Source organism: Nocardioides scoriae (assembly GCF_900104965.1).
In the GTDB taxonomy this organism is placed as follows: Bacteria; Actinomycetota; Actinomycetes; order Propionibacteriales; family Nocardioidaceae; genus Marmoricola; species Marmoricola scoriae.
The window spans coordinates 1-115,343 of sequence record NZ_LT629757.1 but is presented as its reverse complement, the minus strand read 5'-3'; the positions used below and the strand labels follow the sequence as shown (position 1 = coordinate 115,343).

96 protein-coding genes (1 of these 96 running past the window's edge) are annotated in these 115,343 nt (G+C 74.2%); 24 read left to right on the top strand and 72 right to left on the bottom strand.

From position 1 onward, the window contains the following. Positions 1-1,922 carry the 3' portion of an isoleucine--tRNA ligase gene (gene ileS, locus BLU55_RS00470; protein ID WP_091725048.1) on the top strand. Its footprint begins 1,273 nt before the window's first position, so only the last 1,922 of its 3,195 coding nucleotides appear in the window; its start codon lies beyond the left edge, outside the window; its stop codon occupies positions 1,920-1,922. 90 nt (positions 1,923-2,012) lie between these two features. Here ileS and BLU55_RS00465 read toward each other — a convergent pair whose 3' ends face one another. The 19 genes from BLU55_RS00465 to mraZ form a co-directional block, all read right to left on the bottom strand. Continuing rightward, positions 2,013-2,807 carry a DivIVA domain-containing protein gene (locus tag BLU55_RS00465; RefSeq protein ID WP_091725046.1) on the bottom strand — a complete coding sequence of 265 codons (795 nt, stop codon included), beginning with the start codon at positions 2,805-2,807 and terminating at the stop codon, positions 2,013-2,015. 117 nt (positions 2,808-2,924) lie between these two features. Continuing rightward, positions 2,925-3,215, bottom strand: a complete 291-nt coding sequence (locus tag BLU55_RS00460; protein ID WP_091725045.1) for a YggT family protein — start codon at positions 3,213-3,215, stop codon at positions 2,925-2,927. A 42-nt stretch (positions 3,216-3,257) separates the two neighbouring features. Then, on the bottom strand, positions 3,258-3,794 hold the full coding sequence (locus tag BLU55_RS00455; protein WP_407938435.1) for a cell division protein SepF: 537 nt from the start codon (positions 3,792-3,794) through the stop codon (positions 3,258-3,260). Positions 3,795-3,873: 79 nt separating this feature from the next. Further along, positions 3,874-4,581 carry a YggS family pyridoxal phosphate-dependent enzyme gene (locus BLU55_RS00450; protein WP_091725041.1) on the bottom strand — a complete coding sequence of 236 codons (708 nt, stop codon included), beginning with the start codon at positions 4,579-4,581 and terminating at the stop codon, positions 3,874-3,876. Beyond that, a complete protein-coding gene (gene pgeF / locus BLU55_RS00445; protein ID WP_091725040.1) occupies positions 4,578-5,297 on the bottom strand; it encodes a peptidoglycan editing factor PgeF in 720 nt (239 codons plus the stop codon). The genes BLU55_RS00450 and pgeF overlap by 4 nt, the downstream gene beginning before the upstream one ends. A 10-nt stretch (positions 5,298-5,307) precedes the next feature. Then, positions 5,308-6,582: a cell division protein FtsZ gene (gene ftsZ, locus BLU55_RS00440; RefSeq protein ID WP_091725038.1), complete on the bottom strand. Its 1,275-nt coding sequence runs from the start codon at positions 6,580-6,582 to the stop codon at positions 5,308-5,310. A 416-nt stretch (positions 6,583-6,998) separates the two neighbouring features. Further along, positions 6,999-7,787 (bottom strand): cell division protein FtsQ/DivIB, encoded by a 789-nt coding sequence (locus BLU55_RS00435; protein ID WP_091725037.1) that lies wholly within the window; start codon positions 7,785-7,787, stop codon positions 6,999-7,001. After that, positions 7,787-9,202 carry a UDP-N-acetylmuramate--L-alanine ligase gene (gene murC / locus BLU55_RS00430; RefSeq protein WP_091725035.1) on the bottom strand — a complete coding sequence of 472 codons (1,416 nt, stop codon included), beginning with the start codon at positions 9,200-9,202 and terminating at the stop codon, positions 7,787-7,789. The genes BLU55_RS00435 and murC overlap by 1 nt, the downstream gene beginning before the upstream one ends. Beyond that, positions 9,199-10,320, bottom strand: coding sequence for an undecaprenyldiphospho-muramoylpentapeptide beta-N-acetylglucosaminyltransferase (gene murG, locus BLU55_RS00425; RefSeq protein WP_197681048.1), 1,122 nt, complete (start codon positions 10,318-10,320; stop codon positions 9,199-9,201). Before murG ends, murC begins: the two co-directional genes overlap by 4 nt. Further along, complete coding sequence (gene ftsW, locus BLU55_RS00420) at positions 10,317-11,690, bottom strand: putative lipid II flippase FtsW (protein ID WP_231916983.1); 1,374 nt, start codon at positions 11,688-11,690, stop codon at positions 10,317-10,319. Before ftsW ends, murG begins: the two co-directional genes overlap by 4 nt. Positions 11,691-11,726: 36 nt before the next feature. Beyond that, complete coding sequence (gene murD, locus BLU55_RS00415; RefSeq protein WP_407938398.1) at positions 11,727-13,223, bottom strand: UDP-N-acetylmuramoyl-L-alanine--D-glutamate ligase; 1,497 nt, start codon at positions 13,221-13,223, stop codon at positions 11,727-11,729. Next, the gene (gene mraY, locus BLU55_RS00410) at positions 13,205-14,272 is read right to left on the bottom strand and encodes a phospho-N-acetylmuramoyl-pentapeptide-transferase (protein ID WP_091725034.1); all 1,068 of its coding nucleotides are present in this window, start codon (positions 14,270-14,272) and stop codon (positions 13,205-13,207) included. Before mraY ends, murD begins: the two co-directional genes overlap by 19 nt. Further along, positions 14,269-15,750 (bottom strand): UDP-N-acetylmuramoyl-tripeptide--D-alanyl-D-alanine ligase, encoded by a 1,482-nt coding sequence (locus BLU55_RS00405; protein ID WP_091725032.1) that lies wholly within the window; start codon positions 15,748-15,750, stop codon positions 14,269-14,271. Before BLU55_RS00405 ends, mraY begins: the two co-directional genes overlap by 4 nt. Further along, positions 15,747-17,309, bottom strand: a complete 1,563-nt coding sequence (locus tag BLU55_RS00400) for a UDP-N-acetylmuramoyl-L-alanyl-D-glutamate--2,6-diaminopimelate ligase (RefSeq protein ID WP_091725031.1) — start codon at positions 17,307-17,309, stop codon at positions 15,747-15,749. Before BLU55_RS00400 ends, BLU55_RS00405 begins: the two co-directional genes overlap by 4 nt. A gap of 9 nt (positions 17,310-17,318) precedes the next feature. Beyond that, entirely contained in the window at positions 17,319-19,202 is a 1,884-nt protein-coding gene (locus BLU55_RS00395; RefSeq protein ID WP_231916981.1) for a peptidoglycan D,D-transpeptidase FtsI family protein, read from the bottom strand. A 48-nt stretch (positions 19,203-19,250) separates the two neighbouring features. Next, positions 19,251-19,841 carry a hypothetical protein gene (locus tag BLU55_RS00390; RefSeq protein ID WP_091725029.1) on the bottom strand — a complete coding sequence of 197 codons (591 nt, stop codon included), beginning with the start codon at positions 19,839-19,841 and terminating at the stop codon, positions 19,251-19,253. After that, positions 19,838-20,806 (bottom strand): 16S rRNA (cytosine(1402)-N(4))-methyltransferase RsmH, encoded by a 969-nt coding sequence (rsmH, locus tag BLU55_RS00385; protein WP_091725027.1) that lies wholly within the window; start codon positions 20,804-20,806, stop codon positions 19,838-19,840. The genes BLU55_RS00390 and rsmH overlap by 4 nt, the downstream gene beginning before the upstream one ends. 12 nt (positions 20,807-20,818) lie before the next feature. After that, positions 20,819-20,980: a hypothetical protein gene (locus BLU55_RS19275; RefSeq protein ID WP_157682645.1), complete on the bottom strand. Its 162-nt coding sequence runs from the start codon at positions 20,978-20,980 to the stop codon at positions 20,819-20,821. A 219-nt stretch (positions 20,981-21,199) separates the two neighbouring features. Further along, positions 21,200-21,628: a division/cell wall cluster transcriptional repressor MraZ gene (gene mraZ / locus BLU55_RS00380; protein ID WP_091725026.1), complete on the bottom strand. Its 429-nt coding sequence runs from the start codon at positions 21,626-21,628 to the stop codon at positions 21,200-21,202. A gap of 318 nt (positions 21,629-21,946) precedes the next feature. Between mraZ and BLU55_RS00375 the strand changes: the two genes are divergently transcribed. Genes BLU55_RS00375 through BLU55_RS00365 form a run of 3 tightly spaced genes read left to right on the top strand, consistent with a single transcriptional unit; the run spans position 21,947 to position 26,575 of the window. Beyond that, positions 21,947-22,966, top strand: coding sequence for an AAA family ATPase (locus BLU55_RS00375; protein ID WP_091725024.1), 1,020 nt, complete (start codon positions 21,947-21,949; stop codon positions 22,964-22,966). Then, positions 22,959-24,203 carry a DUF58 domain-containing protein gene (locus BLU55_RS00370; RefSeq protein ID WP_091725022.1) on the top strand — a complete coding sequence of 415 codons (1,245 nt, stop codon included), beginning with the start codon at positions 22,959-22,961 and terminating at the stop codon, positions 24,201-24,203. Before BLU55_RS00375 ends, BLU55_RS00370 begins: the two co-directional genes overlap by 8 nt. Further along, positions 24,200-26,575, top strand: a complete 2,376-nt coding sequence (locus BLU55_RS00365) for a transglutaminase family protein (RefSeq protein ID WP_091725020.1) — start codon at positions 24,200-24,202, stop codon at positions 26,573-26,575. Before BLU55_RS00370 ends, BLU55_RS00365 begins: the two co-directional genes overlap by 4 nt. A 90-nt stretch (positions 26,576-26,665) precedes the next feature. Here BLU55_RS00365 and BLU55_RS00360 read toward each other — a convergent pair whose 3' ends face one another. From BLU55_RS00360 to BLU55_RS00335, 6 genes are all read right to left on the bottom strand, one after another. Next, positions 26,666-27,169 (bottom strand): DUF3040 domain-containing protein, encoded by a 504-nt coding sequence (locus BLU55_RS00360; protein ID WP_091725018.1) that lies wholly within the window; start codon positions 27,167-27,169, stop codon positions 26,666-26,668. A 145-nt stretch (positions 27,170-27,314) separates the two neighbouring features. Beyond that, positions 27,315-28,526 (bottom strand): DNA polymerase IV, encoded by a 1,212-nt coding sequence (gene dinB, locus BLU55_RS00355; RefSeq protein ID WP_231916980.1) that lies wholly within the window; start codon positions 28,524-28,526, stop codon positions 27,315-27,317. A 33-nt stretch (positions 28,527-28,559) separates the two neighbouring features. Continuing rightward, entirely contained in the window at positions 28,560-29,285 is a 726-nt protein-coding gene (locus BLU55_RS00350) for a methyltransferase domain-containing protein (protein ID WP_091725016.1), read from the bottom strand. 28 nt (positions 29,286-29,313) lie between these two features. Then, positions 29,314-33,060, bottom strand: a complete 3,747-nt coding sequence (locus BLU55_RS00345; RefSeq protein WP_091725014.1) for a DNA polymerase III subunit alpha — start codon at positions 33,058-33,060, stop codon at positions 29,314-29,316. Positions 33,061-33,074: 14 nt separating this feature from the next. After that, positions 33,075-33,497 (bottom strand): SAV_6107 family HEPN domain-containing protein, encoded by a 423-nt coding sequence (locus tag BLU55_RS00340; protein ID WP_091725012.1) that lies wholly within the window; start codon positions 33,495-33,497, stop codon positions 33,075-33,077. A gap of 12 nt (positions 33,498-33,509) precedes the next feature. After that, positions 33,510-33,848, bottom strand: a complete 339-nt coding sequence (locus BLU55_RS00335) for a DUF6504 family protein (RefSeq protein WP_091725010.1) — start codon at positions 33,846-33,848, stop codon at positions 33,510-33,512. Between the two features lie 207 nt (positions 33,849-34,055). On the opposite strand from BLU55_RS00335, the gene BLU55_RS00330 reads away from it, so the two are divergent. Together BLU55_RS00330 and BLU55_RS00325 are read left to right on the top strand one after the other, a co-directional pair. Then, positions 34,056-34,577, top strand: a complete 522-nt coding sequence (locus BLU55_RS00330; protein WP_091725009.1) for a YbaK/EbsC family protein — start codon at positions 34,056-34,058, stop codon at positions 34,575-34,577. Between the two features lie 39 nt (positions 34,578-34,616). Continuing rightward, positions 34,617-35,921 (top strand): phytoene desaturase family protein, encoded by a 1,305-nt coding sequence (locus tag BLU55_RS00325; protein ID WP_091725007.1) that lies wholly within the window; start codon positions 34,617-34,619, stop codon positions 35,919-35,921. Between the two features lie 4 nt (positions 35,922-35,925). Here the strand turns inward: BLU55_RS00325 and metF are convergent, their stop codons facing one another. Further along, the gene (gene metF / locus BLU55_RS00320; RefSeq protein ID WP_091725005.1) at positions 35,926-36,813 is read right to left on the bottom strand and encodes a methylenetetrahydrofolate reductase [NAD(P)H]; all 888 of its coding nucleotides are present in this window, start codon (positions 36,811-36,813) and stop codon (positions 35,926-35,928) included. Positions 36,814-36,843: 30 nt separating this feature from the next. On the opposite strand from metF, the gene BLU55_RS00315 reads away from it, so the two are divergent. Then, entirely contained in the window at positions 36,844-37,926 is a 1,083-nt protein-coding gene (locus tag BLU55_RS00315) for a polyprenyl synthetase family protein (protein WP_091725003.1), read from the top strand. Between the two features lie 4 nt (positions 37,927-37,930). Here BLU55_RS00315 and BLU55_RS00310 read toward each other — a convergent pair whose 3' ends face one another. After that, complete coding sequence (locus BLU55_RS00310; RefSeq protein WP_172833836.1) at positions 37,931-38,353, bottom strand: Rv2175c family DNA-binding protein; 423 nt, start codon at positions 38,351-38,353, stop codon at positions 37,931-37,933. A 144-nt stretch (positions 38,354-38,497) separates the two neighbouring features. On the opposite strand from BLU55_RS00310, the gene BLU55_RS00305 reads away from it, so the two are divergent. Both BLU55_RS00305 and aroF read left to right on the top strand, forming a co-directional pair. Then, positions 38,498-40,621 (top strand): Stk1 family PASTA domain-containing Ser/Thr kinase, encoded by a 2,124-nt coding sequence (locus BLU55_RS00305; protein WP_231916979.1) that lies wholly within the window; start codon positions 38,498-38,500, stop codon positions 40,619-40,621. Positions 40,622-40,721: 100 nt separating this feature from the next. Next, the gene (aroF, locus tag BLU55_RS00300; RefSeq protein WP_091725000.1) at positions 40,722-41,747 is read left to right on the top strand and encodes a 3-deoxy-7-phosphoheptulonate synthase; all 1,026 of its coding nucleotides are present in this window, start codon (positions 40,722-40,724) and stop codon (positions 41,745-41,747) included. Positions 41,748-41,775: 28 nt separating this feature from the next. On the opposite strand, the gene BLU55_RS00295 is transcribed toward aroF, so the two are convergent. The 12 genes from BLU55_RS00295 to BLU55_RS00240 all read right to left on the bottom strand — a co-directional run bounded on the left by BLU55_RS00295 (position 41,776) and on the right by BLU55_RS00240 (position 56,387). Continuing rightward, positions 41,776-42,792 (bottom strand): threonine aldolase family protein, encoded by a 1,017-nt coding sequence (locus BLU55_RS00295; RefSeq protein ID WP_231916978.1) that lies wholly within the window; start codon positions 42,790-42,792, stop codon positions 41,776-41,778. Then, entirely contained in the window at positions 42,789-44,876 is a 2,088-nt protein-coding gene (locus tag BLU55_RS00290) for a S9 family peptidase (RefSeq protein ID WP_172833835.1), read from the bottom strand. The genes BLU55_RS00295 and BLU55_RS00290 overlap by 4 nt, the downstream gene beginning before the upstream one ends. Before the next feature lie 50 nt (positions 44,877-44,926). Next, complete coding sequence (gene lon / locus BLU55_RS00285; RefSeq protein ID WP_091724999.1) at positions 44,927-47,287, bottom strand: endopeptidase La; 2,361 nt, start codon at positions 47,285-47,287, stop codon at positions 44,927-44,929. A 118-nt stretch (positions 47,288-47,405) separates the two neighbouring features. Further along, a complete protein-coding gene (locus BLU55_RS00280; RefSeq protein ID WP_091724997.1) occupies positions 47,406-48,308 on the bottom strand; it encodes an SGNH/GDSL hydrolase family protein in 903 nt (300 codons plus the stop codon). A 61-nt stretch (positions 48,309-48,369) separates the two neighbouring features. Next, positions 48,370-49,179 carry an SDR family NAD(P)-dependent oxidoreductase gene (locus BLU55_RS00275; RefSeq protein WP_091724996.1) on the bottom strand — a complete coding sequence of 270 codons (810 nt, stop codon included), beginning with the start codon at positions 49,177-49,179 and terminating at the stop codon, positions 48,370-48,372. A gap of 2 nt (positions 49,180-49,181) precedes the next feature. Then, complete coding sequence (locus tag BLU55_RS00270; protein WP_091724994.1) at positions 49,182-49,586, bottom strand: PPOX class F420-dependent oxidoreductase; 405 nt, start codon at positions 49,584-49,586, stop codon at positions 49,182-49,184. A 1-nt stretch (position 49,587) separates the two neighbouring features. Continuing rightward, positions 49,588-50,931 carry a class II 3-deoxy-7-phosphoheptulonate synthase gene (locus BLU55_RS00265; protein ID WP_091724992.1) on the bottom strand — a complete coding sequence of 448 codons (1,344 nt, stop codon included), beginning with the start codon at positions 50,929-50,931 and terminating at the stop codon, positions 49,588-49,590. A gap of 64 nt (positions 50,932-50,995) precedes the next feature. Then, the gene (locus tag BLU55_RS00260) at positions 50,996-52,447 is read right to left on the bottom strand and encodes an APC family permease (RefSeq protein WP_091724991.1); all 1,452 of its coding nucleotides are present in this window, start codon (positions 52,445-52,447) and stop codon (positions 50,996-50,998) included. A 145-nt stretch (positions 52,448-52,592) separates the two neighbouring features. Continuing rightward, on the bottom strand, positions 52,593-53,621 hold the full coding sequence (locus tag BLU55_RS00255) for a 6-phosphofructokinase (protein ID WP_091724989.1): 1,029 nt from the start codon (positions 53,619-53,621) through the stop codon (positions 52,593-52,595). A gap of 71 nt (positions 53,622-53,692) precedes the next feature. Further along, positions 53,693-54,337 (bottom strand): DinB family protein, encoded by a 645-nt coding sequence (locus BLU55_RS00250; RefSeq protein ID WP_091724987.1) that lies wholly within the window; start codon positions 54,335-54,337, stop codon positions 53,693-53,695. 36 nt (positions 54,338-54,373) lie between these two features. Beyond that, positions 54,374-55,300, bottom strand: coding sequence for a hypothetical protein (locus BLU55_RS00245; protein ID WP_091724985.1), 927 nt, complete (start codon positions 55,298-55,300; stop codon positions 54,374-54,376). A 10-nt stretch (positions 55,301-55,310) separates the two neighbouring features. Then, on the bottom strand, positions 55,311-56,387 hold the full coding sequence (locus BLU55_RS00240; RefSeq protein WP_091724984.1) for an EamA family transporter: 1,077 nt from the start codon (positions 56,385-56,387) through the stop codon (positions 55,311-55,313). An 81-nt stretch (positions 56,388-56,468) separates the two neighbouring features. Here BLU55_RS00240 and BLU55_RS00235 point away from each other — a divergent pair, with 81 nt between their 5' ends. After that, positions 56,469-57,017 (top strand): CGNR zinc finger domain-containing protein, encoded by a 549-nt coding sequence (locus BLU55_RS00235; protein ID WP_091724982.1) that lies wholly within the window; start codon positions 56,469-56,471, stop codon positions 57,015-57,017. An 85-nt stretch (positions 57,018-57,102) separates the two neighbouring features. Here the strand turns inward: BLU55_RS00235 and pgsA are convergent, their stop codons facing one another. The 7 genes from pgsA to dapA form a co-directional block, all read right to left on the bottom strand. Then, positions 57,103-57,765, bottom strand: a complete 663-nt coding sequence (gene pgsA, locus BLU55_RS00230; protein WP_091724980.1) for a CDP-diacylglycerol--glycerol-3-phosphate 3-phosphatidyltransferase — start codon at positions 57,763-57,765, stop codon at positions 57,103-57,105. After that, a complete protein-coding gene (gene rimO, locus BLU55_RS00225; RefSeq protein ID WP_091724978.1) occupies positions 57,762-59,207 on the bottom strand; it encodes a 30S ribosomal protein S12 methylthiotransferase RimO in 1,446 nt (481 codons plus the stop codon). The genes pgsA and rimO overlap by 4 nt, the downstream gene beginning before the upstream one ends. Positions 59,208-59,310: 103 nt before the next feature. Then, positions 59,311-60,975, bottom strand: coding sequence for a helix-turn-helix domain-containing protein (locus BLU55_RS00220; protein WP_091724976.1), 1,665 nt, complete (start codon positions 60,973-60,975; stop codon positions 59,311-59,313). Then, positions 60,972-63,602, bottom strand: a complete 2,631-nt coding sequence (locus tag BLU55_RS00215; protein WP_091724974.1) for an FtsK/SpoIIIE family DNA translocase — start codon at positions 63,600-63,602, stop codon at positions 60,972-60,974. Before BLU55_RS00215 ends, BLU55_RS00220 begins: the two co-directional genes overlap by 4 nt. Before the next feature lie 80 nt (positions 63,603-63,682). Then, complete coding sequence (locus BLU55_RS00210) at positions 63,683-65,530, bottom strand: sensor histidine kinase (protein ID WP_172833834.1); 1,848 nt, start codon at positions 65,528-65,530, stop codon at positions 63,683-63,685. Positions 65,531-65,709: 179 nt separating this feature from the next. Further along, positions 65,710-67,401, bottom strand: coding sequence for a ribonuclease J (locus tag BLU55_RS00205; protein WP_091724971.1), 1,692 nt, complete (start codon positions 67,399-67,401; stop codon positions 65,710-65,712). A gap of 9 nt (positions 67,402-67,410) precedes the next feature. Beyond that, complete coding sequence (dapA, locus tag BLU55_RS00200) at positions 67,411-68,307, bottom strand: 4-hydroxy-tetrahydrodipicolinate synthase (protein ID WP_091724970.1); 897 nt, start codon at positions 68,305-68,307, stop codon at positions 67,411-67,413. 75 nt (positions 68,308-68,382) lie between these two features. Here dapA and BLU55_RS00195 point away from each other — a divergent pair, with 75 nt between their 5' ends. Next, positions 68,383-68,823, top strand: coding sequence for an NINE protein (locus tag BLU55_RS00195; RefSeq protein WP_091724968.1), 441 nt, complete (start codon positions 68,383-68,385; stop codon positions 68,821-68,823). A 27-nt stretch (positions 68,824-68,850) separates the two neighbouring features. Here BLU55_RS00195 and BLU55_RS00190 read toward each other — a convergent pair whose 3' ends face one another. The 3 genes from BLU55_RS00190 to BLU55_RS00180 are packed head-to-tail and all read right to left on the bottom strand — an operon-like array spanning position 68,851 to position 71,108. After that, positions 68,851-69,774 (bottom strand): LLM class F420-dependent oxidoreductase, encoded by a 924-nt coding sequence (locus BLU55_RS00190; protein WP_091724967.1) that lies wholly within the window; start codon positions 69,772-69,774, stop codon positions 68,851-68,853. A gap of 13 nt (positions 69,775-69,787) precedes the next feature. Continuing rightward, positions 69,788-70,255 (bottom strand): dihydrofolate reductase, encoded by a 468-nt coding sequence (locus BLU55_RS00185; RefSeq protein ID WP_269457930.1) that lies wholly within the window; start codon positions 70,253-70,255, stop codon positions 69,788-69,790. 37 nt (positions 70,256-70,292) lie between these two features. Beyond that, a complete protein-coding gene (locus BLU55_RS00180) occupies positions 70,293-71,108 on the bottom strand; it encodes a thymidylate synthase (RefSeq protein ID WP_091724964.1) in 816 nt (271 codons plus the stop codon). Positions 71,109-71,163: 55 nt separating this feature from the next. Between BLU55_RS00180 and BLU55_RS00175 the strand changes: the two genes are divergently transcribed. Then, positions 71,164-71,709 carry a GNAT family N-acetyltransferase gene (locus tag BLU55_RS00175; RefSeq protein ID WP_091724962.1) on the top strand — a complete coding sequence of 182 codons (546 nt, stop codon included), beginning with the start codon at positions 71,164-71,166 and terminating at the stop codon, positions 71,707-71,709. A 244-nt stretch (positions 71,710-71,953) separates the two neighbouring features. Here the strand turns inward: BLU55_RS00175 and BLU55_RS00170 are convergent, their stop codons facing one another. The 6 genes from BLU55_RS00170 to BLU55_RS00145 all read right to left on the bottom strand — a co-directional run bounded on the left by BLU55_RS00170 (position 71,954) and on the right by BLU55_RS00145 (position 80,429). Then, positions 71,954-73,576: a M4 family metallopeptidase gene (locus BLU55_RS00170; protein WP_091724961.1), complete on the bottom strand. Its 1,623-nt coding sequence runs from the start codon at positions 73,574-73,576 to the stop codon at positions 71,954-71,956. A gap of 135 nt (positions 73,577-73,711) precedes the next feature. Further along, positions 73,712-74,455 carry a 4-hydroxy-tetrahydrodipicolinate reductase gene (gene dapB, locus BLU55_RS00165; protein WP_197681152.1) on the bottom strand — a complete coding sequence of 248 codons (744 nt, stop codon included), beginning with the start codon at positions 74,453-74,455 and terminating at the stop codon, positions 73,712-73,714. A gap of 36 nt (positions 74,456-74,491) precedes the next feature. Further along, complete coding sequence (locus BLU55_RS00160; RefSeq protein ID WP_091724957.1) at positions 74,492-75,769, bottom strand: M16 family metallopeptidase; 1,278 nt, start codon at positions 75,767-75,769, stop codon at positions 74,492-74,494. Further along, positions 75,766-78,003, bottom strand: coding sequence for a polyribonucleotide nucleotidyltransferase (locus BLU55_RS00155; RefSeq protein WP_091724956.1), 2,238 nt, complete (start codon positions 78,001-78,003; stop codon positions 75,766-75,768). The genes BLU55_RS00160 and BLU55_RS00155 overlap by 4 nt, the downstream gene beginning before the upstream one ends. A 248-nt stretch (positions 78,004-78,251) precedes the next feature. Continuing rightward, positions 78,252-78,527: a 30S ribosomal protein S15 gene (gene rpsO / locus BLU55_RS00150; RefSeq protein ID WP_172833833.1), complete on the bottom strand. Its 276-nt coding sequence runs from the start codon at positions 78,525-78,527 to the stop codon at positions 78,252-78,254. Between the two features lie 183 nt (positions 78,528-78,710). Further along, positions 78,711-80,429, bottom strand: coding sequence for an AMP-binding protein (locus BLU55_RS00145; protein ID WP_091724952.1), 1,719 nt, complete (start codon positions 80,427-80,429; stop codon positions 78,711-78,713). Between the two features lie 88 nt (positions 80,430-80,517). Here BLU55_RS00145 and BLU55_RS00140 point away from each other — a divergent pair, with 88 nt between their 5' ends. From BLU55_RS00140 to BLU55_RS00130, 3 genes are read left to right on the top strand one after another with little or no spacing between them, the layout of a single operon-like run. After that, positions 80,518-82,683: a molybdopterin-dependent oxidoreductase gene (locus tag BLU55_RS00140; RefSeq protein ID WP_091724950.1), complete on the top strand. Its 2,166-nt coding sequence runs from the start codon at positions 80,518-80,520 to the stop codon at positions 82,681-82,683. 41 nt (positions 82,684-82,724) lie between these two features. Continuing rightward, a complete protein-coding gene (locus tag BLU55_RS00135; protein ID WP_091724949.1) occupies positions 82,725-84,620 on the top strand; it encodes an alpha-amylase family protein in 1,896 nt (631 codons plus the stop codon). Further along, a complete protein-coding gene (locus tag BLU55_RS00130; protein ID WP_197681047.1) occupies positions 84,617-85,237 on the top strand; it encodes a hypothetical protein in 621 nt (206 codons plus the stop codon). The genes BLU55_RS00135 and BLU55_RS00130 overlap by 4 nt, the downstream gene beginning before the upstream one ends. On the opposite strand, the gene BLU55_RS00125 is transcribed toward BLU55_RS00130, so the two are convergent. From BLU55_RS00125 to BLU55_RS00100, 6 genes are all read right to left on the bottom strand, one after another. Further along, positions 85,213-86,115, bottom strand: a complete 903-nt coding sequence (locus BLU55_RS00125; protein ID WP_091724947.1) for a hypothetical protein — start codon at positions 86,113-86,115, stop codon at positions 85,213-85,215. The two genes, BLU55_RS00130 and BLU55_RS00125, sit on opposite strands and share 25 nt — an antisense overlap. Continuing rightward, complete coding sequence (locus BLU55_RS00120) at positions 86,112-87,065, bottom strand: bifunctional riboflavin kinase/FAD synthetase (RefSeq protein ID WP_091724945.1); 954 nt, start codon at positions 87,063-87,065, stop codon at positions 86,112-86,114. Before BLU55_RS00120 ends, BLU55_RS00125 begins: the two co-directional genes overlap by 4 nt. A 21-nt stretch (positions 87,066-87,086) precedes the next feature. Further along, a complete protein-coding gene (gene truB / locus BLU55_RS00115; RefSeq protein WP_269457929.1) occupies positions 87,087-87,983 on the bottom strand; it encodes a tRNA pseudouridine(55) synthase TruB in 897 nt (298 codons plus the stop codon). Continuing rightward, the gene (gene rbfA, locus BLU55_RS00110; protein ID WP_091724944.1) at positions 87,980-88,468 is read right to left on the bottom strand and encodes a 30S ribosome-binding factor RbfA; all 489 of its coding nucleotides are present in this window, start codon (positions 88,466-88,468) and stop codon (positions 87,980-87,982) included. The genes truB and rbfA overlap by 4 nt, the downstream gene beginning before the upstream one ends. A gap of 161 nt (positions 88,469-88,629) precedes the next feature. Continuing rightward, positions 88,630-91,551 carry a translation initiation factor IF-2 gene (gene infB, locus BLU55_RS00105; RefSeq protein ID WP_091724942.1) on the bottom strand — a complete coding sequence of 974 codons (2,922 nt, stop codon included), beginning with the start codon at positions 91,549-91,551 and terminating at the stop codon, positions 88,630-88,632. Between the two features lie 113 nt (positions 91,552-91,664). After that, positions 91,665-91,994, bottom strand: a complete 330-nt coding sequence (locus BLU55_RS00100; protein ID WP_269457928.1) for a YlxR family protein — start codon at positions 91,992-91,994, stop codon at positions 91,665-91,667. Between the two features lie 81 nt (positions 91,995-92,075). Here BLU55_RS00100 and BLU55_RS00095 point away from each other — a divergent pair, with 81 nt between their 5' ends. Beyond that, on the top strand, positions 92,076-93,053 hold the full coding sequence (locus BLU55_RS00095) for a GNAT family N-acetyltransferase (RefSeq protein ID WP_157682644.1): 978 nt from the start codon (positions 92,076-92,078) through the stop codon (positions 93,051-93,053). 15 nt (positions 93,054-93,068) lie between these two features. Here BLU55_RS00095 and nusA read toward each other — a convergent pair whose 3' ends face one another. Together nusA and rimP are read right to left on the bottom strand one after the other, a co-directional pair. After that, entirely contained in the window at positions 93,069-94,043 is a 975-nt protein-coding gene (gene nusA, locus BLU55_RS00090; protein ID WP_091724940.1) for a transcription termination factor NusA, read from the bottom strand. Then, on the bottom strand, positions 94,043-94,519 hold the full coding sequence (gene rimP, locus BLU55_RS00085; protein ID WP_091724938.1) for a ribosome maturation factor RimP: 477 nt from the start codon (positions 94,517-94,519) through the stop codon (positions 94,043-94,045). Before rimP ends, nusA begins: the two co-directional genes overlap by 1 nt. 98 nt (positions 94,520-94,617) lie before the next feature. Between rimP and BLU55_RS19270 the strand changes: the two genes are divergently transcribed. The 4 genes from BLU55_RS19270 to BLU55_RS00070 all read left to right on the top strand — a co-directional run bounded on the left by BLU55_RS19270 (position 94,618) and on the right by BLU55_RS00070 (position 98,466). After that, on the top strand, positions 94,618-95,118 hold the full coding sequence (locus tag BLU55_RS19270; RefSeq protein WP_157682643.1) for a twin-arginine translocation signal domain-containing protein: 501 nt from the start codon (positions 94,618-94,620) through the stop codon (positions 95,116-95,118). After that, on the top strand, positions 95,103-95,534 hold the full coding sequence (locus tag BLU55_RS19265) for a ferritin-like domain-containing protein (protein ID WP_157682642.1): 432 nt from the start codon (positions 95,103-95,105) through the stop codon (positions 95,532-95,534). The genes BLU55_RS19270 and BLU55_RS19265 overlap by 16 nt, the downstream gene beginning before the upstream one ends. Positions 95,535-95,632: 98 nt before the next feature. Continuing rightward, on the top strand, positions 95,633-97,069 hold the full coding sequence (locus tag BLU55_RS00075) for a TldD/PmbA family protein (RefSeq protein WP_091724934.1): 1,437 nt from the start codon (positions 95,633-95,635) through the stop codon (positions 97,067-97,069). Then, positions 97,066-98,466: a TldD/PmbA family protein gene (locus BLU55_RS00070; protein ID WP_091724932.1), complete on the top strand. Its 1,401-nt coding sequence runs from the start codon at positions 97,066-97,068 to the stop codon at positions 98,464-98,466. Before BLU55_RS00075 ends, BLU55_RS00070 begins: the two co-directional genes overlap by 4 nt. A gap of 103 nt (positions 98,467-98,569) precedes the next feature. Here BLU55_RS00070 and BLU55_RS00065 read toward each other — a convergent pair whose 3' ends face one another. Next, positions 98,570-99,886, bottom strand: a complete 1,317-nt coding sequence (locus BLU55_RS00065; protein WP_231916975.1) for an acetamidase/formamidase family protein — start codon at positions 99,884-99,886, stop codon at positions 98,570-98,572. A gap of 199 nt (positions 99,887-100,085) precedes the next feature. Here BLU55_RS00065 and BLU55_RS00060 point away from each other — a divergent pair, with 199 nt between their 5' ends. Further along, positions 100,086-101,042 (top strand): aldo/keto reductase, encoded by a 957-nt coding sequence (locus BLU55_RS00060; RefSeq protein ID WP_231916974.1) that lies wholly within the window; start codon positions 100,086-100,088, stop codon positions 101,040-101,042. A 247-nt stretch (positions 101,043-101,289) separates the two neighbouring features. Here BLU55_RS00060 and BLU55_RS00055 read toward each other — a convergent pair whose 3' ends face one another. From BLU55_RS00055 to BLU55_RS00040, 4 genes are all read right to left on the bottom strand, one after another. Next, entirely contained in the window at positions 101,290-102,261 is a 972-nt protein-coding gene (locus BLU55_RS00055) for a zinc metalloprotease (RefSeq protein WP_091724930.1), read from the bottom strand. A gap of 245 nt (positions 102,262-102,506) precedes the next feature. Beyond that, positions 102,507-104,273, bottom strand: coding sequence for a proline--tRNA ligase (locus BLU55_RS00050; protein WP_091724928.1), 1,767 nt, complete (start codon positions 104,271-104,273; stop codon positions 102,507-102,509). A 66-nt stretch (positions 104,274-104,339) separates the two neighbouring features. After that, entirely contained in the window at positions 104,340-106,022 is a 1,683-nt protein-coding gene (locus BLU55_RS00045; RefSeq protein ID WP_197681046.1) for an alkaline phosphatase family protein, read from the bottom strand. Positions 106,023-106,129: 107 nt separating this feature from the next. Continuing rightward, on the bottom strand, positions 106,130-106,975 hold the full coding sequence (locus BLU55_RS00040) for a GNAT family N-acetyltransferase (protein WP_091724927.1): 846 nt from the start codon (positions 106,973-106,975) through the stop codon (positions 106,130-106,132). Positions 106,976-107,047: 72 nt separating this feature from the next. Between BLU55_RS00040 and BLU55_RS00035 the strand changes: the two genes are divergently transcribed. Beyond that, positions 107,048-107,770: a hypothetical protein gene (locus BLU55_RS00035; RefSeq protein ID WP_091724925.1), complete on the top strand. Its 723-nt coding sequence runs from the start codon at positions 107,048-107,050 to the stop codon at positions 107,768-107,770. A gap of 60 nt (positions 107,771-107,830) precedes the next feature. Further along, positions 107,831-109,300, top strand: a complete 1,470-nt coding sequence (locus BLU55_RS00030) for a glycosyltransferase 87 family protein (protein ID WP_231916973.1) — start codon at positions 107,831-107,833, stop codon at positions 109,298-109,300. 18 nt (positions 109,301-109,318) lie between these two features. On the opposite strand, the gene ispG is transcribed toward BLU55_RS00030, so the two are convergent. The 4 genes from ispG to BLU55_RS00010 form a co-directional block, all read right to left on the bottom strand. Then, positions 109,319-110,470, bottom strand: a complete 1,152-nt coding sequence (gene ispG / locus BLU55_RS00025; protein ID WP_091724923.1) for a flavodoxin-dependent (E)-4-hydroxy-3-methylbut-2-enyl-diphosphate synthase — start codon at positions 110,468-110,470, stop codon at positions 109,319-109,321. A 19-nt stretch (positions 110,471-110,489) separates the two neighbouring features. Further along, positions 110,490-111,818 (bottom strand): M50 family metallopeptidase, encoded by a 1,329-nt coding sequence (locus tag BLU55_RS00020; RefSeq protein WP_091724921.1) that lies wholly within the window; start codon positions 111,816-111,818, stop codon positions 110,490-110,492. Next, positions 111,815-112,948 (bottom strand): 1-deoxy-D-xylulose-5-phosphate reductoisomerase, encoded by a 1,134-nt coding sequence (locus tag BLU55_RS00015; protein ID WP_091724920.1) that lies wholly within the window; start codon positions 112,946-112,948, stop codon positions 111,815-111,817. The genes BLU55_RS00020 and BLU55_RS00015 overlap by 4 nt, the downstream gene beginning before the upstream one ends. 217 nt (positions 112,949-113,165) lie before the next feature. Further along, entirely contained in the window at positions 113,166-114,095 is a 930-nt protein-coding gene (locus tag BLU55_RS00010) for an SDR family NAD(P)-dependent oxidoreductase (protein ID WP_091724918.1), read from the bottom strand. 32 nt (positions 114,096-114,127) lie between these two features. On the opposite strand from BLU55_RS00010, the gene BLU55_RS00005 reads away from it, so the two are divergent. Then, on the top strand, positions 114,128-114,940 hold the full coding sequence (locus tag BLU55_RS00005) for an SDR family NAD(P)-dependent oxidoreductase (RefSeq protein ID WP_091724917.1): 813 nt from the start codon (positions 114,128-114,130) through the stop codon (positions 114,938-114,940). Positions 114,941-115,343: the final 403 nt, after the last annotated feature.

The window sequence follows — 115,343 nt, the reverse complement described above, 5'->3', positions numbered from 1 at the left end:
GGTACGTCCGCACCACCGAGGTCAAGGACGCGCTGCTCGCCGAGAACGAGCGCACCAACTGGTTCCCCGAGACGATCAAGCACGGCCGCTACGGCGACTGGCTGACCAACAACATCGACTGGGCGCTCTCGCGCAGCCGCTACTGGGGCACGCCGCTGCCGATCTGGCGCTGCGCCGAGGGCCACCAGACCTGCGTCGGCTCGCTGGCCGAGCTCTCCACGCTCAGCGGCAGCGACCAGTCGGGCCTCGACCCGCACCGACCCTTCGTCGACGACGTCACCTTCGCCTGCCCCACCTGCGGCCAGCAGGCCCACCGGGTGCCCGAGGTGATCGACGCCTGGTTCGACTCCGGCTCGATGCCGTTCGCGCAGTGGGGCTACCCCCATGTCGAGGGCTCGGCCGAGCGCCTGGAGCAGGCCTACCCGGCCGACTTCATCTGCGAGGCGATCGACCAGACCCGCGGCTGGTTCTACACCCTGATGGCGGTCGGCACGCTCGTGTTCGAGCAGTCGTCGTACCTCAACGTGCTGTGCCTGGGCCACATCCTGGCCGAGGACGGCCGCAAGATGTCCAAGCACCTGGGCAACATCCTCGAGCCGATCCCGCTCATGGACGAGCACGGCGCCGACGCCGTGCGGTGGTTCATGGCCGCCGGCGGCTCGCCCTGGGCCGCCCGGCGCGTGGGCCACACGACCATCCAGGAGACGGTCCGCAAGGTCCTGCTGACCTACTGGAACACCGTCGCCTTCCAGGCGCTCTACGCCAACCTGTCGTCGTGGACGCCGGGCGGCGAGACCCCCGCCTTCGCCGACCGGCCCGTGCTCGACCGGTGGGCGCTGTCCGAGGCCCACCGCCTGGTGCAGCAGGTCACGACCGCCTACGAGGGCTTCGACTCCCAGCGGGTCGGGATGCTCCTCGCGGGCTTCGTCGACGACCTGTCCAACTGGTACGTGCGCCGCTCCCGCCGGCGCTTCTGGGCCGGTGACCCCTCCGCGCTGGCCACGCTGCACGAGTGCCTCCAGGTCGTGACGCTGCTGATGGCGCCGCTGACGCCGTTCATCACCGAGCGCGTGTGGGGCGACCTGTTCGCCGCCACGTCCGAGGAGCTGCCGGAGTCGGTGCACCTGGCCGCCTGGCCCACCACCGACGGCAGCCTGGTCGACGACGACCTCGGCCAGCAGATGTCGCTGGCCCGCCGCCTCGTCGAGCTCGGCCGCGCCGCCCGGGCCGAGGCCAAGGTCCGCACCCGCCAGCCCCTGGGGCGGATGCTGGTGGCCACCGCGGCCCACGCCCGGCTCAGCGAGGAGCTGCGCCGCGAGGTCGCCGAGGAGCTCAACGTCGGCGAGGTCGAGCCGCTCTCGGCCGCCGGCGCCGACCTGGTCGACCACTCGGCCAAGGGCAACTTCCGCGCCCTGGGCAAGCGGTTCGCGAAGGACACCCCCCGGGTGGCCGCCGCGATCGCCGCCGCCGACGCCTCCGTGCTGGCCGCCGACCTCTCCGCCGCGGGTCGCGCCAGCGTCGTGCTCGACGGCGAGCCCGTCGAGGTGCTGGCCGACGAGGTGATCCTCTCCGAGCGGCCTCGCGAGGGCTGGTCGGTGGTCAACGAGCAGGGCGAGACCGTGGCCCTCGACCTCGAGCTCACCCCGGAGCTGCGACGGGCCGGTCTGGCCCGCGAGGTGGTCCGGATGGTCCAGGAGGCCCGCAAGGCGTCGGGCTTCGAGGTCTCCGACCGGATCGCGCTGCGCTGGGCCCTGACAGCCCAGGGCGGCGAGGCCGGCGAGCTCGGCGCGGCCGTCACGGAGCACGAGCAGCTGATCGCGACCGAGGTGCTGGCCACCTCGGTCCACCGGGCCGACTCCGTCGAGGGCCTGGACCGGCGCGACGACGACCTGGGCCTGGCCTTCTCGGTCACCCGCGTCTGACCCACCTCGCCCCGGGACCCGCTCCCGCACGCACGAGGGGCCCGCACCGGTCGGTGCGGGCCCCTCGTCGCGTCGTGCGCCGTGGCGGTGCTACTCGGCGGGGTCCTGCGGGTGGCCGTGGCCGGCCGGCAGCTCGCCACCCTCGCCGCGACCGTCGAGCGCCTCGAGCTGCTGGGTGAAGTAGCTCTTGAGACGGCTGCGGTACTCCCGCTCGAACGCGCGCAGGTTCTCCACCTCGTGGTCGAGGCGCTCCTTCTCCTGCTCGATGGAGGTGAGGGCCTCGCTGCGCTTGGCCTGGGTCTCGGCGTCGAGGTTCTGCGCCCGCGTGCGCGCGTCGGCGTCGAGCTTGTCGGCGCGGTCCTTGGTCTCGCGGTCGACCTGGTCGGCACGCTCGCGCGACTGGGTCTCCAGCTGCTCGGCCTCGGTGCGGGCCTGGGTCAGGATCCCGTCGGCCTGCTGGCGGGCCTCGGCGACGACCTCGTCGGCGTTGCGGGTGGCGAGCTCGAGCAGCCGGGAGGCGGCCGCGCCGGCCTCGGCGGAGGTGGTGACGGTGATCTGCTCGTGCGGCGACGGCTTGTGGCCCGAGCTGCTGGGGGCCTCGGCAGGGGTCGCGGCCGGCGTCGGGGCCGCAGCGGGCTGCTCGGCCTTCGCGGGCGCCGGGGCGGCCGGCTCCTCGGCAGCGGGGGCGACCTTCTCGCCCGCCGCAGCAGCCGGAGCACCGGACAGGCCCGCCTTGGAGCGCAGGTCGTCGTTCTCCTTGAGCAGCCGGCTCAGCTCGGACTCGATCTCGTCGAGGAACTGGTCGACCTCACCCATGTCGTAGCCCTCGCGGAGCCGCACTGGGGTGAATCGCTTGTTGCTCACGTCCTCGGGCGTCAGCGGCATGACGTCACCTGTGTCCTGTTCGTCGGGGGTGGGGCGCCGAGAACCCTATCGGTTCGCCGGTCCCACCTCGACCCACGCGTCACACGCGACCCAGGAGGGCGCATTCGACCCGCGGGGTCAGAAGAAGATCGCGGCGTTCAGGCCGCGCAGGACGTAGCAGATGATGAGCAGCGCGATGAAGCTCAGGTCGATCGCCGCGCCGCCGAGCCGCAGCGGCGGCAGCACCTTGCGCAATGCCTTCACGGGCGGGTCGGTGACGCTGTAGACGCCCTCGAGCACCACCAGCGCCGGACCACGGGGGATCCACGAGCGGGCGAAGAACTGCACCCAGTCCACGATGAGCCGGATGAACAGCAGCACGATGAACGTGGTCAGCACCAGGTCGATGATCGAGCCGACGAGTTGCACGTGATGAGCCTAGGGGGTGCCGACAACCAGGGTGAGCCGGGCTCAGCTCTGGTTGAAGAACCCGTTCTCCGCGATCCGCTGCTTGTCCTCGGCCGCGACCGAGACGTTGGGCGGGGAGAGCAGGAAGACCTTGTTGGTGACCCGCTCGATGGAGCCGCGGACCGAGAAGACGAGACCGGCGGCGAAGTCGACCAGGCGCTTGGCGTCGGTGTCGTCCATCTCGGAGAGGTTCATGATCACCGGGACGCCGTCGCGGAAGTTCTCGCCGATCACGCGCGCCTCGTTGTAGGTGCGGGGGTGCAGCGTGGTGATCCGCGACATCGGCGCCACCGTCTGGGCGGCCGGGCGCGGGGCCGCGGCGGCGGGGCGGCGACGCTCGTCGAGGCGGGCCACGGGGGCCGACATCTCCACGTCGTCGTGCTGCGCCACCTGCTGGGCCGGCTGGGGGGCTGCCTGCGGGCGGACCGCGGACGCGCCGGCCGGGGTGCGGCGGGCGGGCTCGTCGTAGTCGTTCCCGGGCTCGGCGTACGCCCCGTCGGCGTCCTCGAGCAGTCCGAGGTAGACGCCCATCTTCCGCATCGCGCTCATTGCTTGTTTCCTCTGCTCTCGTGGCGCTCATCTGCCGCGACCGACATGCTGGCGGGCGGCGTTTCGGACACTACTTGACCGTGGGCCTCGGACCGAGGACCGCGGAGCCGATCCGCAGGTGTGTCGCACCGTGGCGGATCGCCTGGTCGAGATCACCGCTCATGCCGGCGGAGATCCAGGTGGCGGACGGGTGCTCGCGGCGCACGTCGGCGGCGATCCGGGCCAGGCCCTCGAAGGCCTGCCCCGCGTCCCCGCCCAGCGGCGCCACGCCCATGACGCCGCGCAGCACCAGACCGTCGGCCTGCGCCACGCGCTCCGCCAGGGCGGCCACGTCGGCCTCGTCCGCACCGGCGCGCCCCTCGGCGCCCGGCGGGTCCAGGCTGACCTGGACCAGCACGTCGAGGTCCCGGCCGCGCTCGGTGGCGCCCCGGCCCAGACCCGTGACCAGCTTGGGCCGGTCGAGGGAGTGGACGGCGTCGGCGTACGTCGCGACGGCGGCGGCCTTGTTGCTCTGCAGGCCGCCGATGAAGTGCCAGGACAGGTCGAGGTCGGCGAGCTCCTCGGCCTTGGCCTGGGCCTCCTGGTGGCGGTTCTCCCCCACGTCGCGCACGCCCAGCCCGGCGAGCAGCCGGACGTCGGAGGCGGGGAAGAACTTGGTGACCACCACGAGCATGACCTCCTCGACGTCGCGGTCCGCGGCGGCGCAGGCCTCCGCGATCCGCCGGCGCACGTCGTCGAGGCGGGTGGCGAGCTCCTCGCGCCGCTCCTCGGAGGTCATGCGCGCCTCCTGACCAGGCCGGCCAGCCGCCCCGCACGGACGCCGTCGCGGCGGTGGGAGAAGAGGTCGGGCGACTCCAGCGTGCAGCGGGAGACGTCGGTGACCTCGACGCCGTCGCGCCGCAGCTGGGCCCGGACGCCGGCGCCGACGTCGAGGGCCGGGGTGCCCCACGACGTGGTCGAGGCGGCCTCGGGCTCCACCGCGGCGACCTGCTCGCGCAGCGCGGCCGGCACCTCGTAGCAGCGGCCACACACGTGCGGCCCCACCCAGGCCTGGATCCGGGTGGCACCGAGGTCGCGCATCCGGCTCACCGCCGCCGGGACGACGCCGTCGGCCATGCCCTGGCGCCCCGCGTGGGCCGCCCCGACCACCCCGGCGACCGGGTCGGCGAGCAGGACCGGCACGCAGTCGGCCACGCGCACCATCAGCACGACGTCGGCCCGGTCGGTGACCAGGGCGTCGCACTGCTCAGGCGCTCCCGGCGCCGTCGTGGCGGCGTCGACGACCCGGGTGCCGTGCACCTGGGCCATGTCGACGAGCCGCGCGCCGGGGGCGAAGTCGGCCAGGAGCTTCTCGACGTTGCGCCGTCGCGCGTCCGGGTCGCCCTCGCCGACCAGGGCCAGGTCGAGGGAGTCGTGGGGCGCGGCACTGACCCCGCCGAGCCTGTCCGTGAAGGCACAGTCGACGGGGCCGGTGCTGCTGCGGTGGGAGTACACCCGGTGCGGCCTACTTCAAGAAGTCGGGCACGTCGAGGTCGTCGTCCCCGAAGTCGCCCTGCTGGCCGCGCTGGCCCCCGGCCGGCGCGGAGCCGGACGTGGACTCCTGCGCGGGCTGGCTGCCCCACCCGGACGTGGACCGGGCCGGCGCGGGCGCCGACTGGGGGGCGGCGGCGGGACGCTGCTGCGCCCCGACCGTGACCGGCTCACGACGCGGGGCCGCGTCGGCCCGACGCTGCTCGGCCAAGGCCCGGGCGGCGGCCCGGGTCTCCTCCTGGCTCTGGGCCGGCGCCTGCGCCCGGGGACGCAGGGACTGGCCCTCGTCGCGACGCTTGGGCCGCCCGCCCTCGAAGCCGGCGGCGATGACGGTCACGCGGACCTCGTCGCCGAGCGCGTCGTCGATGGTCGCGCCGAAGATGATGTTGGCCTCGACGTGCACCGCGTCGGCCACCATGGCGGCCGCCTCGTTGATCTCGAACAGGCCGAGGTCGGAGCCACCGGCGATCGAGAGCAGCACGCCCTGGGCGCCGTCGATCGACTCCTCGAGCAGCGGGCTCGACACGGCCAGCTCGGCGGCCTCGACGGCGCGGTTCTCGCCGCGCGCCGAGCCGATGCCCATGAGGGCGGAGCCCGCGTTGGACATGACCGACTTGACGTCGGCGAAGTCGAGGTTGATCAGGCCCGGGGTGGTGATCAGGTCGGTGATGCCGGAGACACCCTGCAGCAGGACCTGGTCGGCCTGCTTGAAGGCGTCGAGCATGCTCACGTTGCGGTCGCTGATCATCAGCAGCTTGTCGTTGGGGATCACGATGAGGGTGTCGACCTCCTCGCGGAGACCCTCGATGCCCTCCTCCGCGGAGGTCGCGCGGCGGCGACCCTCGAAGGCGAACGGGCGGGTGACCACACCGATCGTCAGCGCCCCGAGGGAGCGCGCGATCTTGGCGACGACGGGGGCGCCACCGGTGCCGGTGCCACCACCCTCGCCGGCGGTGACGAAGACCATGTCGGCCCCCTTGAGGACCTCCTCGATCTCCTCGGCGTGGTCCTCGGCCGCCTGCGCACCCACGCTGGGGTTCGCACCGGCACCGAGGCCACGGGTCAGCTCGCGCCCGATGTCGAGCTTGACATCGGCGTCGCTCATCAACAGGGCCTGTGCATCTGTGTTGATGGCGATGAACTCGACGCCCTTCAGCCCGACCTCGATCATCCGGTTGACGGCGTTGACTCCACCTCCACCAATACCCACGACCTTGATGACGGCGAGGTAGTTCTGGGGTGCTGCCACGGCGGTGCCTCTCACTCTTCTGGTTGCCGTCCGACGGTTGTCGGCGACGCTCGGATGCTTCTGGGGTGTTGCCCGGACGGGTCCGGGTCCTGCTCGGGGAAGACCACCCAGATCGGCCGAAAACTCTAACCTTCAAGTGGAGGGTTATAGTTATGTCAACCTGTGGTGGTGAGACGAAGTTAGGCGACGGGACCGCGACACCCCCGGCAACACGCGGACGCGCCGCATCAATTCAGATTTTCTCGACGTGACGCCGGACACCGTCGCGGCGCGTCGCGACCGACGCGCGGGCGGCGCGCTCCCCGGCCCGATCCTCTGCTTCCCGGGCGAAGCAGACCCGGGGAAGCGGCGGTTTCCCAGGGGCCCCTGGGAAACCGGTCCACCGCACGACGCCGGCCCCCCAGGACCGGCCGACCTCAGCGGGTGGTGAGCCGACCGGGGACGGAGACGTCGATCTCCTCGACGTCCTTGGGCAGCTTCGGGAGCACGACGGCGAGCACGTCGGCCTTGGTGGCGGACTGCTCGGCGCTGCCCCACACGACGCGGCGGCCACTGGTGAGCACGAGGCTGATCTCGTCGACGCTGCCGACCTCGACGGTGGCGGTGCGGGCGGCGACGTCCTCGGGCAGGGAGGCGACGACGCCGGCGGCCTCGACCAGGGCCTCGTCGTCGGCGGAGGCCGCGGCCTCGACCAGCGGCAGGCCGCGGGGGCGCTTGGCATAGCTGCCGAACACGACCCCGTCGGCGTCGAGCGCCCGCAGCGTGTCGCCGCGCTCCAGGACCGCGACCGGGGTGCGGGGGGTGACCTCGATGTGCACGGTGTGGGGCCAGCTGCGCGACACGTCGGCGCTGCGCACGCCGGGGATGGCCTCGACACGGGTGCGGATCGCCCCGACGTCGACGCGGGCCAGCGGGGTGCCGGTCGGCACGTCGGCGGCGCTCTCGACCCGGGACGGGCTGAGGTCGCCGGCGCCGACGACCTCGGCGCCGCGGGCGGTGAGCAGCGAGGAGAACAGCACCGCCCAGGCGCCCAGGCCGACGACGAGCGCGACCACGACGACCAGCGCGACGTGGCGCAGCAGCCGCCGGCGCCCCTGGTGTCGGCGGCGGGCGAAGTCGTAGCGGGCCAGGCGGACGGTGGGCTCGTCGGGGCCGGTGGACGACGGCACCCGCGGCGTACGCCGGAAGCGGTCGCGCCAGCCCATCAGGAGTCCTCCCCCAGCAGGTCGAGCACCTCGGGCCCGAGCAGCGTGACGTCACCCGCGCCGAGGGTGAGCACCACGTCGCCGGGGCGGGCCCGCTCGACGAGGTGGGCGGCCACCGCGGACCAGGACGGCTCGAAGACGACGTGCTCGGCGGCCAGCGGCACGGCGTCCGCGACCAGGGCGCCGCTGACACCGGGCTCGGGCTCCTCGCGGGCGACGTAGACGTCCATCACGACGACCTCGTCGGCGGCACCGAGGGCCACGCCCATGTCGTGCCCGAAGATGCGGGTGCGCGAGACCATGTGGGGCTGGAAGGCCACCACGACGCGGCCGTCGCCGGCGAGCGAGCGGGCGGCCTGGAGGTCGCCGCGGATCTCGTTGGGGTGGTGGGCGTAGGAGTCGTAGACCCGGACCTGCCCGACCTCGCCCTTGAGCTCCATCCGGCGCCGGGTGCCGCTGAAGGAGCCGAGCCCCGCCGCGAGCTCGGCGAAACCGAACCCGAGCCGCAGCCCGCAGGCCAGGGCCGCGACGGCGTCGAGGACGTAGTGGCGCCCGGGGATCTGGAGCCGCACCTCGCCCAGGCGCTCGCCGCCGTCGACGACCGTGAAGGTCGAGGTGGCGCCGACGAAGCGCAGGTCCTCGGCGCGGACATCGGCCCCGGGGCCCTCCCCCACGCGCACCACGGCGCGGCCGCGCGAGGTGGCCACGTCGCCGAGGTGGTCGGCCCCCGGGTCGTCGGAGACGACCACGAGGAAGCCGTCGGGGTCGACCCGGTCGACGAACTCGTCGAAGGCGGCGCGGTAGGCCTCCTCCGTGCCGTAGTTGTCGAGGTGGTCGGCCTCGACGTTGGTGACCAGGGCGGCGTGGGGCGAGTAGACGAGGAAGGCGCCGTCGCTCTCGTCGGCCTCGGCGACGAACAGCTCGCCGGTGCCGTCGTGGGCGTTGGAGCCGGTCTCGTTGAGCTCGCCGCCGATGGCGAACGACGGGTCGGCGCCGCAGTGCTGCAGGGCGACCGTGAGCAGCGAGGTGGTGGTGGTCTTGCCGTGGGTGCCGGCGACGGCGACGACGCGGCGGCCCTGCATCACCGACTCCAGCGCCGCCGAGCGCGGCAGCAGCCGCAGGCCGCGGGCCCGGGCCTCGACCACCTCGGGGTTGCTCTCGCGCACGGCGGTCGAGACGACCACGGTGTCGGCCGCCCCGACGTGGGCGGCGTCGTGGCCCACGTGGCAGGTGGCGCCGAGGGTGCGCAGCGCGTCGAGGGTGCGCGACTCCTTGGCGTCGCTGCCCGAGACGGGGATTCCGCGCGCCAGCATGATGCGCGCGATGCCGGACAGGCCGGCACCGCCGATGCCGACGAAGTGGACGGTGCCGAGCCGGTCGGCCGCCAGCAGCTCGTCGGGGACGGGGACCTTCATCGGGCTGCCGCCTCCTGGGTGGTGCGCCACGCCTCCACCACGAGGGCGGCGAGCTGGTCGTCGGCGTCGAGCGGCACCACGTGGGAGGCCGCGGCGGACATGGTCGCGAGCCGCTCGGGGTCGGTCAGCAGGTCGGGCATCGCGCTGCGCACCCACTCGGGGGTGAGCGCCGCGTCGGAGACCAGCAGCCCCCCGCCGGCGTCGACCACCGGGCGGGCGTTGAGCGCCTGCTCGCCGTTGCCGATGGGGAGCGGGACGTAGACGGCCGGCAGCCCCACCCCCGACACCTCGGTGACGGTGTTGCTGCCCGCGCGGCACAGCACCGCGTCGGCGGCGGCGTACGCCAGGTCCATGCGGCTGACGAACGGCACCACGACGTACGCCGGTCCGCCGGGCGTGGTCTCCGGGGAGGCCTCGCCCTTCGGACCCACCACGTGGAGCACCTGCACGCCGGCGGCGGCGAAGGCCCCCGCCGCCGCGGCGACCGACTGGTTGAGCCGGCGGGCGCCCTGCGAGCCCCCGGTGACGAGCAGCACCGGCCGCTCGGCGTCGAGGCCGAAGTGCTGGCGCGCCTCGGCCCGGAGCGCGGCCCGGTCGAGCGTGCTCACCATCCGGCGCACCGGCAGCCCGAGGTAGCGGGCGTGGCGCAGGTCGGTGTCGGGGAAGGAGGTGGCGACGTACGGCGTCAGCCGGGCGCCGAGCCGGTTGGCGATCCCCGGGAGCGCGTTGCCCTCGTGGACCACCAGCGGGAGGTGGCGACGGCGGGCGGCGAGGTAGGCCGGCACCGAGACGTAGCCGCCGAAGCCGACCACGACGTCGGGGCGCACCCGGTCGAGGACCTCCAGCGTGGCGGCGAGCGCGGCCCGGACCCGGCCGGGCGTGCGCAGCAGGTCGGCGTCGGGGCGGCGCGGCAACGGCACCGCGGGCACCAGCTCGAGCGGGTAGCCCGCCTCCGGCACGACGCGGGTCTCGAGGCCGCGGGCGGTGCCGAGCGCGGTGATCTCGACGGTCGGGTCGAGGCGGCGCAACGCGTCGGCGGTGGCGAGCAGCGGGGAGGTGTGGCCGGCGCTGCCGCCGCCCGCGAGCAGGACCCGGCGCGGACCGGGGGCCGTGCTCACTGGCGCCTCGAGCGCGAGCGCAGGCTGCCGGCGAGGACCGCGGGCACGGCGGTGCCGGGGCGACGGGTCCGGCCGCCCTGGCCGCCCGTCCCGCCCTGGCCGCGGTCGCGACGCCGCGCCTGCAGCGCAGCCCTGGCCTCGGGCTCGTTGCGGGCGAACCCGACGAGCAGGCCCAGCGCGACGAGCGAGGGCACCAGCGCCGAGCCGCCGTAGGAGACCAGTGGCAGCGGGATGCCGATGACCGGCAGCAGCGCCAGCACCATCCCGATGTTGATGAGCATCTGCGACATCAGCCAGATGGTGACGCCGGCGGTCGCGTAGCGCACGAAGGGGTCGGCGGTGGTGATGGCCAGGCGGACCGCGGCGTACGCCACCGCACCGAAGAGCACGAGCACCAGCAGCGTGCCGACCAGGCCGAGCTCCTCGCCGAGCACCGCGAAGATGAAGTCGGTGTGGGCCTCGGGCAGGCTGCCCCACTTCTGCTGGCTCGCCGAGAGGCCCTTGCCGAAGATGCCGCCGCTGGCCATGCCGAGCAGGCCGTGGCCGGCCTGCCAGCCCGAGCCCTGGAAGTCCTTGAAGGGGTCCATGAAGCTGGTCAGGCGCTCGCGGCGCTCGGAGTTGCTGGCGGCCAGGTAGAAGGCCAGGACGCCGACCACCGAGAAAGCGAACCCGAACAGCCGCGCGGGCACGCCGACCACCCACAGCATCCCGAGCAGCAGCGCGAACAGCACCAGCGCCGTGCCGAGGTCGTGCTGGAAGACCACCAGCGCCGAGATCATCACGATCACGGGTGCGACGGGCACCAGCGCCTGGACCGGGTTGCCGAGCAGCTTCTCCTTGGTGGCGTAGACGTCGGCGGTCCACAGCACGATCGCGAGCTTGGCGATCTCCGACGGCTGCAGGGTCAGGCCACCGAGGTCGAGCCAGTTGCGGTTGCCGTTGACCGCGAAGCCGAGGCTGGTCTGGGTCAGCGCCAGCAGCACCACGGCGATGATCACGGCGGGCCAGGCGAGCAGCCGCAGCAGCCGCCGGTTGAACCGGCTCGCGACGAAGGCGGCCGGCAGTCCGATCGCCACCCAGGTCAGCTGCTTGAGGAAGATGTAGTAGCTGCTGTCGTGGGCCTTGAAGGAGTAGACGCTCGAGGCGCTCAGCACCATCATCAGGCCGATCGCGAGCAGCATCGTGGTGCCGCCCAGGAGCAGGTAGTAGGACGTCAGGGGACGCTCCAGCGCGTGACGCACCGTGCGGGCGCGACCGCGCAGCGCGTCACCGAGGGGGGCGAGCGAGCCGGCGAGGCGGCCCTGCGGGCGGGTGCCGACCGACGTCCGTGAGGTCGCCGGTGCCTGCCTGGTCTGGCTGGTGACGCTCACCGGGTCCTCCTCGTCGCCGACGTGGTCGCCGACAGTTCAGCTGTCTCCCCGCCGCCTGCGGTGCACGGCCTCGGCGAAGGCGTCGCCGCGTGCGCCGTAGTTGGCGAACATGTCCATGGACGCGCACCCCGGCGCCAGCAGCACGGTGTCCCCCGGTCGCGCCAGGGACGCTGCGCCCGCCACGACGCGGTCCATCGGTCCTACCCCGTCATCCTCCCCGGCGGCCACGTCGATCACGGGCACATCGGGTGCGTGTCGCCGCAGCGACTCCCGGATCACCGGGGCGTCGCGACCGAGCAGCACCACCCCGCGCAGCCGGTCCCGCACGGCCTGCACCAGGTCGTCGAAGCGGGCGCCCTTGGCGAGGCCTCCGGCGACCCACACGACCGGGTCGTAGGCCTGCAGCGAGGCCCGCGCGGCGTGCGGGTTGGTGGCCTTGGAGTCGTCGACCCAGGTGACGCCGTCGACGGTCGCGACCTCGGCGATGCGGTGGCCGTCGGGGCGGAAGTCGCGCAGCGCCTGCTGCACCGCCGCCGGGGTCACGTCGAAGGAGCGGGCCAGCGCGGCCGCGGCGAGCGCGTTGGCGACGTAGTGGGGCGCCTGGCTGGCCAGGTCGCCCAGGGTGCACAGCTCGGCGGCGCTGCTGCGCCGGTCCTCGACGAAGGCCCGGTCGGCGAGGACGTCGTCGACCAGCCCGACCATGCCGACCGCGGGGGTGCCCAGGGTGAACCCGATGGCGCGCGCCCCCTCGGTGACGTCGGCCTCGCGGACCAGCTCCTCGGTGACGGGGTCGGCGACGTTGTAGACGCAGGCCGACCGGACGCGCTCGTAGATGCGGCCCTTGTCGGCGGCGTAGTCGGTCATCCCCGAGGGGCCGGGGTACCAGTCGAGGTGGTCCTCGGCGACGTTGAGGACCGCCGCGGACCGGGCGGCCACCGTGGAGGTCCAGTGCAGCTGGAAGCTCGAGAGCTCGACGGCCAGCACGTCGTACGGGTCGGGGTCCATGACCGCCTCGACGAGGGGCAGCCCGACGTTGCCGGCCGCGACCGTGCGCAGGCCGCCGGCCCGCAGCATGGCCTCGAGCATCTGCACCGTGGTGGTCTTGCCGTTGGTGCCGGTCACGGCCAGCCACGGCACGGGGCGCTCGGGGTCGCGCAGCCGCCAGGCCAGCTCCACCTCGCCCCACACGGGTACGCCGCGCCCCACGGCCTGCGCGAGCAGCGGCGCGCGGGGCGACCAGCCGGGCGAGGTGACGACCAGGTCGACGTCGTCGGGCAGGGTCGTCGTGCTGCCGGGCCCGAGCCGCACCGTGGCGCCGAGGCTCTCGAGCAGGTCGGCCCGCTCGCGGCGGTCACCGGCCTCGGACTCGTCGAGGGCGGTCACCCGGGCGCCGAGGAAGGTGAGGTTGTCGGCCGCGGCGTACCCCGAGACGCCGAACCCGGCGACCACGACCCGGATCGAGCTCCAGTCGGAGGTGCGGCCCAGGGCGGCCAGCGCGGCGGGGTCCAGGCCCGTCACGCGCCCGCCACCCACTCGGCGTAGAACACCCCGAGGCCGGCGGCCACGAAGATGCCGGCGATCAGCCAGAACCGGATCACCACGGTGATCTCCTCCCAGCCCAGCATCTCGAAGTGGTGGTGCAGGGGCGCCATCCGGAACAGCCGGCGCCCGTGGGTGGCCTTGAAGAAGCCGACCTGCAGGATCACCGAGAGGGTCTGGATGACGAACAGGCCGCCGAGCAGCGCCAGCAGGAACTCGGTGCGGGTCAGCACCGCGAAGCCCGCGAGGGCGCCGCCGAGGGCCAGCGAGCCGGTGTCGCCCATGAAGATCTTGGCCGGCGAGGCGTTCCACCACAGGAAGCCGAAGCAGGCGCCGGTGATCGCGGCGGCCACGATGGCCAGGTCGAGCGGGTCGCGGACCTCGTAGCAGGAGGGGCCGGGCTCACGGCCGCACCACTGGTTGTTCTGCCAGATGTTGACCAGCGTGTAGGCGCCGAAGACCATCACCGAGGCGCCCGCGGCCAGGCCGTCGAGGCCGTCGGTGAGGTTGACCGCGTTGCTCGTGCCGGCGATGAGCAGCCACACGAACAGCACGACCACGATGACCGGGAGCGTGAAGCTGGCGTCGCGGATGAAGGAGATCGACTGCCCGGCCGGCGTGCGGCCGCGGTCGTCCTCGAGCCAGGGCGAGAGCGCCAGGCCGCCGAAGGCGAGCGCCACCAGCGTCTGCCCGATGAACTTGGCCCGGCTCCGCAGCCCCAGGCTGCGCTGCCGCGAGATCTTGATGTAGTCGTCGAGGAAGCCCACGGTGCCCAGGCCCACGAAGAGGAACAGCAGCAGCAGCGCGGAGGCGCTCGGGGTGCGACCGACGACCAGGCAGGCGAGGAAGTACGACACGACCGACGCCAGCACGATGACCAGCCCGCCCATGGTGGGCGTGCCGCGCTTGGTGTGGTGGGTGGTCGGCCCGTCGTCGCGGATCAGCTGTCCGTAGCCGCGCCGGGCGAGCACGATGATGGCGTAGCGGGTGCCGACCAGGGTCAGCACCAGCGACAGCCCGCCGGCCAGCAGGATGGCTCTCACGCGTGGGGCTCCTCTCCCGCCGCGCCGTCGGTCGGCGCGGGGTCGTCGACGAGTGTCCGGGCCACTCGCTCGAGGCCTCCGGACCGCGATGCCTTCACCAGCACCACGTCCGGGCCCCGGACATTCTCGCGCAACCAGGCCGTGGCCTCGTCCACGCCGGAGACGTGGTGTGTCGAGGACGACACTCCCGCGTCCTGCCGGGCCTCGGCGATGCCGGCGGCGCCCGGCCCCACCACCACGACCTCGTCGACGCCGAGCTCGTGGGTCAGCGACCCGACCGCCCGGTGCTCCTCGACGGCCGTGGGCCCGAGCTCGCGCATCTCGCCCAGCACCGCGACGGTGCGCCGGCCCGAGCGGGCGCCGATCCCGGCCAGGGTCTCCACGGCCGAGCGCATCGAGTCGGGGTTGGCGTTGTAGGCGTCGTTGACCACGACCAGGCCGTCCGCCCGCTCGCTCAGCTCCATGCGCCAGCGCGAGAGTGCCTCGATGGCGCGCAGGCTGGCCGCGACGCGGTCGAGCGGGATCCCCACCGCCGTGCCGACCGCGGCCGCCGCAGCGGCGTTGGTGGCCTGGTGGGCGCCGAGCAGCCGCAGGTCGACGTGCTCCGAGGCGCCGGCGTGGAGCAGGTCGAACGACGGCCGGCCCAGGTCGTCGAGGACCGGGCCGGACACGCGCACGTCGGCGTCGGCACCCGCCCCGAAGCGGACCGCCTCGACGCCTTCCTCGGCCGTCACCCGGGCGTCCATGCCGGTGACCAGGGGGTCGTCGGCGTTGAGCACCGCGACGCCGTACCCGGGTCGCAGCGCCTCGACGATCTCGCCCTTGGCCTGGGCGATGTTGGCCTGGGAGCCGAACTCGCCGAGGTGGGCCTTGCCGACGTTGAGCACCAGCGCCACGTCGGGCGGGGCGATCGCGCACAGCTCGGTGAGGTGGCCGATGCCCCGCGCCCCCATCTCGAGGACGAGGAAGCGGGTCTCCCCGGTGAGCCGGAGCACGGTCAGCGGCAGCCCGAGCTCGTTGTTGAACGACCCGGCCGTCGCGACCGTCGGCCCGGCGTCGGCCAGCACCCGGGCGAGCATGTCCTTGGCGCTGGTCTTGCCCTGCGACCCGGTGATCGCGACCACCACCAGCGCCTCGGGGTCCTCGAGCGGGGCGCGGCCGGCCTCGCGGTCGTCGCGGCGACGACGCCGGAGCACCCCCTGCGCCAGGCGCTGCAGCGCCACCTGGGCGTCGTCGACCACGACCGTCGGCACCCCGGTGGGGCGGGTGCCGAGCACCGCCGCGGCACCGCCCTCGACGGCCCCCGCGGCGAAGCGGTGCCCGTCGACGTGCTCGCCGGCGAAGGCGACGAACAGGCCGCCGGGCTCCGGGCTGCGGCTGTCGAGGAAGGCGGGACCGGTGACGAGCAGGTCCGGGTCGGCGTCGTGCAGCCGCCCACCCACGAGGTCGGCGACCTGCGCCAGCGTGCGGGGGATCACCGGCGCACTCCCTCGAGGGCCACGCGCAGCTCGTCGCGGTCGTCGAACGGGTGCACCTCGCCGTCGACCTCCTGGCCGGTCTCGTGTCCCTTGCCGGCCACCACCACGGTGTCGCCCGGACCGGCGAGCGCGACGGCCCGCCGGATCGCCTCGCGGCGGTCGCCGACCTCGACCACCTCGGCCCGCTCGCCGTCGGCCACGACCGACGTCCCGGCGAGCACGGCGGCACGGATGGTCGCGGGGTCCTCGGTGCGGGGGTTGTCGTCGGTCACGACCAGGACGTCGGCCAGGCGCGCCCCGATCTCGCCCATCACCGGTCGCTTGCCGCGGTCGCGGTCGCCGCCGGCGCCGATGACCAGCACGAGCCGACCGGCGGTCAGCGGGCGCAGCGCGTCGAGGGCGGCCTGGACCGCGTCGGGCTTGTGGGCGTAGTCGACGACGGCCAGGAAGTCCTGGCCCCCGTCGATGCGCTCGAGGCGGCCGGGCACCCCGCCCGAGGCGGCGATGCCGTCGGCGACCCGGCGCGGGTCGAGCCCCGCCTCGCCGGCCAGCGCGATCGCGCACAGCGCGTTGGTGACGTTGAAGGAGCCGGTGATCGGCACCCGGGCGGGGAGCCGCTCCCCCGTGGGCGTCACCACGGAGAACGTCGACCCCTCCGGCTCGGCGACGACGTCGACCGCGCGCCAGTCGGCCTCGGCGCCGGTGGCCGAGAAGGTGGACATCGGCACGGTCGCCACGCGCAGCAGCCGGCGGCCGTGCTCGTCGTCGACGTTGGTGAGGCCGCGCTGGGTGCGCTCGGGGGTGAACAGCGAGGCCTTGGCGGCGAAGTAGTCCTCGACGTCGCGGTGGAAGTCGAGGTGGTCGCGGCCGAGGTTGAGGAACGCGGCGGCGTCGAAGACCACCCCGTCGACGCGGCCCATCACCAGGGCGTGGCTGGAGACCTCCATCGCGCAGGCCTCGACCCCGCGCTCGACCATCACGGCGAACAGCGCGTGCAGGTCGGGCGCCTCGGGCGTGGTCAGCGTGGACCGGACGTCCTCGCCGGCGATCCGGGTGCCGACGGTGCCGACCACCCCGGCGGTCACGCCGGCGGCGGTGAGGCCGCCCTCGAGCAGGCGGGTGGTGGTGGTCTTGCCCTGGGTGCCGGTGACGGCCACCAGGGTCAGGGCGCGGGCCGGCTCGGCGTACACGTGGGCGGCGAGGCGACCGAGCACCGAGCGCGGCTCCTCGACCACCAGCAGGGGCACCTCGAGCCCCTCGGCCCGCTCGTCCAGCGCCCGGTCGACGACCTCGGCGCCGGCGGCGTCGGTCAGCACGGCGACCGCGCCGGCGGCCACGGCCTCGGCGACGTACGCCGCCCCGTGGGCCCGTGCTCCGGGCAGCGCGGCGTAGACGTCGCCGGGGCACACGCGTCGCGAGCTGAGGGTGATGCCGGTGGCCTCGACGGCCCCGGCCGAGGGCGGGCGCAGCCGCGCACCGGTGAGGGCGGCGACCTCGGTGAGCGGGACGGGCGACGTCGAGCGGGGGCGGGTGGGAGGGGTCTCGGCGGGCTCGGGCACCGGTCGAGGCTACCGGCCGCTGCCGGTGTCGGACCCGGTGCCGGACCCGGTGTCAGCCGCAGTGTCGTCGGCCTCCGAGGTCGCGCCGGGGCGCACCATCCGCGCGGACGGCTGGCCGACCGAGGACGGGTCGTCGGCCCACGTCGTCGGCAGCGTGGACGGCGCGGTGCCGGTGGGCGCCACGGCGTACTTCTGCAGGACGTAGGACAGGATCTTGCGGAAGACCGGGCCGGCGGTGCCGGCGCCCGAGCCGCCCGCCGCGGGCTTGTTGACCACGACGTAGACGGTGAAGCGGGCGTCGTCGGCCGGGGCGAAGCCACCGAAGGACACCGCGACGCCACCGTCGGCGTAGCAGCTGCAGTCGCCACCGGCCTGCTGCGCGGTGCCGGTCTTGCCGGCGACGCGGTAGCCCTCGATGCCGGCGCCGGGGGCGGTGCCGACGTCGGGCGTGGTCACCAGCTCCATCATCTGGCTGACCTCGGCGGCGGCCTTGGCGCTGACGGCCCGGCGCTTGGTCGCGGTGGCGGTGCCGACCTCGAGGCCGTCGTCGGTGCGCTCCTCGCCCTCGACGAGGCTGGGCTCGACGAGCTCGCCGGCGTTGCCGACGGCGTTGACCGCGGCCGCCATCTGGACCGCGTTGACCGACAGGCCCTGGCCGAAGGAGATCTGGGCGCGGCTCAGGGTCGACCAGTCGGAGGCCCCGGGCAGCAGGCCGCGGCTCTCGCCGGGCAGCCCGATGTCGGTGCGCTCGCCCAGGCCGAAGCGGGTGAGGTAGTCGTGCAGCTGGGTCGCGCTGAACTGCGAGGCGGCCAGCGTCGTGCCGATGTTGCTCGACTGGGCCAGGATGCCGGCCGAGGTGAGCTGGAGCGTGCCGTGGTCGAACCAGTCGCCGATCACCCGGTCGAGCACGGGCAGCTCGCCCGGCACGGTGTAGCGCGTCGAGGGCGTCACCTTGTTGGCGTCGAGCAGGGAGGCGAAGGTGAGCACCTTCTCGACCGAGCCCGGCTCGTAGACGTCGGAGACGGCGCGGCTGCCGAGCAGCTCCTCCGGCGACTCGGTCGCCCGGTTGGGGTTGAAGGTCGGGCAGTCGGCCAGGGCGATCAGCTCCCCGGTGCGGGTGTCCATCACCACGGCCGAGCCGGACTCGGCCTGGACCTGCTGCACGGCCGAGCAGAGCACGCGCTGGCTGAACCACTGCACGTCGCGGTCGATGGTGAGCCTGAGGTCCTGGCCGTCCACGGGCTCGACCGTGCTGTTCTCGCCGAGCGGGATCCGGTTGCCGCCCCCGACCTCGTAGGTCTCCTTGCCGTCCTTGCCCGCGAGCAGCCGGTCGAAGGCGAGCTCGAGGCCGGCGCCGGGCTCCCCCGCGTCGTTGATGAAGCCGAGCAGGTTGGCCGCGACGTCGCCGTCGGGGTAGTGGCGCAGCGGGTCCGAGCGGGTGTCGACACCGGGCAGCTCGCGGGTGCGCAGCTCCTCGATGACGCTCGTGGCCAGGGTGGAGGGCACCCGGCGGGCGAGGTAGACGAAGTTGGTGCCCTGCTTGGTCAGCTTGGTCAGCAGGTCGAAGTAGTCGAGGTCGAGCCGCTCGGCCATGACCTTGGCGATGGCCTCCGCGTGGGGCCGGGTCGTCGCGGGGTCGGCGACGAGCATCAGCCCGGCGACGGACTCGGCCAGGGGCTGGCCGTCGCGGTCGAGGATGCGGCCGCGCTTGGCGGGGAGGTCGATGGTGATCGCGCCGGCCGCCTCGGCCCGCGAGGTGTAGGACCGGGCGTCGATCCCCTGGATCTGGAACAGCCGGGCCCCGAAGAGCGAGAGCAGCATCGTGATGGCGATCAGCCCGATGCGCAGGCGGACGTGGGAGGTCCCCCGCAGGGAGCGTCGGGGCTGGCTCAACTCAAGGACTCCGTCGGTCGTCGCGGGCGGTGGCTCAGGTCTACCGGTTCAGCGGTCGCCGTCGGTGGAGGTCGCCGGGGTGTCGGCGGTCGAACCCTGGGCGGCGTCCTGGCCGCGCTTGCTGCGCACGGCCTGGTCCTCCGGGGTCGCCTCGACGATGACCGTGCGGCGCTCGATCGACGGCGGCTTGACCGAGGGGCCGGGGGTGATCTGGACGCTGTCGGCCGAGGTGGCCGGGGTCGGGTTGCCGAGCACCGCGCCGTCGCTGAGGCGGACGAACGCCGGCTCGGGGGGCGCCACCATGCCGAGCGCCTGGGCGGCGGCACCGAGGTGCTGGGGGTCGCGGAGCCCGTCGAGCTCCAGGGCCAGCGACTGCTTCTGGGCGGTGAGGGTGTCGACCTCGTCCTGCAGCCGCGTGGCGGTGAAGGAGGTCTGCTGCATGTGGGTGTTGAACATCAGGAGCCCGACGACGCCGCCGGCGAGCAGGAGCAGCACCAGCACCGCGAAGGGGGTGCGCGCGGCCTGGCTGCGGCCGAGGGCGCGCGGCGGGACGACGGTCAGGCGGGCCCGCTCGACGGCGGCCTCGGCGAAGCGGGGCAGGCGCGAGCGGCCCGTGGTGGTGGCCTGTGAGTGGCTCATGCTGCGTGGTCTCCCCGGTTGGTGTTGACACGTTCGACGGCGCGCAGCCGGACGGAGGCGGCGCGCGGGTTCTGGGCGATCTCCTCGGCGGTGGCCTTCTCCGAGCTGCGCGTCAGCAGGCGCAGCGGCGGCTCGTGGCCCTCCGGGACGACCGGGAGGTCGGGCGGCAGCTGCGAGGTGCTGCCGGCGGTGAAGACGCGCTTGACGAGGCGGTCCTCGAGCGACTGGTAGCTCATCACCACGACGCGGCCGCCGACCCCGATCGCCTCGACGGCGCTCGGCACCGCCCGGCGCAGCACGCCGAGCTCGTCGTTGACCTCGATGCGCAGCGCCTGGAAGGTGCGCTTGGCGGGGTGGCCGCCGGTGCGGCGGGCCGGCGCCGGGATGGTGTCGTAGAGCAGCTCGACCAGGCGGGCCGAGGTGGTGAACGGCTCGGTCTCGCGGGCCTTGAGCACCGCTCGGGCGATGGCCCGGGCGAACTTCTCTTCGCCGTAGGTGCTGAGCACCCGGGCCAGGTCGCCGAAGGCGTAGGTGTTGAGCACGTCGGCCGCGGTGGGGCCGGTGGTGTCGTCCATCCGCATGTCGAGCGGGGCGTCCTCCGCGTAGGCGAACCCCCGCTCGCGGACGTCGAGCTGCATCGAGGAGACCCCGAGGTCGAACAGGACGGCGTCGACGTGGGTGAGCCCGAGCTCCTCGAGGACGTCGGGGATCTCGTCGTACACCGCGTGCACCGGCGTGAACCGGTCGGCGTGCGGCGCGAGCCGGCGTCCGGCGAGCTCGAGCGCGTGCTGGTCGCGGTCGACCCCGATGGCGCGGGCCTCGGGGCAGCGCTCCAGGACGGCCTCGGTGTGGCCGCCCAGGCCCAGGGTCGCGTCGAGGAAGACCGCGCCGGGGCGCTGCAGCGCGGGCGCCAGCAAGGTGACGACCCGGTCGAGGAGCACCGGGACGTGGGAGGGGGTCGGCATGGTGTCGGGCGCCTAGCCGCCGAGCCGGACGAGCAGCATCAGGAGCGCGGCGACACCGGTCGAGGCGAGGGCCGAGAAGGCCATCAGGGCCACCGAGTCGCGGGCCTCGTGCCGCACCCGGCGGGTGGGACGGGCCGCGAGGTCGCGGGTGCCCGTCGTCGTGGTGGTGCTCATCGGGCTCGACCCCCCGTCCTGGTGTGCGTGCGTGGCTGGTGCGTGTGGTGGGCGATCGCAGGGCCAGGTTCTCCGTCCGCTCCTCCCCGACCTCTGGAGGAGAGGGAGGTCCTCTGGCGCCGGGGAAGGTGCGTCAGATGACCGGGGGCAGAGCGGACGTGAGCCTCGTCCTGCGATCGCCGCTGTGGAGTTGTGGTGGAGCCGGGTGGGGCGGTGGGACTAGAAGCCGGGGAAGACTTCCTCGGAGAGGTTGGCGAACGCCTGCTCCTGGTCGGCGGTGTAGCGGGCCCAGGCGCTGGGCTCCCAGATCTCGACGCGGTCGTAGATGCCGATGACGACCGCCTCGCGCTCGAGACCGGCGTAGGACCGCAGCTCGGGGGTCAGCGAGACCCGCCCCTGCTTGTCCGGCACCTGCTCCGAGGCGAGCGCGAACAGCATCCGGCCGTAGGCCCGCAGGCGGGCATCGGTCTGCGACGCGTTCTTGAACTTCTCGGTGAAGTCGGCGAAGTCCGCAGCGGTGCGGAGGTCGAGGGAGCGGTCCTGACCACGGGTGATCACGAGCCCCTCCTTCATCTCCTCGCGGAACTTCGCCGGGAGGAACAGGCGGCCCTTCTCGTCGACCTTCGGGGTGTAGGTGCCGGAGAACATCGGCTCTCCCCTCCACCCCGGAACCGCCTGGCTCCTCCACTACGCACCACTTTACTCCACTCCGCTCCACCGTCAACCACATTCGACCCCCTTCACCCCCCTTTTGCACCCGTCTGCCCCGGTGGGCGCACCCCGGGGGCAGCGAGGGACCAGCGCGCCGTGGTGACCTGCGCGTCGTCGACCCGGCGCCGGATGTGGGTCCGTGCGCTTGACTGGTGGCCAGCCGACCGCACGTGGGGTGCGAGCAGGCCGGAAGTGGCCGTCGGTGGAGCGACGTGGAGCACGGCGGAGGGGCAGGGAGCAGTGACCCAGGAATCCATGCAGGGATCGACCCAGGCACGGACCCGGACGAGCGACCGGACCGCACCCGCGGCAGGCGTCGAGGAGGTCCGGGCGGTCGCCGACCGGATCCACGCCAACGTCGCCACCGTCATCGAGGGCAAGCCCGAGATCGCGCGCACCGCACTGGTGGTGCTGCTCTCCGGGGGTCACCTGCTCATCGAGGACGTCCCCGGCGTGGGCAAGACGATGCTGTCCAAGGCGCTGGCCCGCTCGATCGACTGCTCGGTGCGCCGGATCCAGTTCACGCCCGACCTGCTGCCCTCCGACGTCACCGGCGTCTCGATCTTCAACCAGGACAGCCGGGCCTTCGAGTTCCGGCCGGGCGGCATCTTCGCCAACATCGTGGTCGGCGACGAGATCAACCGGGCCAGCCCCAAGACGCAGTCGGCGATGCTCGAGTGCATGGAGGAGGGCCAGGTGACGGTCGACGGGACGACGTACGAGCTGGAGTCGCCGTTCATGGTCATCGCCACCCAGAACCCCATCGAGATGGAGGGCACCTACGCCCTGCCCGAGGCGCAGCGCGACCGCTTCATGGTGCGCCTGTCCATGGGCTACCCCGTGGAGTCGGCCGAGATCGCGATGCTCTCGGCCCGCGAGGGCATCAGCCCGCTGGACGACCTCGAGCCCGTCACCGACGCCGCCGAGGTCCGCAAGCTGATCGAGGTCACCGGGCGGGTGCACGTGAGCCACCCCGTCCAGCAGTACGCCGTGGCGCTGGTCACCGCGACCCGCCGCTCCCCCGACCTGCGCCTGGGCGCCTCGCCGCGCTCGACGCTGCAGCTGGTCCGTGCCGCCCGCACCTGGGCGGCCATGCAGGGCCGCGACTTCGTGCTGCCCGACGACGTCCGCGACCTCGCCCCGCAGGTGCTGCCCCACCGGCTGCTGCCCACCATGGAGGCCCAGATGAACGGTCGTCGCCCCGTCGACGTCGTCGAGCAGGTCGTCGCGCAGGTGCCGGTGCCGGCCCCCACCTCGGGCAGCAGGCGTGCGTGACCTGACCGTCCGCGGCCGGTGCTTCCTCGCGGCCGGCCTCGCCGCCGTGATCTGCGGCGTGCAGATCGGCGAGCGCGACTTCGTGCGCATCGGGCTGCTGGCCCTCGCCGTCCCGCTCGTGGCCTGGGTGCTGGTGCGCCGCTCCGAGCGCCGCGTCTGGGTGCGTCGTGACCTCAGCTCGCTGCGGGTGGAGGCCGGTGACACCGCGCAGGTGCAGGTCGAGCTCGGTCCGCAGGGCCGCCGCCGCACCGGCGTGCTGCTGGTGGAGGAGACGCTGCCCGAGGCACTGGGCGCCGGTCACCAGTTCCTGGTCGACCCGCTCGAGGCGGGCGGCCGCACCACGCTCCACTACGCGCTGCACGCGCGCCAGCGGGGCCGCTACCCCGTGGGCCCCCTCCACCTCCACGTGAGCGACCCGCTCGGCATGGCCGACCTCGACGAGGAGCTCGACTCCAGCGCCACCCTGCTGGTCACGCCGCGCACCGAGGCGCTGCCCCGGATCGCGCTCACCGGCCGCTGGGCGGGCGCCGGCGAGAACCGCGCCCGCGAGCTGCTGGGCGGGGGCAGCCCCGACACCACCATCCGGGAGTACCGCCTCGGCGACGACCTGCGCCGCATCCACTGGCCCACCAGCGCCCGCACCAGCGAGCTGATGGTCCGGCGCGAGGAGCAGGAGTGGCAGCTGCGGTGCACCCTGCTGCTCGACCACCGGCGCCGCAGCCACCGCGGTCGCGGCGCCGCCTCCTCGCTGGAGGCCGCCGTGAGCGCTGCCGCGTCGGTGCTGCGCCACCTCACCGCACAGGGCTTCGAGGTCCGCCTGGTCACCGCCGCGGGCCGTGCCGGCTCCCCCGGGTGGCACCAGGGCGATCGCGGGGTGGGCCTGCAGCAGCAGCTGGAGCGGCTGGCCGTGCTCGGTGCCGGCACCGAGGAGCAGCTGGCGACCGACTGGGTCGACGAGACCCAGCACGGCGGCATGCTCGTCGCGGTCCTCGGCCACCTCGACGACGGCGACCGCCGCACGCTGGCCGGGCTCGCGAGTGCCGGGGACGCGGCGTACGCCGTGGTGCTGGACGTCGCCGGCTGGGAGCGCCACGCCCCGACCCACGGCGCCGGCCTGACCCACCACCACGCCTCGGCCGGCCCCGCCACCACCGACCTCCGGCTGGGCGGCTGGAAGGCCGCGACGCTGACCCGCGACGGCTCCCTGCCCGCCGCCTGGCAGGAGCTGGGCCGGTGAGCCCCACGCCCCGCGAGCCCTGGCGGCCCGGCCCGCCCCTGCTCGGCGCCCTCGCCGGCTGGGTGGCGCTGACTGCCTGGTCCGGCATGGTCGACGCCCCGTCGGGGTTCCTGCTGCCCTGCGCGGTCGGCGGGCTGCTGATGGCGCTGGTCGGCAGCGGGCTGCGAGTGCTCCGGGTCGCGTCGTACGCCGTGGCGGCCGCGCAGGTCGTGGTCGGGCTGCTCGTCCTCAACGCGACCTTCGCCGGCGCCCAGTCGATCGGCGGAGTGGTCCCCACCAGCACCTCGGTGGAGCGGGTGCTGCTGCTGGCCGAGAACGGCGCCCGCGCCCTCAACTACTACGGCGCTCCGGTGGTCGCCTTCGGCACCTCGACCGCCACCCTGCTCGCGGCGTGCGGGCTGCTCGTCCTGCTCTCGGTCGACGTGCTGGCCGTCGGGCTGCGGCGACCGCCCCTGGCGGCGCTGCCGCTCCTGGTCACGCTCAGCGTCCCGGTCTCGATCCTCACCGACGCGCTCGCGCTGCCGGTCTTCGTGGTGGTCGCGCTGCTCTTCCTGCGGCTGCTGGCCAGCGACCGGCTCGACCGCTGGTCGGGCGTGCCCCGCGCCGGCGGCGGCGCGGCGCCCGGGTCGGGTCGGCTGTCGCGACCCGGCGGCGCCCTGCTGTGGCAGGTCTCGGTGGCCAGCGTGCTGGTCGCCCTGGTGGCGGCGCCGCTGGTGCCGGTCAGCGACCTGCTCCCCCGCGGCGACGGCCAGGGCGAGGGCCCCGGCACCGGCAGCGACGTGCGGCTGACCACCGTCAACCCCTTCATCCGGCTGCGCCGCGAGCTCGTCGAGCAGACCAACACCCCGCTGGTGTACGCCGAGACCGACGCCGCCGACCCGGGCTACCTGCGGACCACGGTGCTCGACCTGTTCAGCCAGGACTCGTGGCGGCCCTCGCAGCGCGACCTGCCCGGCGACAACTCCGCCGACGCCGTCTTCCCCGGTCCGCCCGGCCTGGCCCCCGGCGCCAGCGGCCTGGAGTCGGACTGGCGCTTCCAGCTGACCCGCGACTACAGCACCACCTGGCTGCCGCTGCCCTACCCCGTGCGGGAGGTCTCGGTGGAGGGCAACTGGCGCTTCGACGAGCGCACCCTCGACGTCGCGCTGGTCTCGGGCGACCCGCCCGCCGGGCTGGAGTACAGCGCGACCTCCTTCGATCCCACCGTCACCGCCGCCGACCTGGCCGACGCGGTGCGGCCGCCCGCCAGCGTGCGCGAGGCCGGCACGGAGGTCCCCGAGGACCTGCCGCCGGTCATCGAGCAGACCGCCCGCGAGGTGACCGCCGGGGCCGACACCGACTTCGAGCGGGCCGTCGCGCTGCAGGACTGGTTCCGCAGCGGCGGTGGCTTCACCTACTCCCTGGAGCAGCGGCCCGGGTCGGGCATGGACCTGCTCGCCGACTTCATCACCGTGGACCGCGTCGGCTACTGCGAGCAGTTCGCCTCCGCGATGGCCGCGATGGGTCGCACCCTGGGCATCCCCTCGCGGGTGGCCGTGGGCTTCCTGCGTCCCGAGCGGCAGCCAGACGGTCGGCTGCTCTACACCTCGGACGCCCGCCACGCCTGGCCGGAGATGTACTTCTCCGGCCGCGGCTGGGTCCGCTTCGAGCCGACCCCCTCGCAGCGCACCGGTGAGACGCCGGCCTACACCCGTCAGTCCGTCGACGAGCCGGCCCCGACCCAGGCCCCCAGCGCCCAGCCGTCCGCCGAGGCCACCCCCGAGGACCAGCAGACCCCCGAGGACCAGGCCGGCAGCGACGGCGGGAGCGGCGTCCCGTGGTGGCCGCTGCTGGCGCTGCTCGGCGCGGTCGGGATCGCCGTGGTCCCCTCGGCCGCACGCCGGGCCCAGCGTCGGCGCCGGCTCTCGCTGGACGCCGAGCACCTGCCCGAGGGAGCGTGGGCCGAGCTCCGTGCCAGTGTCCTCGACGTGGGGCTGGCCTGGCCCGACGACCGGTCGCCGCGCGAGCAGGCCCGCCGGGTGATCGACCAGGTGGGCTCGCGCACCTCCCCCCTGGAGCCCGACGACGTGCGGGCGCTGGAGGACCTGCTGGCCGCGGTCGAGCGCTCCCGCTACGGCCGCGCGACCTCGTCCGGCACGTCCGGCACGGTGGGCGCGACCGGTGCCGTCGGCGTGGACGCCGGCGGGTCCGGCGGGGTGGCCACGCTGCCCGGCACCGCCCGGGCGGGCGACGAGGAGGCCGGGCGGCTGCGCACCACCCGCACCGTCGAGGCCTGGCGGCGGCTGCTGGCCGACCGGGCCCGCCCGGCGTCGCGGCGTACGACGTGGGTGCGGCGGTGGTGGCCGCGCTCCCTCACCCGACCGGCCCGCTGAGCGGGCCTGCCGCCGCACCGGGTCCGGACGCACCGCGACCCGGCGCGGGGGCCGGGTCGTGAGGTGAGGTGCTGCGGTGGGACGACGGGGTCAGTAGCCCTGCTGGCGGCGGCGCTCCCAGCGCTGCTCGAGGCGCTGCATGAAGCTGCCCTGCGACTGGGCGCCACCGGCGGCACGCGACCGCTTGGGGAGCTTGCCCTTCGCGCCGCGGGTGCGACGACGGGACCGGTCGGAGCGGCCCCCGTCCACCACGCCGAAGCGGTGGGGGTGGTCGTCGAAGTCGAAGAGCTGGTCCTCGCTGCGCTGCTGCGTCGGCGCCGGGGCGTGCCGGCCGCGCCAGGCGGCCAGCCCGAGGGTGGCCGAGCCGAGCATCACGACGAAGCCGAGCACGGCGAGCCAGATGGCCTGGGCCACGGCTCCGCCCATCAGCATGAAGATGCCGACGACGAACACGGCCGCGGCACCGATGGTGCGCATCTTGGCGGTGCGCTCCATCGCGCTGCCCCGGAGCGTGGAGGCGAACTTCGGGTCCTCCTGGGCAAGCGCGTGCTCCATCTGCTCGAGCAGACGAAGCTCCTCTTCGGAGAGTGGCACGGCATCCTCCCGCGTGACTGGCCCTGGGTGACTCTCCTGGAAGTCTAGGCAGGCCGTGGGCGCGGCGGTAGCCGAGATCGGAAATCGTGACCAGAAAGGACCTCCGCCCCGGCGCGGCGTGGTGCGCGGAGCCGGTCGCGGGTGCTCACGGCCGGTCGCCCAGCAGCAGCGTGGCGCGACGTACGGCGCCGCCGCCGAACCGGGACGCCGCGGCGTCGACCGCCCGGTCGGCGTCCTCCCAGCCCCGCTCCCGCGCGCCGAGGACGAGCTGGCGCTGGACCGAGCCCCGGGGCACCAGCCCCTCCACGCGCACGCCGACCAGCCGGATCCGGGCCCGCTGCAGCCCCAGCGCGTCGAAGAGGCCCACCGCGGTGGCGTGCACCTCCCCGGTCACGTCGGTGGCGTCGGGCAGGGTCCGGGAGCGGGTGATCGTGGTGAAGTCGGAGAACCGCACCCGGATCGTGACCGTGCGGCCGGCGACCCCCGCGGTGCGCATCCGGTGGGTGACCTTGGCGGTGAGCCGGAGCAGCTCGCGCACCACCACGGCCCGGTCGTCGGTGTCGCGACCGAAGGTCTCGTCGGCCCCCATGCTCCGGTCGGGCTCGTGGGTGGGCCGCCGAGGTGTCAGCGTGCGCCGGTCGGTGCCCCAGGCGAGGTGGTGCAGGTGGGCCCCGGCTGCGGCGCCGATCCCCCGCTGGAGCGTGGCCACCGGCGTGTGGGCGACCTGGCCGACCGTGCGGAGACCGAGGCGGTGCAGCTGCTCGCGGGTCTTCTCCCCCACGCCGTAGAGCTCACCGACGTCGAGGGGGTGCAGGAAGGCGGTCACCTCCCGGGGCGGGACCACCACCACGCCGTCGGGCTTGGCCCGACGGCTGGCCAGCTTGGCCACCGAGACCGAGCCGGCGACCCCCACCGAGCAGGTGACGCGCTGCTCGTCGGACACCCGTGCCCGGACGTGCTCGGCGATCTCGCGCGAGGTGCCGAGGCGACGCCAGGACCCCGAGACGTCGAGGAACGCCTCGTCGAGCGAGACCGCCTCCACGACCGGGGTGACCTGGCGGAAGATCTCCATCACCGAGGAGGAGACCGACTCGACCTCGTCGTAGTCCGGTGGCAGCACCACGGCCTCGGGACACATCCTCCTGGCCCGGGTCATCGGCAGCGCCGAGCGGACGCCGTGGCGGCGGGCCGGGTAGTTGGCCGCCAGCACCACCCCGCGGTGTCCTCCCCCCACGATCACCGGGACGTCGTGGAGCTCGGGGCGGTCGCGGATCGCCACGGAGGCGTAGAAGGCGTCCATGTCGACGTGCAGGATCGGGCAGTCGTGCGAGCGGTCCTGCGCGCGGTCCGGGCTCACCGGAGCCGGCCCGCGGGAGGACCGGCGAGCCGGTCAGCGGGTGGCGAGCACGTGCAGCTGGCTGGCCACGGTGAGGTACTCGGGCCGCTGGGCGGCGGCCCGCTCGAGCTCGAGCAGCGCGGCGCTGGCACCGGGCTCGAGGTCCAGCAGCGAGGAGGGCACCAGGTCGGTGAAGACCCGGACGCCGTGGAAGGCCGTCGGGGTGAAGCCGCCCGCGACGAGCAGGTCGCGCAGCTCGTCGTGGGTGAAGCGCCGCTCGCCGGGGTGGGGGGTGCCGTCGTCGGTCGAGGTGAGCAGCTGCAGGGCCTGGGTGAAGTGGCCGGCCATGGCCCGGGCGAGCACGGCGGCGTGGCGCTGGCCGACCTGCAGGGAGAGGGTCGCGCCGGGGCGCAGCACCGCGGCGATCGCGGCGAGCGCGGCGGCCGGGTCCTCGACGAGGCCGAGCACCCCGTGGCACAGCACCAGGTCGACCCCGCCCTCGGGGACCGCCTCGGCGAGGGTGCCGAGGTCTCCCTGGACACCGGTGACCCGGGCCGAGACGCCCTCGTCGTGGGCGCGACGGGCAGCGGCGGCGAGGGCGTCGGGGCTGGGGTCCACGACGGTGACCTGGTGGCCGAGCCGGGCCACCCGCACGGCGAACCCGCCGGTGCCGCCGCCGATGTCGAGGACCTGGCGCTCGCCTCCCTCGAGGACCGACTGCACGGCGTCCCACACCACGGCGGTGCGGACGGCGTTGCGGCGTTCGAGGGGGCGTTCCATGGCGCCCACCCTAGGGGGTGCGGGTGGCTCATCCGGCGCTCCCGGGGCTGCGGTGCCACAGCTTGCGCGCCACCGTGCCCGTCACCACGGCGGCGCTCTCGCCGGCGGGCCGGACGTCGGCGTACGGCGACATCCGGAAGCCGCTGGTGTGCACCACCACCCGGCTGGGTCCGGTGTCGGCCCGTGCGGGGTCCGCGACGCCGGCCGGCCCGAAGCCGCGCGGCACCCGGAGCATCTCGGCGTGGACCGCGGCCATCCCCTCGGCCGTCCACAGGTCGTGCAGGGCGCCGAGGTCCCAGGCCCCGGTCGCGCGCAGCGAGACCCCACGACGGCCGGTGCGGCGCAGCACGCCGCGCACCACGACCAGCCAGCAGCCGAAGACGGTCGCGGCGTAGGGCCCCTGGGCGTCCTCGAAGAAGGTCGCGTCGACCGGGCCGGTGGAGTCGTCGAGGGTGAGGAAGACGACCCATCGGCCGGAGCGGATCGGTGGGGTCTGGGTGGCGACCTTGACCCCGGCGACCAGCAGCTCGCGACCGCTGCGGGCGCCCAGCAGGTCGGCCGAGCGGGTGGTGCCGAGGGCCGACAGGAAGTCGGCGTGGAAGTCGACCACGTGGCGGCTGGCGTCGAGCCCCAGGACGTCGAGCTCGGCGCGCACCCGGTCCGCCCCGGTCATCTCGGGCAGCCCGCTCACCTGCTGCCGGACGGGCCCGCCCAGGTCGAGGGTCAGCTGCACCGACCCGGGACCGGCCCCGGTGGACTCCTCCGGGCCCTGCCGCGACCGGGGACGCGACAGCCCGCGGGCGCGCCGCTGAGGACCGCGCGACGCCGCCCGCTGCAGCCGGTCGAGGTCCCCGACCTCGAGCAGCAGGTCGCGCCGGGTCACCCGGTCGCGCCGGCCGGTGCCGTCGGCGGCGCCGAGGCCGTAGACGCTGTCGAAGCCCCCCGCCTGCACCAGCCGCTCCACGACCGGGCGCGAGACCCGGGTGCGCTGCCAGAAGTCGGTGAGCGAGGCGTACGGCGCGCCCAGCCGCCCGGCCGTGACCCGCTGCACCTCCGCGTCGTCGATCCCGCGCACCTCGCCCAGGGCGATGCGGATGCCGTAGCCGCTGCTGCCGGTCTCGACCCCCTTCTCCACGGTGTACGCCGCGGCGCTGGCGTTGACGTCGAGCCCCAGCACCGCGATGCCGAGGTGGCGGGCGTCGTCGAGGATCAGGCGCTTGGGGTACATCCCCGGGTCGTGGGTGAGCAGCCCGGCGATGAAGTGGGCCGGGTAGTGGGCCTTGAGCCAGGCCGACTGGAAGGTGGGCAGCGCGAAGGCGGCCGCGTGGGCCTTGCAGAAGCCGAAGGAGGCGAAGGCCTCCACGACCGCCCAGATCCGCTCGACGACCGCGGGCTCGTAGCCCCGGCCCAGCGCCCGTGGCACGAACCACGCCCGGGTGGCGGCCACGCCGTCGCGGTCGCCGAGCGAGCGGCGCCGCTCGTCGCCCTCGGCGTAGCTGCACCCGGCGAAGCAGGCGATGATCTCGATCACCTGCTCGTGGAAGACCACCACCCCCCGGGTGCCGCCGAGGATGGGACGCAGGTCGTCGTGGAGGTAGTGGGGCATCCGCCAGCCCTGCTTGGCCTCCAGGTAGGGCGTGATCATGTCGCTCTTCACCGGCCCGGGCCGGAACAGCGAGATGTCGGTGATGATGTCGGCGAAGTCGTCGATGCCCGTCTTGCCGACCAGCTCGCGCTGGCCCGGCGACTCGATCTGGAAGATGCCGAGGGTCTTGGCGCTGGAGATCATGGTGTAGGTCGTCGGGTCGTCGAAGGGCACCTGCGCCTCGTCGTCGAGGTCGACGTGGTGGCCCTCGACCCGCTCGATCTCGGTGACCGCGTGGGCCATCGAGGACTGCATCCGGATGCCGAGCACGTCGAGCTTGAGCAGCCCCAGGTCCTCGACGTCGTCCTTGTCGAACTGGCTCATCGGGTAGCCGAGGGAGCTGCGCTCGACCGGGGTGCGGTCGAGCAGGGTGCGGTCGGACAGCAGCACGCCGCACGGGTGCATCGCGATGTGGCGCGGCAGCCCGTCGAGGCTCTCCACCAGCGCGAAGAACTGGTCGAAGCTGCCCCAGTCGCCGGCGGCCGCCTCCCGCGCCAGCCCGGTGGCACGCAGCTCGGGCAGGTCGCGCAGCGCCATCCGTGCGTCCCGGGAGCGGACGTGGGGGAACGACGTGGCCAGGGCACCGATCTCGCCGGGCGGCATGCCGAGCGCCGCCCCGACGTCACGGATCGCGTGGCGCACCTTGTAGGTGTCCATCATCGAGACGGTGGCGCAGCGCTCGCTGCCGTAGCGCTCGAGGATCGCGTCGTAGACCTCGAGCCGGCGGGCCGACTCCACGTCGACGTCGATGTCGGGCAGCGAGCGTCGCAGCGGGGAGAGGAAGCGCTCCATCAGCAGGCCGTGGCGGATGGGGTCGACGCCGGAGATGCCGAGCAGGTAGTTGACCAGGCTGCCCGCGCCCGAGCCCCGGGCCGCGCTGCGGATGCCGAGGTCGCGGACCATCTCGCTGACGTCGCCGACGGCGAGGAAGTAGGAGGCGTAGCCGAGCCGTCGCACGACCTCGAGCTCGTCGTCGAGCCGCTTCCAGATCCGCTGCCGGGGTGCGTCCGCGAAGCGCCACCCGATGGCTCCCTCGCAGCGGCGCCGCAGCACGGCGTCGGCCGGCGCCTCGGCCCCCACCCGGGCCGGGACGTCGGTGGTCGAGAGCTCGAGCTCGGGGAAGTGCACCTCCCCCAGGCCGAGGTCGGAGCGCGGGTCCAGGACGCACTGGTCGGCCACCGCCCGGGTGGCCGCGAGCAGCCCGGAGGCGCCGCGCGCCGCGCCTTCGAGGCCTGCGTGGCGGCAGATCTCCTCGGCCACCTCGTGCATCTGCTTGCCCGACTTCACGAAGCCCTCGGCGTTGCGGCGGTCGAGGTGGCGCAGGTCCATCGGCACCAGGCGACGGGTCGCGTCGAGCACGTCGACGGTCGGGGCGTCGAGCCGGTCGGCGAAGCGGACCGCGTTGGTCAGCACCACCGGCACCCGCCCGGTCGCCGTGCCGGGGGCGGCACCGACCCCGCGGGCGGCCCCCCGACCGGACGCCAGTCCCAGCATCCGGGCGGCGTGGGAGGAGGTGCCGGGGCCGTCGCCGCGCAGCCGGTGGGAGACCAGCTCGACGACCAGCTGCTCGGGACCGACGAGGTCGAGCCAGTGGCGCAGCACCAGGACACCGAGGTCGTCGCGGCGCCGGGTGGCGGCCACGCCGAGCTCGGAGGTCGGCCCCAGCAGCACCCGGACCGGACGTCCGGCGACGTGCGCGGCGAGCAGCGCCGGGGTGCACACCGGGGTCCCCCGCTCCTGGGCGGCGTGGGCCGCCGAGACCAGCCGGCACACCGCCGCCCAGCCCGCCCGGCCGGAGGCCAGCAGCGTCACCCGGGGCAGCCGGGCGTCGCGGGTGGCGCCGCCGCGCACCGGCGTGCGGGGCCGCACGGGCCGCTCCTCGCGGGTGCCCGGCCGCAGCAGCACCCCGGACGGGGCCACGGCCAGGTCCACCCCGAGGATCGGGCGCACCTGCGCCGCCATCGCCGCCTTGGCGAACCGGACCGCGCCGTAGGTGCCGTCGCGGTCGGTCAGGGCCAGGGCGTCCATCTCCTGCTCCGCCGCGCGCTCCACCAGGACGTGGGGGTGCGAGGCGCCGTAGCGCAGGGAGAAGCCGGAGGCGACGTGCAGGTGCACGAAGGGGTCGGGCACGCGAGCCTCGCGTCTCAGGCGACGCGGATCGGGGCGTGCTCGGTGAGCCCGAGCGCGGTCTCCACCAGGGCCAGGAACCGGTCGGCGTCGCGGACCAGGTCGTCGGCCTCGCGCTCGGTCACGGCCCGCCGCGACCCCGCCTCGGCGGCGGCGCGCTTGGCGGCCCCCGCGGCGAAGAAGCTGGCCCACTCGCTGAGCTCGGGGGCCACCTCGGCGAGCAGCACCCAGGCGTTCTTCTGGGGACGTCGTCCCGTCGCGGTCGGGCGGGCCCGGGCGGCGAGCAGGGCAGCGGTCGCCCGCAGCGCCGAGACGTGGGCCTGGGCGTAGCGCTCGGGGACGTCGGTGCTGGTGATCGCCTCGCGCAGCGAGGTCGCCGCCCGGTCGAGGTAGGCGTGCGTGGCGGCCGGCAGGAAGGCCGGGGTGGCGAACGTCGTCATCTCCGGTCCCCCTCAGTCCATCGCCCGGACGAGCTGCCAGCTGCCGTCGGCCCAGCTGAAGACCAGGTCGAACACCCCGAACCCCGGGTCGGACCCGGCGGTGCGGGCGGCGGCGACGCGGCCCCGGGCCGCGGTCACCCGCCACACCTCCTGCTCGCGCAGCAGGTCGGATCCGGCCAGCGCCACCGCGCCGCCCTCGTCCCGCGCGGCCGGCCGGGACCACCAGGCCCCGGTCTCGACCCAGTGGGCCACCACCTCGCGCACCTGCCAGAGCCGTCCCCTCCACAGGAACTGCTCGGGGTCCTCGGTCGCGCCCTTGCGCACCTCCACCGGGTCGTCGTAACGCCGCACGTCGTGCTCCTCGTGTCGTCTCGCAGCCGTTCGACCCGCTGTCGGTGCCCCGGTGGAGGATGGGGGTCGAGGTCACCCCCCACCGGGGCAGTTGTTCGAACACGTGTTCGAACACCTTCAAGGTACACCTCCCCTCCGACAGCCCGTCAAGCCTCTGCGCGGCGAGGCCGGGACCTGCTCCCGCACCGCCCGGTACGGTGCCGTCGCATGAGCGACCACCCCTCCATCGCCCGCTTCCGCGCCGAGCTCGAGGCCCGGGGCGGCACCGGCGAGGTCCGCGTGCTGCCCGAGTCGGTCCACACCGCCGCGCTCGCCGCCGAGGCCCTGGGCTGCGAGGTCGGGGCGATCGCCAACAGCCTGCTGTTCGCGGTCCCCGCCCAGGACCCCCGCACGACCGGGGACCCCGACGGCACCGCGGACACCCCGCTGCTGCTGCTCACCAGCGGCGCGCACCGGGTCGACACCGCCGCGGTCGCCCGGCGGATCGGGGTGCCGGCGCTGCGCCGCGCCTCCCCCGAGTTCGTGCGGCGCCACACCGGCCAGGTGATCGGCGGTGTCTCCCCGATCGCCCACCCGGCGCCGGTGCCGACGTACCTCGACCCCTGGCTGCGGCGGCACCCCGTGGTCTGGGCCGCGGCCGGCCACCCCGCCGCGGTCTTCAGCACCACGGTCGAGGAGCTGCAGCGGATGACGGGAGCCGTCGAGGTCGACGTGGAGCCGGCCACCTAGGCGCCTGGGCACCACCACGCGGCCCCTAGGGTGACCGCCATGGCGCGGGTGGTGGTGGTCGGGGGCGGGTACGCCGGGCTCGCGAGCGCCGTCCGCCTGGCCAAGCTCGGCCACGACGTCACCCTGCTCGAGGCCGGCGACCGGCTCGGCGGCGCCCTCGGCCGGGTCGAGCGCGAGGGCTTCACCTGGGACGCCGGGCCCACCCACACGATGCTGCCCGCGGTGGTGCGCGACCTGTTCCGCAAGTCCGGCCGACCGCTGGAGCGCGAGCTCGACCTCGTGCCGGTGACACCGCTGCGCCGCCACGTCTTCGGCGACGGCTCGCAGGTCGACCTGCCCACCGGCCGGGGCGACCAGATGGCGGCGCTCGACGCCGCCCTCGGGTCGGGCTCCGGCGCTGCATGGTCGGCGTACGTCGACGCCTTCGCCGACGACTGGGACGCGCTGCGCCGCGACTGGTTCGAGCGGCCCTGGTCGCCCGAGCTCGCCGGCGAGCACGCCCGGGCCCTGCTCGGCACGCGGCTGACGCTGCACAAGGTGCTGCGGCGCTCCTTCAAGGACGAGCGGCTGCGCCTGGTGGCGGGCTTCGGCGCCACCCTCGAGGGGCACGACCTGCGCAACGTGCCGGCCTGGGTGGGGCTGTGGAGCTACGTCGAGCAGAACTTCGGGCTCTGGACCTCCCCGGGCGGCATGGCCGACGTCGCCGACGCGCTCGTCGCCCGGCTCCGCACCCGGCGCGTGGCCGTCGAGCTGTCCACCCCGGTGGTCGACCTCGAGGTGCGCGAGGGTCGGGTCGCGGGGGTGCGCACCACCTCCGGCACCGTGGACGCCGACGTGGTCGTGGTCGCCGCGGACCCCCGGCAGCTGCCGACCCTGGCCACCCACGTCCGGCGCACGATGCCGGCCATCCCACCGGTCCTGGCCCACCTCGGCGTGGTGGGCCCGGTCCCCGACCTGCCCCACGAGGTCGTCCTGCACGGCGACCCCCTGCTGGTGCTGCGGACCACCGGCGGCACCGCGCCCGACGGCGCCCACGCCTGGACCGTGCTGGGACGCGGTGCGCTCAGCGAGGACGTCGTCACGGCGCTCGCCCGGGCCGGGGTGCGCGTGCGCGACCAGGTCGAGGTCCGCGTCGACCGCTCGCCCCTGGAGCAGGTCACCACGTGGGGCGGGTCGCCGTACGGCGTGCTGTGGCAGGGCCGCAGCACGGTCGCCCGTCGCCTGGGCCCGCGCACCCCGGTGCCGGGCGTGTACGTCGCAGGCGCCAGCGCGACCCCCGGCGCCGGACTGCCCAGCGTCGGCCTCTCGGCCGCCCTGGTCGCCCAGGTCGTCGGTCCGGCCTGACCGGTCAGGCGCTGAGCGACAGCGCGGCCCAGATCTCGCGCGTGGCCCGGGAGCGGTTGAGCGTGTAGAAGTGCAGGCCGGGGGCGCCGCCGGCGAGCAGGTCGTCGCACAGCTCGGTGGCGATCGCGATGCCCTCGGCGCGCACCGCGGCGGGGTCGTCGGCGTGGGGCCGGATCCGGGCCTCGACCTCGGCCGGGATGTCACGGCCCGAGAGCTCGACCATCTTGGCCATCGAGGTCAGGCCGAGGATGGGCATGATGCCGGGCACGATCGGGAAGGTGACGCCGGCGTCCCGGGCCCGCTCGACGAGCCCGAGGTAGTCGGAGGCCCGCAGCACCATCTCGGTGACGGCGAACTCCGCCCCGGCGTCCTGCTTGGCCTTGAGCACGGCGACGTCGTCGTCGAGCGACGCCGCGTCGCGGTGGCCCTCGGGGAAGGCCGCGACACCGACGCACAGCTCGCTGCGGGCCCGGACCAGGGACACCAGGTCGGAGGCGTGGTCGACCCCGCCCTCGGTGCGCTCCCACGGGGTGCCCGGCCCGCCCGGCGGGTCGCCGCGCAGCGCCAGCACGTTGCGCACACCGGCGTCCTCGAGCGAGCCGAGGATGCGCTCGAGCTCGGTGGTGGTGTGCCCGATGCAGGTCAGGTGGGCCATCGGCAGGAGCGTGGTCTCCCGCGCGATCCGGCCGGTGATGGCCAGGGTGCGGTCACGGGTGGTGCCACCGGCGCCGTAGGTCACCGAGACGAAGGTCGGCCGCAGCGGCTCGAGCTCGCTGATGGAGCGCCACAGGACCTCCTCGCCGGCGGCGTCCTTCGGCGGGAAGAACTCGAAGGAGAAGGACCGGTCGCCGCTCGCGAGCAGATCGCCGATGCGCACAGGGGTGCCGGGCATGTCTCGAGGATACGGGGCTAGGGTCGCCCGATGAGCGCGCTGCACGCACGGTGGGACGCCGCCGCCTTCCGGTCGGACCTGGAGTCCACGCTCATCGGGTTCGTCGACGAGCAGGCCTCGTGGTTGACCGAGCTGGGGCCCGACGCGGACCGCCTCGTGGGCCACGCCCGCACCAGCGTCACCGGCGGCAAGCGCCTCCGGGCGGCCTTCGGCTGGTGGGGACACCACGCCGTCGCCGGCGCGCCCGCCGACGAGGACCGCGAGGCCCTGGTCCGGGCGTGCGGGGCACTCGAGCTGCTCCACGCCAGCGCCCTGGTCCACGACGACCTCATGGACGCCTCCGACACCCGCCGGGGCCACCCCTCGACGCACCGCGCGTTCGAGCAGCAGCACCGCGCCGACGGCTGGACCGGCAGCGCGCAGGAGTACGGCTCCGCCGCCGCGATCCTGCTCGGCGACCTGCTGCTCAGCTGGTCCGACGAGCTGCTCCGCACCTGTGGCCTGCCCGCCGAGCGGGTGCTGGACGCGCTGCGGTTCTTCGACCTCACCCGCAGCGAGGTCGTCACGGGCCAGTTCCTCGACGTGTCCGCCCAGGCCCGCGGCCGGGCCGACGTCGACACCGCGATGACCGTGCTGCGCTACAAGTCGGCGAAGTACTCCGTCGAGCGGCCCCTGCACGTCGGGGCGGCCCTCGGCGGGGCCGATGCCGACCAGGTCCGGGCGCTGACCCGCTTCGGGCTGCCGCTGGGCGAGGCGTTCCAGCTGCGCGACGACGTCCTCGGCGTCTTCGGCGATCCCGGGGCCACGGGCAAGCCCGCCGGCGACGACCTCGTGGAGGGCAAGCGCACCGTGCTGGTCGCCCTCGCCCTGGACGCGCTGCCGGCCGCACCCGCGCGGGTGCTCGACGAGGCGCTGGGCACCCCCCTCGACGGCGCCGCGGTCGACCGGCTGCGCGAGCTGATCCGCTCCAGCGGCGCGCTCGACCAGCTCGAGTCCGTGATCGAGCACCTGACCGGCACCGCGCTGGCCGCCCTGGAGGAGTCCGACCTGGACCCCGAGGCCCGCGTTGCGCTCGCCCGGCTCGCCGACGAGGCGACCCAGCGCACCGTGTGAGGCGCTAGAGCGACATCGCCTGCGCGCGGCGCTTGACCTCCGAGCCGCGGTTCTCCCGCAGCGCGTCGATGGGTCGGCCCGGCAGCGAGTCGTCGGGCGTGAAGAGGTACTCCATGACCTCGCGGTCGGTGTAGCCGCCGTCGCCGAGCACCGTCAGCAGGCCGGGCACGCCCTTGACGATCTCGCCGTCCATGAGCAGGGCCGCCGGCACCTGCTGGCCGGCGCGCGGCCGCGGCACGGCCGCGCACAGCTGCCGCTCGCGGATCAGCTGGCGGACCTTGCTCACGCTGACGCCGAGCTCGGCGGCGGCCTGCTTCCAGTCCAGCCAGTCGCCCACCAGGGCGTCGAGGGCAGCCTGCTGCTCCGCCTCCCGGGTGGTCTCGTCGTCCGGGCTGTCGGTGGTCGGGTGGAGGGTGTCGTCACTCACGACCCCATGGTCGCACCTCCCCGCGCCGGACCCCACACCCGGCGAATCCGACGTGCGCGGGCGGCGCCTCCCGGGCCCCGGGCCCTGCGACCCGTAAAGTGGCTGGTCAGTCGGGCTCTCTTCCCCACCCGCGCCGGAGGACACGTGGACCGCACAGACTCGCGCCTGACCGGCCGTGTCCTCGACGGGCGCTACCGGGTGGGCCGCACCATCGCGCGCGGCGGCATGGCGATGGTCTACGAGGCCACCGACCTGCGGCTGGACCGCCCCGTGGCCGTCAAGGTGATGCACGAGGGGCTGGCCGACGACCAGGAGTTCGTGCGCCGCTTCCAGCGCGAGGCGCGCTCGGCCGCCCGGCTGTCGCACCCCCACGCCGTGGCCGTGTTCGACACCGGCGACGACGACGGCACCCTGTTCCTCGTCATGGAGCTGGTCGACGGCCGCACCCTGCGCGACCTGATCCGCTCCGAGACGCCCGCCACCCCGGCGCGGGCGCTGGCCCTGGTCGAGCCGGTGCTCTCGGCCCTGGCGGCCGCCCACGCGGCGGGCATCGTGCACCGCGACGTCAAGCCCGAGAACGTCCTGCTCGCCGAGGACGGACGGGTCAAGGTCGCCGACTTCGGGCTCTCACGGGCCATCAACGCCGAGACCCAGCACACCGCGACCGGCGGCGTGCTCATCGGCACCGTGTCCTACCTCGCCCCCGAGCTGGTCGTCGACGGCACCGCCGACGCCCGCACCGACGTCTACGCGGCCGGCGTCGTGCTGTTCGAGCTGCTGACCGGCAGCAAGCCCCACCAGGCCGACAACCCGATCCAGGTCGCCTACAAGCACGTCCACGAGGACATCCCGGCCCCCTCGTCGCGCACCCCCGGCATCCCGGCGTACGTCGACGCGCTGGTCGCCCGCGCCACCGCCCGCGACGCCGCGCTGCGTCCCGCCGACGCGCAGGTGCTCCTCCAGCAGGTGCGTCGCGTCCGGCTCGCCGTCGAGGACGGCGTCACCGAGGACGCCGAGCTGACCGCCGACCTGCTGCCGCGCTCCTACGCCGGCCGCGGCTCCTCCCCGACCGAGGACCTCGACGCCTCCACCACCGACGAGCTGCCCGAGATCCTGGAGCCCGCCGAGCTCGTCGGCATCGCCGAGCTGGTCGGTGCCGGGAGCGCCGCGGGCGCCGTCGACGACCGCGAGCACACCCGCACCAGCTGGGAGCCCCTCGGGGGACACGCGCCGGGACCGGCGCGCGACGAGGCGGGTGTCTACGACCAGGAGCGCGACACCGTCGTCGCGACCGGCCCGGCCGCCCCGCTGCTGCCGCCCCGCCAGCGCCACCCCGTCGACGGCGGCCGTCCCGACCTGCCGCCCTCGCGCACCACGCCGACCCGCTCCCGGCGCGGACCGGTCGCGCTGCTGCTCGTGCTGGTGCTGGCCGTGGCCGCCGCGGCCGGCGGCTGGTGGTTCGGGATCGCCCGCTACACCGACGCCCCCGCGGTCCTCGGCCTGAGCCGCGCCGCCGCCGACGCCCGGCTCGACGACGCCGGGCTCAGCCTGCGGATCGCCGACCGGGTCTACTCCGAGACCGTGCCCCGGGGGATGGTCGTCTCGACCGATCCCGAGCCCGGCGGCCGGGTGCGCAAGGAGGGCACGGTCGGCGCCACCCTCTCGCTCGGCCCTGAGCGCCACGACGTGCCCGGCCTGCGCGGGAGCACCCTGGACGCCGCGCAGCAGCAGCTGCTCGACGCGAAGCTCGGCTACGGCGACGCGGTCGAGCGCTACAGCGACGACGTGCCGGAGGGCCAGGTGATCGCCTCCGACCCGGTGGCCGGCACGGCGCTGCGCCGCGACGCCGCGGTCGACCTCGTGGTGAGCCGGGGACCCCGCCCGATCAAGGTCGTCGACTGGACCGGCAAGGACGCCGACACGGCCGAGAAGTCGCTGACCTCCAAGGGCTTCGAGGTCACCCGCACCGAGGAGAACGACGACACCGTCGCGGCGGGCGACGTCATCCGCCAGTCCCCCGACTCCGGCACGCTGGTCAAGGGCGACGAGGTCGCGCTGGTCGTCTCCGAGGGCCCGGTCATGGTGCAGGTGCCCGACGTCGTCGGCGCCGGCGTCGACGCCGCCCAGGCGACCCTGGAGCGGGCCGGCTTCGAGGTCGAGGTGCAGCGCGCCAGCCTCTACATCGGCGTGCAGTACGTCGTGTCGACCGACCCCGGCGCCGGGAGCAGCGCCCCCCGCGGCAGCACCATCGTCATCAGCATCGTCTGATCCGACCACGCCCCCCGGGGCAGGTCACGATCGGGACTCGACCGTCCGGATGTCGATATCACCGTCCGTCATGCGGGACGGACCGTCCTAGCCTCGGATCATGGTCGTCGTCATGTCCCCGGACGCCACGGAGGAGCAGATCGCGCGCGTCACCGCGCGGGTCGAGGAGACCGGTGGGCAGGCGTTCGTCAGCCGGGGCGTGGTGCGCACGATCATCGGCCTCGTCGGTGACATCGACTCCTTCCACGGCCTCAACCTGCGCAGCATGCCCGGCGTGCAGGAGGTCTACCGGATCTCCGACCCCTACAAGCTGGTCAGCCGCCAGCACCACCCGGAGCGGTCGACGGTGCACGTCGGGCCCGCGGGCGCCGAGGTGGCGATCGGGCCGGGCACGTTCACGCTGCTGGCCGGGCCGTGCGCCGTCGAGTCGGCCCAGCAGACCCTGCAGGCGGCCGAGATGGCCAAGGCGGCCGGCGCCAAGCTGCTCCGCGGGGGTGCCTTCAAGCCGCGCACCTCGCCGTACGCCTTCCAGGGCCTGGGCCTCAAGGGCCTCGAGATCCTGGCCGACGTCGGCACCGCCACGGGCCTGCCGATCGTGACCGAGGTGGTCGACGCCCGCGACCTGGACGCGGTCGCCGAGCACGCCCACATGCTCCAGGTCGGCAGCCGCAACATGGGCAACTTCGGGCTGCTCCAGGCCGTGGGAGACGCCGGGCTGCCCGTGCTGCTGGAGCGCGGCGTCAACGCCACCGTCGAGGAGTGGCTGATGGCCGCGGAGTACGTCGCCCAGCGCGGCAACCTCGACGTCGTGCTGTGCGAGCGCGGCATCCGCACCTTCGAGCCGTCGACGAGCACCACCCTGGACATCTCCGCCGTCCCGGTCGTCCAGGCCACCAGCCACCTGCCGGTGATCGTCGACCCCTCGCACGCCGGCGGGCGGCGTGACCTGGTGGTCCCGCTCTCGCGGGCCGCCATCGCCGTGGGGGCCGACGGCATCGTCGTCGACGTGCACCCCGACCCCGAGCAGGCGCTGTGCGACGGCCCGCAGGCGCTGCACGGCCAGGAGCTGCGCGAGCTGGCCACGGCGTGCCGCAAGCTGCCCCCGGTCGTGGGCCGCCGGGTCTGACCCGGGTCCACGGCCAGGACGCCGCGCCTCAGGACAGCAACCGCCCCAGCACCTTCGCCGCCCGCTCGACCTCGGGCCGGCCGACGTCGAGGTGGGTCAGCATCCGCAGCTTGGTCGGGCCGACCGCACCGACCAGCACGCCCTCCTCGCGGGCCGCGGCGACGACCGCCGGGGCGTCGGGCACGTCGGCGACCACGATGTTGGTCTCGGTGAGCGCCGGGTCCTGGCCGCACGCCTCGGCGAGCAACCGCGCGTGCTCGTGGTCCTCGGCCAGCCGCTCGAGGTGGTGGTCGAGCGCGTGGAGCCCGGCGGCGGCGAGGACGCCGACCTGGCGCATCCCGCCGCCCATCCGCTTGCGGCGCACCCGCGCGACCTCGACCTGCTCGCGCGAGGCCAGCAGCAGCGACCCGATCGGGGCGCCGAGGCCCTTGGACAGGCACACGGCCATCACGTCGGCGGCCGCGCCGTAGGCGCGCAGCGGCGTGCCGGTGGCGACGTGGGCGTTCCAGATCCGGGCCCCGTCGACGTGGACGCCCACCCCGACCTCGTCGGCCCAGGTGCGCAGCGCCCGGACGTCCTCGATCGGGATCACCGTGCCCCCGGCGAAGTTGTGGGTGTTCTCGATCGCGATCGCGGTGGTCCGCACGAAGAACGGCCCCATGTCGGGGGCGTACATCTGCTGCACCGCGGCCAGGTCGAGCTGGCCGCGCTCGTGGATCCAGGTGCGGCTGGTGAGGCCGGTCAGCGCGCCGTGGGCGCCCAGCTCGGCCCGCAGCACGTGCGAGCGCGACTCGCACAGCACCTCCTCGCCGGGGCCGACCAGGGCCGCCACGGCGAGCACGTTGGCCATCGAGCCGGTCGGCGTGAACAGCGCCGCCTCGAAGCCGAACAGGTCGGCCACCCGCTCCTGGAGCAGGCGGACCGTGGGGTCCTCGTCGTAGACGTCGTCGCCGACCTCGGCCTCGGCCATGGCGCGGCGCATCGCCGCCGTGGGCCGGGTCACGGTGTCCGAGCGCAGGTCGACCAGGCCGGTGGGGTCGTTCATCGCAGCAGCTCCGGGGTGACCCACGCGCCGCCGAGGACGTGGTGGTCGAGGAAGGCGAAGACGGTGGCGTACCAGAGCTTCGCGTGGTTGGGCGTGAGCACCCAGTGGTTCTCGTCGGGGAAGTAGAGGAACTTGTGGGGCATCGAGCCGTCCTCGGCCTCGGCGCGCGCGGCCAGCTCGGCCCACAGCCGCAGGCCCTCCCCGATCGGCACGCGGTAGTCCTTGTCGCCGTGGATGACCAGGACCGGCGACACGACGTCGTCGACGAAGCGGTGCGGGGAGTTCTCCAGCGCCATCTGCTCGGTCATCTCGCGCGCCCAGTAGGACGGCATGTCGGTGGTGGGGCCGAACTGGTCGAGCGCCCACAGGCTGGCGTGGGTGACGATCGCGTCGAAGCGGTCGGTGTGCCCGGCCACCCAGTTGGCCATGTAGCCGCCGAAGGAGCCGCCCATCGCCGCGGTGCGGGTCTCGTCGACGTCGTCGCGGGCCACGGCCGCGTCGGTCGCCGCCATCAGGTCGGTGTAGGGCGCCGCGCCCCACGCGCCCCAGCCGCGGGCCACGAAGTCCAGGCCGTAGCCGGTCGAGAGCGCGGGGTCGGGCAGCAGCACGGCGTAGCCGCGCGACACGGCCAGCCAGGGGTTCCACCGCCAGGACCAGGCGTTCCACGAGCCGAGCGGGCCGCCGTGGATCCACAGCAGCAGCGGGGCAGGCGCGTCGGCCGAGGCACCCTCGGGCAGGCACAGCCACGAGCGCACCCGGGTGCCGTCCTCGGCGGTGGTCTCGACGTCGACCAGCCGGCCGGGCAGCGCCGGCGGCTCGGCGGGTCCGCGCAGCGGCACCGACTCCTGGTCGGGGGTGGTGGCGTCGAGGCGGACCGGCCGGGCGGGCTCGGCGTACGACGTGCGCAGGGCGTAGACGACCGCACCGTCGGGGCTGACCTGGACGTCGGAGTAGGCGAAGTCGTCGTGGGTCAGGCGGGTGAACTCCCCCGTGGCCACCTCGCAGCGGAAGACCGGCGAGCGGCCGTCCTCGTCGGCGTGGAGCAGCAGCGCCGTGCCGTCGGGGGTCCAGCGCAGCTCCCCGGCGGGCCAGTGGTCCCAGTCGCCGCTCAGGTCGCGCAGCTCGCCGCTGTCGAGGTCGAGCAGGACCAGCCGCTGGTCGCCCGGGTCGGTCGGGGTGGAGCGGACGTAGCGGACCAGGGCGGCGCGCTGGCCGTCGGGGCTGATCGAGGGCGAGGCGTACTCGGACTCGGGGTCGTCGAGCAGCAGCCGCTGCTCGCCGGTGGCGACGTCGACCCGGGCCAGGCCCTGGCGGAAGCCGCCGCGCTCGCGGACGTCCCACGACGTCAGCACGAAGGAGCCGTCGGGGCTCAGGTCCCAGGACCCCTCCGCGCCGGCGCTCTCCAGCGCCCGGCCGACCGCCGGGGTGAGGTCGCGCAGCTCGACGCGGGCGTCGTCGCCGGCGTCCGGCAGCGTGCCGCCGAACAGGCGCGGCGTCGCCGGCCCCAGGTCGTGGTCCCAGTAGCGGACGGGGGCGCTCTCGTGCAGGATCGCCGAGACCTTGCCCTCCTTGCGGGCCTTGCGGGTGGCCGCCTCGGACTCCTCGTCGGTCGAGGACGGGAAGGTCGAGGACAGCGTCACGAGGCCAGCGGTGGTGCGGGCGACGCGGACGCCGCCGATGCCCCCGGGCCGGGAGCCGACCACGCGCGCCTCGCCGCCGCCGGCGGGCAGCTGCCACAGCAGCGCCTGCTCGTCGTCGTCGTCGTCGGAGGCGGGGTCGGGACGGCCTGAGACGAACAGCACCGAGCCGTCGGGGGCGAAGGTCGCGCCGCCCTCGCCCTTGGCGCTGCGCGTCAGCCGGCGCGCCGGCCGCTCCCCCGTCGGGTCGACCTCCCACAGCGCGCTCACCCAGCGGGTGCGCTGGGGGTCGAGCGACTGGACGGAGGTGACGAGGCGGTCACCCGCGGGGGACAGCGCGAGACCACCGACCCGCGGCAGCGCGACGTAGGCGTCGAGGTCGTGCAGCGGGTCGGCGGTCGTCTCGTCGGACGGGCGGTCGGGGGGCGTGGGATCCGAGGGAGTCACCCGAAATGCCTATCACGCACCCCCGACCGCCGGTCGGGCGCGAGCTCCGCTCAGGCCGCGGTGAACCCCGCGGCCCGGTGGGTGTCGGGCACGGCCGGCGCGACCGGCTCCAGGGCGAGCGCGAGGATCTCCCCCACGTCGGCGACCGGTCGCACGTCCAGCGCCTCGAGCACCTCGGACGGGACGTCGTCGAGGTCGGCCTCGTTGCGCTGCGGGATGAAGACCGTGGTGGCCCCGGCCCGCTGCGCGGCGAGCAGCTTCTGCTTGACCCCGCCGATCGGCAGCACCCGGCCGTTGAGGGTGACCTCGCCGGTCATGGCCACCTCCGCCCGGACCGGTCGTCCGGTGGCGAGCGAGGCCAGCGCCGTCACCATGGTGACGCCGGCGGACGGCCCGTCCTTGGGCACCGCCCCGGCGGGCACGTGCAGGTGCAGGCTGCGGTCGAGCGGTGCCACGTCGATGTCGTGCTCGCTGCCGTGGGCGCGCAGGTAGGACAGCGCGATCGTCGCCGACTCCTTCATCACCTCGCCGAGCTGGCCGGTCAGGTGCAGGCCGCGCTCGCCGTCCATGGCCGAGGCCTCGATGAAGAGCACGTCACCGCCCGCACCGGTGACGGCGAGGCCGGTGGCGACGCCGGGCACCGAGGTGCGCTCGGCGGTCTCGGGCAGGAACCGCGGGCGGCCGAGGTAGTCGCGCAGCTCCGCGTCGCCGACGGCCACGGGGGCCTCGGTGCCGGACGCCAGCCGCGTCGCCACCTTGCGCAGCACCCGCGCCAGGCCGCGCTCCAGCTGTCGCACGCCCGCCTCGCGGGTGTACTGGCCCGCGATCGAGCGCAGCGCCTCGCCGCTCAGCACGACCTCGTCCTCGGACAGCGCAGCGCGCTCGAGCTGGCGCGGCAGCAGGTGGGTGCGCGCGATCGCGACCTTGTCGTCCTCGGTGTAGCCGTCCAGCGTGACGACCTCCATGCGGTCGAGCAGCGCGTCGGGGATCGACTCCAGGACGTTGGCGGTCGCCAGGAACACCACGTCGGACAGGTCGAGGTCGACCTCGAGGTAGTGGTCGCGGAAGGTGTGGTTCTGCGCGGGGTCGAGGACCTCGAGCAGCGCCGCGGCCGGGTCGCCGCGGTAGTCCGAGCCGACCTTGTCGATCTCGTCGAGCAGCACCACGGGGTTCATCGAGCCGGCCTCGGAGATCGCGCGGACGATGCGGCCGGGCAGCGCACCGACGTAGGTGCGCCGGTGGCCGCGGACCTCCGCCTCGTCGCGGACGCCACCCAGCGCCACGCGGACGAACCTGCGGCCCAGGGCGTGCGCCACGGACTCGCCGAGCGAGGTCTTGCCGACGCCGGGAGGACCGACCAGGGCGAGCACCGCCCCCGAGCCGCGACCGCCGACGACCTCGAGGCCGCGCTCGGCGCGGCGGGCGCGGACGGCCAGGAACTCGGTGATCCGGTCCTTGACGTCGTCGAGCCCGTGGTGGTCGGCGTCGAGCACGCTGCGGGCGGCCACGACGTCGGTCGTGTCGGTGGTGCGCACCGACCACGGCAGCTCCAGGACGGTGTCGAGCCAGGTGCGGATCCACCCGGCCTCGGGGCCCTGGTCGCTGGCGCGCTCGAGCTTGCCGACCTCGCGCAGCGCGGCGGCCCGCACGTCGTCGGGCAGGTCCGCGGCCTCGACGCGGCCGCGGTAGTCGTCGGCCCCCTCGGGCTCGTCCTCGCCCAGCTCCTTGCGGATCGCGGCCAGCTGCTCGCGCAGCAGGAACTCGCGCTGCCGCTTGTCCATGCCCTCGCGGACGTCCTCGCTGATCTTCTCGGTCACCTCGAGCTCGGCGAAGTGCTCGCGCGCCCAGGCCAGCACCCGGGTCAGGCGCTCCTCGACGTCGGGCGTCTCGAGCAGCTCGCGCTTCTGCTCGTCGGAGAGGTACGGCGCCCAGCCGGCCAGGTCGGCCAGCTCGGAGGGGTCGGTGATGCGCTGGACGTTGTCGATGACCTGCCACGCGTTGCGGCGCTGCAGGATCGCGATCACGACCTTGCGGTAGTCCTCGGCCAGCGCCGTCGCGGCCTCGTCGGCGGCGGCCTGCTCGACCGGCTCGGCCTCGACCCACAGCGCGGCACCGGGACCGGGCACGCCCGACCCGATCCGGGCGCGGTCGCCGGCCCGCAGCACGGCCACCGGCGCGCCGCCGGGCAGGCGACCGATCTGCTCGACGGTGGCGATGACGCCGTACGTCGGGTAGCGGTCGGCCAGCCGCGGCGCGAGCAGCAGCGTAGCCGGGGTGTCACCGTCGGCCGCGGCCCGCGCGGCGTCGACCACCGGACGGGTGTCGGCGTCGAGCTCGACCGGGACGACCATCCCGGGCAGCACCACGGTGTCGGCCAGGGACAGGAGCGGAAGGGTCTGCACATCGGTCATGCGAGGGTCCTCGATTCTTGAGTCTGATGTGCTCAACTTCGAGGATCGAAGCGGTGTTCCCGCCGGCGCGTCCGCCCAGAGCGAACGGGACCGGGGTCCCCCGACCGACCGGCAGCGGTCAGCCGAGCCCCAGCACCGCCATCGCCCGGTCGGCCATCTTGCGCTCGCCCAGGGCGTTGGGGTGCACGATCACCGGGTTGGTGGTGCCCACGACGGGCTCGATCCAGCGGGTGCCGAGGGGCTTGCAGGCGTCGTGGCCCTCGGAGACGCCGTCGAGGTCGACGTACGTCGAGCCGGTGGCCGCCGCGGCCCGGGCGACGGCGTCGTTGAGGGTGGCCTGGAGGCTGCGCAGGTAGGGCACGTCGCCGTCGGCGACGGGCAGCTGCGGGTAGCAGCGGCCGCTGGTCGGGACGATCCAGGGGTAGCCGAGGATCGCGACGCGGGCGTTGGGGGCCTTGGCCCGCACGTCCTGCAGCGCCTGCACCAGCGCGGGGTAGGTCGTGGTGCGGATGGTGTCCTCGAAGGAGCTGCCGTAGCGCCGCTCGCACGGGTTGCCGCGGCCGAGCGTCGTGGTGCCGGCGGCGCCGCACTTGGTGATGGCGCCGATGAACACGCCGCTGTCGTTGCCGCCGATCGTCATCGTCACCAGCTCGGTGCCGGCGCCGAGGGCGTCGAGCTGGGGCGCGATGCCCGGGCCCTGCGACTCGCGGTAGTCCTTGGTCTCGGCCGCCCCGCAGGTCACGTCGCGCAGCACCGCGCCGGTCCGGGCGGCGATGACGTGGGGGTAGTTGCGCGTCGAGCGCAGGCACGACGGCGGGGCCGTGGGGTCGAGCGGCAGCACGCCGGAGGCGGCGCTGTAGGAGTCGCCCAGCGCGACGTACGCCGTCCCGGGGGTGCCCGTGGTCGAGCTGGCGCCCGAGCCCGCGGTCGAGCCGGTGGCCGAGGAGGGGGCGGCGGTGACCAGGCCGGCGGTGAGCACCGACGCGGCGGTCAGGGACAGGGCGAGGAGTCGACGACGCATGGAGGGACCAACGGGTGGGAGCGCGAGGAGTTACGCCCGTCACACGGGCGCGGGACCGCGCTCAGGGCCGGGCGCGCTCCTCGGCGACCGCGTTGCCGCCGTCGACGACCAGGCACTGCCCCGTGACGTACGACGCCCCCGGCGAGCACAGGAACGCCACCGCGGCGGCCACCTCGTCGGGGTGCGCCCCGCGTCCCACGGGCGTGCGGCGGGCCTGGTCGGCCTCGTGCGGGGTCTGGCTGCCGGTCGCGATCCAGCCCGGGGCGACGGCGTTGGCCGTCACGCCGGCGGCCGCCTCGTCGACCGCGACCGCGCGGGCCAGGCCGACCAGGCCGGCCTTCGCCGCGGCGTACGCCGCCTCGCCGCGCATCGCCATGACCGGCCCGGTCACCGAGGCCACCACGACCACCCGGCCCCAGCCCGCACGACGCATGCCGGGGAGCACGGCGCGGGTGGTGAGGAACGCGGTGTCGAGGTTGCGGGCCAGCGACGCGTGCCACGCGGCGAGCGACACCTCGGTGGTGGTGCCGGACTCCGCACCGGTGTCCAGGGCGGGGACGGCGACGCTGGTCATGCCCGCGTTGGCGACGAGCACGGTGGGGGCGCCCAGCGCGTCGGTCACCTCGGCGACGGCCGCCGCCACCGCCTGCTCGTCGGTCAGGTCGGCCACGACGCCGACCGACCGCACGCCCGCGCGCCGCAGCTCCTCGGCGCGCTGGTGCACCCGGTCGGTGGTCGCGGCGACCGCGACGGCCGCGCCCATCGAGCCGAGCAGCCGGGCGGTGGCCAGGCCGATGCCGGTGGGCGACCCGGCGCCGGTCACCAGGGCGACCCGACCGGTGAGGTCGAAGGCACCGGCGGGCGGGGCCACGCTCACACGTTGCCGATGACCGAGGTGATCGCGATCCGCAGCGCCACCCGGGTGGGGTTCTCGCGCGGCTGGCGGTAGCGCTCGGCGTAGCGGCGGCAGGCCTCGGCCACGGCGTCCGGGTCGTCGAGGACCTCGGCCACGCCCTCGACCGTGGACCAGCGGCCCCGGTCGACCTGGCACACCGCCACCCGCGGGTCGCCGCCGGCGCGCAGGTTGGCGACCTTCTGCGAGGTGGCCGAGGTGATGCCCCAGGCGAAGCCGCCCGCGCCGTCGGAGGAGGGGTCGACCGCGATCCCCATCGGGACCACGTGGGGCGAGCCGTCGCGCCGCAGCGTGGTCACGGTGCACAGGTGGCGCTCGCGCCAGAACTCCAGGTGGTCGCCCACCAGGGCGTAGGTGCGGGGCACCTCAGGCCTTCCGGAGCATCTCCGCGACCAGGAACGCCAGCTCGAGGCTCTGCACCCGGTTGAGCCGCGGGTCGCAGACCGACTCGTAGCGGTCGGACAGGTCCGACTCGAGGACGTCCTCGCCGCCGCCGACGCACTCGGTGACGTCGTCACCGGTCAGCTCGACGTGGAGGCCGCCGGGCCAGGTGCCGACGGAGCGGTGCACGTCGAAGAAGCCCTGGACCTCCTCGATGACGTCCTCGAAGCGACGGGTCTTGTAGCCCGAGGAGGCCTCGAAGGTGTTGCCGTGCATCGGGTCGCAGACCCACGCGACCTCGACGCCCGCGGCGTGCACCTTCTCCAGCAGCGGCGGCAGGTGCTCGCGGATCTTGCCCGCGCCCATGCGGGTGATGAAGGTGAGCCGGCCCTGCTCGTTGGTCGGGTTGAGCTTGGCGGCCAGCGCGATCGCGTCGTCGGCGCTCGTGGTGGGCCCGAGCTTGACGCCGATCGGGTTGGCGATGCGGCTCATCATCTCGACGTGCGCGCCGTCGAGCTGGCGGGTGCGCTCGCCGATCCACACGAAGTGGCCCGAGACGTCGTAGGGCAGCTGGGTGCGGCTGTCGATGCGGGTCAGGGCGTGCTCGTACTCCAGCACCAGCGCCTCGTGGCTGGAGTGGAAGTCGACCCGGCGCAGCTCCTCGACGTCGACGCCGATGGCCTCCATGAAGGACATCGCCTTGTCGATCTCGGCGGCGAGCTGCTCGTAGCGGCGGCCCACCTCGGACCCGAGGACGAAGTCGGTGTTCCAGGTGTGCACCTGGCGCAGGTCGGCGTAGCCGCCGGTGACGAAGGCGCGCACCAGGTTGAGGGTGGCGGCCGAGGAGTTGTAGACGTCGACCAGCCGCTGCGGGTCGGGGACCCGCGACGCCTCGGTGAACTCGAACCCGTTGACCGCGTCGCCGCGGTAGGCCGGCAGCGTGACGCCGTCGCGGGTCTCCAGGTCCGAGGACCGCGGCTTGGCGTACTGCCCGGCCAGGCGGCCCAGCTTCACGACCGGCACCGAGGCGGCGTACGTCAGCACGACGGCCATCTGGAGCAGCACGCGCAGCTTGTTGCGCACGTTGTCGGCCGTCACGCCGTCGAAGGTCTCCGCGCAGTCACCGCCCTGGAGCAGGAACGCCTCCCCGCGCGTGACCGCGGCCAGCTTGGCCTTGAGGTCGTCGCACTCGCCGGCGAAGACCAGCGGCGGCATCTTGCGCAGCTTGGCCACCGCCGCGTCGACGGACGCGCGGTCGGGGTAGGTGGGCTGCTGGGCGGGGCCCAGCGCGTGGAGCTCGGCGAGCGTGGGGACGGACTGACCAGACACCGCACAAGGGTACGGCGCGCCGACCGCCCGGCCGAACCGGCGTCGTCCGGTGGACCTCCCCGGGTCAGCCGCCGAGCTGGCTGACGTCCTCGAACTGGGTCGGGTCGGTGCCGGTCAGCTTGTTGACCACGACGGTGACCGCCCAGAGCGCGACGCCGAGCGCCAGCAGGCCGCCGGCGATCTGGTACTGGATCATGTCGGCCTCCAGCCGCGCCCACGGGCCGAGCAGGTAGGCGCACGAGAGGGCACCGATGACCGGCACGACCGTGGGGGCGCGGAAGTGGCCCTCCGGGGTGGGGTCGCGGCGCAGCACCAGCACGGTCACGTTGACGATGGTGAACACCGCGAGCAGCAGCAGCGCGGTGGTGCCCGACAGGGCGGCCACGACGGTGTTCTCCGCCTGCAGCCGGACCACCACGATCAGCACGAGCGCGAGCGTCGTGGTGAAGGCGATCGCGGCCCAGGGCGCCCGGCTGCGCTTGGAGACCTTGCCCAGCGCCTTGGGCAGCACCTGCTGGCTGGCCATGCCGTAGACCAGCCGGCTGGCCATGAGCATGTTGATGAGGGCGGTGTTGGCGACCGCGAAGACCGTGAGGAACGGGAAGATGCTGTCGATCGGCAGGTTGGGGGCGCCCACCCGGACGACGTCGAGCAGGATGCCGGCCTCGGGGTTCTGCGGGTTGGCGATGTCGCCGGCGGGGATCACGGCGACGACCGAGACGGCCACCAGCATGTAGATCAGCACCGCGATGCCGAGCCCGGTGAACATCATCCGCGGGAAGATCCGGGCCGGGTCCTTGGTCTCCTCGACCATGTTGACCGAGTCCTCGAAGCCGACCATCGAGAAGAACGCGATGGCCGTCGCCACGGTGACGGCCGCGAACAGGCCCTTGTCGTCGGGGTTCTCGAAGACGGTGATCCGGTCGAGCGCGCCGTTGCCGCCGCCGATGGCCACGAAGCCGATGGCGATGACGATGGCCAGTGCGGTCATCTCGATCAGGGTGAGCACGACGTTGAACTTCACGCTCTCCCCCACGCCGCGCAGGTTGATCAGCGCGAGCACGACCATGAAGGCCAGCGCCACCAGCAGGGTGGCGGTGTCACCGGTCGGCACCGCCCCGGAGATCTCGTTGAGCCCGATCAGCAGGTTGCTCGACAGCAGCCCCGACGACGTCGAGGCGCTGGTGATGCCCGAGGCCATCACGGTGAAGGCCACCAGGAAGGTCACGAAGTGGATGCCGAAGGCCTTGTGCGTGTAGAGCGCGGCGCCGGCGGCCCGGGGGTACTTGCACACCAGCTCGAGGTAGGAGAACGCCGTCAGCGTGGCGACCGCGAACGCCACCAGGAAGGGCAGCCAGGCGATGCCGCCGACCTGGCCCGCGAGGCGGCCGGTCACGGCGTACACGCCCGCGCCCAGGATGTCGCCGACGATGAACAGCAGCAGCAAGCCGGGACCCATCACCCGCTTGAGGTCGGGCTGGTCCTCGGTGCTCTGCTCGGACGTGGTGCTGGACATGGCGACCTCCGTGACGACGTCTGGTCATCGTGGACCACGACGCGCCCGACGACCAGTACCTGCACGCACGACGCGCGGAGACGTCACACGGGCGAAACCTGGTGCGCCACCGACCGTCGTGCCCCCGGGGGACCCGACCGCCGGCTCAGCCGAAGAAGACCTCGGCCTCGGCGTACTCCTGGGGGTCGACGAGCTTGAGCTCGCCGGTGCCCTCGATGAGCGGGACGCGCTCGATGCGGGTGCCGCGCAGCGCCATCATCGTGCCGAAGTCGCCGTCGTGGACGGCGTCGATGGCGTGCAGGCCGAAGCGGGTGGCCAGCCAGCGGTCGAAGGCGGTCGGGGTGCCGCCGCGCTGGACGTGGCCGAGCACGACCGCGCGGGCCTCCTTGCCGGTGCGGTGCTCGATCTCGCTGGCGAGCCGGTCGCCGATGCCGCCGAGGCGGACGTGGCCGAAGGCGTCCTTCTCCCCCGACACCAGGCTCATCTCGCCGCCCTCCACCGGCACGGCGCCCTCGGACACGACGAGGATCGGGGCGTAGTGGTCCTCGAAGCGGCGCTCGACCAGCGCGCAGACCTGCTCGATGTCGAAGGGCTTCTCGGGGATCAGCACCACGTTGGCGCCGCCGGACATGCCGGCGTGCAGCGCGATCCAGCCGGCGTGGCGGCCCATCACCTCGACGACGAGCACCCGGTGGTGGGACTCGGCGGTGGTGTGGAGCCGGTCGATCGCCTCCATGGCGATGTTGACGGCCGTGTCGAAGCCGAAGGTGAAGTCGGTGGCGTTGAGGTCGTTGTCGATCGTCTTGGGCACGCCCACGACCTGGACGCCGAGGTCGTGCAGCTTCGTGGCCACGCCCAGGGTGTCCTCGCCGCCGATGGCGATGAGCGCGTCGACGCCGAGGTCGGCGAGGTTGGCCTTGATCTTCTCGACCCCGCCCTCGACCTTGAACGGGTTGGTGCGCGAGGAGCCGAGGATGGTGCCGCCGCGGGGCAGGATGCCGCGCACCTGCGGGATGCCGAGCTCGGTGGTGACGCCCTCGAGGGGGCCCTTCCAGCCGTCGCGGAAGCCGACGAACTCGTAGCCGTACTCCTTGACGCCCTTGCGGACGACGGCCCGGATGACGGCGTTGAGGCCGGGGCAGTCGCCCCCGCCGGTGAGCACTCCGACGCGCATGTGGACTCCTGGTGGTGGCGGGGGTGAGCAGGCCCGGCCCATCCTGCCCCACGCGGGGTCGGGTCGTGCGCTCAGCCGCGGTGCGCGTCGGCCGCGGCCTGCACCTCGGCCACGTGGGCCTCCCACCAGGCGTCGTCGCGCCCGGGGTCCTTGACGCGGCCCGAGCGGGGGTCGAGCGACTCGCGCAGGACGTCGGCGTGGCCGGCGTGGTGGGCGGTCTCGTCGAGGTGGTGCACCAGCAGCCAGCCCAGGGTGGTGCGGCGCCGGTCCTCGGGCCACCACGGCACCTCGGCGGGCGCGTCCAGCCTCAGGGTGCGGACGGTCGCGTCGGCGTGCGCCCAGGTGCGGCGGTAGAGGCCCTCGACCTCCTCGCGGGACTCCTCGGCCGTGGCCCACATGTCGGCCCCCGCGTCGTACGCCGCGTCGTCGTCCCACGCGGGCGGGTCCGGGAGCGGCCGGCCGACGCACGCCCCGAGGTAGCCCATCTCCACGCCCGCGACGTGCTTGACCAGGCCGAGCAGGCTGGTCCCGGTGGGGGTCATCGGGCGCCGGACGTCGTGGTCGGAGAGCCCGTCGAGGGACCCCAGCAGGGACTCGCGGGCCCGCTGCAGGTAGCGCAGCAGCAGCTCGGCCTGGTCGGGGGCACGCGGGTCGAGGGCGTGCGCCGGAGGTGCGGCGTCGGGCGGGGCGGTCTCCGCGCTCTCGGGGGTCTCCATCACGGCACCCTAGGTCCGTCGACCGCGACCGTCACCTCACCGGTCCCGCTCGAGGTCCTCCACGGCGCGCCGGGCCCGCGCCTGGCTCTCCCGCGCCTCGCGCAGCACCCCGTCGGCGTCGGCGAGCGCCTCCTGGGCCTCCTCGTGGTCCTCGTCGACCTGGTCGGCCCGCTCCTCGATCTCGGCCAGCCGGCGCCGCAGCTCCTCGGCCTCGCCCTGGAGCTGCAGCCGCCGGGCGTCCAGCGCCTGCACCGACTCCTCGACCTCCGCGTGCTCGGCCTCGGCCGCCCGCACCGCCTCGTCGGCCTCCTCGAGCGCCTCCTGCGCCGCGGCCAGCCGGGCCCCCTCGTCGACCACCACGCGCAGCGCGGGCGGCCCGGGGACGGCGTCGTCCTCCCCCTCCCCGTCGTCCGGGGCCGGCTCTGCCCGCACGCCGAGCGCGTCGGGGACCGCGACCACCGCCGCCACGTCGAGGTCGTCGACGCCGGTCGAGGTGAAGGCGGACACGACACGACCGGTCAGCACCACCTCCGCCGCGACCGGGTCGAGCATGGCGGCGGTCAGCACCCCCTCGACCTGCTCGGCCACCGGTTCCGAGAGCCGGGTGCCGGCCTGGCGCGCGCGGGCGCGGGCCGTCGTGGTCAGCGCGCTGGTCAGCTGGCGCCGCTGCCGGGTGAGCTGGCGCAGCTCGTCGCCGTCGAGCGCAGCGGCCGCGGCGCGCAGGGACTCGGCCAGGCCCAGGACCTGCTCGATCTGCTCGTGCTCGCGACGCACGAGCAGGTTGACCGCCCAGGCGGCCACCGACGGCTTGCGCAGCTTCTTCACGGCGGCGGCCAGGGGCTTGTCACCGGACGCGGTGGCCTGCTTGGCCAGGGCGTCGCGGGTGGTGACGAAGTCGGCGACCGTGCCGGCGTACAGCGGCTCGGCGAGGGCCGCGAGCTCGTCCGCGTCGGTCGGGGCCATGCCCGCCAGGCTAGTCCCGCGCGTCCCCGGCGGCGGCGCGCGGCTCCTCGACCGGCAGCGGCTCGGCCGGCGGGCCGGCCGCCTCGCCGCGGGTCTCGTCGGCGCGCACCACCACGACGCCGGCCAGGATGAGCAGGCCACCGAGCAGCTGCACCAGGCCCGGCAGCTCGGCCAGCAGCAGCCAGGCGAACAGCACCGCGAAGAGCACCTCGGACAGGCCCACGAAGGAGGCCAGCTTGGCCCCGAGGAGGCGGGCACCGACGATGCCCGCGACGTACGCCGTGGCGGCGGCCAGCACGGCCAGCTCCACCACCGGCACCCACCAGGGCAGCGAGGCCCCGGCCAGGGTGACGTCGGCCGTGCGGAAGGTCATCGGCAGCAGCCCGACCAGCCCGAGCACCCCGAAGCCGACGCCGCCGACCACCAGGCCTCCCCCGGCCAGCGCCATCGGCGGCAGCGAGTCGTCGCTGGAGGCGCCCGACATCACGAAGTACGACGCCAGGCCGAGCGCCGCGAGCAGCCCCCAGGCCACGCCGACACCGCTGATCTCGACCGCCCCGCCGCCGGCCAGCGCCGGGAGGTCGAGCACCAGCGCCAGGCCGGCCAGCGCCAGGGCCACGCCCAGCAGGGTCGGCAGCGACGGCAGGCGACGGCGCACCAGGCTGGTCCAGCCGACGACGAGGATCAGGCCGAGGTACTCCAGCAGCAGGGCCACGGCGACCGAGAGGTGCTGCACGGCGTAGAAGAACGCCAGCTGCGGCAGGGCGACGGCCATCACGCCGTACACCACGACCTGGACCCAGCCGCGCCGCAGCAGGTCCCAGCGTCCGTCGAGGGCGCGCAGCGTCGGCACGAGCAGCAGCAGCGCCGCACCGGCGATCCGCAGGAACACCACCGAGCCCGGCGTCCACCCGGTCTCGAGCAGCGACTTGGCGAACGGGCCCGAGGTGCCGAAGGTGGCGGCCGAGACGAGCGCGAAGGCGAGGCCGCGCCCCGAGCGCGCTGCCACCGGGGCACCGGTCGGGGTGCCGGGGCCGGCGCCGCGGGTGGCGCCGGCGGCGGGGGTGCTCGCGGTGCTGGTCGGCACGAGGCCACCGCCCTTCGTCTCGTCAGGGGTCAAACAGTGGGACACCAGTTACTGTAGGGAGATGAGCAGACAGGAGTCAACATGACTTTTGCCCATGACACGGAGCTGGCGCTGGCCGCCGCCACCGCGCTGGTCAACAGCGACCCGGCGGGCGGGTCGGGCGAGGACACCCTGCGCACCCACGACGACCTGGTGCGCTTCCTCGACGAGCAGGGCTGGTTCGGCAGCCGCCTCGGCGACGCCGACGAGCTGGAGGCCGTCCGGGCGCTGCGGCCCGGCCTGCGCGAGCTGTGGCACCTGGACGAGGACGCCCTCGTCGAGCGGGTCAACCAGATCCTCGCCGACGCCGAGGCACTCCCCCAGCTCGTCGACCACGACGGCCTCGGCTGGCACATCCACGCCGTGCCGCAGGACGCGCCGCTGCACCTGCGCATGGCCGTCGAGGCCGCGATGGCCTTCGTCGACGTCGTCCGCTCCCACGAGCTCGACCGGCTCAAGACCTGCGCCGCCGACGACTGCGCCAACGTCGTCGTCGACCTCTCGCGCAACCGCTCGCGCCGCTTCTGCGAGGACGGCTGCGGCAACCGGGAGAACGTCCGGGCCTACCGAGACCGCCAGCGCGCGGACTGACTGGACGTCCTTTCCAGCTACCTGACGTCTGTTGCAACACCCGTCAAGCGGCTGATCACCCGGACGTCCGGGTGATCAGCGGGCCTCACGCCTGCTGCTGGCGCTCCACCTCGGTCGGCCGCCCCGCCCGGTGCCGCACGACGTCACGGGCGAACTCGTAGCCCGAGGTCATGGTCAGCACCACCGCGACGGCCAGGGCCAGGGCGGAGATCCACCACAGCGCGTCACCGACGAGCGCGAGGCCGCCGTCCAGCAGGCCGAAGGGGGCCACGAAGCCACCCAGGGCCAGCGCCTGCATGGTCGTCTTGACCTTGCCGCTCTGCTTGGCCGGCATCACGATCTCCTTGGCGATCGAGAGCCGCGCGAAGGTGACCCCCCACTCGCGCACGAGCACCAGCACGGTGATGGTCCACCACAGCCACGCCGGCATGAAGTCGGCGATGATCGCGAGGCCGATGAAGGCCATCCCGGTCATCGCCTTGTCGGCGATCGGGTCGGCGATCTTGCCGAAGTCGGTGACCAGGTCGTGCTTGCGGGCCAGGTCGCCGTCGATCTTGTCGGTCAGCATCGCCAGCGCGAACAGCACGAACGCGATCCAGCGCCACAGCAGGTCGTGGCCGCCGTCGTGGAGCAGCGCCCAGCCGAAGAACGGCACCATCACGATGCGCAGGGTGGTCAGCGCGTTCGGGACGTTCCAGTTGCTCGGGGTCCGACGGTGGGGCTGGTCGGGGGCGGCGGGCTGGCTCAACGACGCTCCTCCGGGGCTGGTGCGGCACCGACCACGGCCACGAGGTCGACCCCGTCGGTCTCGACGACGCGTGCAGGGATCATGTCACCCACGGCCACGGCCGGGTCCACGCCGCGCAGCAGCGTGCTGCCGTCGACCTCGGGACCCTGGTGGGCGGCGCGGCCCTCGACGACCAGCTCGCCGTCGTGGTCCTCGACGGACTCGACGAGGACCAGCACGTCCTCGCCCACCCGCTCCTCGGCCCGCTGGGCGGTGAGCTCCTCGGCCAGGGCGGTGACGTGCTCGAGCCGCTCGCGGATCTCCTCGGGGTCGAGCTTGTCGGCGAAGCCCTCGGCCTCGGTGCCGTCCTCGTCGGAGTAGCCGAAGACACCGATCGCGTCGAGGCGGGCCCGGGACAGGAAGTCGCACAGGACCTCGAGGTCGTGCTCGGTCTCGCCCGGGAAGCCGACGATGAAGTTGGAGCGGGCCCCGGCGGTCGGCGCCAGGGCGCGGCCCTGCTCGAGCAGGCCGAGGAAGGACTCGCTGTCGCCGAACCGGCGCATCCGCCGCAGCACGGGGTTGGAGGCGTGCTGGAACGACAGGTCGTAGTACGCCGCGACGCCGGGCGTCCCGGCGATCGCCTGCAGCAGGCCCGGCCGGGTCTCGGCGGGCTGCAGGTAGGAGACACGCACCCGCTCGACGCCGTCGACGGCTGCGAGCTCGGGCAGGATCGTCTCGAGCAGCCGGAGGTCGCCGAGGTCCTTGCCGTACGACGTGGAGTTCTCGCTGACCAGGAACAGCTCCTTGGCCCCCTGCTCCGCCAGCCAGCGGGCCTCGGCCAGCACGTCGGAGGGACGCCGGGAGACGAACGAGCCGCGGAAGGCCGGGATCGCGCAGAAGGTGCAGCGGCGGTCGCAGCCCGAGGCCAGCTTGAGCGGGGCCATCGGCCCCGCGTCGAGGCGGCGGCGCTCCCCGTGCCCGGGCTGGTACGCCGGCGCGGCCGCGCGGTCGACCGGGGAGATCGGGAGCAGCTTGCGTCGGTCCGACGGCGTGTGCGGGTGGTGCTGCTCGCCGGCCAGGATGCCCCTCAGCTTGGCCGCGATGTCGGGGTAGTCGTCGAAGCCCAGGACCGCGTCGGCCTCCGGCAGCGAGGTGGCCAGGTCGGCGCCGTAGCGCTCGGCCAGGCAGCCGACGGCGACCACTGCCTGGGTGGACCCGCCGTCCTTGAGGTCGGCCGCGGCGAGCAGGGTGTCGACCGAGTCCTTCTTGGCCGCCTCGACGAAGCCGCAGGTGTTGACCACCACGGTGTCGGCGCCCTCCGGGTCGTCGACGAGCAGGAAGCCGCCGGCCTCGAGCCGGCCGGCCAGCTCCTCGGAGTCGACCTCGTTGCGGGCGCATCCCAGCGTGACCATCGCGACGGTCGTGGGGGCGGGGGCTGGCGGAGCGGCGTGGGAAGTAGTCATGAGCCTGGTCGAGTATGCCTGCTCGGGGCCGCCCGCACGAACTGGCGACCCGGCCCGGCTCCCCCGCCGCTGCCAGCCGTCACCGGCCGGCCAGCGGCGGGGATCAGCCGAACTGGCGGTTGTCGGCGGCCGCGCTGGCCCCGACGGTGCCGCGCGCCTTGCCGAGGTAGGAGACCTTGACGGCCTGGCCGTTGCTCGCCGTCACGTCGAAGGGCGCGGTGCCGATGACCTGCTGGCTCTGGCCGTCGGCCAGCTCGCCGGCCCACAGGATGCGGCCGGCCTTGTCGCGCACGACCACCTGCGGCGACGCGCCGGCGGCGCTCACCTGGAGGGCCGCCAGGGTGCTGGCCGGCGCCTTGCTGGGCTCGGTGCCCGCGAGGCCGGCGGAGTCGACGACGCCCGGGGCCGGGCTGACCAGCTCCTGCGGGGTGTCGTTGAAGATCCGGGCCACGCCCCAGATCGCGACCAGGGCCAGCACGCAGGCGGCCAGCAGGCTCCAGCGCGGACCGGACGTCGAGGTCCGCACGCCGCCGCCGATGCCGGTGGCGAGCTCGGCCTCGAAGACCTGGCGGGCCTCGATCTCGGCCTGGGCGTAGCGCAGGTCGTAGACCTCGACGAGCTGCTCGGCGTCGAGCCCGAAGACGCGCGCGAGGGTGCGGATGTGGCCGCGGGCGTAGAAGTCGCCGCCGCAGGCGGCGAAGTCGTCGACCTCGATGCACTCCAGCACGTGGGGGCGGATCCGGGTGCGCTCGCTGAGGGTGTCGATGCTGAGCCGGGCGCGGTGGCGCGCGGCCGCGATCATCGGGCCGATGACGGCGTCCTCGGGGGCCACCAGCGCGGGCGCGGGCGGCAGGTCGTCGACCCGGGCCACGAGGACCGGCGCGCCGGCACGCTGGGCGGGGATGGCGGGCGGGTCGGGCAGGCGACGCACCGACTCGCGGTGCACCTCGGCACGGGCGGCCGGGCGCGAGCTGCGCGTCGGCTCGACCGGGGCGTACGCCGCGACCTCGTCGGTCCGCTCGGGCTCGGCGGCCGCGGCCGGCTCGACCAGCACGGCCGCGACGGGCTCCTCGACGGGCTGGTCGGCTGGCTGGTCGACGGGCAGCTCGACGGGCAGCTCGGCGGCAGCCTCCTCCACCGGCTCCTCGACCGGCTCCTGCGGCTGCTCCTCGACGGCGACCGACCGCGGCGCGCGCGCCGGGACCGGGCGGGTCAGCACGAGCACCGGCACCTGGCCCTGGCCGAGGGCGTCGAGGTCGGCGACCAGGTCGCCGGTGAGGCCGTCGAACTCCAGCCGCGTCGCGAGGCCCAGCGGCACCGCGAGCTCGGGCAGGGGCGGCGTGGCGGCGACCGCCTCGCCGTCCGCGGCTCCGTCGAGCGGGGCCTCGGCCCCGCGCGGGTCGACGTCGGCGCCGACGGGGTGGACCACGAGCTGGCCGTCGCGCAGGAAGCGGCCCGACGAGCGGACCTCGACCCGCTCGACGTCCTGCCAGCGGACGCCGTGCCAGGTGTCGCCGCGCCGGACGCGGACCCCGAGCTCGTCGGCCACCATCAGGGGCGTGCGGGCGTCGCGGACCACCATCAGCTGCACCACGCCGACCACGGCGGGCACCAGGCACCAGATCCAGTCGGTGGGCTCACCGGTGCGCAGCGCGCGGGCGAACCACGCCACGGTCAGGACGGCGGACAGCAGCGCCACGACCGCGGCGATGCGGGCGTCGTGCCGGACCGAGACCCCGGTCTGCTCGGCCGTGATCGGTGCGTTCACTGCTCCCCCTGGATGGTGGCGACGACCTCGTCGAGGTCGTCGGGCTTGATGAGCACGTCGCGGGCCTTGGACCCCTCGCTGGGGCCCACCACCCCGCGGCTCTCGAGGATGTCCATGAGGCGCCCGGCCTTGGCGAAGCCGACGCGCAGCTTGCGCTGGAGCATCGAGGTCGAGCCGAACTGGGTGGAGACCACCAGCTCGATGGCCTGGACCACCAGCTCCATGTCGTCGCCGATGTCGTCGTCGAGCTCGCGCTTGGAGGCCGCCGGGGCGGTGACGTCCTCGCGGTAGTTGGGCTCGAGCTGGGTCTTGCAGGCCGCCACGACCAGGGCGATCTCGGCCTCGGTGACCCACGAGCCCTGCACGCGCACGGGCTTGGAGGCCCCCATCGGCAGGAACAGGCCGTCGCCCTGGCCGACCAGCTTCTCCGCGCCCGGCTGGTCGAGGATGACCCGGCTGTCGGCGAGCGAGCTGGTGGCGAAGGCCAGGCGGGAGGGCACGTTGGCCTTGATCAGACCGGTCACGACGTCGACCGAGGGCCGCTGCGTGGCCAGCACCAGGTGGATGCCGGCGGCACGCGCGAGCTGGGTGATGCGGACGATCGCGTCCTCGACGTCGCGCGGCGCGACCATCATCAGGTCGGCGAGCTCGTCGACGATCACGCACAGGTAGGGGTACGGCGTGAGCACGCGCTCGCTGCCGGGCGGCACCTGCACCTTGCCGGCCCGCACCGCCTTGTTGAAGTCGTCGACGTGGCGGAACCCGAAGTGGGCCAGGTCGTCGTAGCGCAGGTCCATCTCGCGGACCACCCACTGCAGCGCCTCGGCGGCCTTCTTGGGGTTGGTGATGATCGGGGTGATCAGGTGCGGGATGCCCTCGTAGGCGTTCAGCTCGACCCGCTTGGGGTCGACCATGATCATCCGCACCTCGTCGGGCGTGGCCCGCATCAGCAGCGAGGTGATCATCGAGTTGATGAAGGACGACTTGCCCGAGCCGGTGGCACCGGCGACGAGCAGGTGCGGCATCTTGGCCAGGTTGGCGACCACGAAGCCGCCCTCGACGTCCTTGCCCAGGCCGCACACCATCGGGTGGTGGTCGTTGCGCGCGACGGGGCTGCGCAGCACGTCGCCGACCGACACCACCTCCTTGTCGGTGTTGGGGATCTCGATGCCGACCGCGGACTTGCCGGGGATGGGCGAGAGGATCCGCACGTCGGCCGAGGCCACGGCGTAGGAGATGTTCTTCGCGATGCCGGTGATCTTCTCGACCTTGACGGCCGGGCCGAGCTCGACGATGTAGCGGGTGACCGTCGGGCCGCGGGTGTAGCCCGTGACCTGCGCGTCGATGTCGAACTCCTCGAGCACCTGGGTGAGCCGGTTGACCACGGCGTCCGAGGCGGCCGAGCGGGCCTTGTGGACCGAACCGGGCTTGAGGACCTCGCTGTCGGGCAGCGAGTAGGTGACGTCGCCCGAGAGCGAGAGCTGCTCCACGCGGGCCGGCAGCGGGGTGTGCGGCGGGGGCTCGAGGCCCTCCTTGGCGGCCGGCTCGGCCGCTGCGCGCGCGGCGGGACGCGCCGGCTCCTCGTCGTCGGTCAGCGCCAGGTCGATGCCGGGGTCGCGGGTGGGGGCGGCCGGCTCGGCGTCGCGGCGGCGCGAGCGGCGCTTGACCTCGCGCTCCTCCAGCACCGGGGAGTCGTACGCCGGGTCGCCCATGTCGGGGTCGATCTCGTCGTCGAGCGCGCGGCCGCGGCGGCCCCGGCCGGTGTCGTCGTCCTCGTCGACCAGGTCGTCGGGGTGGGTGCCCATGATCCGCTCGCCGAGCTCCCGGAACCGGGCGGGGATCTGGTAGACGGGCGTGGCCGTCACGACCAGCAGGCCGAACAGCGTGAGCAGCACCAGCAGCGGCACCACGACGTACGCCGTCTGCAGCAGGTCCATGAGCAGCTTGGAGACCACGAAGCCGACGGCCCCGCCGGCCTGCTGGAGGGGGCGGGTGTCGCCCAGCTCGGGGGCGGGCGAGCCGTTGGCCAGGTGGACGATGCCGAGCACGCCGAACAGCAGGGTGCCCCAGCCGATGACCTGGCGTCCGGCCGGGCCGTTGCGCTCGGGGTCGCGCAGGTTGCGCCAGGCCACGAAGACGAGCAGCAGCGGCACGAACCACGCCACCAGCCCGACCGAGCCCGCGACGACCGCGCGCGTGAAGTCGCCGAGCCAGCCCGGGAGCTGCCACCACACGGCGGCGGCGACCACGACGGCCAGGCCCAGCAGGAACAGCCCGGCCCCGTCGCGACGGTGCTCGGGCTCGAGGTCGGAGGCGGTGTGGCCGACGCGGCGCACCCCACCGCCTACGGCGTGGGCCAGGCCCAGCCAGGCGGTGACCAGCACGCGGGCCAGGGCCAGGAAGAGGCGGGCGACCGGACCGGTGCCGTTGCGCACGGCCCGGGGTGCGGGCCGCTTGGCTGCCCCCCTGCCGCGCGCGGGCGCCTTGGCCGCGGCACGGCCGGAGGTGCGTCCGGAGGTGGAGGTGCTTCCCGACGACCGGGTGCGCGCACTCGCGGGCTTGCTGCCGGACTTCTTGGCAGTGCTGGAGCTGCGCGACCCCGGGGGGGAAGACGTACGGGTCGCCATGCTGCGGAATCTACCCGCGCACCACTCCCGCCCCGCGCGTCACACGCCGGGGGGCCGGGGGTCGGCTGTCGTGGTGGGGCTCAGCCCTGGGACGCGGCGGCGGGGTCGTCGCGCGGGCCCGGCTCGAGGCCGTCCTCGTCGTCGACGGGCCGGCGCAGCGGGAGCCGCAGCCGGAAGACGCTGCCGCGACCCAGCTCGGAGGAGACGAGGATCTCGCCGCCGTGCATCTGGGCGATCCGGCGCGAGATCGCCAGGCCCAGGCCGGTGCCGGGGATCGAGAGCGCCTCGGGGTTGCTGGAGCGGTGGAAGGCCGAGAACAGCTGCACCTGGTCGGCCGCGGAGATGCCGAGGCCGGTGTCGGCGACCTGGACCCACGCGTGGTGGCCGTCCTGGCCGACCGAGACGTCGACCGAGCCGCCGGGCAGGGTGTACTTCACGGCGTTGCTGACCAGGTTGTCGACGACCTTGCCCAGCTCGTCGGGGTCGGAGGTGACCTGGACGTCCTCGGCGGGCAGGTCGACGGTGACGCCCACCGACCCCTGCTCGGCCGCGATCGTCATCAGGTCGATCGACTGCTCGGCGAGCACGCGCAGGTCGACCGGACGCCGCACGGTCTCGCGCTTGTCCTGGACCTGGGAGTAGTTGAGGAGGTTCTGGACCAGCCGGTTGAGCCGGTCGGCGTTGCGCGAGATGGCGTCGACCGACGGCATGCCGGTGTCGAGGTCCTCGAGCAGCTCGATGTGGCCGATGATCGAGGTCAGCGGCGTCTTGAGCTCGTGGGAGATGGTCGCGATCAGCTCGCCCTTGTAGCGGTCGAGCTCCTGGAGCTCGCCCACCAGGTGGCGCTCGCGGTCGTAGAGGCGGGCGTTGAGCACGACCCGGCCCAGGGTGCGCCCGACCTCCATGACGGCGTCCTGCTCGTCCTCGGTCCAGGGGTCGCGGGTGTCGCGCGCGAGCAGCACGTAGCCGAGCACCTCGCGGCCCACGCCGATCGGGGCGAACATCAGGCTGTCCTCGGCGTTGTCGCGCAGCAGCTCGCGCACCAGCACGCGCTGCTCGTCGTCGAGGTTGTCGTCGAGCTCGAAGGAGTTGGTCTCGGTCACCAGCACCGGTCGGCCGAGCTTGGCCGCACGGGCCGCCAGCAGGCTCTTGACCTGGACCAGGTCGGGGCTCTGCTCGCGCTCGTCGGGCGGGTACGCCGCGGACTGCTCGATCTGCCCGAGGTCGCCGCTGGGGAAGCAGCGGATCCACAGGTGCTCGGTGCGCAGCCCCTTGGCCACGGCCTGGGCCGCCTCGCGCAGCGACAGGTCGAGCTCGGCCAGCTGGCCGGCCGAGGACACCGCCCGCAGCATCGAGCCCATCCGGACCTGGTTGCTCAACCGCTCGCGCTGCTGGGCGTTGTACATCGCCAGGCCGGCCTGCACCACGAACATCTCGAGCAGCTCGCGCTCCTCGCGGTTGGGGATGCGGTTGCCCGGCGGCAGGTCGACCGACATGTTGCCGAGCAGCTGGCCGGTCGCGGAGTAGAGGGGGGCGTAGAGGGCGTCGAGCGGGTGCCACGCGTCGGGGCCGGCGTCGGGCTCGAACTCCGGCACCCACGCGGACTCCTCGAGCGCGTCGGGCATCCGGTCGTGGGGCACGAAGCGCAGCACGCCCCACTCGTCGGCCTGGGCGAACTCGTTGAAGATCGAGGCCACGGGGGTGCGCCGGCCGATGATCTGCTCGCGGACCTCCTCCGAGCCGGCCACGGTGGTCATCACGAAGGTCTCGCCCTCGAGGCGGGCGATGGCGGCGATGCCGAAGCCCAGCACCTCGACGACGCCACGGGCGATCTCGTCCAGCACCTCGGACAGGTCCGTCGACGAGTTGACGCGCAGCATCAGCTCGTAGAGACGGCGGATCCCCTCGGCACGAGGAGACTCTGTCATTTGCATGGGCTGGTCCCCCCAGGACCGAACTGGCTAGGCAAGGGCCCGACCTGGACCTTCGCCCCGATTCTAGGGTGACATGTCCGATATGCGTGCTGGTTTGGCCCAGTTACGAGACTACGCCCCCAGGGCGGGTCACCACATGGTGCACGGGGGCCATCCACGGGGCGACCCACGCTCTAGGCCTCCAGCACCACGGGGACGATCATCGGCCGGCGCCGGTGGGTCCCGCTGACCCAGCGCCCGACCACGCGGCGGATGGTCTGCTGGATCTGGTAGGTGTCGTCGACGCCCTCGCGGACGGCCTTGTCGATGGCGTCCACGATCGGGCCCTTGATGGCGTCGAAGGTGGTGCCGTCCTCGGCGAAGCCGCGGGCGTGGATCTCCGGCCCGCTGACGACCTTGCCGCTCTGGGAGTCGACCACGACGATGACGGAGATGAAGCCCTCCTCGCCGAGGATGCGCCGGTCCTTGAGCGAGCTCTCGGTGATGTCGCCGACCGAGCTGCCGTCGACGAACACGTAGCCGCAGTCGACCTTGCCGGTGACCGTGGCCAGGCCGTCGACGAGGTCGACGACCACGCCGTCCTCGGCGATGACCACGCGCTCGGCCGGCACGCCGGTCTCGCGGGCCAGGGCGGCGTTGGCCAGCATGTGGCGCATCTCGCCGTGCACCGGCAGCACGTTGCGCGGGCGCACGATGTTGTAGCAGTAGAGCAGCTCGCCGGCGCTGGCGTGGCCGCTGACGTGGACCAGGGCGTTGCCCTTGTGCACCACGTTGGCGCCCCAGCGGGCGAGGCCGTTGATGACGCGGTAGACGGCGTTCTCGTTGCCGGGGATGAGCGAGGAGGCGAGCACGACGGTGTCGCCCTCCTCGATGTGGACGAAGTTGTGGTTGCGCTGCGCGATCCGGCTCAGCGCCGAGAGCGGCTCGCCCTGCGACCCCGTCGAGATCAGCACGACCTTCTCGGCCGGCATGTCGGCCAGCGCCTTGGCGTCGACCAGGATGTCGGGCGGCACGGTGAGGTAGCCGAGGTCGCGGGCGATCGCCATGTTGCGCACCATCGAGCGGCCGACGTAGGCCACCTTGCGGCCGTGGGCGGCCGCGGCGTCCATCACCTGCTGCACGCGGTGCACGTGGGAGGCGAAGCAGGCCACGATGATGCGCTGCTTGCTGGTGGCGAAGACGCGGTCCAGGACCGGGGAGATCTCCTTCTCCGACGTCGTGAAGCCGGGCACCTCGGCGTTGGTGGAGTCGGTGAGGAACAGGTCGACGCCCTCCTCCCCCAGCCGCGCGAAGGCCCGCAGGTCGGTGATCCGGCCGTCGAGGGGCAGCTGGTCCATCTTGAAGTCGCCCGTGTGCAGCACCGTGCCGGCCGGGGTGCGGATCGCGACCGCCAGGGCGTCGGGGATGGAGTGGTTGACCGCGACGAACTCCAGGTCGAACGGGCCGAAGCTGATCCGGTCGCCCTCGGCCACGATCGCCTTGACCGTGCTGCGCAGCCGGTGCTCGCGCAGCTTGGAGCCGAGCAGGGCCAGGGTGAGGTTGGACCCGACGAGCGGGATGTCCTCGCGCTCGCGCAGCAGGTAGGGGACGGCGCCGATGTGGTCCTCGTGGCCGTGGGTCAGCACGAGGGCCTCGACGGTGTCGAGGCGGTCCCGGATGAAGTCGAAGTCGGGCAGGATCAGGTCGACGCCCGGGTGGTTCTCCTCGGGGAACAGCACGCCGCAGTCGACGATCAGCAGCCGGCCCTCGAACTCGAAGACCGTCATGTTGCGACCGACCTCGCCCAGGCCGCCGAGGGGGACCACCCTCAGGCCGCCCGAGGGCAGCGGCGGTGGGGCGGACAGCTCGGGGTGGGGGTGGCTCACGGGTCTCCTCTAGATCAGGTGGGCGGCGGCGAGGCCGGCCCGCAGGGTGTCGAGCTCGACGTCGTCGAGCTCGAGCAGGGGCAGGCGCACGCGGCGGTTGTCGAGGACGCCGAGCAGCTGCAGGGCAGCCTTGGCGGTCGTCGCGCCGTAGTTGGGTGCGCCCATGACGGCGTCGATCGCCGGCAGCAGCGAGTGGTAGATCTCCTGGGCGCGCACGAGGTCGCCGGCGTCGACGGCCGCGACCATCGCCGCGTGGGCGTCACCGGAGGCGTGGCCGACCACGGAGATCACGCCGGCGGCGCCGTGCGCCAGCCAGGCCAGGTTGGCGACGTCGTCGCCGGAGTAGAGCGCCAGGCCCAGGTCGCGGACCAGCCGGACGCCCTGGGCGAAGTCGCCCACCGCCTCCTTGACCGCGACCACGTTGGACCGCTCGGCGGCACGGGCGTAGGTCTCCCACGAGACGCGGGTGCCGGTGCGTCCGGGGACGTCGTAGAGCATCACCGGCAGGTCGGTGGCGGCGGCGACCGCGTCGAAGTGCGCGAGCACGCCGAGCTGGCTGGGCTTGGAGTAGTAGGGCGTCACGACCATGACGCCGGCCGCGCCGAGCTTGGTCGCCTGCTCGGTCAGCTCGAGGCTGTGGGCCGTGGAGTTGGTGCCGACGCCCGCGACGACCTGGAGGCGGTCGCCGACCGCCGAGCTGACGGCGCGCAGCAGCTCGCCGTCCTCGGCGACCGAGGTCGTGGGCGACTCGCCCGTCGTGCCGGAGATGACCACGCCGTCGTGGCCGTGGTCGGCGAGGTAGCCCGCGACCGCCACCGCTGCGTCGAGGTCGACGCCACCCTCGGCGTCGAACGGCGTGACCATGGCGGTCAGCACGCGGCCGAAGGGCGCAGCAGGCAGGCTCATGCTCCCCAGGCTATCGCCCGCCCGCCCCGGCGCGGGTCACCGGCGTCGTCCGGGCGAGCGCCATATATTCGGGGCATGACGCATGACGACGGCCAGGGGTACGGCGCGAGGCACGGACAGGGGTACGGACAGGGGTACGGCCAGCCGGCCGTGCAGGGCAGCTTCATGCTCGCCCACCTCGGCCAGGAGTACGGCCCCTACGGCTTCGGGCAGCTCCAGCAGATGGCGCTCGCCGGCCAGCTCAAGGCCGACGCGTCGCTGCGCGAGAACTCCGGCGGCGGCTGGTTCCCGGCCAAGCAGCTGCCGGGGCTGTTCTCCTCGCGCGAGTGGCTCACCACGGTGCTGCTCTCGGCCTTCCTCGGCGGCTTCGGCGTCGACCGCTTCTACCTCGGCCAGACCGGCCTGGGCATCCTCAAGCTCGTCACCCTGGGTGGCTGCGGCATCTGGTCACTGATCGACTTCATCCTCATCCTGCTGCGCAAGGTGCCCGACGCCGACGGCCGTCCGCTGGGCTGAGCCCGGCGGACGGGTCGCCGGCGGGGCTCAGCCGCGGCCCACGAGCCCGGCCAGCAGCTCGAGGTGGTCGAGGTCGTCGAGGTCGAGGACCTGCAGGTAGACCCGGCTGACGCCGAGCGCGGCGAAGCCGTCGAGCTTCTCGGCCACCTCGTCGGGGCTGCCCGCGAGCCCGTTGGCGCGCAGCTCCTCGACGTCGCGCCCGGCGTTGGACGCGCGCCGCGCGACCTCGGCGTCGTCGCGGCCGCACGCCACGGTCAGGGCGGTCGACCACACCAGCTCGCCGGGGTCGCGCCCGATCTCCCGGCAGGCGTCCTGGACGCGGCCGATCTGGGCGCGGGTGACCTCCTCGGAGGCGAAGGGCAGGTTGAACTCGTCGGCGTACCGCGCGGCGAGCGCGGGGGTGCGGCGCTTGCCGACGCCGCCCACCACCACGGGCGGGCGCGGGCGCTGCACCGGCTTGGGCAGGGCGGGCGAGTCCGCGACCGGGTAGTGGGTGCCGGCTTGGCTGAACCGCTCCCCCTCCGGGGTCTCCCACAGCCCGGTCACGACCGCCAGCTGCTCCTCGAGCCGGTCGAAGCGCTCGCCGGTGCTCGGGAACGGGATGCCGTACGCCGCGTGCTCGGCCTCGAACCAGCCCGCGCCGAGGCCGAGCTCGACCCGGCCACCGGACATCTGGTCGACCTGGGCCACGGCGATCGCCAGCGGGCCGGGCAGCCGGAAGGTGGCCGAGGTGACGAGGGTGCCCAGGCGGATGGTGCTGGTCTCGCGGGCCAGCCCGGCCAGCGTCACCCAGGCGTCGGTGGGCCCGGGCAGGCCGTCGCCGCCCATCGCGAGGTAGTGGTCGGAGCGGAAGAACGCCCCGAAGCCGAGGTCCTCGGCCGCGCGGGCCACCCGCAGCTGCTGGTCGTAGGTCGCGCCCTGCTGGGGCTCGGTGAAGATGCGCAGGTCCATGACCCGACCCTAGTCAGCCCCCGGCGGGGCGGACGCGCTGCAGCCAGACCCGGTGGAACAGCTCGTGCTCCTCGCGACGCACCTCGCGCCACTCCTGCTCGGCGTACGCCGGGTAGCGGACGTCGCCGCCGGGCTCGAGGTGGACGTGGGTGAGCACCTGCTCCGTGGCGTGGGGCATCAGCGCGGCGTACACCTGCGCGCCGCCGGCCACCATCACCTCGCCCGGCAGCGAGCGCGCGAGCGCCAGGCCGGTCGCGACGTCGTGGGCGACCTCGACGCCGGGGTGGCTCCAGGCGGGGTCGCGGGTGAGCACGACGGTGGTCCGGCCCGGCAGCGGCCGCCCGATCGAGGCGAAGGTGGTGCGCCCCATCAGCAGGGTGTGGCCCAGGGTGAGCTGCTTGAAGAACGCCTGCTCCCCCGGGACGTGCCAGGGGATGTCCGGGCCGTCGCCGATGGTGCCGTCGGTCGCCACGGCGGCCACCTGGACGACGCGTCCCGACGGCTCGGGGGTGGACGCCTCAGACGGCAATGGGGGCCTTGATGCCGGGGTGGGGGTCGTAGCCCTCCAGCACGATGTGGTCGAGGTCGAACTCGTCGAGCGCGCGCACCGAGGGGTCGAGCCGCAGCGTCGGCAGCGGCCGGGGGTTGCGCCCGAGCTGCCGCTCGGCCTGCTCGAGGTGGTTGAGGTAGAGGTGGGCGTCGCCGAAGGTGTGCACGAAGTCACCGACCTCCAGGTCGGTCACCTGCGCCACCATGTGGGTGAGCAGGGCGTAGGAGGCGATGTTGAAGGGCACGCCCAGGAAGACGTCGGCCGAGCGCTGGTAGAGCTGGCAGCTGAGCCGGCCCCGGGTCTCCCCCGGCGCGGACGGCGCGACGTAGAACTGGAACAGCGCGTGGCACGGCGCCAGCGCCATCGCGGGGACGTCGGCGACGTTCCACGCCGAGACCAGGTGGCGGCGCGAGTCCGGGTTGGTGCGGATCTGCTCGACCACCTGGGCGACCTGGTCGACGTGGCGGCCGTCGGGCGTGGGCCAGGAGCGCCACTGGTAGCCGTAGACCGGCCCGAGGTCGCCGAGGTCGTCGGCCCACTCGTCCCAGATGGTGATGCCGCGCTCCTGGAGCCACCGCACGTTGGTGTCGCCGCGCAGGAACCACAGCAGCTCGCCGAAGACCGAGCGGGTGTGCACCTTCTTGGTCGTCACCAGGGGGAAGCCCTGGGTCAGGTCGAAGCGCAGCTGGTGGCCGAAGACGCTGCGGGTGCCGGTGCCGGTGCGGTCGGACTTCTCGACCCCGTGGTCCAGGACGTGGCGGAGGAGGTCCAGGTAGGCCTGCATGCGCCCAACCTACCCGCGGTGGGGCCGCTCCCCGTGGCGGTGCTTGGATGGCGGCATGACCAGCGCCGACGTGTCCGCCCGGGTGGCCTGGGCCGACGACGCCCCCGCGATCGCCGCGGTCCAGGTGCGGGCCTGGCGCGCGTCGTACGCCGACCTGCTGCCCGCCGAGCTGCTCGACCAGCTCGACCCCGAGCAGCTGGCCGTCGGGTGGCGCGAGCGCCTCGCCCGGCCGCAGGACGCCCGCCAGCGGGTGCTGGTGGGGCTCGAGCGCAACACCGTCACGGGCTTCGTGCTGACCGGGCCGGCGACCGACCCCGACTGCGACCCGGTCGCGGTCGGCGAGCTGACCGACCTGACGGTCGACCCCCACCGCCGCGGCGCCGGTCACGGCTCCCGGCTGCTGATGGCGGCCGCGGACACCCTGGTCGCCGACCGGTTCCGCCGCGGCGTCAGCTGGCTGGCCTCGACCGACGACGCGCTGCGCGCCTTCCTCACCGGCGCCGGCTGGGGACCCGACGGGGCCCACCGCACGCTCGACCTGCTCGGCGACGGTGCCGTCACCGTCAACCAGGTCCGGCTGCACACCGCCTTCAGCGACTGAGCCACGACCCGCCGTCGACCGGCAGCGCCCGACACACCGCGACCGCACCCGGGACGCACTCGACCGCCGGGGGCCGGGTCACCCCCGAGACGGGGACCCGGACCGCCCGGCGGTCGTGGTGTGGCGTCGCCCCCGGAGGAGGGGTGGAGGGGTGGGGACGACGTCGGAGGGGGTGGACGAGGGGCCCGTGTGCCCAGCACGGGCCCCCCGTCCGGGGGATCCTGACCTTCCTGGGGGGAGGAGGTCAGGACACGTTGACCGCGCTCCAGGCGCTGGCCACCGTGTTGAACTGGGTGCTGCCCGAGCCGTAGAGGTCACGAGCGGCGTTCAGCGTGGCGGTGCGGGCCCCGGCGTAGTTGGTGCCGGAGGTCATGTAGGTCGTGAGCGCGCGGTACCAGATCTTGCCGGCGGCGTCGCGGCCGATGCCGGTGACGCTGGAGCCGTTGCAGGTCGGCGAGCTGTGCGCGGTGCCACCGATCGTCTTGGCGCCCGAGCCCTCGGCCAGCAGGTAGAAGAAGTGGTTGCCGATGCCCGAGGAGTAGTGGACGTCGGCGGAGCCGGCCGTGGCGGAGTAGCAGTTGAGCGAGCTGCCGTCGGAGGCCGGGTTGTCCATGCGGCGCAGGCCGACGTGGTTCTTGAGGTCGAACTCCTCGCCGATGAGGTAGTCGCCGGGGTCGCCTGCATTGGCGGCGTAGAACTCCACCAGGGTGCCGAAGATGTCCGAGGTGGCCTCGTTGAGGCCGCCCGACTCCCCGGAGTAGGTGAGGTTGGCGCTGTTCTCCGTGACGCCGTGGCTCATCTCGTGCCCGGCCACGTCGAGGGAGACCAGCGGGCCGTAGTTGACGCCGTCGCCGTCGCCGTACGTCATCTTGGTGCCGTCCCAGAAGGCGTTGACGTAGTTCTTGCCGTAGTGGACCCGGTTGAAGGACCCCTTGCCGGTGCCGAAGATGCCGTTGCGTCCGTGCACCTGCTGGAAGTAGTCCCAGGTCTCGTTGCTGCCGTACTGCGCGTCGGCGCCGGCGGTGGCGCGGTTGCTGCTGAGGCCGTTGCCGAAGGTCGTCGTGCTGCTCGTGATGACGGTGCCGGCCTTGCAGTTCGTGCCGAAGACCTGGCAGGTGTAGGAGTCGGTGCCGTTGGCGAAGTCCGTGGTGTAGGTGTTGCCGCGGATGCCGGCGTTCTTCAGCTGGTACGTCGAGCCCGACTGCGTGACGCTCAGCGGCACGGTGCCGCTGTAGAGCGTGTTGCCGGTGCCGTCGATGTTGACGATCTCCTGCTCGGCGCGCAGCACCTTGCCGGTCCTCGCGTCGACGTACGTCGCGAGCCGGCTGGGGGTGCCGTCGGCCTGGGTGCCGCCGCTGAGCACCTTCCACGCGAGCCGCGGCGAGGCGCCCCGGGCATCGACGACCAGGGTGCCGCCCTGGGCCTCCTGGCCGCGGATCGACCGCGTCGTCACGCTGGGGGCCAGCGCCTTCGTCACGGCCGCGGCCTTGGTGACCGTGGGGGCCGTGGCCAGCGACAGGTCGTCGTCGAGGGTCTGGCTCGAGCCCTTCCAGGCCCCGGCACCGCTCTGGTGCACGACGAGGTCGCCGCCGACCACGGGGAGGCCGGCGTAGGTCCGCTCGAAGCGCACGTGGCTGGTGCCGTCGGGGTCCACCAGGCTGGCGACGGGCTGCAGGGACTGCTGGGCGCCGAAGCGGGTCGCGGCCGGGTGGGCCTTGACCAGGGCCTCGGCCCGCTCGACACGGGTGCCGGACGGAGCGGCCGCGGCGGCCTGGCCGGTGGGGGCCGCCTGGGCCTGGGGGCCGGCCACCGCGGCGGCCGTGAGGGCCATCGCGGCGACCGACAGGAACGTGGTGCTGCTGCGCATGCACGGACTCGATTCGCGAGAGGAGGAGAGGTGCGGGAGGTGGCTCCCGGTTCCTCAAGCGTGCCCGTCCGCGGGCCAGTTGGCACCGTCTGGGTTGCTACATGATGGTGCTTTGCATGTTCGTGCAGTCACACCTCAGAGGTCGAGGAAGGGCTCCAGGCCGACGGTGAGGCCGGGGTGCTCGGCGATGCGCCGCAGCCCCAGCAGCACGCCGGGGGTGAACGAGACGCGGTCCATCGAGTCGTGGCGGATGGTGAGGGTCTCCCCCACCCCTCCGAGCACGACCTCCTGGTGGGCGACCATGCCGCGGATGCGCAGCCCGTGGACGCGCACGCCGTCGACGTCGGCACCGCGGGCGCCGTCCAGCGAGGTGCTGGTGGCGTCGGGCGGGGCGCCGAGGCCCGCCTCGCGGCGCGCGGCGGCGATCAGCTGGGCGGTGCGCCGGGCGGTGCCGGACGGCGCGTCGGCCTTGTCCGGGTGGTGCAGCTCGACCACCTCGACCGACTCGTAGAACCGGGCCGCCTCGACCGCGAAGCGCATCATCAGCACTGCTCCGACCGAGAAGTTGGGGGCGACCAGCACGCCCGTGCCGGCGGGGCCGTCGCGCAGCCAGCCCTCGAGCCGCTGGAGCCGCTCGTCGTCGAAGCCGGTGGTGCCGACGACGGCGTGGATGCCGTGCTCGACGCAGAAGGCCAGGTTGTCCATCACCACGTCGGGGTGGGTGAAGTCGACGACGGCCTGCGCCCCGGCCTCCACCAGCGCCGCGAGGTCGTCGCCGGCGTCGACGCGGGCGACGAGCTCGAGGTCGTCGGCCTCCTCGACCGCCGCGCAGACCTCGCGGCCGACCTTGCCCAGCGCGCCGAGCACGCCCACCTTGATGCCGCTCCCAGGAGTCACGGGCACGAGGCTAGTGGCTCAGGCGGGGCCGACGGTGGCCAGCGTCTGCGGGCGGCGGAACACCTCGCGCGCCAGCGCGCGGACGTCGGCGGCGGTGATCTCGTCGATGCGGGTCAGCACCTCGTCGACCGAGCGCAGCCGGCGCTGGAACAGCTCGGCCTCGCCCAGCCGGGTCATCCGCGACCCGGTGTCCTCCAGGGACAGCACCAGCCCGCCCCGGGCCTGGCCCTTGCCGCGCTCGACCTCGTCGTCGTCGAGGCCGTGCTCGGCGACCTTGGCCAGCTCGGCGCGCACCACGCGCAGCAGCTCGTCGGCCTTGCTCGGCAGGGAGCCGGCGGCGACGCCCACCATGCCGGCGTCGGAGTAGCCGAGGCCGAAGGAGTAGACGGAGTACGCCAGGCCGCGGCGCTCGCGCACCTCCTGGAACAGCCGCGAGCTCGAGCCGCCGCCGAGGCCGGCGTTGAGCACGCTGAGCAGCAGCCGGCGGGGGTCCGACCGGGTCAGGCCCTGGACCCCGAGCACCACGTTGACCTGCTCGAAGGGCCGCGAGGTGACGACCTCGCCGCGGCGCAGCGGCCGGGGCCGCTCCGCCAGGCGGGGGCCCTGCGGGACCGCGTCGCGCGCGAGGAAGCCCGAGCCGGCGAACGCGGTGGCGACGCAGTCGACCACGTCGTCGTGGTCGACGTTGCCGGCCACGGCCACGACGGTCGTCCCGGCGCGGTAGCGGCGGCGGTAGTAGCCGTTGACCTGGGCCCGGGTGAGCGCGCGGATCGACTCCGCGGTGCCGGCGATCGGGCGGGCCAGCGGGGTGCCGGCCCACGCGGTCGCGGCGAAGAGGTTGTGGACGACGTCGTCGGGGTCGTCGTCGTGCATGGCGATCTCGTCGAGGATCACCTCGCGCTCGGCCTCGACGTCGTCGGGGGTGATGAGCGAGGAGGTGAGCATGTCGCCGAGGGTGTCGAGCGCCATCGGCAGGTCCTCGTCGAGGACGCGGGCGTGGTAGCAGGTGTACTCGCGGGCCGTGTAGGCGTTGAACTCGCCGCCGACCTCGTCGAACGCGGTGGAGATCTCCATCGCGGTGCGGGTCGGGGTGCCCTTGAAGAGCAGGTGCTCGAGGAAGTGGGAGGCGCCGCTGAGCTGCGGGGCCTCGTCGCGCGAGCCGACCTGCACGAAGACGCCGACCGCCGCCGAGCGGACGCCCGGCACGTGCTCGGTCACCACGCGCAGGCCGCCCGGCAGGACGGTCCGGCGCACGCCGGCGGGCAGGTCGCCCGCCGGCGTCGCCTGGGACGTCACTCGGACTCGGCGTCCGAACCGTCGGTGGAGCCCTCGGTGGTCTCCTCGACCACGGGCGCCAGCGACAGCTTGCCGCGGTCGTCGATCTCGGCGATCTGGACCTGGATCTTCTGGCCCACGGAGACGACGTCCTCGACGTTGTCGACCCGCTTGCCACCGGCCAGCGCGCGCAGCTTGCTGATGTGCAGCAGGCCGTCCTTGCCGGGCAGCAGCGAGATGAAGGCGCCGAAGTTGGTCGTCTTCACCACGGTGCCGAGGTAGCGCTCGCCGACCTCGGGCATCGTCGGGTTGGCGATCGCGTTGACCGCCTGGCGGGCGGCCTCGGCGGCCTCGCCGTTGGTGGCACCGATGTAGATCGTGCCGTCGTCCTCGATGGACAGCGACGCACCGGTGTCGTCCTGGATCTGGTTGATGACCTTGCCCTTGGGGCCGATGACCTCACCGATCTTGTCCACGGGGATGCGGACGGTGATGATGCGCGGCGCGTGGACCGACATCTCCTCGGGGGCGTCGATGGCCTCGGCCATCACCTCGAGGATGGCCAGGCGGGCGTCGCGGGCCTGGGTCAGGGCCGCGGCCAGGACCTCGGCGGGGATGCCGTCGAGCTTGGTGTCGAGCTGCAGCGCGGTGACGAACTGCTTGGTGCCGGCGACCTTGAAGTCCATGTCGCCGAACGCGTCCTCGGCGCCCAGGATGTCGGTGAGGGCGACGTACTCGTCCTTGCCGTCGACCTGGCCGGAGATGAGACCCATCGCGATGCCGGCGACGGGGGCCTTCAGCGGCACGCCCGCCTGCAGCAGCGACAGGGTCGAGGCGCAGACCGAGCCCATCGAGGTGGAGCCGTTGGAGCCCATGGCCTCGGAGAGCTGGCGGATCGCGTAGGGGAACTCCTCGCGGGTGGGCAGCACGGGCAGCAGGGCGCGGCGCGCGAGCGCGCCGTGGCCGACCTCGCGGCGCTTGGGCGAGCCCACGCGGCCGGTCTCGCCCGTGGAGAAGGGCGGGAAGACGTACTTGTGCATGTAGCGGCGGTGCTTCTCCGGGGACAGCGTGTCGAGCTGCTGCTCCATCTTGAGCATGTTGAGCGTGGTGACACCCAGGATCTGGGTCTCGCCGCGCTCGAACAGCGCCGAGCCGTGCACCCGCGGGATGACCTCGACCTCGGCCGAGAGGGTGCGGATGTCGGTGAGGCCGCGACCGTCCATGCGGACCTTGTCGCGCAGCACGCGCTCGCGCACCAGGGACTTGGTCAGCGAGCGGTAGGCCGCGCCGACCTCCTTCTCGCGACCCTCGAACTGGCCGGCGACCTTCTCGAGCAGGGCGGCCTTGACGTCGTCGAGGCGCTCCTCGCGCTCCAGCTTGCCGGCGATGGTCAGCGCCGCGGCGGTGTCGTCCTTGGCGGCGGCCTCGACGGCGGCGTAGACGTCGTCCTCGTAGTCCAGGAAGATCGGGAAGTCCTGGACCGGCTTGGCGGCCTGCTTGGCCAGCTCGGCCTGGGCCTCGCACAGCTGCTTGATGAAGGGCTTCGCGGCGTCCAGACCGGTCGCGACGACCTCCTCGGTGGGGGCCTGCTTGCCCGACTGGACGAGCTCCCAGGTCTGCTCGGTGGCCTCGGCCTCGACCATCATGATGGCGACGTCGCCGGTCTCGGTGACGCGGCCCGCGACGACCATGTCGAAGGTGGCCTCCTCGAGCTGCGCGTGCGTCGGGAAGGCGACCCACTGGTCGTCGATGAGGGCCACGCGGGTGCCGCCGACCGGGCCGGAGAACGGCAGGCCGGAGAGCTGGGTGGAGGCGGACGCGGCGTTGATCGCGAGCACGTCGTAGGGCTGGTTGGGGTCGAGCGCCATCACGGTGATGACGACCTGGACCTCGTTGCGCAGGCCCTTCTTGAAGGTGGGGCGCAGCGGCCGGTCGATGAGGCGGCAGGTGAGGATCGCGTCCTCGCCCGGGCGACCCTCGCTGCGGAAGAACGAGCCGGGGATCTGGCCCACGGCGTACATCCGCTCCTCGACGTCGATCGTCAGGGGGAAGAAGTCGAAGTGGTCCTTGGGGTGCTTGCCGGCCGTGGTGGCCGAGAGCAGCATCGTGTCGTCGTCGAGGTAGGCCGTGACGGCGCCGGCGGCCTGGCGGGCCAGGAAGCCGGTCTCGAACTTGACGGTGCGCTGACCGTGCTTGCCGTTGTCGATGACGGTCTCGACGGCGTAGACGTCGGTCCCGGTGGTGGTGTCAGACAAAAGGGTTGTCGCTTTCGTTCGCGAAGCGATCCGCGGGCCGCGTGGTGGGCCGATCTTCGATCGAAGGGACTGGTGCCGGCGGCGGCGCGGTCCGTGACCGACGCGCCGGTCCTCGTGGAGGAGGACACCAATCCCTACTACCGAGGACCGGGCCCGAAGGCTCGCGGACCACTCCTGAGGTGGGAATCGGGTGTGCAGTTGTGTTCTAGCACGAACGGCTCACCCCGCAGGGTGAGCCGTCCGGTGGTTCAGCGTCGCAGGCCGAGGCGCGCGATGATCGAGCGGTAGCGCTCGATGTCGCTCTTCTCCATGTAGTTCAGGAGGCGACGGCGCTGGCCGACGAGCAGCAGCAGGCCACGACGGCTGTGGTGGTCGTGCTTGTGCTTCTTCAGGTGCTCGGTGAGGTGCGAGATGCGGTGCGTCAGCAGCGCGACCTGCACCTCGGGGGAACCGGTGTCGCCCTCGACCGTGGCGTACTCGGCGATGATCTTCTTCTTGGTCTCTGCGTCGGTGCCGATGGACACGTCTGACTGCCTCTCTGCTCGTTGCGCGGCGCGCCGGGGCCTGTTCACCCGGGCACTCTTGTTCCGCGGCCGTTCTACGGCGGGTGCTGCCCGGGTGACCACGTCGCTGACGACGTGCCCGGACAACCGCTCCATGCTAGCAGCGGGCCTCGGGCGGGCCGAAATCGTGCGTCGTCGGGGCCGTCAGCGCGCGGCGCGCAGCTCCTCGAAGTCCTCGTAGCGCCACTCGGCGGGGCGGCCGACCGCCTCCGCGACGGCGTCCTCCTCGAGCCCGCGCAGCTCGACGCGGCGGATCTTGCCCGAGATGGTCTTGGGCAACTCGGCGAACTCCAGGCGGCGCACCCGCAGGTACGGCGGGAGCTGGTCGCGCGCGTGCCGCAGGATCGACAGCGCGGTCTCGCGGGTGGGCTCGTGGCCGGCGGCGAGGGCGACGTAGGCCTTGGGGACGGCGAGCCGCACCGCGTCGGGGGCGGGGACCACGGCCGCCTCGGCCACCGCGGGGTGCTCGATCAGCACCGACTCCAGCTCGAAGGGGCTGACCTTGTAGTCGCTGGCCTTGAAGACGTCGTCGGTGCGGCCGACGTAGGTGATGTAGCCGTCCTCGTCGCGGCTCGCGAGGTCGCCGGTGTGGTAGAAACCGCCGGCCATGGCCTCGGCGTCGCGCTCGGGGTCGCCCTGGTAGCCCGTCATCAGCGGCAGCGGGTGCCCCGCGCGCAGGTCCAGGCAGATCTCGCCCTCCCCCGCGCCCTCGACGGGCGCGCCCGACAGCGGGTCGACCAGCACGACCGGCACGCCCGGCAGCGGACGTCCCATCGAGCCCGGCTTGACCACCGAGCCGGGGGTGTTGCCGACCGCGGCGGTCATCTCGGTCTGGCCGTAGCCGTCGCGCAGCGTCATCCCCCACTGCTGCTGCACCTGGGCGATCACCTCGGGGTTGAGCGGCTCGCCGGCGCCGATCAGCTCGCGCAGCGCCCCCGGCCCGCCGGCCAGGTCGCTCTTGATGAGCATCCGCCACACCGTCGGCGGCGCGCAGAAGGTGGTGACGCCGTGCTCGCGCAGCCGCGCCAGCAGCGAGGTCGGCTCGAAGCGCGCGTAGTCGAGGACCACGATCGTCGCCTCGGCGATCCACGGCGCGAAGAAGCAGGACCACGCGTGCTTGGCCCAGCCGGCGGAGGAGATGTTGAGGTGGACGTCGCCGGGACGCAGCCCCAGCCAGTACGCCGTCGACAGGTGGCCCACGGGGTAGGAGACCTGGGTGTGCTCGACCAGCTTGGGCCGCGAGGTCGTCCCCGAGGTGAAGTAGAGGAGCAGCCGGTCCTGGGCCTGGGTGCCGGGGTGGCCCAGCTCGCTCGGCGCCGCGGCGTACCCGTCGGAGAAGCGGTGCCAGCCCTCGGCCTCGCCCACGGCGATCCGGGTCCAGTCGCCCGCGACGCCGTCGAGCTTCCCGACGGCGGCCGCGTCCACGACGACGTGGCGCACCGCCCCGCGCGCGATCCGGTCGGTCAGGTCGGCCGGACCGACCGCGGTGGTCGTCGGCATCACGACCGCGCCGAGCCGCATCACGGCCAGCATCGACTCCCACAGCTCGACCCGGTTGCCGAGCATCACGATCACCGAGTCGCCCCGGCGCACGCCGAGGTCGTGCAGCCACGCGGCCACCCGCAGCGACCGGTCGTGGAGCTCGGCGAAGCTGTGCGAGGTGCTGGAGCCGTCCTCCGCGACCACGACCAGCCCGGGCCGGTCGTTGCCCTCGGCGACGACGTCGAACCAGTCGCAGACCCAGTTGAAGGTGCCGGTGACCTCGGGGTAGCGGAACTGCGCGACGGCCGCCTCGTGGTCGCCGTTCCAGGCCAGCAGCCGGTCGCGGGCGTCGCGGTAGAGCGCGGTCACATCGGTGGTCATCGGGGTCCTTCCGGCGGTGAGCAGGTGCGCCCACCCTGGCACCTCGCGGGCCCCGGCGGCAGTCCCCGCTGCGTGCGAGGATGCCGCCATGACGACCGAGACGGTGCTCACGGCCTGCAACCTGTGCGAGGCCATCTGCGGCCTCGTCCTCACCGTCGAGCGGCACCCGGACGGCCCCCGCGTCACCGGCGTGCGCGGCAACCCCGACGACCCGCTCTCGCGGGGCCACGTCTGCCCCAAGGGCGTGGCGATCGCCGACGTCCAGGCCGACCCGGACCGGCTGACCAGGCCGGTGCGCCGCGTCGGCGAGGGCCCCGACGCCACCTGGGAGGAGATCTCCTGGGACGAGGCCCTCGACCTCGCCGCCGACGGGCTGGTGCGGGTGCAGCAGGAGCACGGGCGCGACGCCGTCGCGGTCTACCTCGGCAACCCCAACGTCCACTCGCTGGGGGCGATGACCCACGGCACCCGGCTGGCCAAGACGCTGCGCAGCCACAACACCTTCAGCGCCACCTCGGTCGACCAGCTCCCCGCGCAGCTGCTGGCCTGGCAGCTCTACGGCCACCAGCTGCTCATCCCGGTCCCCGACCTGGACCGCACCGACTTCTTCCTCGTCCTCGGGGCCAACCCGATGGCCTCCAACGGCTCCCTGATGACGGTGCCGGACTTCCCGGGCCGGGTGCGCGAGCTCAGGGCCCGGGGCGGCCGGATGGTGGTGCTCGACCCGCGGCGCACCGAGACCGCCAAGGTGGCCGACGAGCACCACTTCGTGCGGCCGGGCTCCGACGCGGCCGTGCTGCTGGCCATGGTCCACGTCGTGCTGGCCGAGGGCCTGGCCACGCCGCCGGCGTACGTCCGGGGGCTGGAGGCGGTGCGGCTCGCCGTCGCCGACCTCACCCCGGAGGTGGCCGCCGCCGCCTCGGGCCTCGACGCCGAGGAGATCCGTCGGCTGGCGCGCGAGCTCGCCGCCGCCGAGCGGGCCGCGGTGTACGGCCGGATGGGGCTCTCGACCCAGGGGTTCGGCTCGCTCGCGCAGTGGGCCGTGCACCTGCTCAACGTGCTCACCGGCAACCTCGACCGCGAGGGCGGCGTGATGTTCACCGAGCCCGCGATCGACCTGGTCGCCCGCGGCCTCGTCGGCCGGGGTCACCTCGGCGCGTGGCGCAGCCGCGTGCGGGGCCTGCCGGAGTTCTCCGGCGAGCTGCCCGTCAGCGCGCTGCGCGAGGAGATCACGACCCCGGGCGAGGGCCAGGTGCGGGCGCTGCTCACCGTGGCCGGCAACCCGGTGCTCTCGACCCCCGACGGCCGGGGCCTGGGCGAGGCGGTCGCCGGGCTCGAGCACGTGGTCGCCATCGACATCTACCTCAACGAGACCACCCGCCACGCCCACGTGGTGCTGCCGCCCACCTCGGCGCTGGAGCGCGACCACTACGACCTCGTCTTCCACGCCCTCGCGGTGCGCAACACCGCCCGCTTCTCCCCCGCGGTGCTGCCCAAGCCGGAGGGCGCCCGCCACGACTGGGAGATCTTCCGCGACCTCGCGCTGCGCGTCGCCGCCCGTCGCGCGGCGCCCTCCAGCGGCGGCCTGCGCCGGCGGGCCTCGCGTCTGGTCGCGGGGCTCTCCGACCGGGCCGTGCTCTCCACCAGCCCCACCCGGCTGGTCGAGCTGCTCCTCCTCGCCGGTCGCCGCACCACCCTGCGCGCGCTGCGGGCCCACCCCGAGGGGGTCGACCTCGGCCCGCTGCGACCGGTGCTGCCCGGACGGCTGCAGACCCGCGACAAGCTCGTGCACCTCGCGCCCGACCTGGTCCTGGCCGACCTCGACCGGCTGCGCGCGTGGCTCGCCGACACGGCCACCGGCGACGACGAGCTGCTGCTCGTGGGGCGCCGGCACCAACGCACCAACAACTCCTGGATGCACAACACGCCCCGGCTCACCCGGGGCAAGGCCCGCCACCAGCTGCTGATGCACCCCGACGACCTCGCCGCCCGCGGCCTGTCCGACGGCGACCTGGTCCGCATCGCCTCCCGCGTCGGCGCGGTCACCACCGAGGTCGTCGCCACCGACGACGTCATGCCCGGCGTGGTCTCGCTGCCCCACGGCTACGGCCACCAGGTCGACGGCGTCCTGCTCGCCTCGGCCTCCAAGCTGGCCGGGGTGTCGGTCAACGACCTCACCGATCCCGAGCGCCTCGACGTCTCGGGCAACGCCGCGCTCAACGGCGTCCCGGTGACGGTCGCCGCGGCCTCGTGACGCCCGGTCCGGGGTCCCGGACGGCCGGGCATACTCCTCCCGTGCCCGATCCCGTCGCCCCCGTCCTCGACGTCCTGGCCGGCCTGCCCGCCCACCGCCGCGAGGTGTTCGCCGCGCGCGTGGAGCGCTGGCTGCCCGACCTCGAGGCCGCCCTGGCGCCGCTGTACGCCGACCCGGCCGCCGTCCGCGACCGGCTCCTGGGGCTCGCGGCGCAGGCCTTCGCGGCGCGCTCGGACGACCTGCACGCGCTCGACCTCCGGCGCCAGCTGGCGCCCGACTGGTTCCAGCGGCCCGAGACGATCGGCTACGCGGCGTACGCCGAGCGGTTCGCCGGCGACCTGGCCGGCGTCGCCGACCGGGCGGCGTACCTGCAGGGGCTGGGGGTGCGCTACCTGCACCTGATGCCCCTGCTGCTGCCGCGACCGGCGCCCAACGACGGCGGCTACGCGGTCATGGACTACCGCACCGTGCGCCCCGACCTCGGCACCGTCGAGGACCTGCGCCACCTCACCTCCGAGCTGCGCGGCCAGGGCATCAGCCTGTGCCTCGACCTGGTGCTCAACCACGTCGCCCGCGAGCACGAGTGGGCGCGGCGGGCGCGGGCCGGCGAGCAGCGCTACCGCGACTACTTCCTGGTCTTCGAGGACCGCGAGCTGCCCGACGCCTACGAGCGCACCCTGCCCGAGGTGTTCCCCGACTTCGCACCCGGGAGCTTCAGCTTCGACGAGGAGCTCGACGGCTGGGTCTGGACGACGTTCAACGACTACCAGTGGGACGTCGACTGGTCGAACCCCGACGTCTTGTGCGAGTACGCCGACATCATCCTCGAGCTGGCCAACCACGGGGTCGAGGTGTTCCGGCTGGACGCCATCGCGTTCACCTGGAAGCGGATGGGCACCAGCTGCCAGAACCAGCCCGAGGTGCACGACCTGACCCAGGCGCTGCGCACGGTGGCCCGGATCGCCTGCCCCGCGACGCTGTTCAAGGCCGAGGCGATCGTGGGCCCGCAGGACCTCGTCGCCTACCTCGGGCGGGGCCGCCACCACGGCAAGGTGAGCGACCTGGCCTACCACAACAGCCTGATGGTGCAGGTCTGGTCGATGCTGGCCAGCCAGGACGTCGCGCTCGCCTCCCACGCGCTGCGCCAGCTGCCGGCGCCGCCGTCGACCACCGCCTGGGTGACCTACGCCCGCTGCCACGACGACATCGGCTGGGCGATCGACGACGCGGACGCCGCGGCGGTCGGGGTGACCGGCCACGGCCACCGGGCGTTCCTGTCGGACTTCTACTCCGGCGACTTCCCGGGTTCGTGGGCCCGCGGCCTGGTCTTCCAGGAGAACGAGCAGACCCGCGACCGGCGGATCTCGGGCTCGCTGGCCTCGCTGGCCGGCCTCGAGGTCGGCGACCCCCTCGCCCCGGCCCGGATCCGCCTGGTCCACGCCCTGGTGCTCGGCCACGGCGGCCTGCCGGTGCTGTGGATGGGCGACGAGCTCGGGCTGCTGACCGACCCCGACTGGGACGCGGTGCCCGAGCACGCCGAGGACAACCGCTGGGCGCACCGCCCGGTGATGCCGTGGCCCGCCGACGGCGGCGACCTCCCCGACGAGCACGGGGTCAACGCCGACCTGCGGCGGCTGCTGGCCGCCCGGAGGGCGCTGCCCCACCTGCACGCCGCGGTCGCCTCCGAGGTGCTGCAGCCCCGCGACCCGGGCGTGCTGCTGGTCGCCCGGCGCCACCCGCTGGGCACGATGCTCGGCGCCTACAACGTCACGCCCCGGCCCGCCCACGTGCCGGGCGAGGTGCTCGACTCGGTCGGGCTGGTGGCGGGCCGCGTCGTGGACCGGGTCACCGGTCGACGCCCCCGCTCGGGCCAGACCTGGGACCACGCCGTGGAGCTCGACCCCTACCAGGCGGTGTGGCTCACACTGGAGCCATGATCACCGACGCCGAGATCGCGGTGCTGTCCCCCGAGGAGCGGCGCGACCTGATCCGTCGGCTGGCCCGCCCGGTCGAGGAGATCGTGCCGTCGCAGCGCTGGCTGCGCCGCACCCGCGACGTGTGGGTGGCCCTGACGGTCACCTCCGCCGTGGTGCTGGTGCCGTGGGTCGTCTACCTGGCCCTCACCCTGCCCCGGGAGTACGCCGCGCAGAACTGGGACCGCACCTGGGTCGGGTTCGACCTGCTGCTCGTCGCGATGCTCGCCGCCACGGCGGTGCTGGGGTGGCTGCGACGCCAGCTGGTGGTGCTGACGTCGTTCACGACCGGCGTGCTGCTGGTCTGCGACGCCTGGTTCGACGTGATGACCGCCCACGGCGACGACCGGGTGTGGTCGGTGGTGACCGCCCTGCTCGTCGAGCTGCCCCTGGCCGCCGTGCTGGTGCTGGCCGCGACCCGCGTTTTGCGGCTGAGCGCGGCCCGTTTGTGGGCCGACGGGGGCGTGCGCGCCTGGGACCTGCGGATCCCGCTGGCGACCGGCGACGACCCCGCGGTCCGGCGACGCACCCGCCAGCAGCCCCGGCACCAGTCCCGTCAGCGGGAGCGCTCGGCCAGGTAGGCCGCGCGGACCTCGACGGCCCGGTCGAGCTCGGCCTTGATCTCGGTGAAGAACTGGTCGCGGTAGGTCTCGTCGGTGACGGCGTAGACGGTGAAGTAGAGCCCCGAGAAGGCGGCCAGGAAGACCGAGACCTGCACCAGCTCGACCGAGAGGTTGTCGGCCCAGGGCAGCGCCTGCACGGCGTCCTGCTGGGTCCAGGCCTCCTGCACCGTGTGGGTCATCACCAGGCCGCCGAAGACCATGAAGAACGCGAACACCGTCACGGCGAGCAGCAGCACCTGGACCGCCTGGGCGATCATCAGCACCAGGATCAGGTTGGCCTTCTCCAGGCCGTGGATCTGCGGGGCGCCCGCGGCGTCGTCGACGCGGTCGAGCTCCTCGGCGAGCCGGGTGTGCAGGAACACCACGCCGATGGCGGCGAACAGCAGCACCGTCAGCCACAGCACGCCGCCGTCGAGGGTGGCCGAGAGCTGCCACACCTCGGCGTTGACGAACAGGAACGTGATGAACAGCAGCAGCAGCGGCAGCGCCCGTGTCACCAGGGGGAACAGCATCGGCAGGCTGCCCAGGGTGCGCAGCACCGCCCAGCGGGCGATCGGCCACGCGCCCAGCGCCGTGCCGGCGTAGGCGACCGCCGCCACGCCCGTCGCGGTCAGCAGCGACGCCGGGGCCAGGCTGGGCGAGCCCGTCGCCCAGGCGAGCAGGCCGCCGAGCAGCAGGCTGGCCGCGGCCACCAGCGCCAGGCCGAGGACGACCCGGGGGCTGTGCAGCGCCCGGTGGGCACGCTCGCGGCGCTCGGGCACGAACCAGGGCAGGCCGTGCTCGACGAACCAGTGGTCGTCGTGGACGTGCGCCGGCCCGGGACCGGGCTCGGTCACGGCACCAGGCCGAGCAGCTCGCGGGTGCGCTCGACGTCGAGGGCCATCCGCTCCAGCAGCGGCTCGACCCCGTCGAAGCGGACCATCCCGCGGATGTGGGCCACGAAGGCCACCTCCACGGTGCGGTCGTAGAGGTCGAGGTCGCTGCGGTCGAGCACGAACGACTCGACGCGGCGCTCGCGGTCGCCCTCGAAGGTCGGGTTGGTGCCGACGCTGATCGCGACCGGGAGCGACTGACCGGCGAGCGGGTCGGTGGTGTCGAGGACGCGCAGCCAGCCGGCGTACACCCCGTCGGCGGGAGCGGCGATCCCCTGGGTCGGCACGTTGGCCGTGGGGTAGCCGAGCTCGCGGCCGCGCTGGTCGCCGCGCACGACCTGGCCGATGACGGTGAAGGCGCGGCCCAGCGCCTCGGCGGCGCCCTCGACGTCGCCGGCCGCCAGACAGGTGCGGACGTAGGTCGAGGACCACACCTGCGGACCGCCGTCGAGCTCGATCCCCTCGGCGGTGAACCCGCGCTCGCGGCCGACCTCGCGCAGCAGGGCGACGTCGCCGCCCGCCCGGGCGCCGAAGCGGAAGTTGGCCCCCACCACCACGGCGGCGGCGTGGAGGCCGTCGACCAGCACGCGGTCGATGAACTCCTGCGGCGTCCACGCGGCGATCTCGCGCGAGAACGGGATCACGAAGACGTCGTCGACGCCGGCCTCGCCCAGCAGCAGGCAGCGCCGCTCGACGTCGGTGAGGGTCAGCGGCGCGTGGTCGGGCCGCAGCACCGCCATCGGGTGCGGGTCGAAGGTGGCCGCGACCACGCGCAGCCCGTCGCGGTCGGCCCGCTCGCGAGCGCGGCGCAGCACCGCCCGGTGACCGAGGTGGACGCCGTCGAAGTTGCCGATCGTCACCACCGTGGCGCCGAGGTCGGCGGGCACGTCGTCGAGGGATCGCCAGATGCGCACGCCGAAACCCTACCGACGACCTCAGCCGGTGAAGACCGCGACGGCCCGGGCCTGCTCGCCCGCCTGCTCGTAGAGCGCCAGGAACGCACCCCCGGGGGCGAACAGGGCGACCGGTCCGGGGTGGCCGAGGTCGAGGTCGAGGCGTCGGCCGATCCGCACGTCGGTGGCCTGGGCGTCGTCGAGGTCGACGCCGGGGAACCCGATCCGGGCCGCCTCGTGGATGGGCAGCACCCCGGGGCTCTCGGCCAGCTCCTCCAGGGTGCGGGCGACCTCGAGGCCGAACGGCCCCACCGAGGTGCGGCGCAGCGCGGTCAGGTGGCCCCCGACGCCGAGCGCCTCGCCGGCGTCGCGGGCGATCGCGCGGACGTAGGTGCCGCTGGAGCAGCGCACCGACAGGTCGACGTCGACGTGGTCCTCGCCGAGGCGCACGTCGTGGACCTGGAGGTCGTGGATCGTGACGCGGCGGGGCGCGAGCTCGACCGTCTCGCCGTCGCGCACCCGCTGGTAGGCCCGCTTGCCGTCGACCTTGACGGCCGAGACCGCCGACGGCACCTGGTCGAGCTCGCCGACGAAGCCGGCCAGGACGCGGCGCACGTCGTCGTCGGTGACGTGGCCGGTCGGCCGGGCGACCAGCAGGTCGCCCTCGGCGTCGTCGGTCGTGGTGGTGGCGCCCAGCCGCACCGTGGCGGCGTACGCCTTCTCGGACAGCAGCAGGTGGCCCAGCAGCCGGGTGGCTCGGCCGACGCCGAGCACCAGCACGCCGGTGGCCATCGGGTCGAGCGTGCCGGCGTGGCCCACCTTGCGGGTGCCGAGCAGCCGGCGACCGCGGGAGACGACGTCGTGGGAGGTCATCCCGCCGGGCTTGTCGACCACGACCAGGCCCGGGGTCGGTTCGGGTCGCGCGGCGGCGGGGCTCACGCCCGGGGGTCGTCCTGCGCGTCGCCCTCGTCGCCCCGCTCGGCGTCGTCCTCGTCGAGGTCGTCCTGCTCGCGGGGCTTCCGGTAGGGGTCGGGCTCGCCGGCGTACGTCGCGCCGGTGGCGTTCTGGGCCAGGTCGGCGTCGCTGGCGCGCACCCGGTCGAGGAGGTCGTCGATCTGGCGCGCGGTCTCGGGCAGCGCGTCGTGGATGAACTCCAGGGTCGGCACGTGACGGGTGCCGAGCTGCTTGCCCACCTCGGAGCGGATCAGGCCGCGCGCCGAGGCCAGGGCCGCAGCCGTGCCGTCGAGGTCGGCCTCGGCGCCCAGCACGGTGTAGAAGATGGTGGCCTGCTGGGTGTCACCGGAGACGCGCACGTCGGTGATGGTGACGAACCCCAGACGCGGGTCCTTGACGCGACGCTCGAGCATCTCGGCGACGACGACCTTGATCCGGTCGGCGATCTTGCGCACGCGGGGGCTTGCCATGGGGGTTCCTTCGCTGGTTCGTGGCCGGGAGCGGTTTCCCGAGGTCGCTCGGGAGACCGCCACTCAGCCGGTGTTGCGACACCGGGCAGGCGGCGGTTCCCAGGCGGACCTGGGAACCGCCGCCGCCACGCGAGGTGCCGCGGGTCGTGCGTCGCGCAGGGTCAGCCCCGCGGGATCTCCTTCATCTCGAAGGCCTCGACGATGTCGCCCTCCTTGATGTCGTTGAAGCCGCGCAGGACCAGACCGCACTCGAAGCCCTCGCGGACCTCGGACGCGTCGTCCTTCTCGCGCTTGAGCGAGGCGAGGTCCAGGTTGTCCTGGACCACGGAGCCGTCGCGGATGAGCCGGACCTTGGCGTTGCGCCGGATGACGCCGCCGGTGACCATGCAGCCCGCGATGTTGCCGATCTTGGAGCTGCGGAAGATCGCACGGATCTCCGCCTGGCCCAGGGTCGACTCCTCGAACTCGGGCTTGAGCAGGCCCTTGAGCGCCGCCTCGATCTCCTCGATGGCGTTGTAGATCACCGAGTAGTAGCGGATCTCGACGCCCTCGCGGTCGGCCATCTCGGTCGCCTTGCCCTGCGGGCGGACGTTGAACCCGATGATGATCGCGTCGGAGGCCGCGGCCAGGTCGACGTTGGTCTCGGTGATGGCACCGACACCGCGGTCGATGACGCGCAGCGTCACCTCGTCGCCCACGTCGATCTGGGCCAGCGAGTCCTCGAGGGCCTCGACCGAACCGGACACGTCGCCCTTGAGGATCAGGTTGAGCTCCTGGCTCTTGCCCTTCTCCATCGAGGCCATGAAGTCCTCGAGGCTGCGGCGCACGCGGCGCTTGGCCTGCATGGCCGCCCGCTCGCGCGACTCGCGCTTCTCCGCGATCTGGCGGGCCATGCGGTCGTCCTCGACCACGATGAAGTTCTGGCCCGCGCCGGGCACGCCGGACAGACCGAGCACCATCGCGGGGCGCGAGGGGTAGGCCTCCTCGATGTTCTCGCCGTGCTCGTCGATCATGGCGCGGACGCGGCCGTGGGCCGGACCGGCGACGATCGAGTCGCCCACGCGCAGGGTGCCGCGCTGGACCAGGATCGTGGCCACCGGGCCGCGACCGCGGTCCAGGTGAGCCTCGACGACCAGGCCCTGGGCGTCCTGCTCGGGGTTGGCGCGCAGGTCGAGGGACGCGTCGGCGGTCAGCACGACGGCCTCGAGCAGCTTGTCGAGGTTGAGCTGCTCCCGGGCGGAGACGTCGACGAACATGGTGTCGCCGCCGTACTCCTCGGGGACCAGGCCGTACTCGCTGAGCTGGCCGCGGACCTTGGTCGGGTCCGCCGCGGGCACGTCGATCTTGTTGACCGCGACCACGATCGGCACGTTGGCGGCCTTGGCGTGGTTGAGCGCCTCGACCGTCTGCGGCATGACGCCGTCGTCGGCCGCCACCACGAGGATCGCGATGTCGGTCGCCTGGGCACCACGGGCACGCATGGCGGTGAACGCCTCGTGACCGGGGGTGTCGATCAGGGTGATGCGACGCTCGTCGCCGTCGACCTCGGCCGCGACCTGGTAGGCACCGATGTGCTGCGTGATGCCACCGGCCTCCTTGTCGACGACGTTGGCGCTGCGCAGCGCGTCGAGCAGCTTGGTCTTTCCGTGGTCGACGTGACCCATGACGGTCACGACCGGCGGACGGGCCTCGAGCATGTCCTCGTCGCCCTCGTCGGACCCGAACTGCAGGTCGAAGGAGTCGAGCAGCTCGCGGTCCTCGTCCTCGGGGGAGACGACCTCGACGGTGTAGTTGAGCTCGTCGCCGAGCAGCTGCAGCGTCTCGTCGTTGACCGACTCGGTCGCGGTGACCATCTCGCCCAGGTGGAACAGCATCTGCACCAGCGAGGCGGCGTCGACGCCGATCTTCTCGGCGAAGTCGGTCAGCGAGGCACCGCGGGCCAGGCGGACGGTCTCGCCGTCGCCCTTGCGGACCCGCACGCCGCCGATCGTCGGGGCCTGCATGGCCTCGAACTCCTGACGACGGGCGCGCTTGCTCTTGCGTCCACGACGCGAGGGGCCACCGGGGCGACCGAAGGCGCCCTGGGTGCTGCCGCGCTGGCCGGGACGGCCGCGCCCGGCGGGACCGCCGGGACGACCCGGTGCACCACCGGGACCGCCGCCCATGCCGGGAGCGCCGCCGCCGAAGCCGCCGCGACCCGGGGCACCGCCGCGAGCGGGCGGGCCACCACGAGCGCCGCCGGGGCCACCAGGACCACCGGGACCGCGTCCGCCGGGGCCGGGACGACCGCCGGGGCCGCCGCCGAAGGCGGCCGGGGACTTGGGCATCATCGCCGGGTTGGGGCGGGGCATGCCGTCACGGGCCGCGGGGGGACGCGGCGGCCGCTGCTGGTCGTTGCCCGCGGGGGCCGGGGCGTCCGAGGACGGCGCGGCACCACCGGGACGGGGCGCCGGACGACGGCCCATGCCCTGGGTGGAGCTGAAGGGGTTGTTGCCGGGGCGCGGGGCGCCCGGGCGGGGCGGTCGCGGACCGGGCTTGAAGCCGGCACCCGGGGAGGGCGCCGCGGCGGCCGGGGCGTCGGCCGCGGGGGGCGTCGGGGCCGCAGGGGCCTCCTGACCGCCGGCGTCGGGCTGGGACGCCCGCGCGGCCGGGGCCTCGGGGGCGGCGGCAGCCGGCTGCTCGACGGCGGGCTCGGGCTCGGGCGCCTTGGGGGCACGCGGTCCGGGACGCGGTCCGGGACGGAAGACGGGAGCGCTCTCCGCGGCGGGGGCCTCGGCAGCGGGGGCCGGGGCGTCGGCGGGGGCGGGCTCCGCGCTGGGCGCAGCGGCGGGCGCCGGCGTCTCGGCGGGGGCGGCGGCCGGGGCCGACGCAGGTGCCTTCCTGGCCGTCTTCTTGGCGGCGGTCGCCTCGGCCGAGGCCTTGAGCTGGTCGCCGTAGGTGTCGTTGAAGCGCTTCTCGACGAGCGGGTTGATGCCCGACGACGGTGCCTTGACGAACTCGCCGAGCTCACCGAGCAGGGTGATGACCTGCTTGCTCGGCACGCCGTACTTCTTGGCGAGATCGCTGACTCTGGTGTTTGCCACGTTTTCCTCCTGGTCCGTACCCCGTCCAGGAGGTCGAACCGCTAGTTGATGTGCATGCTCATCGCGAAGTCGTCATCGCAGGCTCATGAGCGGATGCTCCCGTTCTCGTTCGGTCAGTTCGTGGTGGTGCGGGCCGCGAGGTGCTCCCGGAGCCGGTCCAGGCGCAGGACCCCTCGGCCCCGCACGTCGTGGCGCAGGGCGCGAGCGAAGGCCCGACTGCGCTCGGCCAGGGCCAGGCACGTGTCGGTGGGGTGCAGGTGCGCCCCACGGCCTGCGGCGGAGCCGGTCGGATCGGGCTCGACGGACCAGGAGGCGTCCTGGTCGTCGGAGTCCGAGCGAGCGACCACTCGCAGCAACTCACGCTTGGTGGCTCGCTGCCGGCACCCGACGCAGGTCCGGACGGGACCGTCCTCGTGTCGTGTGTCGCCCAGCAGTGAATCCACCGCATGACACTCTAGCCGCAGCCGCCCCTCAGCCCTAACCCGATGGTCAGCGGCGGGTGACCCGGCTCCTAGCCTGGTGAGGTGAGCGACGCACCCCGCCTCCCGGACCCGGGCGACCCGCACGACCCGCACGACCTGCACGACCTGCACGACCTGGACGCCCTCCACGCCGCGCACGTGCGTCGCGTGGCGGCGCTCGACCCCCTGGCCGGGGTGCCGGCCCCCCTCCGGGGCGAGGACGCCCGCGCGGTCCGGGCGCCGGACGGACGGGCGCTGGCGCTGGTCGACGTCGTGGCCACCGACGCCGGGGGCACCGGGGCGCTGTGGAGCGAGGACCGCGTCGGCCGGCTCCAGCTCCGCCTGTCCGGGGACGAGCAGCCCGTCGAGGAGCTCGCCGACCTGCTGGCCCGCGCCTGCGACCTGCTGCCGCCCGACCTCGCGGTCCAGGTCACCGTCGCCTCCCGCGACCTCGTGCTCACCCGGCCGCTGCTGGTCGCGGGGTTCGCCGCGACCACCACGACGGCCGTGCGCCGGGTCACCACGACCGACGCGCGGCAGCGGCCCGAGGTGCCCGAGGGCCTGCGGGTGCGTCCCGCCACCGGCGACGACGTCGAGGCGCTCGTCGCCGCCACGCTGGCCGTGCAGGCCTTCGACACCCGGGCCGGGATCCTGCCCCGGCGCACCGGCCTCGAGCCGGTCGTGCGCCGCGAGGTCGAGGAGGCCGTGGCCGACCGGTCCGGCTGGAGCTGGGTGGCCGAGCGCGACGGCGCGGTCGTGGGGGTGGTCCGGGCCAGCCCGCCCGAGCACTCCGACTGGATCGCGACCTCGGTGGGGCAGGGGCCGACGGCGTACCTGGGGCTGCTCCACGTGGATCCCGCCGCCCGCGGCGGCGGGACCGGTGCGGCGCTGGCCGCGACGGTGCACCTGCGCGCCGCGGCGGCCGGCGTGCGCACGGTCGCCCTGCACCACAGCGCCACGAACCCGCTGTCGGCGCCGTTCTGGGCGCGCACGGGCTACCGGCCCGTGCTCACCACCTGGCAGCGCCAGCCGCGGACCTGAGGGTGCGCCGGCGGCTCAGTCGGTCGAGGCCTCGTCGGAGCGGATGTCGATGCGCCAGCCGGTGAGCCGGGCGGCGAGGCGGGCGTTCTGGCCCTCCTTGCCGATCGCGAGCGAGAGCTGGAAGTCGGGCACCACGACGCGGGCCGAGCGCGCGGCCGCGTCGACCACGGTGACGCTGGAGACCCGGGCGGGGCTCAGCGCGTTGCCGACCAGCGTCGCGGGGTCGTCGGACCAGTCGATGATGTCGATCTTCTCGCCGGCCAGCTCGTTCATCACGTTGCGGACCCGCTGCCCCATCGGACCGATGCAGGAGCCCTTGGCGTTGACGCCCGGCACCCGGGTGTGGACCGCGATCTTGGTGCGGTGGCCGGCCTCGCGCGCGATCCCGGCGATCTCGACGGTGCCGTCGGCGATCTCGGGCACCTCGAGGGCGAACAGCTTCTTGACCAGGTTGGGGTGGGTGCGCGAGAGCATCACCTGCGGGCCGCGCATCCCCTTGCGGACGCTCACGACCAGGCACTTGATGCGGGTGCCGTGGGAGTAGTCCTCACCCGGCACGCGCTCGCCCGGCGGCAGCAGCGCCTCGAGCTGGCCCAGGTCGACCATGACGTCGTTGGGGTCCCGGCCCTGCTGGATCAGGCCCGAGACGATGTCGCCCTCCTTGCCGAGGAACTCCCCGAACTTGCGCTCGTCCTCGGCGTCGCGCAGCCGCTGCAGCATGATCTGCTTCGCCGTCGTCGCCGCGATCCGGCCGAACCCGGCGGGGGTGTCGTCGAACTCGCCGACCACGTTGCCCTCGTCGTCGGTCTCCTGGGCCATCACCACGACGTGGCCGCTCTTGCGGTCGAGCTCGACGCGCGCGCTCTCCTGGGCCCCGGTGCTGCGGAGGTACGCCGTCAGCAGCGCCTGCTCGATCGCCTCGACGAGCACCTCGAAGGGGATCTCCTTCTCGCGCTCGAGCATGCGCAGCAGGGTCATGTCGATGTCCATCAGGACTCCTCGTGCTTGGTGAACTCGATCTGGACCTGGGCGCGCGCGACCTCGTCGAACAAGACCCGTCGCGGGCTCCCGTCGACCTCCAGCCCGGCGCCGTCCTCGTCGGAGGAGACCAGGCGGCCGGTCACGGCCTCGGTGGCCGGGTCGGCGAAGGTGACCTGGACCAGCCGGCCGACGTTGCGGCGCCAGTGGCGCGGCAGGGCGAGCGGGCGGTCGACGCCGCGCGAGGACACCTCGAGGGTGTAGGCGCGCTCCCCCATGAGGTCGCCGTCGTCGAGGACGCGCGAGACCTCGCGGGTCGCCTCGGCGATGTCGTCCATCGAGACGCCGCCGTCCTTGTCGACGGCCACGCGGAGCACGCTGCGCTTCCCGGCGGCGGAGAGGTCGACGGCCTCGAGGTCGAGGCCGAGCGCGGTCATCGGCTCGGTCAGCGCCTCGGTGAGGCGGTCCCTGGTGCTTGACGTGGTCATGTCCGAGACCTCCCTGCTGTGCTGTTGTGGAGGGACAACCCTAACGCCCCCGACGGGTCGCGACGGCCACGGCGGCGGCGCCCGCCTAGGATCGCGGCGTGCTCTCCCGTCGTGGCTTCCTGGCCGGTGGCACCGCGGGGGTCGCGGCGCTCGCCGCCGCCTCGGTGACCGGCTGCTCGGTCGACGCGCCGCTGGGCGAGGACCGCCCCCGCCGGCCGGCGAGCCCCTCCCCCGACGTCGCCGTGGCGACCACCGCGCTGGCCGCCGTGCGCGCGATGGTCGACGCGCTGCGGGCCACGGTCACCACCTTCCCCGCGACCCGCGGCGACCTCGTCCCGCTGCTGTCGATGCACCGCGCCCACGTCGCGACGCTCGTCGACGCCGTGCCGGGGGGCGCCACCCCGTCGACCAGCGCGCCGACGTACGCCGTCCCGGGCGGGCGCCCCGCCGCGCTGCGCGAGCTGCGCCGCCGCGAGGGGGTGCTGCAGGCCCGGCTCGGCGAGCTGGCCGTGCAGGCCCAGAGCGGCGAGTTCGCCCGGCTGCTCGCCTCGATGGGGGCCGGCACCGGTCAGCGCCTGGCCACGTGGACCGCGACGTGACCCCGGTGCAGGCGCTGCAGAAGGCGCTCGCCGCGGAGCACGCGGCCGTCTACCTCTACGGCATCCTCGGCGCCCGGTCCTCCTCCTCCGAGCAGCCGGTGCTGTTCGCCCGGCTGCAGCAGGCGTACGCCGACCACCGCGACGCCCGCGACGGCCTCGTGGCCCTGCTCGCCCGGCGCGAGGTCGACCCCGTCGCCTCTCAGACCGACTACGAGCTGCCCGGCCCCGTCGGCACCCCCGACGAGGTCCAGGCCGTGGCCCGCACCGTGGAGCGCCGCGTCACCGACACCTACGGCGAGCTGGTCGCCAACACCGCCGGCGACGACCGCCGGCTGGCCGTCGCCGCCCTCGCGACCAGCGCCGTGCGCGAGCTCGGCTTCGGCGGCGCGCCGGTGGACCTCCCCGGCCTGGGCTGACCCGGCCCGGGCTGACCCGGCCGGGCTGACCCGACCTGCCCGCTCCGGGGGCCCCGGGGCCGTCCCGGGCCGTCCGGGGCCGTGGCTAGGGTCGGGGGATGAGCGAGTTCGACGCCGCGCAGGCGGCCGTCCAGGCAGCGCTCGACGCCGGCGCCAGCTACGCCGACGCCCGGGTGATGCACCGCCGCTACGAGTCCATGTCGGCGCGCAACGGCGCCGTCGACGACGTCACGCAGGACGCCGACTCCGGCATCGGGGTCCGCGCCCTGGTGGGGTCCGGGTGGGGCTTCTACGCGGTCCCCGACCTCGGCGACCGCGCCGTGAAGGACGCCGGGGCCCGGGCCGCGGAGATCGCGCGGGCCAGCGGGCTGGTCTCCCGCGAGGGCAGCGGGCTGGTGCCGAGCGAGGCGGCGGTCGGGTCGTGGGCCAGCGACTGCGAGGTCGACCCCTTCGAGGTGTCCCTGGCCACCAAGGGCGACCTGCTGGTGCGGGCCACCGAGACCATGCTCGAGCACGGCGCCGACCTGGCCACCGCGTCGTACGACATCTGGGAGACGCGCAAGTGGTTCGTCTCCAGCGAGGGCCACCGCATCGACCAGCACGTCCGCGAGAGCGGGGCCGGCATCCAGGCCACGGCGATCGGGGAGCACGAGACCCAGCGCCGCTCCTACCCCGCCTCGCGCGGGCAGTTCGCGACCCGCGGGTGGGAGTTCGTCGAGGGCCTCGACCTCCAGGCGCACGCCGCCCGGGTCGGCGCCGAGGCGCGCGAGCTGCTCACCGCCCCCGAGTGCCCCAGCGGCACCACCGACCTGATCCTGGGCTCGGAGCAGCTGGCGCTGCAGATCCACGAGTCCGTGGGCCACGCCATCGAGCTCGACCGGATCCTCGGCTGGGAGGCGGCGTACGCCGGCACCTCGTGGCTGGACCTGTCCAGGCTCGGGTCGCTGCGCTACGGCTCGGAGCTGATGAACATCAGCATCGACCCGACCATCCCCGGGGCGCTCGGGTCCTTCGGCTACGACGACGAGGGCACCCCCGCCACCAAGCGCGACGCGGTGCGCGAGGGCGTGTGGGTGGGTGTGCTCGCCGGACGCGACTCGGCGGCCGTCGCCGGCCTGCCGTACGCCGGCAGCGTGCGCGCCGACGGCTGGGCCCGGCTGCCCATGGTGCGGATGACCAACGTCGGGCTGGAGCCCGGTCCGCACAGCTTCGAGGAAATCATCAGCGACACCGACGACGGGATCTACATGGAGAGCAACCGCTCCTGGTCGATCGACGACCGACGGCTCAACTTCCAGTTCGGCACCGAGGTCGGCTACGAGGTGAAGAACGGCGCGCTGGGCCGGCTGGTCCGCAACCCGACCTACACCGGCATCGGCCCGACCTTCTGGGCCTCGATGGACCGGCTCTCCCACGAGTCCGTCGCGTGGGGCACCCCCAACTGCGGCAAGGGCCAGCCCGGCCAGACCGGCCACACGGGCCATCCCGCCGCGCCCGCCCGGTTCCGCGGCGTACGGGTGGGGGTGCGGGCATGAGCACCCCCCAGGAGGACCTCGCCACCGCCGCCGTCGAGGCCGTCGGCCGCGCGCTCCCCGGCGCCGACGTGACGGTCGAGGCCGACCGCCACGAGGTGGCGCTGACCCGCTTCGCCGGCTCGGTGATCCACCAGAACGTCGCCGAGGACGTCACCACCGTCCGGGTGCTGGTGCACCACGAGGGCCGCACCGCGGCCGGGTCCGCCAGCGTCGTCGGTGCCGGCGACCTCGACCGGCTGGTCGAGCGGGTGGCCGCCTCGACCCGCGTCGCGCCCGCCGACCCCAGCTGGCCCGGCCTGCTCGCACCGGTCGACCCGGCGCACGCCACGCCGCCGGACGAGGCCACCGCCCACGCGTCGCCCACCGACCGCGCCGAGGTCGTGCGGGCCTTCGTCGACGGCGCGGCCGGCCTCGAGACGGCCGGCTACTGCCGCACCACCCACCGGCACAGCGCGCTGGCCAGCTCGGCCGGCCAGCTCGTCTCGGGGCGGGCCGCCGAGTGCGGCCTCGCCGGCGTCGCCCGCGCCGAGGCGACCGAGGGCCGCGCCGACGGCGTCGCCCGCGCGATGCCGCTGCGGCTCGCCGACCTCGACGGCACCGCCCTCGGCGCCCGGGCCGCGGCCAAGGCCCGCGCCTGGGCCGAGCCCGTCGAGCTGGAGCCGGGGCGCTACGAGGTCGTCCTCGAGCCCGACGCCGTCTCCGACCTGCTGACCAACCTCGCCTTCGGCGCCTTCAACGGCAAGGCCGTCAACGAGCGCCGCTCCTTCGTGCGCGTCGGGGCCTCGCAGTTCGACCCGGCCGTCACCGTGGTCGACGACCCGCTCGCGGTCGGCGTCGGCTACGACTCGCAGGGCACCCCGCGGCAGCGGCTGGTGCTGGTCGAGGACGGCGTCACCCGCCACGTCACCCACGACCGGCGCACCGCCGCCGAGGCGGGCACCACCAGCACCGGCCACGACGCCGAGAACCGCTTCGGCACCGGCCCCTCGGCCCGCCACCTCGGGATCGTGCCCACCGACGGCTTCGACGCGGTGGCGGACGAGGCCGACGGCCCCGCGGCCGACGCCTCGGTGGCCGCGCTGGTGGCGGGCGTGGAGCGCGGACTGCTGGTGACCGACTTCTGGTACACCCGCGTCCTGGACCCCCGCACCCTGTCGATCACCGGCCTGACCCGCAACGGCGTCTGGCTGGTCGAGGACGGCCGGGTCACCCGCCCGGTGAAGAACTTCCGCTTCACCCAGGCCTACGAGCAGGCGCTGGCGCCCGGCAACGTCCGCGCCGTCGGCCGCACCGCCACCCCGATCCCGGGCGACACCTACACCGCCACCTCGCCCCGGTTCTCCTGCCCGGCCCTGCACCTCGCCTCGTGGAACTTCACCGGCGGTGCCTCGGGCTGAGCCGGCTCGCTGTCCCCGGGGGGGCGGGTAGTCCGAGACGTTCGGCATCCGTTGTGTCCGTCTCGGCCTGCCGAACGTCTCGGACTACCCCGACCTGGGGCGATCACCTCCCGAAGTCGGCCTTGCGGATCAGGGCGTGGATGCCGGTGGTGCGGTCGACGACCTGCGAGCACTGGAAGTCGGCGGCCGCGGAGAGGTAGGCGTACGCCACCGGCCCCGCCATCCCGAGCTCCTCGGTGAGGAAGGCCATGGCCTGGCGGACCGCGCTCTTCATGGCGAGGTCGAGGCTGGTCGCGTTGCCGCCGTTCTCGGGGCCGTCGGGGTCGCTGAGCCCGATCGGGATCCAGAAGTCGCGGTTCTCGGCGAAGGGCGCGTCGTACGCCGGCCGCGGTGCCTTCGTCGAGCCCTTCTTGATCACGGTGAGCCGGAAGGTCGGGCGCAGCGAGCCCTCCATGGCGGTCAGCGCGACCTCGCCGTCGCCCTGGGCCATGTGGGGGTCGCCGGCGAAGAACATCGCGCCCGCCACCTGCACCGGCAGGTAGAGCGTCGAGCCGACGGTCAGGTCGTTGATGTCGATGTTGCCACCGGCGTCGGTCGGCGGGACGGAGTCGACCAGGGCCGAGGTGTCGCGGGCGACGCCCATCATGCCCATGAAGGGGTGCAGGTCGAAGCCCACCTTGACCGCCCCCGGGAGCCGTCCGCGCAGCCGGCCGCGGGTGCGCTCGGCAGCGGCGAAGACGCTGATGTTGCCGCCCTCGTTGAAGTACCGCCGCGCCGACGGCTGGCCCTCGAACTGCTCGGGGTACTCCCCCGGCAGCGCGCCCTTGCCGTGCCGGTTGGAGATCACGCCGTACGGCACCCGCAGCGGCAGGTCGAGCACGTCGATCCTCAAGACGTCGCCCGGCTCGGCGCCGCGCACCGCGATCGGGCCGGTCACGACGTGGGGGCCGGGCCCGTCGTGCGGCGTACGAGCGGCCACGGCGACGGCGTCGCGCAGCACCGAGCGCTCGGCCACGCCGTACTGCTCGAAGAACTGGCGGGGGTCCTGGCCCTGGTCCTCCAGCAGGCCCTCGTGGGAGATGGTGTCGAGGGTGACGACGTCGCCCGAGCGCACCACGGCCACCGGCGGGGTGTCGCGGTTGGGAAGCCGGCCCCACAGCACCTCGTCGGCCCGGGCCGGGACGTAGCGACCCCGGGTGCGGCCGACCCCGGGCTGGAGCACCTGGATCGGCCGGGCGGCGGCGACGGGCGCAGCCGACGCGGCGCCCTGCTCGCCGACGACGAGGGCGCCACCGAGGGCGCTCGCAGCGGCGGCGCGCAGCATCGAGCGCCGGGCCGGCCCGACGGCGGGAGCGGCCGCGGGGCCGACTCCCGGTGCGGGCTCGTGGGCGGTGGCGGGGACGGGCGGGTGAGCGGGCACGGGGGTCTCCTCCGAGCAGATGACGGGTCCCCGACACCCGAGCAGACCCACGTGTCGGCCAGAAGTCGCCGGATGACGTTCGTGCAACGTTCCGCGCACGGAGGTGCCGACCGCCGCTCCGCCCGCGCGCTCGCTGCCGCACGCGCCGGAGGGCCGCACGGGCCGTCGAGGGGTGGCGGGCGCCTCGTAGGGTCGGGACATGACCCCCTCGGAGATGACCTACCGTCCGCTCGGCGCCTCCGGACTCGTGGTGAGCGCCGTCGGCATCGGCTGCAACGCCTTCAGCCGCCGCGTCGACCAGGACGGCGTGTCGGCGATCCTCGACGCCGCCCAGGACACCGGCGTGACGCTGCTCGACACCGCCGACGTCTACGGCGCGGAGCCGGGCGCGAGCGAGTCGATGCTCGGCGAGGCGCTGCAGGGACGACGCGACGAGTTCGTGGTGGCCACCAAGTTCGGCGCCGACATGCAGGGCACCAACGGGGCCGACCACGGGGTGCGCGGGTCGCGCCGCTACGTCCGACGGGCCGTCGAGGCCAGCCTGCGCCGGCTGCGCACCGACCACCTGGACCTCTACCAGATCCACGTGCCCGACGAGGTGACGCCGGTGGCCGAGACGCTCGCCGTGCTGACCGAGCTCGTCCAGGAGGGCAAGGTCCGCTACGTCGGATGCTCCAACTTCACCGGCTGGCAGGTCGCCGACGCGTCGTGGACCGCCGAGACCCGCGGTCTGGAGCGATTCGTCTCGGCGCAGAACCGCTACTCCCTGCTCGACCGCTCGCTGGAGCGCGAGGTCGTCCCCGTGTGCGAGCGCTTCGGCCTCGGGGTGCTGCCGTTCTTCCCGCTGGAGTACGGCCTGCTGACCGGCAAGTACCGCCGCGGCGAGGCCGCCCCCGACGGCTCCCGCGCCCAGCTCGACCCCACCCGGTCCCAGTGGCTCGACCGCGCCGACTGGGACCGCATCGAGGCGCTCGAGGCGTACGCCGCCGCTCGCGACCTCACCCCCACCGACGTCGCCATCGCCGGTCTCGCCGCCCAGCCCGCGGTCGGCTCGGTCATCTCGGGCGCCACCCGTCCCGACCAGGTCCGCACCAACGCCGCCGCCGTCCGCTGGCAGCCCACCCCCGAGGACCTCGTCGAGCTGGACGCGATCTAGGGGGTCGCGGGTCAGACGGCGCCGGACGGGCCTGGGCGTCGCCGGGCGGGCGGTTTGTCTCGCCGGGCCGGGCCGGGGCGTCGCCGGGCGCGCCGGGACGTCGCCGGGCGCGCCGGGACGTCGTACGAGGTGGTCGTCCTGACGACTGCAGTGGATGACGTCCCGCGCGAGGACGGGCCCACGAACGCCACGAGGGCAGTTTCCCCGGTCGACCGGGGAAACTGCCCTCGCGCGGGACGAACCGGGGTCAGGCGCGGTACGCCGCCCACATCTGGTCGATGCGCGAGTCCTGGCCCGCGCTGAACGTCGTGTAGCAGCTGTCGTAGCTGTAGTCCATGTAGTTGTGGATCGGGTCGGTGCCGGGGGCCGTGCAGCTGTCGCGGCCGGTGGGGCAGCCCGTCGAGGGCGAGGCCTGGGCCGGGGTGTCGCTCACGGAGTCGCCCGGGTCGGCGCAGCCGCCCTGGAAGGTGTGGTAGAGCCCGAGCCAGTGGCCGGCCTCGTGGGTGGCGGTCTCACCGAGGTTGTAGTTGGTGGCGCTGCCGCCGGGCAGGGAGCTGTACTGCACCCGGATGCCGTCGATCTTCGGCTGCTTGGCGTAGTCCCACGGGAAGGTCGCGACCCCGAGGTAGCTGAAGTCGACGAGCCAGATGTTGAGGGCGTTCTTGCCACCGAGGCGGGTCTTCGCGCGGTACGTCGAGCTCTGCTTGTCCTGGTGCCAGGAGTTGTTGACGTAGCGGTCGGTGCCGGCGAGGTAGAACCCCACGCCGGTGTTGAGCCCGGCCCCGTTGACGTCGGCGCCGCCGTAGGTCTGGTTGAGCACCGAGATCTGGCGGGTGATCTGGCTGTCGGTCACGTTGCCGGCGTTGCCGTTGCCGATCATCACGTGCACGTAGACCGGGATGCTCGCGATGCTGTTGCCCGCGGCGAGGGAGCGCGACTGCTGCTGGCGCTTCTTCTTGAGGATCGCGCGGGTGCTCTGGTCGATCTGGCGCTGCTCCGCGGGGCTCACCTCGCGGGTGTCGGCCCTGCCGCTGCCGTGGCCGGGGGCGACCCGGGCCGACGAGCCGGCGTGGTCGGCGTGGCCGGTCTCGACGCAGTCGACCGAGCGGGTCGAGGGCGCGGCGGTCGCCGTGGGCGCGAAGGCGGCGCTGGAGACACCGGCGGTGAGGGTGGTGGCGAGGGCGGCCGTCAGGGCCGCCCGCACGAGGATGCGAGACATGGGTTTCCTTCCCGAGAGAGGCCCTCACCGTAGGAAGGAACCCGCCCGGGCACCAGCCCCCGTGACGCGATCGTTGTCGGAGTCCACCGTCCGGGGCGGGCAGGACGTGCGCGCGGCGTACGACGGGCGCGGACGCAGTCCGACGATCCGGGCGTCGATGTCGGCCGAAACTGCCCGTCGGTGGGCCTTTCGTCCGGTTCGGCGGGCAGTTTCCCCGGTCGACCGGGGAAACTGCCCCACCCCGCCTACCCCCGCACGACCCCCACCAGGTGAGCGACGGCCTCGCCCACGGGCACCTCGGTGCGTACGCCGGAGCGGCGGTCCTTGACCTCGACGTTGCCGTCGACGAGGCCGCGACCGACGGTGACGATGGTCGGCACGCCGATCAGCTCGGCGTCCTTGAACTTCACGCCGGGGCTGACCTTGGGGCGGTCGTCGTAGATGACCTCGACGCCCTCGGCGGCGAGCGCGTCGGCGAGCGTGGCGGCGGCCTCGAACACGGCGGAGTCCTTGCCGGTGGCCACGAGGTGGACGTCGGCGGGGGCGACCTCGCGGGGCCACACCAGCCCGAGCTCGTCGTGGTTGTCCTCGGCGATGACCGGCACGGCGCGCGAGACGCCGATGCCGTAGGAGCCCATGGTGACGGTCACCAGCTTGCCGTTCTCGTCGAGCACCTTGAGGTCGAGCGCCTCGGCGTACTTGCGGCCGAGCTGGAAGATGTGGCCCATCTCGATGCCGCGGGCGGTCTCGAGGACCCCGTCGCGGCCCTCCGTCGCGCACTGCGGGCAGGCGTCGCCGTCGCGCACCTGGGCGGCCTCGATGGTGCCGTCGCCGGTGAAGTCGCGCCCCGCCACGAGGTCGATCACGTGGCTGCCGGGGGTGTCGGCGCCGGTCACCCAGCGGGTGCCCTCCCCGACCCGCGGGTCGAGCAGGTAGCGGATGCCGGAGGCCTGCTCCGAGCCCAGCGCACCGGGGCCGATGTAGCCCTTGACCAGCGCGGGGTGGCGGGCGAACTCCGCCTCGTCCATCGGCTCGACCTCGGTCGGCTCGAGCATGCCCTCGAGCCGCTTCTGGTCGACCTCGCGGTCTCCGGGCAGGCCGATGGCCAGCGGCTCGCGGGTGCCGTCGGCGTGCTTGAGCACGACCAGCACGTTCTTGAGGGTGTCGCCGGCGTGCCAGGGGCGGTCCTCGCGCGGGTAGGCCTCGTTGAGGTGGTCGACCAGGGTCGCGATGGTCGGGGTGTCGGGCGTCTTCTCGGCGTGCGCGGCCGGGACGTCGTCGTGGGCCACGGGGGCGGGCGCCGGCACCTGCACGGCCTCGACGTTGGCGGCGTAGTCGCAGGTGGTGCAGCGGACGTAGGTGTCCTCCCCCACCTCGCTGCTCGCGAGGAACTCCTCCGAGCGCGAGCCGCCCATCGCACCGCTGGTCGCCCGCACGACGACGTAGTCGAACCCGAGCCGGTCGAAGGTCCTGACGTACGCCGCCCGGTGCGCGGCGTACGACGCGTCGAGGCCGGCGTCGGTGACGTCGAAGGAGTAGCTGTCCTTCATCACGAACTCGCGCCCGCGCATCAGGCCCGCGCGCGGACGCGCCTCGTCGCGGTACTTCGTCTGGATCTGGTAGAGCCAGACCGGGAGGTCCTTGTAGGAGGAGTAGAGGTCCTTCACCACGAGGGTGAACATCTCCTCGTGGGTCGGCCCGAGCAGGTAGTCACCGCCCTTGCGGTCCTGGAGCCGGAAGATGTTGGGGCCGTACTCGGTCCAGCGGTTGGTCGCCTCGTAGGGCTCGCGGGGCAGCAGCGCCGGGAACTGCAGCTCCTGGGCGCCCATGGCGTCCATCTCCTCGCGCACGATCGCCTCGACCTTGCGGAAGACGCGCAGGCCGAGCGGCAGCCAGGTGTAGATGCCGGGCGCGGCCCGACGGATGTAGCCCGCGCGGACCAGCAGCCGGTGGCTGGGCACCTCGGCGTCGACGGGGTCCTCGCGCAGCGTGCGCACGAACAGGGACGACATCCGGAGGACCTGGGGAGACTTCACCGCGCAAGGCTAACGACTCCCCAGGCCCCTGTGACCGGGGGTTCAGCGCCGGCCCACCCGCACCGCCGCCCGCAGGTCCCGCACCCGCGCGTCGCGCGGGGACAGCGGCCGCAGGCCGTAGCTGTGCTCGATGGTGGCCAGGATCGAGGTGGTGTCGTACGTCGTGTGGTCGACCGAGGAGCGCCGCTGCCGGCCACCGAGGACCAGCGCCGGGATCCGGGTGCCGGGACCGAAGGCGTCGCCCTTCGGCGGCGCCACGTGGTCCCACTGCCCGCCGAACTCGTCGTAGGTCACGACCACCAGCGTGGAGCGCGCCTGCGGGCCGCGCCGGATCGTCTCGAGCAGGTCGACGAGGTGGTCCGAGCCGGTGGACTCGCTGGCGTAGCCGGGGTGCTCGTTCTCCGCGCCGTAGGGCTTGACGAAGGACACGGCCGGGAGCCGGCCGGCCCTGGCGGAGGCGATGAAGCGCTTCTCGTCGCGCAGGTGCGAGCGCAGCGGGCCGCCCTCGGCGGTGGTGCGGAAGTAGTTGAGCGGCTGGTGGTGGTACTGGAAGAGCGCACCGGGCCGGCCGGCGACGGCGTCGTCCCAGCCGCCGGAGTACCAGCCCCACGAGATCCCCTTGGCGCTGAGCCGGTCGCCGATCGTGGGGTACTTCGCGTCGTCGACCAGCGCCATGGCCGGCCCGGAGCCGTGGGGCGCCGAGCCGGGCTGGATGGTGTTGACGGCGAAGTCGCCGCAGGCGCGGGTGGCGTCGTCGGCCTCGGGGTCGGCGCACGACTGCGTCAGGCGGTCGTCGACCACCGGTCCGGTGGCGGTGTACTGCGGGTAGGAGGTCGGCATCCCGTTGGAGTCGAGCACCGAGTTGCGGGCCCCGTCGGTGGCCGCCGAGGTGTCGATCGGCGCCCGGGCGGCCACCAGGAACTGGTGGTTGAGGAACGACCCGCCGAAGGCGGCCTGGAAGAAGCGGTCGGCCAGCGTGTACTTCGGGGCGCCCCGGGAGTGCAGGTAGCGCCAGATCGGCAGCCGGCGGGTGTCGTAGGTGCCCTGGGTGAGGCCGAGCGCGTCGGAACCGGTGGTGTAGCGGTCCTGCTTGCCCCCGTCGAGCTGGTACTGCTCCTGGTAGAAGCGGTGCACGATGTCGCGGGTGCAGCCGCCCGGCTCGGCGCCGGGCGAGTCCTCCAGCACGCCGTTGGGCGCGGAGGTGCCCGGCGCGGGGCAGGTGCGGTCCTCGGGCGCGATGACGTCGTCGATGGTGAAGGGCCGGTTGCCGAAGTGGCCGGCGGTGACCTGGTGGGCGCGGTCCTGGCACAGGTCCGAGAGCGGCGGCGCGGTCAGGTTGACGTCGTCCTGGGGCAGGCAGCCGTAGGGCTGGCCGTCCTGGCCGACCTGGGTCTCCTGCGCGCGGGTGGCGTTCGCGAGCCCGTCGACGGCCCGGCCGCCCACCGGCCCCCACGTGCCGTAGAGGTTGTCGAAGGAGTGGTTCTCCTCGTAGATCACGACGAGGTGCCGGTAGCCGCCCGGCAGCCGCCCGGTCGCCCGGCGCACCCGCGCCGGGGTGGTGCGGGACTGGGCGCGGGCCGGGGTCGTGCGGGCCGGGGTGGTGCGGGACTGGTGCGCCCGCTGCGGCGCGGACGTGGCGTGCGCGGGCGCGAGCCCGACGGTGGCGGACGCGGTGGCCGCGAGCACGGTGAGCGCGGCGGCGCTGAGGCGGAGGTGAGAGGTCACGGAGCTGCTCCTCGGTCGGTCTCCCGGGTGGGAGAGGACCAGCAGACTCCACCACGGTTGCATCTGGCAACCACCTGGGAGGTGAGCAGCAGGTGGACCCGACCTGCTCAGAACATGATCGTCGAGAACGTCTCGGTCTGGACGAACCCCGCCCGGGCGTACGCCGCCCGCGCCGCGGTGTTGTGGGCGTTGACGTAGAGCGACACCGACGGGGCGATCTCGCGCTGGCAGGCCTCCACCACGGCCGCCATCCCCGCCGTCGCGAGGCCCTGGCCGCGCAGCTCGGGATCGACGTACACGCCCTGGACCTGGCAGGCCGACGGGCTGGCGCAGGCGACCTCGGCCTTGAACAGCACCCGGCCGTCCTCGATCCGCGAGAACGACCAGCCGCGGCCGATCAGCTGGTTGACCCGCGCCCGGTAGAGGTCGCGCCCGCCGTCGACCTCCGGGGAGATGCCCACCTCCTCGGTGTACATCGCCACGCAGGCCGGGTAGAGGGTCGTGGCCTGCTCGCGCGTGGTGCGTCGCACGGCCGGGTCGGAGGCCACCTCGGCGGGTCGCAGGGCCTCGAGGTGCGGCTGGTCCCAGCGCAGCTCGCGCGGCGCCGGCCAGTGGGTGGCCAGGTCGTCCCACATCTGCTCGACGGCCTCGCGCGGGCCCACCAGGGTCGAGCTGCGCGGACCGGAGCGCATCGCGCGCTCGGCGAACGCCGCGCAGGCCTCCGGACCGGCGCCGACCGGCACCAGGTTGGCCCCCACGTGGCACAGCGAGACCAGCTCGTCGCCCTCGTGGTAGCCCCACATCTCGCCACCGAGCCAGCGCGGGTCGAGCTGGGTCAGCCGGGTGCGGTAGTCGGCGAAGACGTTGACCACCGGGTCACGCGCGATGACCGCGAGGGCGGCCTCCACGTCGGCCGGGCCGAGGACGCGCACGCTCTGGCTGGTCCTGACCACGGCGCGAGCCTACGGCACCCGTGCTCGGCCGGTTCGCCGGTCAGCGGGGGCGCCGAGCACTACGGTGACGCCATGCGCCGCACCCCTCCTGCCGCCTGCTCGCGACCCGCCCGCCCGCGGGTCTCACCGTCGGCGCCACGGCTGCTGCCGCTGCTGGCCCCGCTGGTCGTCGGGGGCCTGTTGCTCGGGGGCTGCGGCGGTGGCGACGGCGGGTCCGGTGGCACCGGTGACGCGTCCGACACCCCCACCGCGAGCGCCGCCGACCAGGACTGCCGCGACCAGTGGCGCGCGCTCGGCGACCGGCTGCCCGACGGTGACGACGAGCACCCCTCCTCCCTGCCGGGGCGCACGACCAGCATCGCCGCGTCGGTCGACTACTACGCCACCACCGCGAAGGCCTCGGACTGCGAGCGGACGCTGGCCGCCGAGAAGACCCAGCTGACGAGCCTGGCGGCGTTCGTCACGACGCTGCGGCCCTACGACCTCGCCTACCAGCTCGACCGGGTGGGCGAGCGCGCCGCGGCGTACGCCCGACCCTCGGGGAAGGCCGGGCGCGGCGCCCCGACCGCGGCCCAGGTCGAGGCCGCGCTGCGGACGATGGAGCGCCGCGCCGAGCAGGCGGCCGCCGACCAGGACCCCGCCTGGCAGCAGGCGACCGTGGTCGACCTGTCGGAGAAGAAGTCCCGGGCCAAGGCGCTCAAGGACCTCGCGTTCCTCTCCCGCGAGAGCAGGGCGTGGCGCCAGGGGCACGCCGCCGAGCTCGTCGTGCGCCGGGCGCTGACGGCCGCCGGCTAGCCCGGCCGACCCGCCCGATCCGCGGGCGGTGCTTGGCCCCCACCTGCCATGCTCGCCCCCGTGGCTGCCCTCACCGACCGCTCGTCCTCCTCCGGGGCCTCCTCCCGCGCCCCCGGCGGCGACCGGGGCGACCGGGTGCGGTCGATGCTCCCCCGCCTGCTGCCGTGGCTCGGCCTGGCGGTCGCGGTCGGCCTGGTGGCGTGGTCGTTCTGGTATCCCGGGCACAGCGGCGAGGAGGTCTACTCACGGGCCCCGCGCTCGGCCTCCGACCGTGCCGTCCCGCCGCTGCACGGCCTGTGGGAGCCGAAGTGGTTCGGCCCCGGCACGGCGCCGGCGGTGCTGCTGGCCCTGCTCAGCTGGAGGTACGCCGCGGGGCTGGCCGAGCGGCTGCCCTGGCGCCGGCTGCTGGTCGTGGGCTACGCCGCCGGCCTGGCCTGGATGCTGTCGCTCGCGCTGGTCGACGGCACCGCCGGCCTCTCGCGCCAGCTGGGCAACCCCTACGAGTACCTCACCACCGCCCGCGACGTCGGCGGTCTCGGCACCCTGTTCTCCACCTGGCTCGAGCGGATGCCGCTGGACTCCCCCGACGCGTTCCCCACCCACGTCGCGGGCCACCCGCCCGCCGCGCTGCTGTTCTTCGTCGCGCTGGTCAAGGTCGGCCTCGGCGGCGACCTGGCCGCCGGGGTGGTGGTGACGCTGCTGGCCGCGACCACCGCGCTCGCGGTGCTGGTGACGCTGCGTGCCCTGGGCGCGGAGGCGACCGCCCGACGCGCGGCCCCCTTCCTGGTGGTCGCGCCGACCGCGGTCTTCATGGCCGTCTCGGGCGACGCGGTGTTCGCCGCCGTCGCCGCCTGGGGCATCGCGTGCCTGGCGCTGGGCACCGCCGCCCTCGCCCGCGCGTCCACCCCGAAGGCGCACGACCGGAAGCAGCGCCGGGACAGGCGCCGCGGCGTCGGCTGGTCGCTGCTCGCGGGCCTGCTGCTCGGGATGCTGGTGATGATGTCCTACGGCATGCCGCTCATGGGCCTGCTCGCCGTCGCCGTGCTGGTGGCCGGGCGCTCCTGGCGGCCGCTGCCGCTGGCCGCCGGCGCCGCCCTGGTCGTCGTGCTGGGCTTCGCCGCCGCCGGCTGGGCGTGGTGGGACTTCTACCCCGCGCTGGTCGAGCGCTACGAGGAGGGCATCGCCAAGGACCGGCCGGAGGACTACTGGCGCTGGGCCAACCTGGCACTGCTCGTCATCAGCGCGGGCCCGCTGGTCGCCGCCGGGGTGGCCCACCTGGCGGCACGCCCCCGGGCGTGGCTGCGCCGCGACCACGCCCCGCTGCTGCTCGCCGGGGCGGCCGTGGTGATGGTGGCCGCCGCCGACGCGTCGGGCATGAGCAAGGCGGAGGTCGAGCGGATCTGGCTGCCGTTCATGCCGTGGCTGCTCGTCTCGTGCGCCCTGCTGCCCGAGCGGTGGCGCCGCTGGGGTCTGGGCCTGCAGCTGCTGACCGCGCTGGTGGTGCAGCAGCTCTTCTACACGGTGTGGTGAGGCGGCCGCGCCGACTGGTCAGCCGACGGTGACCTCGGCCGAGGCGCCCTCGGTGGCCTCCATCGTCTCGGCGATGCGCAGCGCCTCCTCGATGAGCGTCTCCACGATCTGCGACTCGGGGACGGTCTTGACGACCTCGCCCTTGACGAAGATCTGGCCCTTGCCGTTGCCCGAGGCGACGCCCAGGTCGGCCTCGCGGGCCTCGCCGGGGCCGTTGACGACGCAGCCCATGACGGCCACGCGCAGCGGGACCTCCATGCCCTCGAGGCCGGAGGTGACCTCCTCGGCCAGCTTGTAGACGTCGACCTGGGCCCGCCCGCAGGAGGGGCACGAGACGATCTCGAGCTTGCGGGGCCGCAGGTTGAGCGACTGCAGGATCTGGATGCCGACCTTGACCTCCTCGACCGGGGGCGCGGACAGCGAGACGCGGATGGTGTCGCCGATGCCCTGGGACAGCAGCGCCCCGAAGGCGGTGGCCGACTTGATCGTGCCCTGGAAGGCCGGACCGGCCTCGGTGACGCCGAGGTGCAGCGGCCAGTCGCCCGCCTCGGCGAGCAGCTCGTAGGCGCGCACCATCACGACCGGGTCGTTGTGCTTGACCGAGATCTTGAAGTCGTGGAAGTCGTGCTCCTCGAAGAGCGAGGCCTCCCACACGGCCGACTCGACCAGCGCCTCGGGCGTGGCCTTGCCGTACTTGTCCATGATCCGCTTGTCGAGCGAGCCCGCGTTGACGCCGATCCGGATCGAGGTGCCGTGGTCCTTGGCGGTCCGGGCGATCTCCTTGACCTGGTCGTCGAACTTGCGGATGTTGCCCGGGTTGACGCGCACGGCGGCGCAGCCGGCCTCGATCGCGGCGTAGACGTACTTCGGCTGGAAGTGGATGTCGGCGATGACCGGGATCTGCGACTTGGTCGCGATCGCGGGCAGCGCGTCGGCGTCGTCCTGCGAGGGGCAGGCCACCCGCACGATGTCGCAGCCCGAGGCGGTCAGCTCGGCGATCTGCTGGAGGGTGGAGTTGACGTCGGAGGTGAGCGTGGTCGTCATCGACTGCACCGAGACGGGCGACTCGCTGCCGACACCCACCTTGCCGACCTGGATCTGGCGGGTCTGGCGGCGGGGGGCGAGCACCGGCGGCGGGGCCGCGGGCATGCCGAGGGACACAGAAGTCATGACCCCAGTCTAGGAGTCGCTACGACAGGCTCACCGGCGCCAGCACGTCGGCGAAGATCAGCACCACGCTGACCAGCAGGATCACCGCTGCCATGGCGTACGTCAGGGGCAGCAGCCGGGCGCTGTCGACCCCGCCGGGGTCGGGCTTGCCGCGCGCCCGGGCGATGCGGCGACGCGCGGTCTCGTAGAGCGTCGTGGCGATCCCGCCGCCGTCGAAGGGCGGCAGCGGCAGCAGGTTGACCAGGCCCAGGAACAGGTTGAGCCCGGCGAGCAGGCCGACGATGAGGAAGAACCGGTCGAGCACCGGGATCCGGTCCTCCGAGGCCAGCTCGCCCGCGACCCGGCCGGCCCCGACGACGCTCATCGGGCCGTTGGGGTCGCGCTCCTCGAGGCCGAGCGCGGCCTGCCCCGCGTCGTACACGCGGGCGGGCAGGGTGCCGATCGTCTGGGCGGTCTGCACGGTGCCGTCGACCATCCGCCCGGCGACGTACCCCACGCCCTGGCGCTCGCGCTCCTGGAGCGGCACCACGCCGAGGAAGCCCACCTCGGTGACGGTGGTCGGGTCCTCGGGGTCGGTCGCCTGGGTGGTGACGGTCGTCGTGGGGCGCAGGGTGACCTCGCGGCCGTCGCGCTCGACCACGATGGTGGCGGTGCGGTCGCCGTTGTCGCGGATGGCGGCCTGCATCTGCTCCCAGCCGCCGATCGCGGTGCCGTTGATCGACACGAACCGGTCGCCGGGGCGGAAGCCCGCGGCCTTCGCCGGCGACTCGGGGTCCGACGAGGTGCACGCGCGCGGCGGCTGGTCGGCGGTGGCCGCGGTGGTGGCCACGACGCACTGCGAGACCGAGGAGATCGTGGTGGTCGGCTGGTAGACGCCGTAGCCCATGAAGACCACCGCGAAGAGCAGGAAGCTCAGCACCAGGTTGATCGCGACGCCGGAGCCCATGATGACCACCCGCTGCCACCACGGCTTGTTGTAGAACAGCCGGTCGTGGTCGTGGGGGTCGACGTGCTCGTACTCCGCGTCCTTGGCGTCGCTGACCAGCTGGGCGAACATGCCGGTCGCGCGGCTGCGGACCTGGTCGGGACCCGCCTCGGCGTCCGCGGCGTTGGGCGGCACCATCCCGACGAGCTTGCAGTAGCCGCCGAGCGGGATCGCCTTGAGGCCGTACTCCGTCTCACCCCGCTGCCGCGACCACAGGGTCCGTCCGAAGCCGACGAAGAACTGCGTCACCCGGACGTTGAACAGCTTGCCGGGGATCAGGTGGCCGGCCTCGTGCAGCGCCACCGAGCCCAGCAGCCCGACGACGAAGACGAGCACGCCGAGGAGGTAGAACAGCGCGGTCATCGGGTGGTGCCCTCCAGCAGGCTCGCGGTGTGGTCCCGGGCCCACCGGTCGGCGGCCAGGACGTCCTCGACGGTGAGCCGCTGCGGCCCGGTGGGGGTGGGCGCGTCGGCCGATCCCGAGCGTACGTCGTGGGCGGCGAGCACCTCGCCGATCGTGTCCACGATCGCCACGAACGGCAGCCGGCCGGTGCGGAACGCCTCGACGCAGACCTCGTTGGCCGCGTTGTAGACCGCAGGGGCGGTGCCGCCCCGCTCGCCGGCGCGCCGGGCCAGCCGGACGGCCGGGAAGGCGTCGTGGTCGAGGGGGTGGAAGTCCCAGGTCTGCGGTCGGGTCCAGTCGACGGCCGGGGCCGTGCCGGGCACCCGGTCGGGCCAGGCCAGGCCGAGGGCGATCGGGATCAGCATCGTCGGCGGGCTGGCCTGCGCCAGCGTCGAGCCGTCGGTGAACTCCACCATCGAGTGCACGACGCTCGTGGGGTGCACGACGACCTCGATGTCGGCGTACGGCACGTCGAAGAGCAGGTGCGCCTCGATCACCTCCAGCCCCTTGTTGACCAGGGTCGCGGAGTTGATGGTCACGACCGGGCCCATGGCCCAGGTCGGGTGGTCCAGCGCCTGCTCGGGGGTGACCTCGGCCAGCTGCTCGCGGGTGCGCCCCCGGAAGGGACCCCCGCTGGCGGTGAGCACGAGGCGGCGCACCTCTGCGGCGGTCCCGCCGCGCAGGCACTGCGCCAGGGCGCTGTGCTCGCTGTCCACCGGCACGATCTGGCCGGGCGCCGCCAGGTCGGTCACGACCGGGCCGCCGATGATGAGCGACTCCTTGTTGGCCAGCGCCAGCACCGACCCGGCCTCCAGCGCGGCGACGGTGGGCCGCAGCCCGACCGCACCCGTGATGCCGTTGAGCACGACGTCGCAGGCCAGGGACGCGGCCTCGACGGAGGCGTCCTCCCCGAGCCCGGAGAAGGCGGGGGCGAACTCCGCGACCTGCTGCTCGAAGAGCTCCGGCTGGCTGCCCCCGGCGGTCAGCGCGACCACGCGGAAGCGCTCGGGCGCCGCCCGCACCACGTCGAGGGCCTGGGTCCCGATCGACCCGGTCGAGCCCAGGATGACGACGTCGCGGCGCTTGCTCACCCGCGCATCATCGCAGCGCTGCCTGAGCGTCCCCGGCACCCCGCCGGACCCGCGTCGCGCGGCCCGCGGGCGGACCGGGCGTTGCGGGCGCCTGGCTACGCTCGGAGGTGCCCCGCTTCGACCCGTGGCCCCAGACGCGACCGGAGCACCGATGACGCACCTTCCCCACCCGGCAGGCCAGCCCCGGCTGGCGCCGGTCCTGCCGCCGGCACCGCGCTCAGCGCGACCGGCGTCGCCAGCGCGCCCGGCCGTCGGCACGGCGCAGCCGGCCCACGAAGGTCCAGCCGCCGTTGAGGCCCTCGCGCCGCGGCAGCGGCTCCAGCACGTTGCCCGCGGAGGGTTCGGCGGCGGGTCCGCGCAGGGCCACCAGGTCGACCATGGGACGCGCCACCCGGTCGTAGACCCACGGCATCGCCCGGAAGCCGATCACCGCGAGCCGGTTGACCGGCCCGGCGTGGACCAGTCGACGGGGACGCTCGAGCATCGCCAGGCAGGTCCGGGCCACCGACTCGGGGCTGATGACCGGCGGCGGGGCCGAGCCACGGCTGCCGCCGTACGTCGCGGCCTGGTGGTAGATCGGGGTGTCGATCGCCCCCGGCAGCACCAGGCAGACGTGCAGGTCGCGCTCGTGGCGGACCTCGGCCTGCAGCGAGCGCACGAGCCCCAGCTGGCCCCACTTGGCCGCGCTGTAGATCCCCATCCGCGGCACCGCGATCTCCGCGAGCAGCGAGCTCACCACCACCAGCGTGCCGCCGCCCTGCGACCGGAAGACCGGCAGCACGGCGCGGGCGAGGTGGTGGGTGCCCATCACGGCGGTGTCCACGACCCGCTGCACGATCTCCGGCGGCACCTGCTCCACGTCGCCGTAGGCCATCACCTGGGCGGTCGTCACCACGGCGTCCAGACGGCCGAAGCGGCGCACCACGGTCTCGACGGCGGCGTGCACCGCCTCCCCGTCGACCACGTCGAGGGCGATCCCGAGCGCCTCGCCGGGCAGCCCCGCCGCGACCTCCTCGACCCTCCCCGGATCGCGGGCGACGACCACGACGGTCTCGCCCCTCCCGCTCGCCTGCTCGGCGACCGCGAGGCCGATCCCGGAGGTCGCCCCGACGACCATCACCACTCGGTCGATCGTCGTCGTCGTCATCCCCACCACCCTACGGACGCAGAGGTCACCCCATGAGCAGGACCGTCATCATCACCGGAGCCTCGAGCGGCATCGGCCGGGCCACCGCCCTCCAGGCCGCCGCCGAGGGCGACCACGTCGCGCTGCTCGCGCGGCGCAAGGAGGTGCTCGAGGAGGTCGCCGAGGAGTGCCTCGCGGCCGGCGCCGCCGGCGCGACCGTGCTGGTCGCCGACGTCGCCGACGACGACGCCGTCGCGGAGGCCGTCGAGCAGGCGCTGCGCGAGCGCGGCCACCTCGACGCCGTGCTGCACTGCGCGGGCGTGGTCAGCTACGGCCGCACCGAGGACACCACCCCCGAGGACTTCGACTCGGTGGTCTCGACCAACCTGCTGGGCGCGGCCAACGTCGCGCGCCACGTCGTGCCCGTCCTCCGGGGGCAGGGCAGCGGCACCCTGGTGCTGGTCGGCTCGCTCCTGGGCCACATCAACGTGCCGGAGATGACGCCGTACGTCGTCAGCAAGTGGGGCGTGCGCGCCCTGGCACGCCAGCTCCACATCGAGAACCTCGACGTGCCGGGCGTGCGGATCGTCCACGTCGCCCCGGGCAGCGTCGACACCCCGATCTACGGCAGCGCCCTCGACTCGGCCGGCGGCGTCAACACGCCCCCGCCGCCCACCATCTCGCCCGAGCGGGCCGCCCGCGCGGTGCTGCGCCACGCCCACGGCGGCCGGACGCCCTCGCGCTCGGTGCAGACGGCCTGGAGCAACTACCTGATGCTCCTGGCCTTCAACCTCGCCCCGCCGATCTGGGACCGCGTCGTGGGCCCCGCCTTCGAGCTCGCCTCCCGCCGCCGCCTCCCGCGCTGACCGGGTGGCCCCGACCGGGCGATCGTCGTACGCCGCACCCCGCCGAGCGGGCGATCGTCGTACGCCGAACCCCGCCGACCGGGCGATCGTCGTACGCCGCACCCCGCCGACCGGGCGATTCTCGTACGCCGCACCCCGCCGACCGGGCGATCGTCGTACGCCGCACCCCGCCGACCGGGCGATCGACGTACGCCGAACCCCGCCGACCGGGCCGTCGTCGTACGCCGTGACCCGCTGTCGGTGGCTGAGGAAGGAAGGAGTCCTGTCTCGGAGCCGGACCCCTCGAGACGGTCGCCAGGGCGACCTCCTCGGGGACCGAGGGCCGGGGCGTGTCGAGATCGCCCGCTCGGCGACCTCAGGCGTGTCGCGATCGCCCGCTCGGCGACCTCAGGCGTGTCGCGAT

What these genes read in the sequence shown, in the direction of transcription:
- BLU55_RS00465 (WP_091725046.1), bottom strand. Translation starts at nt 2,807, where the DNA reads ATGCCGCTGACGCCCGAGGACGTGAGCAACAAGCGATTCACCCCAGTG.
- BLU55_RS00455 (WP_407938435.1), bottom strand. Translation starts at nt 3,794, where the DNA reads ATGCGGAAGATGGGCGTCTACCTCGGACTGCTCGAGGACGCCGACGGG.
- BLU55_RS00450 (WP_091725041.1), bottom strand. Translation starts at nt 4,581, where the DNA reads ATGACCTCCGAGGAGCGGCGCGAGGAGCTCGCCACCCGCCTCGACGAC.
- BLU55_RS00435 (WP_091725037.1), bottom strand. Translation starts at nt 7,787, where the DNA reads ATGGGCTGGCGCGACCGCTTCCGGCGTACGCCGCGGGTGCCGTCGTCC.
- murC (WP_091725035.1), bottom strand. Translation starts at nt 9,202, where the DNA reads ATGAAGGTCCCCGTCCCCGACGAGCTGCTGGCGGCCGACCGGCTCGGC.
- BLU55_RS00390 (WP_091725029.1), bottom strand. Translation starts at nt 19,841, where the DNA reads ATGAGCCACTCACAGGCCACCACCACGGGCCGCTCGCGCCTGCCCCGC.
- rsmH (WP_091725027.1), bottom strand. Translation starts at nt 20,806, where the DNA reads ATGCCGACCCCCTCCCACGTCCCGGTGCTCCTCGACCGGGTCGTCACC.
- BLU55_RS19275 (WP_157682645.1), bottom strand. Translation starts at nt 20,980, where the DNA reads ATGAGCACCACCACGACGACGGGCACCCGCGACCTCGCGGCCCGTCCC.
- mraZ (WP_091725026.1), bottom strand. Translation starts at nt 21,628, where the DNA reads ATGTTCTCCGGCACCTACACCCCGAAGGTCGACGAGAAGGGCCGCCTG.
- BLU55_RS00375 (WP_091725024.1), top strand. Translation starts at nt 21,947, where the DNA reads ATGCAGGGATCGACCCAGGCACGGACCCGGACGAGCGACCGGACCGCA.
- BLU55_RS00350 (WP_091725016.1), bottom strand. Translation starts at nt 29,285, where the DNA reads ATGGAACGCCCCCTCGAACGCCGCAACGCCGTCCGCACCGCCGTGGTG.
- BLU55_RS00340 (WP_091725012.1), bottom strand. Translation starts at nt 33,497, where the DNA reads ATGACGACGTTCGCCACCCCGGCCTTCCTGCCGGCCGCCACGCACGCC.
- BLU55_RS00330 (WP_091725009.1), top strand. Translation starts at nt 34,056, where the DNA reads ATGAGCGACCACCCCTCCATCGCCCGCTTCCGCGCCGAGCTCGAGGCC.
- BLU55_RS00325 (WP_091725007.1), top strand. Translation starts at nt 34,617, where the DNA reads ATGGCGCGGGTGGTGGTGGTCGGGGGCGGGTACGCCGGGCTCGCGAGC.
- metF (WP_091725005.1), bottom strand. Translation starts at nt 36,813, where the DNA reads ATGCCCGGCACCCCTGTGCGCATCGGCGATCTGCTCGCGAGCGGCGAC.
- BLU55_RS00315 (WP_091725003.1), top strand. Translation starts at nt 36,844, where the DNA reads ATGAGCGCGCTGCACGCACGGTGGGACGCCGCCGCCTTCCGGTCGGAC.
- aroF (WP_091725000.1), top strand. Translation starts at nt 40,722, where the DNA reads ATGGTCGTCGTCATGTCCCCGGACGCCACGGAGGAGCAGATCGCGCGC.
- BLU55_RS00295 (WP_231916978.1), bottom strand. Translation starts at nt 42,792, where the DNA reads ATGAACGACCCCACCGGCCTGGTCGACCTGCGCTCGGACACCGTGACC.
- lon (WP_091724999.1), bottom strand. Translation starts at nt 47,287, where the DNA reads ATGACCGATGTGCAGACCCTTCCGCTCCTGTCCCTGGCCGACACCGTG.
- BLU55_RS00280 (WP_091724997.1), bottom strand. Translation starts at nt 48,308, where the DNA reads ATGCGTCGTCGACTCCTCGCCCTGTCCCTGACCGCCGCGTCGGTGCTC.
- BLU55_RS00260 (WP_091724991.1), bottom strand. Translation starts at nt 52,447, where the DNA reads ATGTCCAGCACCACGTCCGAGCAGAGCACCGAGGACCAGCCCGACCTC.
- BLU55_RS00255 (WP_091724989.1), bottom strand. Translation starts at nt 53,621, where the DNA reads ATGCGCGTCGGAGTGCTCACCGGCGGGGGCGACTGCCCCGGCCTCAAC.
- BLU55_RS00250 (WP_091724987.1), bottom strand. Translation starts at nt 54,337, where the DNA reads ATGGAGACCCCCGAGAGCGCGGAGACCGCCCCGCCCGACGCCGCACCT.
- BLU55_RS00245 (WP_091724985.1), bottom strand. Translation starts at nt 55,300, where the DNA reads ATGGCCCCGACCGACGCGGACGAGCTCGCGGCCCTCGCCGAGCCGCTG.
- BLU55_RS00235 (WP_091724982.1), top strand. Translation starts at nt 56,469, where the DNA reads ATGACTTTTGCCCATGACACGGAGCTGGCGCTGGCCGCCGCCACCGCG.
- rimO (WP_091724978.1), bottom strand. Translation starts at nt 59,207, where the DNA reads ATGACTACTTCCCACGCCGCTCCGCCAGCCCCCGCCCCCACGACCGTC.
- BLU55_RS00215 (WP_091724974.1), bottom strand. Translation starts at nt 63,602, where the DNA reads ATGGCGACCCGTACGTCTTCCCCCCCGGGGTCGCGCAGCTCCAGCACT.
- BLU55_RS00210 (WP_172833834.1), bottom strand. Translation starts at nt 65,530, where the DNA reads ATGACAGAGTCTCCTCGTGCCGAGGGGATCCGCCGTCTCTACGAGCTG.
- dapA (WP_091724970.1), bottom strand. Translation starts at nt 68,307, where the DNA reads ATGAGCCTGCCTGCTGCGCCCTTCGGCCGCGTGCTGACCGCCATGGTC.
- BLU55_RS00195 (WP_091724968.1), top strand. Translation starts at nt 68,383, where the DNA reads ATGACGCATGACGACGGCCAGGGGTACGGCGCGAGGCACGGACAGGGG.
- BLU55_RS00190 (WP_091724967.1), bottom strand. Translation starts at nt 69,774, where the DNA reads ATGGACCTGCGCATCTTCACCGAGCCCCAGCAGGGCGCGACCTACGAC.
- BLU55_RS00180 (WP_091724964.1), bottom strand. Translation starts at nt 71,108, where the DNA reads ATGCAGGCCTACCTGGACCTCCTCCGCCACGTCCTGGACCACGGGGTC.
- BLU55_RS00175 (WP_091724962.1), top strand. Translation starts at nt 71,164, where the DNA reads ATGACCAGCGCCGACGTGTCCGCCCGGGTGGCCTGGGCCGACGACGCC.
- BLU55_RS00170 (WP_091724961.1), bottom strand. Translation starts at nt 73,576, where the DNA reads ATGCGCAGCAGCACCACGTTCCTGTCGGTCGCCGCGATGGCCCTCACG.
- BLU55_RS00145 (WP_091724952.1), bottom strand. Translation starts at nt 80,429, where the DNA reads ATGACCACCGATGTGACCGCGCTCTACCGCGACGCCCGCGACCGGCTG.
- BLU55_RS00140 (WP_091724950.1), top strand. Translation starts at nt 80,518, where the DNA reads ATGACGACCGAGACGGTGCTCACGGCCTGCAACCTGTGCGAGGCCATC.
- BLU55_RS00130 (WP_197681047.1), top strand. Translation starts at nt 84,617, where the DNA reads ATGATCACCGACGCCGAGATCGCGGTGCTGTCCCCCGAGGAGCGGCGC.
- rbfA (WP_091724944.1), bottom strand. Translation starts at nt 88,468, where the DNA reads ATGGCAAGCCCCCGCGTGCGCAAGATCGCCGACCGGATCAAGGTCGTC.
- nusA (WP_091724940.1), bottom strand. Translation starts at nt 94,043, where the DNA reads ATGGACATCGACATGACCCTGCTGCGCATGCTCGAGCGCGAGAAGGAG.
- rimP (WP_091724938.1), bottom strand. Translation starts at nt 94,519, where the DNA reads ATGACCACGTCAAGCACCAGGGACCGCCTCACCGAGGCGCTGACCGAG.
- BLU55_RS00075 (WP_091724934.1), top strand. Translation starts at nt 95,633, where the DNA reads ATGAGCGAGTTCGACGCCGCGCAGGCGGCCGTCCAGGCAGCGCTCGAC.
- BLU55_RS00070 (WP_091724932.1), top strand. Translation starts at nt 97,066, where the DNA reads ATGAGCACCCCCCAGGAGGACCTCGCCACCGCCGCCGTCGAGGCCGTC.
- BLU55_RS00060 (WP_231916974.1), top strand. Translation starts at nt 100,086, where the DNA reads ATGACCCCCTCGGAGATGACCTACCGTCCGCTCGGCGCCTCCGGACTC.
- BLU55_RS00055 (WP_091724930.1), bottom strand. Translation starts at nt 102,261, where the DNA reads ATGTCTCGCATCCTCGTGCGGGCGGCCCTGACGGCCGCCCTCGCCACC.
- BLU55_RS00050 (WP_091724928.1), bottom strand. Translation starts at nt 104,273, where the DNA reads ATGTCGTCCCTGTTCGTGCGCACGCTGCGCGAGGACCCCGTCGACGCC.
- BLU55_RS00035 (WP_091724925.1), top strand. Translation starts at nt 107,048, where the DNA reads ATGCGCCGCACCCCTCCTGCCGCCTGCTCGCGACCCGCCCGCCCGCGG.
- ispG (WP_091724923.1), bottom strand. Translation starts at nt 110,470, where the DNA reads ATGACTTCTGTGTCCCTCGGCATGCCCGCGGCCCCGCCGCCGGTGCTC.
- BLU55_RS00020 (WP_091724921.1), bottom strand. Translation starts at nt 111,818, where the DNA reads ATGACCGCGCTGTTCTACCTCCTCGGCGTGCTCGTCTTCGTCGTCGGG.
- BLU55_RS00010 (WP_091724918.1), bottom strand. Translation starts at nt 114,095, where the DNA reads ATGACGACGACGACGATCGACCGAGTGGTGATGGTCGTCGGGGCGACC.
- BLU55_RS00005 (WP_091724917.1), top strand. Translation starts at nt 114,128, where the DNA reads ATGAGCAGGACCGTCATCATCACCGGAGCCTCGAGCGGCATCGGCCGG.